Here is a 111804-nt window from a genome sequence, read left to right on the forward strand (position 1 = left end):
GAAACCTGCGTACCCCAGATGAGGCGCGAAAGGATATCGCGCCCAAGATGGTCAGTGCCCAGCAGATGGCCCGCAGTGAGTGGTGGCAGCAGACGGTTCGGCTGGTCGGTAATGTCCGGATTGGGGAGCGGCAGGATTGGCGCCAGCACCGCCACGATGACGATGAAGCCGAAAATGAACAGTCCGGCAGCCGCCAGGCGATTGGCCATGAGCAATTGCCAGTTGCTGCGGCGCTTGCGGGAAACAGTCGGGGTGGGAACGGTCATGTCGGTCATGCCTTGAGCCTCGGATCGAGCATGGCCTGGGCAACGTCGGCGAGCAGATTGACGAGCACATAGACCGTTGCAGCAACCAGAACGCCGCCCTGGACGAGCAGCAGGTCGCGGGTGGAGACGGCCTTGACCAGCATCTGTCCAAGCCCGGGCCACTGGAACACCGTTTCGATATAGACGGCGCCGCCGAGCACAAAACCGGCCTGAATTCCGAGCACCGGTATGATCGAGACCAGGGCCGCGCGGAATGCGTGGCGGTAGATGACCTTGTTTTCGGAAAGGCCCTTGGCGCGCGCGGTGCGGATGAAATCCTGCCGCAGCACTTCGAGCATCGCAGCGCGGGTCAGGCGCGCGACGACGCCGGTGGCGACGATGGCCAGGGTCGAGGCCGGCAGGATGAGGTGGCGCACAAGATCGGGCAGGTCGCCGCCGCCATACACGGCATACATGCCCGAGGCCGGCAACAGCCGCCATTGCACGGCGAAGAACAGGATGAAGACCAGACCAAGGAAAAAGGCCGGCATGGAAATGCCGATCAAGACGAAAAAGGTGACGATGCGATCGGTCCAGCCGAACTGACGCACCGCCGAGACAATGCCCGCGAGAATGCCGAGGATGGAACAGATGACGAGCGATGCACCGGCGAGAATGAGCGTGGCGCCGAAACGCTCGACCACCTCGTCGAGCACGGGCCGATTGAGAATATAGGAGCGGCCGAAATCACCCTGGAGAAGATTGCCGACCCAGATGACATATTGCTCGGGCCAGGAACGATCGAGGCCCAGCGCGCGATTGATGCGCGCGACATTGTCGGGGGTGGCATAGGAGCCGAGGAGAGCCTGGGCCGGGTCGCCGGGGATCAGCTTCATCACCAGGAAGACGATGATGGAAAGGCCAAGAATGACCGGGATTGCGGCAAGGAGGCGCTTGGCGATGTAGGTGGGCATGGGTTCCTCCTTGGTGCAGCGCGTGGGGGAGGCCCCCCACCTAGCCTCCCCCTGAAGGAGGGGGAGGGAGAGTTCGCGTTTGCTGCGGGGGTGGTGAGCCACCGGCAGACTCCTCCCCCTGTTTCAGGGGGAGGCGGGTGGGGGTATGCCGCCTTTGTTACTGCTTGGTCACATCCCGCAATACCAGGCTGAAGTCTGGTTGCAGTTCGAAATCGCCGACGGCGCTGGTGACCACGGCATTCTGCTTCCAGTTGGCGACGAAGAGCCAGGGGGCATCTTCGTGGGTGATGGCCTGGACCTGCTTGTAGAGCGCGCCGCGCTCTTCCGGATCGGTCGAGATGCGCGCCTGGTCGAGCAAGGCGTCCACTTCCGGATTGGAATAATAGGACGAATTGAAGCCGCCCTCGGCCGGGAAGGCAGCGGTGCGCAGGGTGAGGAAGGGCAGAGTGTCGGGATCGGACGTCATCCAGGCCATTTCCGCCATGTCGCCCTTGCCTTCAAGACCCGGATTCACTTCCGAAAGGAAGGTGTTCCACTCATAGGTCTTGATCTCGACCTTGAGCCCGACCGCCGCCAGATCGGCCTGGATGGCCGTGCCCATGGGCACGGGATCGAGCATGCCCGAGCCGCCTTCGGTCACAAGAAACGTCAGGCTTGCGCCTTCCGCGCCAGCTTCGGCCAGCAGTTCCTTGGCTTTTGCCGGGTCGTAGGGATAGGGCTGGACGTCTTCGTTATAGGCCCAGTTGAAGGCTGGCGGGATCGGGCCGGCAGAGACGTCGGCCGTGCCCTGCAGCACGTCGTTGACCAGGCTTTCCTTGTTCACCGCATAGTTGACCGCCTGACGCACGCGCTTGTCGGCAAAGGGGCCGTCCTTGGCGTTGAGCATGACGTACCAGACATGGGGGCCGGTGGCTTCGACCACCTGGAAATTGGCGTCGTTGCGGAACTGGGCGACGTTGTCGGGCGGGGTTTCCAGCAGCACATCGATGCCGCCAGAAAGCATCTCGGCAACGCGGGTATTGGCGTCGGTGATGGGCCGGAAGATCACCGCTTCAAGCGATGGCGCACCATCCCAATAGGCGTCATTGCGCGAGGCGACGACGCTGGTATTGGACTGCCATTCCTCGAACTTGAACGGACCCGTACCCACCGGATGACGACCGTAATCGGCGCCATATTGCGCGACGGCGGCGGGCGACACGATCAGACCCGTGGGCGAGGCCAGATTGCTCATGAACGGCGCGAACGGCTCGTTGAGCGTGAATTTCACCGTCAGATCATCGACCGCTTCGACGTCCTTGACCGAAGAGAAGAAGAAGGCCAGCGGGAAGGGGCCGGTCGAAGCGTAAGGGTGGTCTTCCTTCAACATGCGATCGAAGTTGAACTTGACCGCTTCGGCGTTGAACGGAGTGCCGTCGTGGAAGGTGACGCCTTCTCGCAGGTTGAAGGTGTATTCAAGACCGTCCTCGGAAATGGTCCAGTCGGTGGCCAGAGCCGGTTCGATTTCCAGCGTGCCGGGCGCATTGCGCACCAGGCCGTCATAGATATTGACGGCAATGCGGAAGTCATTCGAGGCGGTCGAGACATGCGGATCGAGCGATGCCGGCTCGGCGATCTGGCCGATCACCAGCACATTTGGTGGTGTCTGGGCCATGGCCGGGGAGACCAGGGCCAGGGCGGTGGCGGCGAGCAGAAGCGGCGCCAGGCCTTTCCAGTTGCGGATCATTGATAACCTCCTTGCGTTCCCTTGCCCTTGCCTCACGCGGTGGAGCATGTGAGAAGGGCTTCAGGTAATTTATCATCATAAATTTGCCGGCTGTCAATTTATGATGATAAATGACGCAAAGAGGATGTTGCATGACCTTTTCCATCGTCGCCCGCGACCCAAAAACCGGTGCCTTCGGCGTTGCCACCGCGACCGCCGGACCGATGGTTGGAGCGCTGGTGCCCCATACGCGCCAAGGTTTCGGGGCCGCGGCGACACAGGCGATGACCAACCCTTATCTGGCGATAGATGCACTCGGCGCACTCAACGATCTGGGGGCGGAACAGGCACTGCATCATGCCTTGACGAAGGACGACAAGGCAGACCTTCGCCAGGTGATCATCGTCGATCTCGATGGCTCGGCGGTTGGCTGGACGGGCGGTCAATGCATTGGATTTGCCGGTCATCTACTGGGCGAAGGCGTGGCCGTTGCCGGCAATATGCTCACCGGCGAGGCTGTTCTGGCCGATATGATGGATGCCTATCGCGACATTCTGGCGAAATCGACTTTCGCAGCGGCCTTGTTTGCTGCGCTCCGGGCTGGTGCGGAAGCGGGCGGTGACAAGAGGGGGCTGGGCTCCGTGGCCCTCCGCGTTCACCATGGCCAGGCCTTTCCCGAAATCGACCTTCGGGTCGACATGTCGGATGCCCCCCTTGCGTCTCTCGAGGCCCTGCTGGAGGAAGCCACTCATGGCGGATATGCGGACTTCTTCGGCACGGTGCCTCGACGCTGACCGCTTGGCCGCTGCGGTCATCTTGGGTGCTTAACGCCCGCCCCCAAACGAAATTTCGTCCGTGCGGCTGACCAAATAACGCCCGCCGGTGCAATTTCGCCGCTTGCATGCGGTATGTTATTACATTACGAAATCCCGGAATTCATCGGGGGTCTTCATGAACATCCGCTCGCTTGCTGGCGTCGCTCTGGCGCTCAGCCTTTTCCTGCCGTTGGGCGCTCAGGCCCAGACGCTGGACTTTTCCTGGCAACTCAATGTCGGTCCGCTCAATCCGCACCAATATGGCGCCAACCAGATGTTCGCCCAATCCATGGTCTATGAGCCGCTGGTCAAGTACCAGGCGGACGGCTCGGTGGCTCCATGGCTGGCTGAAAGCTGGACCGTCTCCGAAGATGGCACGACCTACATCTTCAAGCTGCGGCCAGGTGTGAGCTTCTCCAATGGCGAGCCGTTCAATGCCGCCGCCGTGGTGAAGAACTTCGACACCGTCCTCGCCAACAAGGCTGACCATAGCTGGCTGGGCCTGGTTGCCGCCCTGGAGAAAGTCGAGGCGGTGGATGACCTGACCGTCGAGATCGTCACCAAGAAGCCCTATTATCCAATGTTGCAGGAGCTCTCGCTGGTGCGGCCTGTGCGCTTTCTGGCGCCCGCCGGCTTCCCGCCTTCCGGCAACACGGCCGAGGGCATTGCTGCGCCGATCGGAACGGGCCCCTGGGTGCTTTCGGAATCGGTGCTCGGCCAGTACGACGTGTTTGTCCGCAACGAAACCTATTGGGGCGACAAGCCGGCCTTTGAAAGCGTGCAGGTAAAGGTGATCGCCGATCCCAATACCCGCGCCATTGCCTTCCAGACCGGCGAAATCGACCTGATCTATGGTGCTGATGGGCAGGTGACGCCCGACACTTTCCACATGCTGTCGCAGAGCGGTTTTGAGTCGGGCGTGTCTGCGCCTTACGAGGCCATGGCCCTGGCCTTTCATTCGGGCAAGGCACCAACCAACGACCTGGCGGTTCGCCAGGCGGTGAACCACGCTATCAACAAGGACGCGATCATCGACAACGTGTTCTACGGCACGCAGCGCCGCGCGGACACGCTGTTCCCGACCACCATCCCCTATGCCGATATCGGTCTTGAACCCTATGCCTATGATCCTGCCAAGGCCGCTGCGCTGCTCGACGCTGCCGGCTGGACGCTGGCTGATGGCCAGACCGTCCGCTCCAAGGATGGTGTCGCGCTTGCCATCGAGTTGCTCTATCTGGCGCCAGACGCGACCATGAAATCGGTTGCCGAAGTGGTGCAGGCCGATCTGGCCGCCATCGGCATCGCCATTCGTCTCGTCGCCGCCGAAGACGCGGAATTCTATGGCCGCCGCACCGAGGGCAATTTCGAGATGATCTTCAACCCCACCTGGGGCGCGCCCTATGACCCGCACGCCTTCCTCAGCGCGATGCTGGTGCCCGTCAATGGTGGCTATCATGCGCTTTCGGGCCTGCCGGAGAAGCCCGCCGTCAACGCTGCCATCACCGCCGCGCTGAATTCGACGGACGAGACGGACCGACAGGCACAATATGACTTTGTCATGCGCACCCTGCACGAGGAAGCCCTCTACGCCCCGATCAGCAACCTGGCGGCGATCGGCGTGGTCGGGCCGGATGTCACGGGCCTGACCTTTGGCGCAACCTCCTACGACTTCCCGTTCGAAACGCTCAAGCCCAAGCAGTGAGGCTGCCGTGCTCGGCTATACGCTCCGACGCCTGCTGCTGCTGATCCCGCTGCTGCTGGTCGTTTCCTTTGCCATCTTTGCGATCATCCGGCTTGCGCCGGGTGATCCCGCATTTCCCTATCTGCGCCTGCAGAACATTCCGCCGACCCCGGAAGCGCTGAGCATGGCTCGGACGGCTCTGGGGCTCGACCAGCCTTTGCTCACTCAGTATTGGAGCTGGCTGACGGCGGCCTTGCAGGGCGATTTCGGTATTTCCTTTGCCACCAAGCGCCCTGTGCTCCAGGACATCGCCTATTATATGCCGGCCACGTTGCTGCTGGCGGGGGTCGCGCTGGCATTCACGCTGATCGTCTCCTTTCCGCTCGGCATCTGGTCGGCGCGCTACAAGGATCGCTGGCCCGATCAGGTGGTGCGCACGATTGCCTTTTTCGGCGTGTCGACGCCTAATTTCTGGCTGGCCTTCCTGCTTATCCTGCTGTTTTCCGTGCAATTGCACTGGCTGCCACCCTTCGGCGCCGGCACCTGGGCCCATATGGTCATGCCCGTCATCACCGTGTCGCTGATGTCGCTCTCGATCAATGCGCGCCTGCTGCGGGCCAGCCTGCTCGAAAATGCCAATGCCCGCCACGTCGCTTGGGCTCGCATGCGCGGCCTCTCCGACCGGCAGGTCGAGCGGCGCCACGTGCTTCGCAATGCGATCCTGCCCGTCCTCACCGCCACCGGAATGCATCTTGGGGAATTGATCGGCGGGGCGCTGATCGTGGAGACCATCTTCGCCTGGCCCGGCGTCGGTCGCTATGCCGTCAGCGCCATTGCCAACAAGGACTTTCCGGTGATCCAGTGTTTCACCCTCTTCATGGTGGTCGTCTTCGTCGTCTGTAATCTTCTGGTCGATATCCTGACTGCGGCTCTCAATCCGCAGCTGCGGCTGGGCGAGGAGGCACAGGCATGAGCGCCGAGGCAACTCTGGGCGCCGTCTCCCCGGCCCCCAATTTCACACGTGGCGTCGGGCGGATTGCCATCGGCCTCGCCCTGATCGTCGTGCTGATCATGGCAATCGCGGCACTGTTCGCACCCCTCATCGCCCCGCACGATCCCAATCTCGTCAGCCTGGCGGAGAAGCTGCAGGGGCCCAGTGCCGGTCATTGGCTGGGCACCGACCATCTGGGCCGCGATATTCTCTCGCGACTGCTCTATGGAACGCGCATGTCGCTCGGCTCGGTCGTGCTCTGCATCGCCCTGATCATGGCGATGGCCATTTCCCTGGGCGGTGCCGCCGGCTTTATCGGTGGTCGGGTCGATCAGGCGCTCATGCGCTTCTGCGACGCCATGATGACTTTTCCCACGGTCGTCCTGGCGCTCTTTCTCATCGGCGTGCTTGGCACCGGCCTCACCAATGTGGTCATCGCCATCGCCATTTCGCACTTTGCCTTCTACGCCCGGCTGGTGCGCAGTGTCGTTCTCAATCTGCGCTCGGCCGACTATGTCACCGCATCGCGCCTCTCCGGTGCCAGCCGCCCACGTATCTTCATCGAGCACTTCCTGCCGCCCATCGCAGCGCAGATGGTGGTGCTGGCAACGCTCGACGTTGGCCACATGATGCTGCATGTTTCGGGTCTGTCCTTCCTCGGACTCGGCGTCGAAACGCCCACTGCCGAATGGGGCGTGATGATTTCCGACGCACGGCAATTCGTCTTTACCCAGCCCATGCTGATCATCCTGCCGGGCCTATGCCTGCTGTTCTCGGTCATGGCGGCCAATATCCTGGGCGAAGCCCTGCGCGATCGCCTCGATCCTCATGGCCATCAGGGACACCACCATTGATGACGCAACCGCAAACGCTCGCCATCGAAAATCTATGTATCTGCGCCCGGCGCGACGGGCAGGATATCCAATTGGTTCGCGAGCTGTCGCTTACGCTCGAGCGCGGTGAAATTCTGGCCCTGGTGGGCGGTTCTGGCTCGGGGAAATCCATGACCTGTGCCGGCGCGCAGGACGTCCTGCCACCCGGTGTCTATCGGCGCGCCGGCCGGGTATTGGTCGATGGTAGCGACGTCGCACCCAAGTCATTGCGCGGCCGTACCGTCGCGACGGTGCTGCAGAACCCGCGTTCGGCCTTCAACCCGCTCCGCACCATTTTCGATCATGCGAGAGAGGTGCGACGAGTGGCGCGCGCCGACGCCGCCGAGGATCGGGCGGCGACGATCGCGGCCCTGTCTGATGCAGGTCTCGACGAGCCCGAGCGCGTGCTCGCCCTTTATCCGTTCGAGATGAGCGGCGGCATGCTGCAACGCGCCATGATTGCCCTGGCGCTGCTGTCGGGTGCTCCCTTTCTCTTTGCCGACGAACCGACGACCGATCTCGATCTCGTCGTGCAGGCCCGCATCCTCGATCTTCTAGAAGGTCTCGTCGCCAGCCGCGGCCTCGGCATCTTGCTGGTCTCCCACGACATGGGCGTCGTGGCCCGGCTGGCGAACCGCGTCGCGGTGATGCAGGAGGGCCAGGTCGTCGAAGAGGGCAGTGTCGAGCGCATCTTCTCGGCTCCGCAGCACGCGGTTACCCGCGAACTCGTCGCCGCTCATCTCGCGCTCTATGCCGGAGAAACCGCATGACCGTGCTTCTCGGCGCCAGCCATCTCGACAAGACCTATCGCCGGCAGGCCCTCATTCGCAGCCATGCGCCACGCCAGGTGCTCTTCGACATCAATCTTGAGGTTAGGGCCGGCGAAAGCCTGGCAATTCTGGGCCGCAGCGGTTCGGGCAAGAGCACGCTCATGCGCCAATTGCTCGGCATCGAAACCCCGAGCGCGGGGCAGGTGCTCTTCGAGGGACGTGATCTCGCCACGCTTGACCGGTCCGGATGGCAGCATTTTCGCCGCTCGGTGCAGATGGTGTTTCAGGACTCCATCGGAGCGGTCAGTCCGCGTCAGCGCATCGGTCGCATCATCGCCGAACCGCTTCGGCACCTGAGCGTCCTCACGGCTGCCGAACGAGAGCACCGCGTCGAGCAATTGTTGACCGCGGTCGGCCTGAAGCCATCCGACGCCCTCAAGCGTCCGGGGCAGATGTCCGGTGGTCAGCTGCAGCGGGTCTGCATTGCCCGCGCTCTCGCCACTCAACCGCGCCTTCTGGTGCTCGACGAGGCCGTTTCTAACCTCGACCTCACTATGCAGGCCCAGATTATCGAGCTGATCGCGCATTTGCGTGCCGATAGCGGCATGGCCGTCGTCTTCATCACCCACGATCTGCGTCTGGTTCGGCTGCTGTGCGAGCGCGTGATCGTGCTTCACCATGGCCGCATCGTCGAGGAAGGCCCCGTCGACCGGCAATTGCGCCTGTCCAGTGCTGAAGGGCGGCTGCTGCAATCGGCCATTCTGCCACCACGGCCGAAAACGATCGTGCAGAGCCAAAACATGCCCAATCCCGCAATGAGGTAGTTCGGGTGAACGGCATCGTATCGAGAGCGCAGGCGTGCGAAGTCCAGTCCGCGCCTGCGCTTTAGCTGTCGACCCCGATGGGGCCATGGCCGAGCAGGAAGCTGGTGAAGAACAGCGACCAGTCATTGATGATATGGGCCAGCGACGACACCCAAAGGTTCCGCGTAAGCAAGTAGGACATGGTCAGGACAATTCGTGCGGTGCCGATGGTGACGAGGCACTGCAGGATGTTCCAGTCATAGGTCGGCAGGTGCAGTGCCGCGAACCACAGTGTGGACACCGCGACCGCTACAATAATCGCACTGTGCCGTGTCATGCGAAGGCGGGTCGCGCATAGCCACATGACGCCAAGTAGCGGCAGGATGGTCACCACTTCCTCGCCGACCAGTTGGATCAGCGTCGGCGACAAGAAGGCCAATGTCTCGACAAAGCCCATGCTCGCCACGCTGGTGGCAACGTTGTTGGGTGTCATGTCGATGAAGCGCGACAGGATGAAGCCGGCAACAAAGGAACAGGCGATGGTCAGCAGCCCAAAGCCGATGGCGATGGCGATGTCTTTGGCGCCGAATGGTCGGAACATGGCCGGCGGACGCCAGCCGCTCACAGCCATGAGCGCGACGAGCGGAATAGCGGTGAACAGGGCGGCCGAGACGAAGTTCAGCGGGAAATTGGGGAATGGCCAGAAGGTCAGCACCAAGAAAGCCATTGCACAGCTAGCCACCACAAGCGCCCAGCCGCCCGGGGTAATCGCGACAGTCTCCCCATTGTAATACGGATAGTCTGGTCCGCCGTTCATTCCTGCCCCCGAATGCGCCAGTAGGCCCGCACATCGGCGAACCCTCGCAGCAATTAGGTCACAGACTGAAAGCCGCCGTCCACCGCAAAGTGGAATTGGACGCACTTGCGGCGACGACCGGCCAGCAGCGCCCCCGCATCGAGGTTCATGCGATCCAACTGGACTGGAGATTGGCCCGCTAGGCAGTTGATCCGCCCCCGACGCTGTGGCACCAATCCGCCCATTGTCCAACGAAAGCCATTGCCTTGACCACGCAGCGTGAAATCGCCCGCCGGGCAAAGACCTCGCTCAAGACCGTATCGCGGGTCATCAACCGCGATCCCCTGGTCAATGCCGAGACGCGCGCGCGGATCGAGGCCATCATTGCCGAAATCGGCTATGAGCCCTCTCAGGCGGCGCGGATGATGCGCTCGCAGCGCAGCAACGTTATCGGCTTTCTCGCTGATGGCGTGGCCACGTCCAGTTCATCCATCGACCTCATTCGCGGCGCCCAGGACGTGGCGTGGGAACGCGGCAAGCAGATGATGCTGTTCAATATCGAGCGCGGCACAGCCAGTGCCGCCAATGCCGACAGCCAATTGGCGGCGTTTCGGGCCGAAGCCATCATCTATGCCGCCGTCTTCCACCAGGAAGTCGATCTGCCCGATACCGGCGTGCCGCATGTTCTGCTCAATTGCTTCGATGTGAAACAACGCCACACCGCCATCGTCCCCGACGACTACCAGCTGGCCTATGACCTGACCCTCACCATTTTCGAGCGTGGCTACAAGCGGCCGGTTTTCCTCAATCTCAATTCCGACATCGTCGCCAGCCATCTGCGCGCCAAGGGGTTTGCCGATGCTGCGGCGGCCATGGGCCATGATGTCAGCGGCGCCATCCACACCGCTGTGGTGTCGCGCGCCGGAACGACGCCGCGCCTCGCCACCCACGATATACTGCCGCCGCTTTTCGTCGGCGATCAACAACCCGATCTGGTGCTGTGCGGCCAGGATACCATGGCCATGAATGTCTATTTCGAACTTGGCGAATTGGGCCGGAAGGTCGGTCGCGACATTGCCGTGGCCAGCTTCGACAATCTCGAACCCATTGTCAGCCTGCTGCAGCCGGGTCTGTCGACGATGGAATTGCCCTATTATGAAATGGGGCGGACGGCGATGAACCTGGCCATCGATGGCGGGGAAGATCGCCAAGTGCTTCGCCTCAAAGGCAAATTCATCGAACGCGCCTCGATGTAACCTCCAAAATCGCATTGCAGCTATGCGCTATTGACAACGTGAGACATTCTGCATTAGCAATTGTCTCACGTTGTCATAAAGCGATAACGCCGCTTTCGGAGGAGATTATCGATGAAGCATGCCCTTTACGCAGGGGTGGCTCTGGCCGCCTGCGTCATGTCCTCGCACGCCTTTGCCGGCCAGCTGACCGCCTGGGTGATCGATGGCGATAGCGAAAAACCCTATTTCACCCAGCTCGAAGAGAGCTTCAACGCCAAGTACGGCGCCGAAGGCATCACGCTCGATGTCGTTCCGATCCCGAGCTATAACGAAGCCATTCAGGCAGCGACCCTGTCCGGCGGTCTGCCGGACGTGATCATGCTCGATGGTCCCAATATGGCCTCCGTTGCCTGGGCCGGCACCATCCAGCCCATCGGCGATCTGCTCGATCCCGAAATCATCGCCGACCTCCTCCCTGCCATCAAGGCGCAGGGCACCTATGGTCCGGAAGAAGAGTTCTACTTCGTCAGCCCTTATGACTCTGGCACGATCCTGTGGGGCAACAAGGCGCTGCTCGAACAGGCCGGCGTGCGCATCCCGACCACCGTCGAAGATGCCTGGACTCGCGAGGAATTCGCCGATGCCCTGGCCAAGCTGAAGGCACTGCCCGGCATTGAATGGCCGCTCGATGTCAAGATGAACTATGGCGCTGGCGAGTGGATGACCTATGGCTTCTCGCCCTTCGCCCAGTCCAATGGCGGCGACATCATCGATCGCACCACCTGGGTGGCCGATGGTACCATCAACTCCGAAGCCAATATTGACACGCTGACCACGCTCCAGAACTGGAACAAGGCTGGCTACATCGTTCCGGCCAGCGCCGGCGACAACAAGTTCTATGGCGAGAAGACTGCCGCCCTTTCCTGGGTGGGCAACTGGATGTGGCCGGCCCATCGCGAAGGCCTGGGCGACGATCTCGTCCTGATCCCGCCGCCGGCATTCGGCGCCAAGGGTCCGATCTCGGCCAATGGCGGCTGGGGCTGGGCAGTCCCCACGTCGTCCACCAATCTCGATGACGTCAAGGTCTTCCTCAACTACGCCATGTCGAGCGAACAGGTCGCGGCCTATGCCGACACCACCGGCTATGTCCCTTCGCGGGCCTCGGCCATTCCGCTGTCCAAGACATATGGCGAAGGCGGCGAAGGCGAGATCTTCGCCAAGCTGGCCGGCTGCTGTGCCGTCGTCCGTCCGGTGCACCCGGCCTATCCGGTGATCACCAATGCCTGGGCCACCGCAGTGGTCAACGTCTTGTCCGGTGATGTCGATGTGAAGGCCGAGCTCGATCGCGCCGCCCAGACTATCGACCAGGACATTGCCGACAACGACGGCTATCCGCCTTTCGGGCAGTAAGCCGCATCACGGGCGCGCTTCCTCACGGCGCGCCCGTATTCTTTTCAGGGGCCGAACCAAGGCCGGAGGATTTCTCATGCGTATCAGGACCAAGGGGCAGGGCCAGGAGCTGGCCATGCTGCTGCCGGCGCTGATCTTCATCACCGCCCTTATCGTCTTACCCTTCCTGCTCTCGGTCTGGTTCTCGTTCACCGACCAGCGCCTGGTGCCGCGTCCGATCCCCACCAAGTTCATCGGCACCACCAATTACGAGCGCATGTTCGTCGATCCCCTGTTCTGGCAGGCGATCTGGAACACGGTGCTGTTCGCGCTGATCGTGACGCCGGTGCAGCTGGCCATGTCGCTGGGCGCCGCGCTGATCCTGAACTCGGCCATTCCCTTCCGCGGCTTCTTCCGCTCGGTCGCCATTCTGCCGCTGCTCCTGCCGATGACCGTCATCGTCTCGATCTGGGCGGTGCTGTTCCGCATTCCCTCCGGTCCGTTCAATGCGGTCTATCAGTGGTTCGCCGGGCAGGGCGCCTATGTCGATTTCCTTGGCAATCCGTCCACCGCCATGCTGTCGGTTGTGGCGCTCTCCGCCTGGGCTACCTTCCCCTATCAGATGCTGATCTATCTGGCGGGTCTGCAGGACATTCCGCAAGACCTCTACGAGGCCGCCAAGCTCGACGGCGCCAAGCGCTGGCAGCGTTTCCGCTATGTCACCTGGCCCGGCCTGCGCAACGTTAACATCTTCCTGATCATCATCACCACGGTGGGAGCGCTGAAGCTGTTCACCCAGGTGGATATCCTCACCAAGGGTGGACCCAACGGGGCCACGACGACGATCATCCATTACCTCTTCAAGCAGGGCTATGCGACCCAGAAGGTCGGCTATGCCTCGGCCGTCGCCGTGTTCTTCTTCCTCGCCGTCACCGCCATCGCGCTGTTGCAGCGCCGGTTCCTCAAGAATGAGGGAGAAGCCTGATGCGTATTCCCCGCGAGGCTATCCTGCCGTCCCTGTTCGCGCTGGTCCTGGCGCTGGGCGTCTTGCTGCCACTCCTCATGATGGTCACCATCAGCCTCAATCCCAACGAGCAGGACATCATGGTCTCCATGGGCTCGATCCGCTCGTTCATTCCCCATGTCCTGAGCCTGCAGAACTATGTCGAAGTCTGGACCGACCCGGTGCACCCATTCGGCCGTTACCTCGCCAATACCGCCTTCATCACCTTCTCGACGCTGGTCCTGTCCATCCTGTTCAATTCCATGGCCGCCTTCGTGCTGGCCCAGGGAACTCTGGCTATCCGCAAGCCGGTGATGATCCTGATCCTCGCTACCCTGGCCGTGCCCGGGGAAAGCCTGGTGCTGCCGCAATTGATGATGGCCGGCTGGCTGGGACAGGTCGACAGCTACCAGGTGCAGATCGTGCCGGGCGTCGCCAATGCCATGTCGATCTTCCTGTTCTACCAGTTCTTCTCGCGGCTGCCGAAGGAGCTCATCGAGGCGGCGCGCATCGACGGCTTCTCCTTCTTCCAGATCTACCGGCATGTCGCCATGCCGCTGTCCAAACCTGTCATCTCGGCTATTGCCGTCCTGCAGTTCCTCGAAATCTGGAACGCCTATCTCTGGCCGGTCATGGTCACGCGCGGCCCCGAATATCGGCCCCTGTCGGTCGCCATGTCCGCCTATTTCGGCACCAACCAGGCCGCCTGGGGCAATATCATGGCCTTTGCCGTGTCCATGGCCATCCCGGTCATCCTCTTCTTCCTCATTCTCCAGCGCCAGTTCATCGCCTCGGTGATGTCCTCCGGCGTCAAGGGCTAGGCCATGACTGAAAAATACCGCCCCAACCTGCATTTTTCCCCGCGCGCCGGCTGGATGAACGACCCCAATGGCATGATCCGCAAGGACGGCGTCTGGCACCTGTTCTTCCAGCACGATCCCGACAGCATTGTGCATGGGCCGATGCATTGGGGCCACGCCACCAGCACCGATCTGGTCCATTGGGACGAGCAGCCCATCGCGCTCTTTCCCACCGATCTCGGGACCTGTTTTTCCGGCAGCGCGATTGAGACGGACGATGGGGTAAAACTCTTCTACACTGCCCATAGCCGCACCGCGTTGGGCGAAGACTATCAGGTCCAGTGCCTCGTCCATGCTGACGCCGATATCGGTGCGTTCGAGAGCGATGGCGCCAACCCCGTCGTTCCCAATCCCGGCCTCACGGCCTTTCGCGACCCCAAGGTCATCTGGCACGCCGCCAGCGGCAAATGGGTTATGCTGGTGACCGAAGGCCAATCCATCGGCTTTTACGGCTCGACCGATCTCAAAAGCTGGACCCATCTCTCCAGCTTCGGTGAAAGCCATGGCCGCCATAGCGAAGGCCCTTGGGAATGCCCCGATATGGTGCCGCTGACGGCAGCCGATGGCAGCGTGGTCTGGGTACTCATCGTCGGCCTCAATCCCGGCGGCTATGCGCTGGGTTCGGGTACCCAATATTTCCTCGGCCAGTTCGATGGCACCAGCTTCACCAATGCCAATGCGCCCGAGACCGAGCTCTGGCTCGATTATGGTCGCGACTACTATGCTGCCCAGACCTTCTTCGAGCGTGGCGGTACGGAAACGCCCACCGCCATCGCCTGGGCCAGCAACTGGCTCTATGCCCGCCAGACCCGCACCGCGGCATTTCGCGGGGTCATGTCGCTGCCGCGGGAATTGCGGCTGGTCAATACGCCGGATGGCCTGCGCGTCGCTTGCCGCGTTCCGGCCATGGCGGAAGCGGGTATTGCCGAAGCCGGACTGCCGGGCACCAACCGCACCGACCTCATGGCCGACCTCGAAGTGGGCGAAGAGCTGGTGATCACCCTGTTCGGCGAGCGCGAGCCGAGCTTCGTCGTCCGTCGTGCCAGCGTCGGTCGAGGCAGCATCCGCACTATTCGCCATGCGCTCGACGGGCTCGACCACTTCGCGCATGACTATGCGCTCGATCTGCCCTGGCCCGAAAACGGCATGCTCGATCTCACTGTTTATGTCGATCGCGGGCTGGTTGAACTCAGCGCTGCCGATGGGGTGGTGTGGATCACCAATCTGTTCTTCCCGGCCGATCCGGAAGCCCCGCTCGCCGTGGGCCTGCTGGAGCCGGCCAATGCGTAACCTTCTGGCCGCATTGCTTCTGGGCACCTGCGCCTCCGTTCAGGCGGCGCCGCTCTACTTCGCTGGCGAAACCGCCGGCGTCGGTGATCCCAATCCTTTTTACGAAGACGGCACCTATTCGGTGTTTTACCTGCAGAACCAGGGCCGTCACCCCTGGTTCATGTCTCAGAGTTCCGATCTCGGTGAGTGGTCAGAACCGGTCGAAGCCGTGCCGGTCGGCGAAGCTGGCACGCCCGACTATTGGACCGGTAGCGGCAGCGTCATCGCCGATCCCGAAGGTGGCTATCGCCTCTACTACACCGGCCACGATCCCGAAGCTCGGCCCAAGGAAGTGACGATGGAGGCCCGCGCGGCAACGCTTGCCGGACCCTGGACGAAGATTCCTGAAACCACCTTCGCCGGCCTTCCCACCTATGACGAATGGGATTTTCGCGACCCCTTCGTGTTCTGGAACGAGGATGCCGACGCCTGGTGGATGCTGCTGACGACGCGGCATGACGGCAAGGCCGCCATCGGCCTCTATACCTCACCCGATCTCGGCAGCTGGGCTGCCGCTGATCCTCTCTACGCCGAAGAATCGCCCCTCAATCTGGAAGTGCCCGACCTCTTCAACGAGGGCGATGACTGGTTCCTGCTCTATTCCGATCAGCGCGATAATGCGCGCCAGGTCCGCTATCTCACTGCCGCAACCAGCGTCGGGCCCTATGCCTATGGCCCCTACGATGCTCTCGATGGTCGCGGCTTCTATGCCGGCAAATCCGCGGGCACCGGCGATGAGCGCCTGCTGTTCGGCTGGGTGGCGCACAAGAATCTGCGCAAGGATGCGATGAACCTCGTCTGGGGTGGCGATCTCATCATGCAAGCGCTTAAGCGAGCCGATGATGGTGCCCTGGCGGTCAGCCTGCCCGAAGGCGTCGCCAACCAGTTCGACACCGCGCGCGTCACGCTGTCGCCGGAAAACCTTGAGATCGGCACGCCCGAGACCGCCTTGCGCGCGCGCGCCGCGCTTGCGGTAGAACCCGGTACCCGCTTCGGCCTCAGTTTCACCGCCACCAATTCGGGCCGCGTCAGCACGCTCGAAATCGACACGGCCAGGGGCGAAGCTGCCTTCCTCTACAATAACGACCCCAGTGGCGCGCCGCGCGTCGCCTTTCCGCCCAGCGCTGACGGGGCTTACACGCTCGACCTGGTCATCGATCCCGATCTGGGTCTGGGCGTCCTCTATATCAACGATTTTCGCGCCCTGAGCTTCCGCTACTACCGGGTGGGCGCCACCACTGTTTCGCTGTTCGCCGATGACGGTTTTGCCACGCTCGATGGCACCGTGTCCCTGCGCAGCACCGATCGCACCGAGGAGAAGCCCAATGGCTGATGTCGTCTTCACCGCCGTCCAGAAACGCTATGGCGCCGTCGAGATCATTCCCGGTCTCGATCTGGCCATCCCTGATGGTTCCTTCACCGTCTTGGTCGGGCCCTCGGGCTGCGGCAAGTCCACGCTTTTGCGCATGATTGCGGGCCTCGAAGAAGTCTCCGGCGGCACCATCCATATCGGGGGCGACGACGTCACCACCCGCGATCCCTCCCAGCGCGGCATCGCCATGGTGTTCCAGTCCTATGCGCTCTATCCGCATATGAGTGTCGCCGACAATATCGGTTTCGGCCTCAAACTTTCGGGCATGCCCAAGGCCGAGATCGAGGCTCGGGTAAAGGATGCGGCGGACACCCTGCAGCTCACCCATCTGCTCGATCGCAAGCCCAAGCAGCTGTCCGGCGGCCAGCGACAGCGCGTCGCCATAGGCCGCGCCATCGTGCGCAAGCCCAAAGTGTTCCTGTTCGACGAACCGCTGTCCAATCTCGACGCAGCCCTGCGCGCCCAGATGCGCGTCGAACTGGCCGAACTGCACAGCCGCATCGGCGCCACCATGGTCTATGTGACGCACGATCAGGTCGAGGCCATGACCATGGCCGACCGGATCGTCGTGCTCAATGGCGGCCGCATCGAACAGGCCGGCGCGCCCATGGAGCTCTACCGCAAGCCCGCCACCCCCTTCGTCGCCGGCTTCATCGGCAGCCCCAAGATGAATTTCGTCACCGGTCCCGAAGCCGAGAAACTTGGCGGTGAACTGGTGGGCGTCCGCCCCGAGCATCTGCGTATCGACGAGACCGGTCCCTGGACGGCGACCATCCGCCATGTCGAACATCTGGGCGCCGAAACCCTCATCCACGCCGATGCCGAAGCTATCGGTCCCATTACCATCAAGGCCGAAGGCGATGTGCCCCTGGCCAGCGGCAGGTCCATCCGCATTGGCTTCAAGCCCGAAGATCTCCACCGCTTTGTCGGCGACCGCCGGCAGGAATAGGGCTTTCAGAACCGAGCCTGCCAGCCTATTGCAGAACGGAGCGCAGGCCTGCGGCGAGGTAACCCGCCCAGTGGCGCTGCCCGGCCTCCTCGGCGATCAGGTCGTTGACGATTTCGAAGCCGCAGGCCGGTTTGCCTGAGCTCCAGCAATGGTAGTCGAGCGTGAAGGAGCCGCCGCCAATGCCGCTATAGGGCGCATTGTCGGCAATGGTCAGGCCGAATTGATCGCTCAGGCTCTGTGCCAGCATCCGCGCAAAGCCGCTATCCTCATGCCAGATCGTGCCGCCATCCATTGTGCGCATACTGCCCAGCGCCAATTGCCTGGTGCAGGAATGCAGCGCGAAAAATGCCGGACTGGCGTGGCGCGCCCGTATCGCCGCCCATTGCTCCGCCACCGCGGCATGAAACGGCCAGAAATAGCGCTCCTGCCGGTCCATCCGGTCTGTCTCGGACAGGCCGATATTTCCGGGGATAAGAACGCCATCGCTGCTTTCCGGGATAGACTGGCTGTCGGCAATCCAGCGATTGGTGTCGAGCACCAGCCGCGACTGCCCGGTCAGCACGGCGGGGGCGTCCAGCGCGGCCGCGAGCATCCGCACCACCGGTTCGATGCCGAGGTCGAGCGCGATGTGGAGGGCGTCACAGCCGGGCGCCAAACCCAGTCCGCTCAATGCGGCTGGGATATGCGCGCTAGCGTGATCGCACACGATGAGACAGGGGAATGAGCCGTTCCCATTGATGATCTCGATCATCTCAACTCCATTGGACAGCGACGCACACGGGCAGGCGACGCAAGTTTGTGCACTATGCATGCAAACGAAGCATTTGCTATTTAAGGTACGATATTTCGAACGAAGTTCTATCGCGATATGATTCTATAGCAATTTTTTCCATTAGCGTTCATATTTTTAGAATGCAAGCTGAAGAGCAATTTGCTTAAGTGGCGGCGCATCAAAAAGGGGGAACGTAATGTCCAGAATGCTTCTCGCTCTGTTTCTCGCCACCACTGTAATGGCTGGCACCGCGTCCATGGGAGCAGCCCAGGAGCTGCGTTTCGCCTCGAGCGGCGATGCCGTGTCCATGGACCCCTATATCCGCAACGAGGTCTTCACCTACAGCTTCCTCGGCAATGTCTATGAAGGTCTGGTGCGCCGGAACCCGGATTTGACCATTGCGCCGGAACTGGCCGAAAGCTGGGAGATGGTTTCCCCGACCCAGTGGCGCTTCCATCTGCGCCAGGGCGTCAGCTTCCACGATGGCAGCCCCTTCACCGCCGATGACGTGATCTTCTCGGCCGACCGTGTGCGCGCCGGCGATTCCGATTTCAAGAACCGCCTGAGCGGCGTCACCGAAGTGGTCAAGGTCGACGACTACACCGTCGATTTCATCACCGCCGAACCCAACCCCATCCTGCACTTTACCTGGCCCAATTGGTACATTATGTCCAAGACCTGGGCCGAGGCGAATGGGGTCGCCGATGCCAGCCGCGCCACCGATGTCGAGAATTTCGCGACGCTGCATGCCAATGGTACCGGTCCGTTCAAGCTCGTGACCCGCGAGCCCGGCATCAAGACCACGCTTGAAGCCAATGACGGCTGGTGGAACGAGGCCAATAAGGCCGGTAACGTCGAGAGCGTCACCTATACCCCGCTGCCGAACGACGCCACCCGCGTCGCCGCCCTTTTGTCGGGCCAGATGGACATGGTCTATCCCATCCCGGTGCAGGACATTCCGCGCCTCGAGGCTGCGCCCAACGTCAAGGTTATCGCCGGCCCCGAAGTGCGCACCATGTATCTGACCATGAACCAGTGGAAGGATACGCTGCCCGGTTCCGCCGTCGAGGGTGAAAATCCCTTCAAGGACCAGCGGGTTCGCGAGGCCGTCTATCGCGCCATCGATATCGACCTGATTAATCAGCGCATCATGCGCGGCCAGGCCACTGCCGCCGCCCTTATGGTTGCCCCTGGCGTCAATGGCTTCACCGACCAGATCGAGCGCTATGCCTACGATCCGGAAAAGTCCAAGGCGCTCCTGGCCGAGGCGGGCTATCCCGATGGCTTCAAGCTGACCTTCCAATGCTCGAACGACATGTATCTCAATGACGAGGCCATCTGCCTTGCCATCAGCTCCATGCTCGCCCGCGTCGGCATCGAAGCCGACACCAATGTGCAGGCCCGCGCGCAATATCTCGAAGCCGTACTCTCCCCGAACATGGATTTCGGCCTCGCCATGCTGGGCACCACCCCGGCAAGCCTCGACAGCCACATTGCGCTCTTCTCGCTGCATATGTGCCCACGCCTGTCCGAGGATCGTCCGATCTGGGCAGCCGATGACATCAAGAGCCTCGTGGCTGGTACGTCCAACTATGCCGGCTACTGCAATCCGGAAGTCGATGCGCTGTCCAAGCAGATCCTCAGCGAGACCGACGAGGCCAAGCGCGACGAGCTGATCAAGCAGGCCTGGACCATCACCACCGATGATGTCGCCTATATCCCGCTGATGCAGTCCTGGTCGGCCTGGGCCACCGCCGCCAATGTCACGCTCGAGCGCCGCGCCGACAACGTCTTCGACTGGCGCTACGTCACCATCGACTGATTTCGGTTCTCCGGGCGCGGCCTTGCCGCTGCGCCCGGCCTTTCCCGTCAACGCCGACCCGAGGCCGGTATGCTTTCCTTCCTGTTCAGGCGCCTGGTGCAGTCGGCCTTCGTGCTGCTTGTCGTCGCGCTGCTGTCCTTCATCATGTTCCGCTATCTGGGCGACCCGGTCGCGCAGCTGGTGAATGAAGATGCCACCTATGCCGACCGCCTGGCGCTCCGAAACCAGATGGGGCTCGACGAGCCGATCTGGGTGCAGTTCGCCCATTTCGTCGGCCGCGTCCTGCAGGGCAATTTCGGCCTTTCCTATCAGATGGGCCAGCCGGTTTCCCGCCTCCTGGCCGACCGCCTGCCGGCCTCGATCGAACTGAGCCTCGTCGCCTTCGGCATCTCGCTGGTGCTCGGCATTCCCATGGGCATCTATGCCAGCCTCAAGCCCAACAGCTTTGGCGCTCGCGCCATGATGATCCTGTCGCTGGTCGGCATTTCCTTGCCCACCTTCTTCATTGGCATCATGCTGATCCTTTATTTCGGCGTCGAACTCGGTTGGCTGCCCACCTTCGGACGTGGCCAGGTGGTCAATGTCCTTGGCTGGCCTACCGGCCTGCTCACCGTCTCGGGTCTGCAATCGATCATTCTGCCGGCCATCACGCTTGGCCTGTTTCAGCTCACCTTCATCATGCGCCTCGTGCGCGCCGAAATGCTGGAAATCCTCAAGACCGATTACATCAAATTCGCCAAGGCCCGTGGCCTCAGCGCCCGCAAGGTCTATTTCGGCCACGCCCTGAAAAACACCATGATCCCGGTCATGACCATTGCCGGTCTGCAGCTGGGCTCGATCATCGCTTTCGGCATCATCACCGAAAGCGTGTTCCAGTGGCCGGGCATTGGCTTGCTTTTCCTGCAGGCCGTCTCGACCGTCGATATCCCGGTGATCTCCGCTTACTTGCTCCTGGTCGCGGTGATCTTCGTCACGGTCAATCTGATCGTCGACATCCTCTATTTCCTCATCGATCCGCGCTTGCGCGTCAACGCGAGCTGAGGCCCGCCATGTCAACCGCTACCAAAACTTCGCTTTTCGCGCGCATGACCGATAGCGAGCTGTTCTATCGCTACATCAATTCGCCCACCACGGTGATCGCCACCATTATCGGCCTGGCCATGGTGCTGGCGGCGGTGCTGGCGCCCTGGATCGCGCCGCAAGACCCGTTCAACATGGCCGAGCTGGATCTGTGGAACTCGCTGCTGCCGCCCGCCTGGCACGAAGGGGGCGACATGCGCTTCCTGCTCGGGACCGACGATCAGGGCCGCGACCTGCTCTCGGCCCTGCTCTACGGCACCCGCACCTCGCTGATGGTGGGCGGCATCTCCGTGCTGATCGCCGTCGTCGTCGGCATCGCGGTGGGCTTGATCGCCGGCTATGTCGGCGGAGCCTTCGACGCCATCGCCATGCGTATCGTCGATATCCAGATGACCTTCCCGGCCATCATGGTGGCGCTGTTGATCGACGGTGTCAGCCGTAGCGTGTTGCCGCGCGACCAGCACGACAGCCTCGCCATCTTCGTCATCATTTTTGCCCTCAGCCTTTCCATCTGGCCGCAGGTTGCCCGCACCGTGCGCGCCTCCACCATGGTGCAGGCCAAGCGCGAATATGTGCTGGCCGCGCAGGTGATCGGCATTCCCCCGCTCACCATCATGTTCCGCCATGTGCTGCCCAACGTTCTGGGCCCGGTGCTGGTTATCGCTACCATCAATGTCGGCCTTGCCGTGCTGGGTGAGGCCACCCTCAGCTTCCTCGGTGTCGGCATTCCCGCCTCCCAGCCGTCGCTGGGCACGCTCATCCGCATGGGCAATGGCTTCCTGTTCTCCGGCGAGCAATGGCTGGTGATCTTCCCCGGTATCACGCTGGCGCTGCTGGTGCTGTCGGTCAACCTGACTGGCGACTGGCTGCGCGACGTGCTCGACCCCAAGCTGCGCTGAGGAGACCGACCATGACACTTCTCTCTATCAAGGGCCTGCGCGTCGAATATCCCGGCCGCAAGGGCACTTTCGTCGCCGCCACCGGCGTTGATCTGACTGTCGCGCGGGGCGAAATTCTCGGCCTGGTCGGTGAATCGGGCGCCGGCAAGTCCACCATCGGCAGCGCCATCATGGGCCTGCTCGACTTTCCGGGCCGCGTCACCGCCGGCGAAATCCTCTTCGAAGGCCAGAAAATCGACGCCACCGACAGGGCGGCTCTGCAGGCGCTGCGCGGTCGCCGCATCTCGATGATCTTTCAGGATCCGCTGACCAGCCTCAATCCCATCTACACGGTGGGCCACCAACTGATCGAAACCATCCAGTCGCACCTGCCGCTGGACCACGCTGGAGCGCGCAAGCGGGCCGTCGAAATGCTCGACGCCGTGGGCATTGCCGAGCCCAAAGTGCGGATCGATCAATATCCGCATCAGTTCTCCGGCGGCATGCGCCAGCGCGTCGTCATTGCCCTGGTGCTCTGTTCCGAACCCGACCTGATCATCGCCGACGAGCCGACCACGGCGCTCGACGTCTCCGTGCAGGCGCAGATCCTCAAGCTCATCAAGAAGCTGGTGGCCGAGCGCGATGTCGGCGTCATTCTCGTCACCCACGACATGGGCGTCATTGCCGAAACCGCCGATCGCGTCATGGTTATGCATCGCGGCCAGGTGGTGGAGACCGGCGACACACATCAGGTCATTCACGAGCCGCGCCACGACTATACCAAGTCGCTGATCGCCGCCGTGCCGCGGGGCGACAGGAGCCTTCACCGCTTCCCGCGCGTCGTCTACCAGACCGACAATGCCACGCCCGAAAAGCAGATTGACCTCGGCACCCATTGGCTGGGTCGCGCCGCCAACGCCGCCAGCAGCACCGAAGGCAAGGCTCTGGTCGAAGTCCGCAATCTCGATCTGCGCTTTCTGACCCGCAATGCCATGCTGCCGCGCAACCGGCGCTATTTCAATGCCGTGCGCGATGTCAGCTTCGATATCCGCGAGCGCGAAGTGCTGGGGCTGGTCGGCGAGTCCGGCAGCGGCAAATCCACCATCGCCCGCGTCCTGGCCCAGATCTACCGCCCCACCAGCGGCACCTTTACCTTTGGCGGTAAGCTGGTCGATGCCAAATTGCCCAGCCGCGAAGCCATGGCGATCCGCACCCAGATCCAGATGATCTTCCAGGATCCCTATTCCTCGCTCAATCCGCGCATGCGGGTCGATCGCATCATCGCCGAGCCCATCCGCCATCATCGCCTGGCGGAGAACGAGACCGAACTGCGCGGCATCGTTCACGATCTGCTCGAAGTGGTCGGGCTTGGCGCCGCGGCGGCATCGAAATTCCCGCACGAATTCTCCGGTGGCCAGCGCCAGCGCATCGCCATTGCCCGAGCGCTGGCCACCCGTCCGCGCTTCCTCATCTGTGACGAGCCGACATCGGCGCTCGACGTCTCCATCCAGGCGCAGATCCTCAATCTGCTCAAGGATCTGCGCGACGCGCTCAATCTCACCGTGCTGTTTATCAGCCACGACCTGCCGGTGGTTCGCCAGATGTGCGACCGCGTCATCGTCATGCGCAACGGTGCCATCGTCGAGGAGGCAGAAGTCAACGATCTCTTCAATGCCCCAAAGTCCGACTACGCCAAGGAACTGCTGAACCTGATGCCCTCGCTCTGAGGACATCGGCTTCTGGACAATCGAGGAACGCCATGACCCAAACCACAGCCAAGCGCGAAGTCGAATGGGCACGCATGACCGCCCCCGAGCTCAAGGCGCTGGCCCTGAGCGGCAAGGCGCTCGCCATCCTGCCCGCCGGCGCGCTCGAGCAACATGGCCCGCATCTGCCTGTTATCGTCGATACGGCCAGCGCCAATGCGGCCGCTGTCGCTGCGGCGCAGGAGGTTGCGGCGGATATGCCGGTGGCGGTTCTGCCGCCGCTGTGGATGGGTATGAGCGAGCACCATCTGCCGTTCGGCGGCACCATCAGCCTCGATTACGCCGTCTATCGCGCCGTGCTTGCCGCGATTGTCCGCTCGCTCAAGGCTATCGGCTTTGCACGCCTGTTGATCGTTAACGGCCATGGCGGCAATATCGAGGGGCTGAATCTGTCGGCGCGCGAATTGGCGGTAGAATACGACATGCCCATCGCCACCATCATGCCCTGGATGAACGCCCGGGCCGAAATCACCGCGCTGATGGAAAGCGCTGCGCCCGGCCATGCCTGCGAAGGTGAGACGTCCCTGATGCTGGCCATTGCAGGCGATCTCGTGCGCACTGAGAAATTCGAGGAAGCCGCATCCTCGACCATCGCGCCCACCAATGCCCCGCCGGGCATTTCGCGCTTCTATTCCTTCGCCGAGCGCGCCCCCCAGACCGGTGTCATGGGCGATCCGCGCAAGGCCACTGCCGCCAAGGGCGAAGCGGTCCTCGCCATTCACAAGCGCCTGGTGGTCGAGGCCATCCGCAACGAGCGTGTCTGGTCGCAGCCCGATGCCGTCTGGCAAGAGGGCAGGGGCCTGCGCACACAGGACGGCCCTCTGGCGCCGTCAAAGTCCTAGGAGAAAATCATGTGCCGCTTTCTCGCCTATCTCGGAGCGCCGATCTTTCTCGATGAGCTGGTCTATACCCCGGCCCATTCGCTGATCCACCAATCTCTGCACGCGACCGAGGCCAAGACCGAGACCAATGGTGATGGCTTCGGACTGGGCTGGTATGGCGACCGAACCGAGCCGGGCATCTATCACGAAGTCCTGCCCGCCTGGTCCGACCAGAACCTGCGCAGCCTCTGCGGCCAGATCCGTAGCCGCCTGTTCTTTGCCCATGTGCGCGCCTCGACCGGCACCGCACTGTCGCGCTCCAATTGCCATCCCTTCCGCCACCAGGCGGACCTGTTCATGCACAATGGCCAGATCGGCGGCTATCGCCACCTCAAGCGCCAGATCGAAACCGTCCTGCCCGATACGCTTTACGAACATCGCCTGGGCACTACCGATTCCGAGGCGCTGTTTCTCATGGCTCTCGCCAATGGCCTGCGCGACGAACCCATTGCCGCCATGGAGCGCACTTTGGGTACGGTCCAATCCATGCTTGATCGCGCCGGCATCACCGAACCGCTGCGCTTCACCAGCTGCTACACCAATGGCGAAACCCTCTGGGCCTATCGCTGGGCCTCCGACGACAAGGCGCCGAGCCTTTACTATCGCGAGGAAGAGGGCGGTTATCTCGTCGTCTCTGAGCCGATCGACGAAGGCACCAAGTGCTGGAACGTGGTCCCCAAGCAGTCGGTGCTGCGCGTCGATGCCGGTGGCATCCACATCGAGCCGATGAGCATCGGTTATGGAGTTGCAGCATGATGGCCGCCTCTCTCACGCCCCGCACCGCGCCGGTGATCCCGAGCCTCGATTGCCCCAACCGCGCCTGGACCCGTCAGGCCCTGGTGCTGCTCGAGGCCGAAGGCCGCCGTTCGGCCGACACGCACCTCATTCCCCTGCCGATCCGGGGTTTTGAGGATACCCCATTCTATCTCAAGGATGAATCCGCCCACCCCACCGGCAGCCTCAAGCATCGCCTGGCGCGTTCGCTCTTCCTCTACGGCATCTGCAATGGCCTCATCCGCAAGGGCACGACGCTTACTGAAGCTTCGTCCGGCTCCACCGCCGTCAGCGAGGCCTATTACGCGCGCATGCTCGGGCTCGATTTCATCGCCGTCCTCCCCGCGCGCACCAGCCCCAGCAAGATTGCCGCCATCACTCAGCAGGGCGGCCGGTGCCATCTGGTGGAAGATGGGAGCACCATCTACCAGGTCGCTGCCGATCTGGCGGCCGAGTGCGGCGGCTATTATCTCGACCAGTTCACCTTTGCCGAGCGTGCCACCGATTGGCGCGGCAACAACAACATCGCCGAATCCATCTTCCGGCAGATGGAAAACGAACCCTTCTGCGTCCCTAGCTGGGTGGTGATGGGGGCAGGCACCGGCGGCACCGCGGCCACTATAGGCCGCTACATCCGCTATCGCGGCTACAATACGCGCCTCTGTGTCGCCGATGTCGAGCGCTCCGCCTTCTACGAAGGCTGGCTCGACGCCAATCCCGAGGCGCGCTGCGCTTTGCCCAGCCGCATCGAGGGCGTGGGACGTCCGCGCGTCGAAAAATCCTTCATTCCCGGTGTTGTCGACCACATGATCAAGGTGCCCGACACCACCTCGCTGGCCGCCATGCATGTGCTTTCCAAACGCCTCAGTCGGCGCGTCGGTGGCTCTACGGGCACCAATTTCTACGGCCTCTGCTGGGCTGCCAGCCAGATGCGCCGGGATGGCGCCAAGGGCTCGCTGGTGACGCTGATCTGCGACAGTGGCGAGCGTTACGCCGACACCTATTACAACCCTGAATGGCTGGCCGAACAAAAACTCGACCTGCGTGCCGATATCGAGCGCATCGAGACGTTCCTCACGAGCGAGGGCGCTCTCCTCGAACCGTCCGACTAAGCCATGGGCGCCATGCGGCGCGCCCGCGACAAACGTTAGCCGATGACGCTGCGAATGGTTTCGATCGGCAGTTCGTGGAAGGTCTGCGTGTAATAGGCCGCGAAGCGCCCAAGGTGGAAAAAGCCGTTTTCCATGGCGATCTGCGCCACACCCTTACGCGCCTCCTCCGGCCGCAGCATGGCACGTCGCGCCTGATCGAGGCGGTGCCGGCGCAGCCAGATCAGGGGGCTTATGCCGACGGCCTGGATAAAGGCGCTGCGCACCACATGTTCGGGCAGGTCGATGGCTCTGGCCAGCTCGGCCACGCTCAAAGGCCCATGTGACTTGGCCTCGATGACCTTGCGCGCCTTGCGCACCACGGCATGCGCATAGCTCTCGGTCAGCGGCTTGTGGTCCATGCTCGAGAGAAAGGTGCACAGGTCTGAGACTCGGTCGACGATGAAATCGGGCAGGACCGTGCCGAATTCGCGTGGTGATCGGCGCATGCCCTCCGGCGCCATCGACATCATCGAGGCGATCCAGCTGCTCATCTCATGCGCGCCGGGATAGGCCTCGATGCTGCAAAGCGGCCCGGTGCGCCGCCGGTCGAGACCGGGCAGGTCCTTTTCGTCGAGGGTGACGAAATAGCCCTGCGTGGTTTCGGAGGTGACCACATTGATCTCGTGTCCGCCCATATGCAGAAAGCCGGGCCCCTCACGCTTGGCGCCGTTGATGCGGCTGTCCACCGCAGGTGCCGGCAGCACCAGCACCACCTTTCCGGCTGGCGGCGCCGTGGTTTCGGCCACGCTGACATTGAGCCGCTCTTCCCAGATACTGACGCGCCCCAGCTCCATGCGCACCACCGTGCCCTCGAAGCGGCCGGCTCCCATCTGCGTATAGCGCTGGTCCCAGCCCAAAAGCCCGCGTTCCTGTTCGGATGCGTCGGCAAAGGCATTGATGGAGAAGCTGGGCAGCGTTCGCAAAGGTTCACCCCTGGACAGCCGACTCCTACATTGCGATCAAAAATACGGCAACAGAAAAGATAGCCTAAAAAATAGGCGAAATATCTTTTGGATTCGGATTTCGCCGGTCCGCTCGCGCTGTTGAGGTGCCAACTCCGCGACCATGGAGATGGCAATGGCCAATACATTTTCGGTTCTGACCTGCTCGGCTTTGCTCGCCGCCCAGCTTGCAGCGCCCGTGAGCGTCCTCGCCCAGGACGACACTTTCGTGCCCGAAACCCTCACGGCCAGGGAGCGGCTCGATCCCGGCCCCAAGGTGTTCGTCAACGTGCAGAACTGGGGCGGCGGGCCGAGCTTCGTGCGGATCTATTCCGCCGATGACCTCACCATTCAGGGTACGGCCGACGCTGGCGCCCAGAGCCATTTTGCCATCTCCGGTGACGGCAAGACCATCTACATCGCCTCCGGCTTTTACAGTCGCCTGAGCTCGGGCACGGCCGAGCATGTGGTGCGCATTTTCGACACCGACACCGCCACCCTGATCAAGGAAATCCAGCTTCCGGTGAAGGTGTCGCAATATACCGACGATGCCGCCCTCATGCAGCTCAGCAGCGATGAGAAATACCTCTATGTTCAGAATGCCACGCCTGCGACCTCGGTGACCGTGGTCGATCTGGAACTGGGCGAGGTTGTCCAGGAAGTGCCATCGCCGGGTTGCTTCGGCATCTATCCCAGCCTGGAAGGCCACGCCTATTCCACCATTTGCGGCGACGGCACCTTCACCACCATGACGCTGAGCGCCGATGGCAAGAGCTTCGAATCCAAGAAGAGCGCGCCGGTCTTCGACCCCGAGGAAGACCCGATCTACCTCTCCTTCGATCGCGCCGGCAGCGACTTGCTTTTCATTTCCTATAAGGGCGTGGTCCATCGTCTGGCCGATGCCGATGGCGTCATCACCGAGGTTTCCACCACCCCCATCACCGAAGGTGTCGAAGGCGACTGGGGCACTTCGGGCTACACCGTGGTCAGCTATAACGAGCCCAACGGCATTCTCTTCGTGCCCATGGCCTCGGGTCGCCACGACGGCTCCCATTATCACGACGCCGAGGAAATCTGGGCCTACGACCTGGTCAACAGCAAGCTGCTCTATCGCACGCCGGTCGAGGGCATCACTTCGGTGATCACCACCGACGAGGCCGTTCCCACCCTCTATGCGCTCGATATCGGTGGCGGCAAGGTCATCAAGTTCGAGGTTGATCCCGAAGCCAAGTTCGCCGCCAAGAAGGTTGCCGAACACGCCACCAAGGGCTTCACCACCACGCTGGCGGCCCGCCAATGACCGACGCGGACATGTTTTCCCTGCTGGCGGCGGCACTGACGGTTTTCGTCAGCCTGATCTTTGCCCGCGCCGCCTGGCACAAGCTGAGCGAATTCACCGAATTCACCGGCTTCGTTGCCGACTACCAGCTCTTGCCGGAGCGCCTCGTTGTCCCGGCATCCTGGGCCATCGTCACCGCCGAAACCGCCAGTGTCGCCCTGCAACTGGTGCCCGGTGGGCGTCTCCTTGGCCTCGGCATCGCAGTCATGATGCTGCTCGCCTATGCCGGTGCCATGGCCGTCAATATCCGTCGCGGACGCACGGCGATCGAATGCGGCTGCGGTGGCGCGGTGCAGCCGCTGTCCTGGTCGCTGGTGGTGCGCAACGCCATCCTCGCCACCATGGGCCTGGTTGCTATCGCCATGCCGCTTGGCCCGATGAGCGCCCCCGACGCCATCGCCGCCATCGGTGCCGGCTTCGCCCTTTGGGTGGGGTTCCTCCTCATCGAACAGATCCTCTCCAACGCCTCAATCGCCCGGCTCACCCGCTGACGCCGCCACGGAGTTCTCAATCATGACACTCGTCATTTTCGCTCTCGCCGTTCTTTTCGTCATGGTCATCGCGCTGACCGTCGGCCTGCTCGCCCTCGGCCGGCAGGTGGGGATCCTGTTCGAACGCGTCTCGCCCATGGGGGCGCTGGTCAACGATTCCGGCCCCGAAGTGGGCCAGATGACCCCGCTCTTCAGCCTCCCCAGCCTCACCGGCGGTATGGTCAATATCGGGCCTAAGCCGGGCAAGGCGACGCTGGTCTTCTTCCTGTCGCCCACCTGCCCAGTTTGCAAAAAACTGCTGCCGATCATCGAGTCCGTCCGCAAAGCGGAATCGAGCTGGCTCGATGTCGTGCTCGCAAGCGATGGCCAGAAGGCGCAACACGAGCGATTCATCGAAACGGCCAGGCTCGCCGATTACCCCTATGTGGTCTCGACTGAACTGGGCCTGGCCTATCGTGTCGCCCGACTGCCCTACGCCGTGCTGTTCGACCAGCACGGTACTATCCGCGCAAAAGGCCTGATCAACAGCCGCGAGCAGTTCGACAGCCTGTTCAATGCCTATGACATGAAGGTTGCCTCGATCCAGTCCTACATCGATCAGCAGCCGGCGGTTCAGCACTAGTTCCCGAACACACTTTAGGAGAGCCGCTATGGCAAAACTGATGGAACGACTTTTCACCTGGATGGACGATGCGGCCGAAAGCCGGACCCGCGACATCGCCCACCGCGCCGGCCGCCGCAGTTTCCTGCAAAAGGCCGGCTGGGCTCTGGTCGGCGGTGCCGTCCTGCCCATGCTGCCCTATGACAATTCCAACGGTGTTGCCTATGCCCGCGGTCTTGGCGAACCGGATGAACTGCCCGAAGATTGCGAATATTGGCGCTACTGTTCGCTGCACGGCTCGCTCTGCAGCCAGTGCGGCGGCTCGGTCACCCAGTGTCCGCCGGGCACTCAACCGTCCAAGGTTGCGTGGGTCGGCACCTGCCGCAATCCAAATGACGACAAGGATTATCTCGTCTCCTACAACGACTGCTGCGGCAAGGGCGGCGGCTGTGGCGACGGCTGCTCGCGCCAGGAAGGCGATCGCCCCGGCTACCTCATGGGTCTGGCCAGCGAATCCAGCTGGTGCCAGGCCAATGACAACAAGGGCATCCATTGCACCGTGGCCATCGTCGTGGGTCTGGCCGAATGAAGCTTGGGACTTTCTCCGTCCTCGTGCTGGCGCTCCTCGGAGCGCCGGCCATGGCCGGCGAAGCAGGGGAAACTCTCTTCGTCGACAGCTGCAGCGGCTGCCACCAGCTCGCCGGTGCCGGCCAGGCCGGGCTCGCCCCGCCGCTCACCGACAAGGCGTTGTGGACCGGTCTTGGGCCGCGCGGCACCGACTATATCGCCGGGGTGATGATGGGCGGGCTCACTGGCACCATCACTGCCGCGGGTCAAAAGTACATCGGCCTTGCAATGCCCCCTCAGGACTGGATGACCGACGAGGAAATGCAGGCGGTCGCCGACTACGTCCTCAACGATCTCAACGGCCTTAGCCTCGACATCCCCGTCGAAACCTTCGCGGCATTGCGCCAGGCACCGCCGTCCCATTCCGCGCTGCGCGCGCTGCGCAAGGAGGCCATTCCATGATCGTCCGCTCCGCCCTGGCTGTCCTCCTCCTCGCCTGCGCGCCCGCCCTTGGGGCCGAGCGATCGGCGCCGGTCAATTATGTGCTGCGCTGTCTGGGTTGCCATCTGCAGGACGGCACCGGCCTGCCTGCCGCCGGTATTCCCGATTTCGTCGGCATGGTCGGCGTCTTCACCGGCAACGAGGAGGCGCGCCGCTACCTGCTGCATGTCCCCGGCGTCATCAATTCCGGCCTCAGCGACAACGAGACCGCCGCGCTGCTGAATTACATCATGGACACCTATGCAGGTGACTCCATGCCCGATGGCGCTGCGCCCTTCACCGCCGAGGAGGTGGGGGTGCTCAAGGCACAGGATGTGGGCAATGTCGTCGCCTATCGTCGGCGTATCGCCGCGGCGCTCGAGGCAGAAGGCTATGTCGTCGCTGACTATCCCTGGCCTTGAGGCGGGGTCCGCCTAGTTCTTGGCGATCAGGTCCCAGCGGTTCTGCTGGGTCAGCATGGCGCGGACATAGAGCATGTTCGATTCCACCTGGTCCGGCGGCAGTTCGGCGGCATAGATCGCCTTGGCTTCGCCGAACCGGCCTTGCAGGCCGACGATCAGTGCCAGGTTCTGCCGCGTCTGGCTGGTCGAGCCACGCATCTGCACCGCACGGCGGAGATGCTTCTCTGCCGTTACCAGATCGTTCGACATGGCATAGGAGAGGCCCATATTGGTCTCGATCGAGGGCTCGCCGGGCGCCATTACCGCCGCCTGGGCATAGAGCGCGCGGGCCTGGTCGTTCTGGCCCATCTGGTCCAGCGTCGCGCCCTTGACCATCAGCGCGTTCCAGTCCGGTGCATCGGGGCGGATGACGCCGTCGAGCACGCCGAGTGACTGGTCGAACCGGCCATTGGCGGTCAGCGCCTTGGCATAGGCGATGCGGATTTCGACATCGTTGGGGCTGTAGGTGATGGCCTGTTCCAGCGCGGCGGCAGCCTGGCCCGACTGGCCAGCGGCGCGCAAGGCGGCGGCATAATTGATCACCACATTGCGGTCGCGCGGATTGCGGCGATAGCGCTCGGTCAGCTCCGCCAGCGAGCTCTGCCCCTGGCTGGCGGCCATGCCGCCATGATCGGTATTGCCCAGCTGCCCGCGATTGGAGGCGCAGGCGCTCAGGGCAAGCGCCGCAATGCCTGCCAGAAGCAGGGGGCGCACCACCTTTGCGAGCGAGGACAATCTGGACACGGCACACTCCGAAACGGGCTTTCCGCCCTTACGCAGCAATAGATCATTAACCCTAACACCCGGTTAAGGCGCCCTGGCTTGCATTGCGCCCAACGCCTGCCAGAGGATAGAAACAGACCCACTATTATCGGAGTCGCCCATGTCCATATCCGCCCCGCTTCCCCTCATCTGCGTTGCCGAGAATGGGCTCGATGCCGCTGGCCTCGACCCGGTCCAGCGCGCCTGGGCCGATCAGCATGGTTTTGCCGGCCAGCGCGGCAAGCTGCTGGCGGTGCCCGGCACCCAAGGGGCCATCGGCGCCTGGCTGTTCGGCATGGGCGGGGATGCCAGGCGCAACCCGCTGCTCACCGGCCTTGCCGCTGCAGGCTTGCCCGAGGGGCACTATACACTCGCCGGTGCATTCGGTGATCCGACCCTGGCCGCCATCGGCTTCCGCCTCGGCGCCTATCGCTTCGATCGCTATCGCGAGGCCAAGCCGGTCCCCACCATCGCGCTGCCTGAGGGCGCCGATGCGGACGAGGTCGAGCGGCAGGTTGTCGCCGCCACTCTGGCACGCGATCTCATCAATACCCCTGCCAATGATCTGGGCCCGGACGCGCTCGAACAAGTGGCCCGCGACTTCGCCGCCAGCCGTGGCATGGCCATTTCTGTCACTTCGGGCGACGACCTGTTGGCCCAAAACTTCCCGCTCATCCACGCCGTCGGTCGCGCTAGCGCCCAGGCCCCGCGCCTCGTCGATCTAACCTGGGGCGACCCCAGCCATCCCAAGGTGACGCTGGTGGGCAAGGGGGTCACCTTCGACACTGGTGGCCTCGACATCAAGAGCGCCGCCGGCATGCTGATGATGAAAAAGGACATGGGCGGCGCGGCAAACATTCTGGGCCTGGCGCATACCGTGGTCTCGGCTGGGCTGCCGGTGCGCCTGCGCGTGCTGCTGCCCATTGTCGAAAACGCCATTGCCGGCAGCGCCTTCCGCCCCGGCGATGTCATCCGCTCGCGAAAAGGCCTCACAGTCGAGATCGGCAATACCGACGCCGAAGGCCGGCTCATTCTCGCCGATGCGCTGGCTCTGGCCGATGAGGAAGCGCCTGAATTGCTCGTCGATATGGCGACCCTCACCGGCGCCGCCCGCGTCGCCCTCGGCCCGGAACTGCCGCCGGTCTATGCCACCGACGACGCCATTGCCCGCGATCTGGCCGCCCTCGGCCTTGCCGCCGAAGACCCGCTCTGGCCCATGCCGCTCTGGGCCCCTTATGACGGCCAGCTGAGTTCCAAGATCGCCGACATCAACAATACCGGCTCGGGCGGCTATGCCGGCTCGGTCACCGCTGCCCTCTTCCTCAAGCGCTTCGTTGCCGAGGCCAAGGCCTGGGTGCATCTCGATATTTTCGGCTGGGCCCCTGAAGCCCGGCCGGGGCGCCCAGTGGGGGCGACCGATCAGGGCATTCGTGCTGTCTATGGCCTGCTGCGTCAACGTTACGGCGCCTGAAACAATATAGTTGACTTACGCAACCATTTGATTGATTTCTTCAAGCAAATGGAGATGCGTAATGGCCAGTTCCGACGACGTTGCCCAGGTTCGCGCGTTCAACCGCTTCTATACGCGCATTATCGGTCTCCTCGACGAAGGCATGCACAAGACCATGCATAGCCTCGCCGAGGCGCGGGTGATCTACGAGTTGAGCCAGGATGGCGTCACCACCGGCTCCCAGATCGCTGCCGGCCTCAACATGGATCGCGGCCAGTTGAGCCGGATGATGAGCCGGCTTGTCGATCAGGGCCTCGTCGCCGTCCTGCCGCGCTCCGGCGATGGCCGCGCCAACCCCATTGCCCTGACACCCGAAGGTCGGGCCGTGGCGGCGCGCCTCAGCGCCATGAGCGACGAAATGGTGTCTTCGGCGCTGCTCGATCCGGTCTCGCCCCTCGAGCGCAAGGACCTCGTTGATGCCATGCGCCGCATCCAGTCCATTCTCGCAGAGCCCGATGCCGCCCCCTTGGTGCTTCGTCCCCCGCGCGTTGGCGATATCGGTTGGCTCATTCATCGCCAGGCGCTGCTCTACAACATCGAGCAGGGCTGGAATGCCGAGTTCGAAATGCTGATCGCGCGCCTCTATGCCGATTTCCACGCCGCACCGGCAGCCCCCGGCAAGGCCCTCTGGGTGGCCAATATCGGTGGCGAGATCGCCGGCTCGGTCTATGTGCTGCCAGCCGCCGAGGCTGACGACACAGCGCAATTGCGCATGCTCTATGTCGAGCCGATGTTTCGTGGGCGCGGCATTGGCGGCACGCTGGTAGAGGCGGCCGTGGCCTTCGCCCGCAATGCAGGCTACCGCCGCATCATGCTCTGGACCCAGGACTGCCTGGTCTCCGCCCGCCGTATCTATCAGGGTGCCGGCTTTGAGCTGGCCAAAGAGGAACCGCACCGCTCCTTCGGTGCCGACCTCAATGGCCAATATTGGGTTCTTGAGTTTTAGCTGGTCGGCAGCAGGTCGATGCCTAGTGTCTGCTCCACTGTCTCTGTCACCACGGTGCCGCTCTTGGGAAACAGCAGCGGCGCCATGGCAAAGCCCACGACCACCAGGGCGACCATGCCCCAGCCGGCCCATTTCTTGTGCTTCTCGATGAACTCGCCCGCGACCGGGCCGAAGAAGTAAAACAACCCGCAGGGCACGAAATAGCGCAGGCCCCGGCCGATAATGCTGAACAGCACGAAGGTCCAGATATCGAGCCCCGCCACGCCGCTGGTGATGGTGATCACCTTGTAGGGTATGGGCGAGAGCGCGCCGATCATGATCATCAGCGGCCCGTTTTCCACGAAGCTGAGCCGCAACGATTCGAAACCGTCGCCGGCGCCGTAGAAGTCGATGATCGCCCGGCCAACAGTGTCGAACAGGAAATAGCCGATGGCATAGCCCGCCAGCCCGCCTGTTACTGAGGCGATGGTGCAGATGGTCGCCAGCCGCCAGGCGCGCAACCGGTCGGCAATGATCATGGGGGCGAGCATGATTTCCGGAAAGACCGGAATGATCATGGCTTCGAAAAAGCACAGCGCTGCGAGGATGGGTTCCGCCAGCCGGTGTTTGGTGGCCAGCTTCAGGCGATCGTAAAAGCCAATCTTGGTGGTCGCTGCGCTATCTGTCATTCAGTCACTTCTGAAAATGGAGTGTCCAACATGCTGTCTGCAAATCTGCCGCAGCGCCAGTGAAATTTGCGTCAATATCCCCGCGCCCGATCCACCACATTGGGCAGCGCGCCACCCGCCTGATGCGCCTCGATGATGCGGGCGAAATAGCCGACGCAACTCGAAAGGTCGGAAACCGCAGATATGTGCGGAGTGATGTAGCAATTCTCGATATCCCAGAGCGGACTGTCCGCCGGCAGCGGCTCGGTCTCGAACACGTCGAGGCTGGCCGCCCCCAGCGTGCCGTCGCGCAACGCGTCCACCAGATCGGCCTCGCGCTGGTGCTTGCCCCGCGCCGCATTGATCACCACCGGACCACCCGGCAGCACCCCGCGCCGCAGCTTGCCGAAGGTCGTACGATTGAGAATGCCGGCGGTATCGGCGGTCAGCGGCAATAGATTAACGAGAATATCGGTGCCGGAGAGAAAGGCGTCAAACTCCGCCGCGCCGGAAAAACTCGTAACGCCGGCGATCGCCTTGCGGCTCCGGCTCCATCCGCGCAGGTCAAAGCCCAAAGGCGCCAGAGCCTCTGCGGCGCGCTGCCCCAACTCCCCCATCCCCATGATCCCGACCGTCACTTCGCGCGCCAGCGGCGGCTTGATCTGATCCCAGCGATGCGCCCGCTGTGCTGACCGGAAGCTGGTGAACAGCCGCTGATGCATGGTGACGTGAGCCACGACATAGTCGCTCATGCGCTGGCTTAGGTCATCGGCGACAAAGCGCACCACCGGTGCCGCGGGCAGGCGCGGATGCTGCATCAGCGCATCGACGCCGGCCCCCATGGACAGCACCGCCTTGAGATTGCCGAGCCCCTCGAAGGCATCTGGCCCCGGCTTCCAGGCGAAGATGTAGTCGACCTCCGCGGGATCATGGCCGTCCCCATGCTGCACGACGGGGTAGGGCGCCAAGGTTTCGGCAAACGCCGTAGCCCAGGGGGCTTGGTCCTGGCCGGTCACATGCACCAAGAGCATCGGGCACCTCACAAGAAAAAGAGCCGCGCTGTGGGGCGCGGCTCGAAAAATCGATTGGACGGAACCAGGCGTTACTGGCCCGACGTCGTCGCCGGAGCCGGGGTAGTTGCCGGTGCCGGGGTAGTTGCCGGTGCCGTCGTCGTGGCCGGTGCCGTCGTCGTGGCCGGGGCGCTGTCGGTCGGGGTGCCCACGACCGGGGTGTCGCTCTGGGTGGTCGTCGGCGTCTGCGTCACCGCTTCGGGGGCCGTAGTCGGTGCCGTCTCGGCAGCCGGTGCGGTCACTTCGGCAGGCACGACGTCGGTTGCCGGCGCGGTTTCGGCAGCCGGTGCTGCGTCAGCGGCAGGCGCCGCTTCTTCGGCGGCCGGGAAAGGCACCGGATCGGGCGACAGGGTCTGCAGATAGGCCAGGATGTCGGCACGTTCCTCGGCGGTGCGCACACCGGCGAAGTTCATCTTGGTGCCGGGCGCATAGGCCTTGGGATTGGTCAGGAAGGTGTTGAGGTTCTCATAGCTCCACACCTGGCCCTCGGCCTTCTGCTGCTGCAGAATGTCCGAATAGGCGAAGTCGGGCATATGGGCCTTGGTCGCACCGACGATGTGATAGAGGTTCGGACCCTGCTTGTTGGGCTCGCCTTCACCGAAATTGTGGCACGACTGGCACTTGCGAACGGCCGCGGCGCCACGATCGACGCTGGCGCTGGCCAGCAGCACGCCCAGCGGGATTTCGGGTGCAGCTTCGACCGGGGCACCGGCTTCGGCAATTTCGGGCTCGGGCAGGGCATAGCCCGGACCACGGCCCTCGATCGGGTGGTAGATGGCTTCGGCCAGAAAGCCGACACCCATCACGAACAACAGCGTGCCGAGGACGGCGCCGGTAATCTTGTTTAGCTCGAACGAATCCATTTGGTCTCTCTGCCGGTCCATCCCCTATGGACGAATATGTCTGGCTAGCCCACATTTTGTTTCCCCAATAGGGAAAACGGCCTCAACCGGCCAGCCCGACGCGCGCGGAAGATAGTATCAAGGCTTATGTGGCGCAACAGGTCAAAGCCCTGGTGCGACAATTCCCCCATCTCAATGATCGCGCTACGCGTCTTGTGCCCACATTGACAGCTTGGCGGCCCCGCGTCAAAAGCCGGGGGCCTACCATTTCTGGACACAACCATGAGCAAGAAGATCGCGTTTCAGGGCGAACCCGGGGCCTTCAGCCACGCCGCCGCCGCCAATGTCTTTCCGGGCGATGATTTCGTGGGCTGCGTCACCTTTGAGGAAACCCTGCAGGCCGTGCAGTCTGGCCGTGCCGATTTCGCCGTGGTTCCGGTCGAAAACTCGCTTTATGGCCGCATCACCGACATCCACCACCTCTTGCCCGAAAGCGGCCTCTTCATCATCGGCGAGACTTATCTGCGCGTCGAGATGACCCTGCTCGGCGTGGCCGGTGCGCGTCTTGAGGACATCAAGGCGGTCCAGTCGCTGTCCGTGGCCTTGGGCCAGTGCCGCAAATTCATCTCGGCCAATGGCTTCCGCACCATCAATGCGGTCGATACCGCCGGCTCCGCCCGCGAAATTGCCCAGAAGGCCGACAAATCCGTCGCCGCCATCGCCTCCCGCTTTGCTGGCGAAATCTATGGCCTGGACGTTCTTGCCTCCAATATCGAAGATGCTGACCACAACACCACGCGCTTCCTGGTGCTCTCGCCCACCGAAAAGCTGGCGCCGCAACAGGGCAAGGTGAAGACCACCTTCGTCTTCCGCGTCCGCAACGTTCCTGCAGCGCTCTACAAGGCCATGGGCGGCTTTGCTACCAATGGCGTCAACATGACCAAGCTCGAAAGCTACATGGTCGGCGGCGCCTTCACCGCCACTCAGTTCTATGCCGACATCGAGGGGCATCCCGACGATATCGGCGTCCAGCACGCCTTCGACGAGCTGAACTTCTTCACCGACTATTTCCGCATCCTGGGCGTCTATCCCGCCGCCACCGACCGCTGAAGCAGCCGCTCCCCAAACAAAAGCCGCGCCCTCCACCCGAGCGCGCGGCTTTTTATTTTGATGCTGTCCGCCACGCCAGCAACTGGCGTGGCGAAGCAGGTTCTTAGGCAGCCAGGCCCAGGAAGTCTCCTGCGGTCAGCTGCTTCTGACCGATCAGCATGATCTCCACATCGGCGACGGTGTCGCCGTTGACATCCGCGAAGATCACCGTGTTGGCGTCGACGAACGAGAAGGTCACGCTGTGAGCCAGTGTGGCGGCGTTCTGCCCGCCAAAGCCGAAGTCCTGGTTGCCGGCGAGGGTGATATTGGCATCGAGCAGGCGCAGGTCGATCTTGTCCACGCCGACGGCGAAGTCGGTGATCGTGTCGCGCGCGCCCGACCGGCTGTCATTGACCGTGGTGAACATGAAGATGTCGGCGCCGCCATTGCCGGTCAGCGTATCCGCGCCGCCATTGCCGCGAAGGACATTGCCCTGGTCATTGCCGATGATAAAGTCGTTGCCGGCCCCGCCGAAGGCATTCTCGATGACCACGCCGGTGCCGATGACGAACTTGCCGGCCGCAATGGTCGAGGTTTCCCCGGCATTGAGGTTGATCGACACCGAGCCGCTGACCGCTGCGGCGTTGATCAGGTCGACACCGGCGGCATCGGTCACGGTCCGCTCGCCGGTATAGGCATCGGTCAGGACATATTGATTGTCCTGCGTCACTTCCGAGCCCCAGGCCCGCACGGTCAGCGTCTCGAAGCGCGAGACTTCGCCGGTCACCTTGTCGATCAGCTTGAGCTTCCATTCACCGGCGCTCTGTTCGCCGAAGAAGGCGGTGGCGCCGATTTGGAAGGTTTCGGGCCATGGCGTGTCGGCCGCACCGGCGGCGGCGTCGGTGTCCTTGGACAGCGGCTGGTCGAACAGCACGATGGTCGTGCCATTGGGCGAAGTGATCTCGGCCCGCAGCTGGCTCGGCGTATTGCTGTTCAGCTTGAGGTCGAATTCCATGCGCTCGATGATGACATTCTTGTTCAGCGTGGCGGTCGCGGTCGTGCCGTTGGGGTCATTGTCCGGAATGTCGGCTGCCGCACTGGCGCTCGTGCCTTCGGCGCTCACCCAGTTGGCCGCGGTCTTTGCCGCGTCCACCCAGGACGCTGCCAGGCGCACGGCGGCCGAGATATCCACGAGACCAAAACCGATGTCGCGCGAGAAGGCGAGGCCGCCGAAATTGACCAGATTGCCGGTCAGCACCGTGTGGTTGTTCGGCTCGATCACCCGTGCCGTCATGGCGAGAATGTTCGCAACGTCACGGAAGCCCAGCAGCGGATTGGCCTGCAGCATCAGCGCTGCGGTCGCGCCCACGATCGGGCCCGAATAGGAGGTGCCAAAGTTCTGGAAGGCATAATTGCCCGCTGCCCCGGCCTGGGTATTGTAGCCGGCCGCGCCAGTGATATCGGCAGAGACCAGGCCAAAGCCGGAATTGACCGATTGCGCCTTGTCGGTGGGATTTTCACCGCCAAAGGCCGAGACCAGCACCGACGCGCCAGGGGTGGTGTAGCTGGACTTCTGGCCCAACTCGTTCACCGCGCCGACCGAGATGATGTACTTGTTGTTGGTGGTCCCGGTCATCGCCGCATCGGCGTTGTTCGGGCCTTCATTGCCCGCCGATACCTCGATCACGGTGCCCAGGCCATTGCGGCCTTCCTTGGCGCCCTTCTCGATGGAACGTAGGTAGAGATAGTCTTCGCTCTGCTGGTCAGTATTGGGACCGACGAAGAAGTTTTCCGAAAAGGCAGGGTCCTTGCCGAACGAATTCACCCACACATCGGCTTTCACGATGTCGGTCAGGTGATTGTAGAGCTTGGGCACACTGGTATTGTTGCCCTTGGACAGCGCCAGGCCCGACACCAGCTTTACATCGGGCGCAATGCCGACCATGCCAATGCCGTCATTGGCGGCCATGCCGACGATAGAGCCGACGACCGTGCCATGACCATGGGCTTCCGGATCCGGAGTATAGGCACCGCCCTGAGCCGCCGTGGTGGGCGTAGACAGTGCATCCGGCCCCGTAGCGCCGTTTACCGAGTTGTATGTAAGATCGGCGAGGACGTTCTTGACCATCGACTCGTGCTTGAGGTCGAGGCCATCATCGTTGATGACCACGCGAACGCCCTTGCCGGTGTACCCATCTGCCCAGGCGCCCGCAATGTTGAGGTCAAGGAACTTGTTGGGTTTTACGTCACCATCGGCATAACGCTGCCCGGTATTCTTGAGATACCACTGCGCTGCAATCAGAGGGTCGTTTAGCGCGTCGATGTCGAGCTTGGCGAGGTCGCCGTGCTCGAAGGATGTACCCAGAAGAATGGGCAGGCCGCCCGTGCCGCCCTTGATCGGGTCGCCCGGATTGGCGATCTTGTCGATGACCACCTGCCGGATGGCATCGGTGGTGGGCATGGTCGTCATCACGTTCGAAAGGAAGCCGCGGGCCTCGTTGGTATCGCTCGAGGTGAAGGTGGCCTGGAACGGCGCCTTGCCGAAATTGGGGTCGGCGAAACTGCGGCCATCGGCGATTTCGGTGAAAATCTTGGCGGCAGCTTCCCGGTTCTGGCTGATGGCGCGGTCGGAATCATTGGTCGAGCCACGTGCGCCGGCGAGCAGATAGAAGGGCAGCTCCGCGATGTCGAGGCCGCCATCGGTCACTCTGGAAATCCAATAGGCGCGGCCTTCCGTGTCGGGATTGCGCGCCAGGAACGCATTGTAGATGCGATCCACGACCTGCCCGACCTCGGTGCCGATGCCGCCCATGATCGCCTGCGATTCATCGGACGCCCACATGCTGCGCGCGATCGGCACGATATTGCCGCCCAGCGGCCCCTCGAGCTGGTCCGCCCAGTAGCGCAGCCCCTCGGGGTCGGCAGGGCGATTGAGATAGGTGATATAGAGTCTCGAGATGATCTCGTAAGATTGTGCACTTGCCATGTTTGGCCCCAGTTGACTGCCTGATCAGTCGCCCGACGCAGCGTTCCCGGAGCAAACGAACCATCATAAAAACCGCCGGACCAGTTAGGCACGGCGGCGCAATGCCGGTTCGAATACTATAGGCTCAGCGCGACGGCGAAGTGATTGCTCCCTATGCAATCAACGCAGCGCATGAGCACAATGCTTCCTGTCCCTGAAAGCGCCCAGCGGCCTGCATGACTGCACCATTACGCTGATGTTAAGCATAATTACGCGCAATCGGGATTTTCTCCATGTTGAGAAAATAATCCCTCTGGCATTCTCTCCTGATTCGGCGGGTGTGCCACGATCCCGCCATAAAGGCGCGAATCAGCCTTCGTTCTCGGGGGGTACATCCCCCCGCTGCGCCAGGCTCTTGGGCAGGTCGGGGGCGCCTTCGACGCGGTCGCGGAACAGGGTGGCGCGGGCGAGCAGCATCAGGGTGATCGGGGTGGTAATGGTCACGAACAGGAAGATCGCGATCTCGTGCAGCACCAGGCGCTGCTGCGTCAGCGTGAAATAGATGGCCGAGCCGAAAAGGATCAGCCCGCCGCCCATGCTGGTGCCCATGGTGGGCGCATGGATGCGCAGGTAAAAATTGCCCAGCCTGACCAGGCCTAGGCAGCCGGCCATGGTCAGCAGCGCGCCGATGACCACCAGAGCCGACACCAGAATGGAAAGCCAGAGGGGCAGGTCCTCGATCATTCGATCACCTCGCCGCGCATGAGGAATTTCGCCAGCGCTACCGTGCCCACGAAACCGAGCAGTCCGATCAACATGGCCAGCTCGAAATAGACCTGCGAATTGGTGCGGATGCCCAGCGTGATCAGCATCAGCAACGCCACCACATAGAGCGCATCCAGCGCCAGGATGCGGTCCTGCGCGCGTGGCCCCATCACCATGCGATAGAGCGTGGCCAGCATGGCGATGCCGAGCATGAACTGGGCGGCAAACAGGCTCCAGAAGAGAATGGCGGTGCTCATTGGAAAATCTCCAGCAGCAGCGATTCGTAGCGGTTCTTGATGGTTTCGACCCAGTCGTCTGCATCGACCAGGTCGAACACATGGATGAGGACCACGCTGCGGTCGCGGTCATATTCGAGCCAGGCGCTGCCCGGCGTGGCAGTGATCAGCGTCGCCAGCACCGCCAGAGCGAAAGGATTGGTCAGTTCCAGCTTCATCTCGACAAAGCCGGCCGTCGGCCTGGGCCGCGGATGCAGCAGTACCCACAAGACCGCCATGTTGGAGCGGATGATATCCAGCCCCGCGACGAAGACCAGTTGCAGCACCTTGAGGGGCCGGCGCACCGTAAGCGGCTCCGGGATCACCGCATTGGCGAGCATCGACACGCCGATGGCAATCACCGCGCCCAGCAGCATGTGGCCGAGGCCAGCGGATTGCTGCAGCACCAGCCAGAAGATGAACAGCACGACGGCCAGGATGGGGTGGGGAAGGATCTTGCTCATCCCTGGCCTCCCTGCGGCAGCACCACGTCGATATAGCCGGTGGGCGAATGCAGGAACATTGCGGTTTCGCCCAGGAAGGTCATGGCCGGTCCCGCCGCCACTGCCATCAGTACGCACAGCGCCAGGAGAGCGACGATCGGCGCAATCTCCATCGGCCTTAGCCGCAGCGAGCCTTCCGGCAACGACGTCCAGAAGATGTTGATGCCGTTACGGACCATCGAGATGAGCACGAAGAGCCCGGATACGATCACCGCGCCGATAAACCACCAGGTGGCGGCCGAGGGCGCCCCTTCGGCATTGATCGCCGCCGAGATCATGGTGAATTTGGCGAGGAACCCGGAGAGCGGCGGCAGGCCGGCCATGACCAGGGCCGCCACGGCAAAGCACCAGCTGATCAGCGTTGCCGCCGCCGGAATGGTGCGGCTGACTTCCTGGTCTTCGTCCAGTTGCTCGTCCTCGTCACCATAGAGTTCGAGCGACACGGCGAGAACCTGTGCTTCGGCCGGCAGGATCTGGTCGATCACGTCCTTGAGCAGGAAGAGCGCACCCGCAGCCAGCGTCGCAACGACCACATAATAGAGCGCTCCGGTGGTCACCCCCGGCGCATTATAGGCGACGGCCAGCAGCAGCGTTCCGGCCGAAACCAGAATGAGATAGCTCGCCAGCCGGTCCAGTGCCTTGCAGGACAGGGCCCCGATACTGCCATAGGCGATGGTGGCCACGCCGATGAAGAGCAGCGTGTTCTGCCCGAACGTATATTCCGGACCTGTGCTATTGGCGAAGACCAGCGTCCAGAGCCGCAGAATGGCGTAAAAGCCCACCTTGGTCATCACCGCAAACAGCGCCGCCACCGGTGGCGCGGCCGCCGAATAGGTATTGGGCAGCCAGAAATGCAGCGGCCAGGCGCCGGCCTTGATCAGGAAGGCGACGCCAAGCACGGCGGCGCCGGCTTCGAACAGGCCGCGATCCTCCGCCGCAATGGTGGGGGCCACGCGGGCGATATCGGCCATGTTGAGCGTTCCGGTCGTGCCATAGATCAGCGCCACGCCGATCAGGAACAGGAACGAGGCAACCAGGTTGATGGCGATATAGTGCAGCGCCGAGCGCACCCGGTTGCGGCCGCCGCCATGCAGCACCAGCCCATAGGAGGCGGCCAGCAGCAGTTCGAAGAAGACGAAGAGATTGAACAGGTCGCCGGTGAGAAAGGCGCCGTTCAGCCCCATGGTCAGTGCATGGAACAGCGGGAAGAAATTGGTGCCCTTATTATACCAGCGCGCCGAGGCATAGACGAGCGAGGCCAGGGCCAGGATCGAGGTGGTCAGCACCATCAGCGCGGCCAGCCTGTCGGCCACCAGCACGATGCCGAACGGCACCGGCCAATTGCCGAGCGGATAGACCGCGGCGGCCGCGCCGCCCGACTGCGCCAGCACCACGAACAGCAGCAGCGACACCAGCACCAGGATGACACTGAAGGCGATGTTGAGCCCCAGAACCCGCGATTTGGTACGCATGTCGCCCAGCACCAGATTGGCGATGGCGGCAGCCATGGGGACGAGGATGGGCAGGATGGCGATATGGTTCATGCCCGTCATCTCAGTTCCCCTTGCCGTCGACATGGTCATTGCCGGTCACGCCACGGGCGGCCAGCATGACGACGAGGAACAGGGCAGTCATGGCAAAGCCGATGACGATGGCGGTCAGCACCAGCGCCTGCGGCACCGGGTCGGTATAATCGGCAGGGTTGGCGTCCGATCCCGACAGAATAGGGGCAGCGTCCATGCGCAGCCGGCCCATGGCCAGGATAAACAGGTTCACCGCATAGGACACCAGCGACAGGCCCACGATCACCTGGAAGGTGCGTGGACGCAGCAGCAGATACACCCCGGAAGCGGCCAGAACGCCGATGGCAATGGCGAGCGTCAGTTCCATTTGTCGAGCCCCTCCCGGATCTTGGGCTTGGACGACCCCGCCGCCTTCGGGCGACGGATGGATTGGTGGGCAAGCGCGATAAGCATGAGCACCGTGGCGCCGACCACCAGCGCGAAGACGCCGAGATCGAACAGCAGCGCTGTGGCCATTGGCACCTTGCCGATCAGCGGAATATCCGCATAGGCAAAGGCCGAGGTCAGGAAGGGGGCGCCCAGCGCCATGGCGCCGAGACCCGTCAAGAGTGCCAGCAGCAACCCCCAACCGATCCACAGTACCGGCAGGATGCGCAGGCGCTCCTCCACCCAGCGTGTTCCGCCCGCCATATATTGCAGGATGAAGGCCAGCGACATGACGATGCCGGCGATGAAGCCGCCGCCCGGCAGATCGTGGCCGCGCAGGAACATGTAGATGGCCACCACGATGATCACCGGGAACAGCCAGTTCATCATCAGCGCTGGAATGCGCAGGAAGTCGTCGGCCACGTGCTGGCCCGACCCATTGGCATATTCGTCGAGTACCCGCTGCTGCTCCGGCCGTTCCACGCTGTCGGCTGCCGGGCGGAAACGACGCAGCAGCGCGAACACCGTCAGCGCCACCATGCCCAGCACGGTGATTTCGCCCATTGTGTCGAAGCCGCGGAAGTCCACCAGCATCACATTGACCACATTGGTGCCGCCACCCTCGCTATAGGCATTGGCGAGGAAGAAGTCCGAAATGCCCTCGGGGGCCTGGCGGGTCATGATGGCGTAGCTGGCGACCGCCGTGCCGATGCCCACGAGGCTGGCCAGGGTGAAGTCGCGATAGCGCCGGAAGCGGGTCGGCCAGTTGAGGTCCTCGGCGACCGGCATGCGCTTGGGCAGCCAGCGCAGGCCGAGCAGGATCAGGACCGTGGTGGCGATCTCCGCCAACAACTGGGTCAGCGCCAGGTCGGGCGCCGAGAACCAGGCGAAGGTGATGCAGGTTGCGAGCCCCGCGCCGCCGAGCAGGATCATAGCCACGAGGCGATGGAACTTGGCCTGATGCGCCGCGGCAATAGCGCTGATGCAGCCCAGAAGCCAGATGATCCCGAGAATGGGGTCGAAATTGTCGGGCAGTGGCAAATTGCCGAGTTGCGCCCAGCCGGCGCCGGTGCCGGCGCACAGCGCCAGCAGCACCACGATGAAGATCTGTGGTTGCAAGCGGTTGGTACCGAACACCGACACCACCTTGCGGGCCCAGCGATTGGTGGCGGTCACGAGGATACGCTCGAACACGCGTTGCCCGCGCAGTCCCCGGGTCAGCGGCACACCGTCGATATTCCGCAGGCGCCGGTAATAGGGCACATAGATAATGGCCCCGCCCACCAGCGCGATCAGGCTCATCACCAGCGGCAGGTTGAAACCGTGCCAGATCGAGAGGCTGTAATATGGCGTTTCCGGTCCCAGCACCGATTGCACGGCGGCGGCAAGGTAGGGGCCGATGGTGATGCCGGGAATGATGCCGACGGCCAGGCAGATCAGCACCAGCAGTTCCACCGGGCGGCGCATCAGCGCCGGCGGTTCGTGCGGTACCACCTCGAGCTCGGTCGGCGGCGGCCCGAAGAACACGCCGTGCACGAACTTGATCGAATAGGCCACGCTCAGCATGCCGGCCAGCGTCGCGCCGATTGGCAGGGAGAGATTGACGAAGATATTGGGGTCGAACTCCGCCGTCTCGGTAAAGAACATTTCCTTTGACAGGAACCCGTTCAACAGCGGCACGCCGGCCATGGCGGCGCTGGCGATGATGGCGAAGGTGCCGGTAACCGGCATGAACTTGATCAGCCCGCTGAGCTTGCGCACGTCGCGCGTCCCGGCCTCGTGGTCGATAATGCCCACGGCCATGAACAACGAAGCCTTGAAGGTGGCGTGATTGGCGATGTGGAAGATGGCGGCCACCGCGGCGAGCGGTGTTCCCATGCCGAGCAGGGTGGTGATCAACCCCAGATGGGAAATAGTCGAATAGGCGAGCAGGCCCTTGAGATCGCGCTGGAACAGCGCGGTATAGGCCCCGAAGATGAGCGTCACCAATCCCGTATATGTGACGATCCAGAACCACAGCTGGCTGTCAGACATCACCGGCCAGAACCGGGTGAGCAGGAATACACCGGCCTTCACCATGGTGGCCGAATGCAGATAGGCCGAAACCGGCGTCGGCGCCGTCATGGCATTGGGCAGCCAGAACTGGAAGGGGAACTGCGCGCTCTTGGTGAAGGCGGCGAGCAGGAACAGGATCAGCGTCACCGGATAGAGCGGGTGCTCGACGATCATCGAGCCCGAAGCCAGCACCACGTCGAGGTCATAGCTGCCCACGATATGGCCGATAAGCATCATCGAGACGAACAGCGCCAGCCCGCCCGTGCCGGTGATGATCAGCGCCATGCGCGCGCCGTCGCGGGCATCGCTACGGTGATACCAGTAGCCGATCAACAGGAACGAGACGAGGCTGGTCAGCTCCCAGAAGATGGCAAGCTGGATGATATTGCCCGACATGACCAGGCCCAGCATGGCGCCCATAAAGGCCATCAGCAGCGCGTAAAAGCGCGGCACCGGGTCCTTGGGCGACATGTAGTAGCGCGCATAGAGCACCACCAGAAGGCCGATAAAGGTGATGAGCACGCAGAACAGCCAGGCCAGCCCATCCATGCGGAAATTGAGCGTCAACCCAGCCGAGGCGATCCAGTCCAGCTTGTAGGTGACGACGCCGCCATCGGTAATGGCGGGGAACAGGAAGATGGTCAGCAGTAAACAGATACCGGCTACCGTGCCGCCCAGCCATGCCTCGCCGTTTCGGGCTCCGGCGGGCATTGCCACCGCGATCAGGCTGGTCAGGAACGGCAAGGCCCAAATGAGCGTGAGGGCAATGTCGGTTGGCATCGTGTTTCGCGACTACTCCACTAGTGTTGATCACTCTCTGCCTAAACGGTGAAGTGCGGATCGGCAACCCACACCAAATGCATATAGGGGCAAGTTTTTTGAAATTTTTGGCATCGCGTCAATTCGCCTCCCTCTCGATGTCGCGATGATGACAATCGGCGGGCTTCGACTTCAGTCGCGCGCGCCGTTTCTGCCCGTCCCCTATGCTCAGCATCCCCGCCATTGCTGTCGATTGCCCTATGCCGCGCCCGGCAATGGCGTTGACACGCTGGCGGCCCCCGCTATGGTCCGCGCCAGTTACATTCAGGATGCCGCCATGTCGCACGCCCAGCTTGCCCAGATCATCGACACCGCCTTCGAAAACCGCGCCGACGTCAATTTCGGCACGACTGGTGAAATTCGCGATGCCGTCAACACCGCGCTCGACCTGCTCGACAGTGGCAAGGCCCGTGTCGCCGAGAAGGTCGATGGACAGTGGCAGGTCAACCAGTGGCTGAAGCGCGCCGTGCTGCTCTCCTTCCGTCTCAACGACAACGTGCCCATGACCGGAGGACCGCAGGGGTCGACCTGGTGGGACAAGGTGCCGACCAAGTTCGAAGGCTGGAGCGAGAACCACTGGCGCGAAGCCGGCTTCCGCGCCGTGCCCGGCGCCATCGTGCGCAAGTCCGCCTTCATCGGCAAGAACGCCATTCTCATGCCCAGCTTCGTCAATCTGGGCGCCTATGTCGATGAAAGCACCATGGTCGACACCTGGGTGACCGTCGGCTCCTGCGCCCAGATCGGCAAGAATGTGCACCTCTCGGGCGGTGTCGGCATTGGCGGCGTGCTCGAGCCGCTGCAGGCCGGCCCCACCATCATCGAGGACAATTGCTTCATCGGCGCCCGCTCCGAAATCGTCGAGGGCGTCGTGGTCGGCGAGGGCTCGGTTGTCTCCATGGGCGTCTTCATCGGTGCCTCCACCAAGGTGGTCAACCGCCATACCGGCGAAGTCCATATCGGCAGGGTGCCGCCCTATTCCGTCGTCGTTTCCGGCAGCCTCCCGGGCAAGCCGCTCCCCGATGGCACGCCGGGCCCGAGCCTTTACTGCGCAGTCATCGTCAAGACCGTCGACGCCCAGACGCGCTCCAAGACCGGCATCAACGAGCTGCTGCGCGACTGATCGAACGCGCTTTCGCCCGCGAGAGGACTGCAATATTGTGCCGGGGCCGGATGGGTCCCGGCACATTTGGTTTTTGGGAGGGGATAACCATGGATATCAAGTCGATGTTTCTCGCCAGTTCCGGCCGCATTTCGCGCCGTACCTGGTGGTTCGGCACGCTGATGCTGATCGCGGCCAGTCTGGTCATCAATCTTGTCCTGGCCCTGGTCGGGCTTGGGGTGAGTTCGTGGATGCCTCTTATCGTTTATCTGCTGATGATCTACCCGGCCTATAATCTCGGCCTCAAGCGTCGGCACGACCGCGATAATCCCGGTCAGGACTATCTCATTCTCCTCGCCGGCTCAGCCGTCTTCACCATCCTGCAGAGCTTGGGAATCGGTTATAGTCCGGTTGATCTGGGCAACGGCTTCGTCGGCATGATGCCCGATCTCTGGATGTCGTTGCTGCAACTGGCCTTCGCCATTTTCGGCATCTACATGCTGGTGCAGCTGGGCTTCCTCAAGGGCACCACCGGCGACAACAGCTACGGGCCCGATCCGCTGGCCTGATTTTTCCAGCCGACAAGGACGGCAAGCCATTCGTGACTGATCTTTCGACCGACTATGCCGTCCGCCTGCTCGAACGCCTCATCGCCTGCCGCTCGGTCACCCCCGAAGCAGCGGGCGTGCAGGATTTGCTCGCCCACGAACTCACCGAACTCGGCTTTGCCGTCACGCGCCTGCGTTTTGAGGGCGATGGCTCCTATCCCGTCGATAATCTCTTTGCCACGCGCGGGCAGGGCGGCCGCCGCCTGCTCTTTGCCGGCCATACCGATGTGGTCCCCCCCGGCGATGTCGCCAACTGGACCGCCGACCCCTTCGTGCCCCGCCATGCCGATGGCAAGCTCTATGGCCGCGGCGCCGCCGACATGAAGTCAGGGATTGCCGCCTTCGTCGCCGCCTGCGCCGCCACACCGCCCGAAGCCGGCACCATCCAGCTCGCCATCACCAATGACGAGGAAGCCGACGCCATCAACGGCACCGAGAAGCTGGTGGCCTGGATGGCCGAGAACGGCCACGCCTTCGATTTCGCCATTGTCGGCGAACCCAGTTCGGCCCAGACCCTGGGTGACAGCATCAAGATCGGCCGCCGTGGCTCGTTCTCCGGCAAGGTCACCGTCACTGGCACGCAAGGCCATGTCGCCTATCCCGACAAGGCCAACAATCCGCTGCCCGTGCTGGCCGCCATCGTCACCGCGCTGTCCAGCGAGCGGCTCGACACCGGCACCGACCATTTTCCGGCCTCCAATCTCGAGGTCACCACCATCGATGTCGGCAATCCCACCTCCAACGTCATCCCGATGAGCGGCACGCTGCGCTTCAACATCCGCTACAATGACAGCTGGACCCCGGACACGCTGGCCGATTGGGTCCGCTCCCGCATCGCCACTGTGCCCGCCAATGGCACCACCATCGCTTTCGAAGTGTCCGGCATCCCCTCGCGCGCCTTTCTGTCGCCGCTTAGCGCCGATATAGAAACGCTTTCGGCCGTTATTGCCGAGCGCAATGGGCGCCCGCCCGAATATTCCACCGGCGGTGGCACTTCCGATGCGCGGTTCATCGCCCAATATGGGCCGGTGGTGGAATGCGGCCTGGTGGGTCCCTCTATGCACAAGGCCGACGAGCACATCGCCGTCGCCGATCTCACCGGGCTCACCGAAATCTATCACCGCTTCATGCAGCTCTATTTCTCCGGGGCAGGGCGATGAAAATCTGGGCGCTGCTCAGCGCCGCCTTTGCCGGCTGGGTCGAGATCGTGCGGGGCGAGGCCGATTGGCGTCGCCATTTCGTCATCACCATGCCCGGGCTTGTCACGGCGCTGGTGCTGTTCCTGGTCTTCGCCTTCCTTTCGGTGGTCGTCGCCTCCACCAGCGTCGGCATCCCTACCCTTTCGGGCTTCATCGCCGTCATGCTGGTGCAGGCCCTGGGCATTGCTGCCCTGGTCATCGGCCTCTATGCCACGCGCATGATGGTGCCGACCGAAGCGAAGCTGCTCGATGCTCTGGTCCCCGGCGTCTATCTGCTGGTGCTCTACATTATCCTGGGCACCATATTGTCGCTGTTCGGTGGCGCGGTCCTGCTGCTGCTCTGGGCCATCATGGCCGTGCTGCTCTATCGCCTTGGGCGCATGGCCGCAGGCTGGTCGCTCGGCGTTTCGGTGGGCTTCGCACTTCTTACCCTGGTCCTCCTTGTCGGCATGCCCCTGACGCTCTACATGCTAACCGGACCCACCGCCGCTCCCGCCGCCTAAGACGAGACCAAAGCCCTTGGCCCAGCCTTCCCAGACATTTTTCGACGAAGCCACCAATGCCGTGCGAGGCTGCTGGGCCCTGATCACCGGCAAGCGCAATGCGTCGGCCTGGTTCGATTTCTCCCAGCGTGGTCTGGTGGGCAGTTTCGTCGCCGTGCTGATCGCCATGCTGCTGGCCGGCTTTGGCCCCATGTTGCTGGGCATTCCGGTGCGCGCCGGGGCGCCCACCCAGTCGATCATCGTCAACGCCATCCTCTTCGCCGCCCAGGCCGGCATGGCCTGGATCGTGCTGCGGCAAATGGGCCGTCAGGACGGCTTCGTGCCCTATCTCGTCGCCACCAATTGGGTGACCCTGGTCTCGGGCGTGCTGCTGCTGATCTCGCTGTTCTTCGGCGAACTCGGCCTCATCGTGCTGCTCGCCGTGGTGATCGTGGCCATTCTGACCTTCGTCAATATCGGCCGCTTCATCGTCACCCTCTCAGCCATCCAGATCGGCCTGCTCTTCGTGTCCCAGGCCGTCGGCGTCTTCCTGGCCCTGGGGATCGTCGCCATCTTCCTGCCGGTGCCGACCGTCTAGTTCACTTCGAACTGAGGTGCACTCGGTGCTCCTTCGCATCCCTGCTTGAGGCAGGGCTGTCGCATATGCGTTTGAGCGTGCTGCACACCCCCTCCCAAGCTCGCCCGTCAAGGGGGGGCGCATCGCGTTTGGGGTGAGATTTTGCCAAAGACACGGCCCGAACTCCCTCCCCCCTTGAGGGGGAGGGCCGGGGTGGGGGGTGGTTCAGTAGCCCACCGATGCACCCCTCCCTCATTCCCTCCCCTCACGGGGGGGGGAGGCGAAAGGGTTGAGAGTTCATTTCAGTTTGAAATGACGTAGTTAGGTCTGGCCGTTGGATCAGTAATCCACGCCGGTCAGATAGAGCCCGCTTGCCGGCGCCATCGGGCCGCAGCGGGTGCGGTCGGCGGCGTCGAGCGCGGCGCGGAAATCGGCGGGGCTCCATTTCCCCTCGCCCACCAGCTTGAGCGATCCGACCATCGAGCGCACCTGATGGTGCAGGAACGAGCGGGCGCTGGCGGTGACCGAAATCACCTCGCCATCTCCGGTCACATCGAAGGCGTCGAGCGTGCGGACCGGCGAATTGGCCTGGCACTCTGCCGAGCGGAAGGTGGAGAAATCGTGCTGCCCCAGGATCAGCTGCGCAGCAATATGCATGCGGTCCACATCGAGCGGCTTGGCAACGTGCCAGACCTGGTTGCGCTCGATCGCTGCCGGAGCCCGGCGGTTGAGAATGCGATATTCATAATGCCGCGCCTTGGCCGAAAACCGCGCCTCGAACTCTTGGCCAACCGCCGCGCAGTCGATCACAACCACCGGATGGGGCCGCAGATGATAGTTGAGCGCCTCGCGAATGCGGAACGGGTCCCACTCTTTGCCGAGGTCGAAATGCGCCACCTGGCCCAGGGCATGCACGCCGGCATCGGTGCGCCCGGCCGCCTGCGTCACCACCACCTCGCCGGAAAATCTTGCAACGGCCTCTTCCAGCGCCTGCTGCACGCTCATCCGGTCCGCCTGCCGCTGCCAGCCGCAGAACGGGGTTCCGTCATATTCGATGATGAGCTTGTAGCGTGCCATCAGCTGACTGTGGCCGGCAGCGGTCCGGCGCCGCGGAGGAAAGTGCCAGCGTCCATAGCGCCCTTGCCTTCGCGCTGCACCTGGATCAGCCGCACCGCGCCCGTGCCGCAGGCAATGGTCAGTCCATCCCCGATCAGCGCGCCCGGCGCGCCGCTACCCTCGACAAGGCTCGAGCGCAGCGCCTTGATGCGCACCGGCTTGCCGCCCAGTTCCAGCTCGAACCAGGCCCCCGGAAACGGCGAGAGCCCGCGAATGCGGTTATGCACCTCATCGGCGCTTTGGGAAAAATCGAGCCGGGCCTCGGCCTTCTCGATCTTGGTCGCATAGGTCTCGCCGCTTGGCGGCTGCGGGGTGAAATCGAGGCTGCCGCGCTCCAGCGCCGCCAGCGCACGGCCCATCAGGTCGGCCCCGACGCGCATCATCTGGTCGTGCAATTCGCCCGCCGTCATCTCCGGCCCGATGGCGATGATCTCGGTCGGCCCCATGGCGCCGGTGTCGAGCCCTTCATCCATCTGCATGACCACGATGCCGGTCTGCTTGTCGCCCGCCATGATAGCGCGCTGGATCGGCGCCGCCCCGCGCCAGCGCGGCAGGAGCGAACCATGGAGGTTAAGACAACCATATTCTGGCGCGTCCAGCACCGGTTTGGGAAGGATCAGCCCATAGGCCACCACCACCGCAACCTCGGCATCGAGGGCCGCAAACTGCGCCTGCTCGGCCTCGCCCTTGAGCGATCGTGGCGTGAAAACCGGAATGCCGAACGCCTCGGCCGCTTCATGCACCGGGCTCCGGCGCTCGGCCTGTCCGCGCCCCGCCGGCTTTGGTGCCCGCGTATAGACCGCCACCACTTCATGCCCCGCCGAGACGATCTCGGTCAGCGTCGGTACGGAAAATTCGGGCGTACCCATGAAAACGACGCGCATGCCCGGAGCCCTTCGATCTGGATGCTTGTTTTATCGTCATTGCCCGGCTTGATCGGGCAATCCATCGGCGGTTGCCTGGATCACCGGGTCAAGCCCGGTGATGACGGTATTCAACGCGACAGTGTTCGATTACCGCGCCGCCAGCTTGGCCTGCTTGTCGAATTTCTTGATCACGCGATCACGCTTCAGCCGGCTCAAATAGTCGATATAGAGCACGCCATCGAGGTGATCGAGCTCGTGCTGAATGCACACCGCCAGCTTGCCCTCGGCGTCCTTGGTGACTTCCTTGCCCTCGAGATCGGTATAGGTCACCGACACTTCATTGGGCCGCTCGACCTCGTAATAGAGCTCGGGAATCGACAGGCACCCCTCTTCGGTCACCTGCATCTGCTCACCAAAATGGGTGATTTCCGGGTTGATCATCACCAGCGGGGCAGGGGGTTCGCCCTCGCCGGCCAGGTCCATCACCACGATACGCTTGAGCACGCCGATCTGCGGCGCGGCCAGGCCAATGCCCGGCGCGTCATACATGGTGTCGAGCATATCCTTGGCCAGCGTCTTGATCTCGTCGTCGACCTCGACGATCGGATCGGCAACGGCGCGCAGACGCGCATCGGGAATGATCAAAATTGGGCGGATGGCCATGGCAGGGAGTCCGGCAAAAATGGGATTGCCCCCGATATGGCGATTTCCGCCGGTCCGGTCAACCATATGGCACCGCGATAGAACATTCTGTGAACGCCCGAATCGATCTAGATAGAGAGCATGGACAGCACTCTCTTCACCCTCGGCGATACGCCCATCAGCCTTGTCAGCGCCATGGCGGCCGCTGTCGGCCTTGTGGTGGTGCTCTTGCTGGTGCTGCTGCTCTCGGCCCTGCGCTCAGGCCGCGAACGCGCCGCCGAGGCGCTCGCGCAGCAAACGCGCTCGGCCGAGCTTGAGCGCCATCTGGCCGGCCTGATGCAGGTGCAGTCGGAAATGACGGGCCGCATGCAGACCATGTCCGAGATTTTCGGCTCCCGCACCTCCGACCTCGCCAGGCTGGTCAATGAACGGCTGGATTCAACCTCCCAACGCGTCGGACAGGCCCTGCAGGAGACTAGGACCCGCACCGACGAGGGCCTGAGCAAGCTGCATGAACGCCTCGCCGTCATCGACCGCGCCCAGTCCACGATTTCGGCGCTGTCGTCCGAAATCGTCTCGCTGCAATCGATCCTCTCCAACAAGCAGACGCGTGGCGCCTTCGGGCAGGGGCGGATGGAAGCCATCATCGCCGATGGCCTTGCCCCCAATGCCTATGCCTTCCAGTCGACGCTCTCCAATGGCTCGCGTCCCGATTGCGTCGTGGTCATGCCCAATGGTGCGCCGTCGCTGGTCATCGACGCCAAATTCCCGCTCGAAAGCTGGCAGCGCCTGAGCACGGCTTCCTCCCCCGAGGAATTGCGTCAGGCCCAATCCGGCTTCCGCGCTGATCTCGGCGTCCACATCAAGGCCATTTCGGAAAAATACCTGATCCCCGGCGAGACGCAGGACACGGCCTTCATGTTCGTGCCGTCCGAATCGATCTTCGCCGATCTGCATGAGCATTTCGAGGACGTGGTGCAGCGCGCCGCGCGCGCCCGGGTGGTGATCGTGTCGCCCGCCCTGCTCATGCTCTCGATCCAGGTCATCCAGGCGCTGTTGCGCGACGTGCGCATGCGCGAGCAGGCCCATCTCATCCAGAAGGAAGTGCGTGAGCTCTTGGCCGACATCACCCGCCTCGACGAGCGGGTCAATCGTCTCCAGACCCATTTCACTCAGGCGCAAAAGGACATTGGCGACATCGTCATTTCGTCGGGCAAGATCGCCCGCCGCGGCGACCGCATCGACGCCATGGATTTCGAAGACCAGCCGCGCCTGACCGAGGACTGATCAGGCGCTTTTCCGATCACATTCCCGCCGCCACCGAACCGACCCTCTGCCCCCGCGTTGAGCCAGCAACCCAACCCATGGAGGCCAAGATGGCTCAGCCCCGCGACAATTCCGATGCCCTTATCCCCGTCGATGCCGTACTCGACGCCGGCGATCAGCCGGTCCTGTCCTTCCCCTATAGTCAGGACGAGATCGAGGATCTGCTCTATGGCGCCGACCGGCCGGTAGAAGAGCGCATGCAGCGCCTGCGTGACATGCGCGAGGAACTGGTGGCGCGCGAAAGCGGCGATTTCGGCGACCAGGACCCCAAGGCCATCATCGAGGAAATCGACCGCGCGCTCGAGGAGTTGCAGGCCGATAGCAACTATGCCGATGAAAACGGCGCACTCGATGCCGCCATTGCCATCGATCCTAACGACCATCTCGACGCGCTGTCGCCCGACGATGTCGAAGCCCGCCAGGCCCTGACCGGCGAGGAAGACGAGGACAGCGACGAGAACTTCGACGCCGAGCTCGAGGACGACGAGCTCAACGAAACGCTCGGCCTGTAATAGGCGAAGGCCGCCTAAATCTGCGTGCGGGCCTTGAGCGCTTGGCTCAGCGTGCCCTCGTCCAGATAGTCGAGCTCCCCGCCCACCGGCACCCCATGGGCCAGGCGGCTCACCTTGACGCCGCTGCCGTCCAGCCGGTCGGTGATGTAATGTGCCGTGGTCTGGCCCTCCACCGTGGCATTCATCGCCAGGACGATCTCGGCATAGTCAGCCGCCCGCGCGATCAGCGCATCGAGGTTGAGATCGTCTGGCCCGACCCCATCGAGTGGCGACAGCACGCCGCCCAGTACATGATAGCGCACCTGGCCGACGCCCGCTCGCTCCAGCGCCCAGAGATCGGCCACATCCTCGACCACGATCAGCATGCCGCTCTCGCCGCGCCTGGGGTCCGAGCAGATCGAGCAGGGGCTCATGGTGTCGATATTGCCGCAGACCTCGCAGGTGCGCACGGCAAGCACCGCCCGGTCCAGCGCCGCCGATAGCGGCAGCATGAGCTGGTCCTTCTTCTTGATCAGATGCAAGACCGCCCGCCGCGCCGAGCGCGGGCCCAGGCCCGGCAATCGGGCCATCAGCTGGATCAACTGTTCGATTTCCGGTCCGCCGGATGCCATTTCAGTTCACCGGATCGCCCTCTCCCTTGTGGGAGAAGGTGGCGCGCAGCGCCGGATGAGAGGTGAGCGGCACTTAGGCCGCTCGACTTTGCTTTGCTCTAAGGCCTAGAACGGAAACTTCATGCCCGGCGGGATCGGCAGGCCGGCTGTCACGTCCTGCATCCGCCGCTGCATCTCGGCTTCGCTCTTGCTCTTGGCGTCGGTAAAGGCGGCGACGATCAGGTCTTCCACCATCTCGGCATCTTCGGGCTTGAGCAAGCTGGGGTCGATCTTGATCCCGCGCACATCGCCCTTGCCGGACAGCGCCACCGTTACCATGCCACCGCCTGAACGTCCTTCCACCACCAGCTCAGCAAGCTCGGCCTGCATGGCCTCCATCTTGCCCTTCATTTCGCTAGCGGCTTTCATCATGCCCATGATGTCTTTCATTCGTCGTCCTCTTCGATCGGGGGCGCCGGCAGGGCCTCGGCAACGGCGGCCTCGTCGCGCACCGTCACATTGACCAGCTTGGCGCCGGGAAAGGTATCCATGATGGCTTTGACCAGCGGATCGTCATGTGCCGCCTGTGTCGCCGCCTGCTTCTTCTGCTCGTTTTCCTGGCGGATGGTCAGACCCTCGGGGGCCTTGGTCGACACCATTACCAGCCAGCGTTCGCCGGTCCAGGCCTGCAGCCGGGCCGAGAGCGTCGCGATCATGCCGGGGTCGGCACCATCGGCCAGCGCCACCTCGATGCGACCCTGCTCAAAGGAAATGGGGCGCATCTGCCCTTCCAGCGCCAGTTTCACCAGCACGTCGCGCTTGGCCTGCGCCAGGGCGATCAGATCCTTGTAGCTGGTCAACGTGGCAAGCGCCGGCTGCGCCACCGCCTGTGGACGCGTCACCGGATTGGGCGTACTCACCGCCACTTCCATCGGGGCCGGGCTGTGCTGCATCGCCTCGACCCGCATGGCCGACGCGCCGCCCGAAGAGCCCGAAGGTCCGCGCGGCGGTAGGGCCGGTGCGCTCTGGCTCGAAACAGCCACCTGTCCCTGTTGCGTCAGCTTGGCAATCACCTCGTCGGGGCTGGGCAGATCGGCGGCATAGGCCAGGCGAATGAGCGTCATTTCCGCTGCCTGCAGCGCATTGCCGGCGCGGCTGGTTTCTTCATTGCCCTTGAAGAGGATCTGCCAGGCCCGCGTCAGCGCCCGCATCGGCAGCCTTCCGGCGAGATCGCGGCCACGCGTTCGCTCATCCGGGGTCAGCGCAGCATCATCTGCTGCCGCCGGCACCACCTTGATGCGGGTGACCAGATGAGTGAATTCGGCCAGATCGCCCAGCAGCGTCTGCGGGTCCGCGCCCAGATCGTAGAGCTCGCGCAGCGCTGTCAGCGCCTCCCCGATCTGCCCGCCCATCACATCTTCGAACAGGTCAATGATCCGCGCGCGGTCCCCTAGCCCCAGCATGGCCTTGACCGTGGCCGCCGTCACCGCGCCATTGCCATGGGCAATGGCCTGGTCGAGCAGGCTCAGACTGTCGCGCGCCGAGCCTTCGCCCGCCCGCACGATCATGGCGAGCGCGTCAGCCTCGAAGCCAATGCCTTCCTGCCCGAGGATCTGTTCGAGATAGCTCGACATGATCTCGGCGGGGATGCGGCGCAGGTCGAAGCGCTGGCAACGCGACAGGATGGTGATCGGAACCTTGCGGATTTCCGTGGTTGCGAAGATGAATTTCACATAGGGCGGCGGCTCTTCCAGCGTCTTCAGCAGCCCGTTGAAGGCCGCCGTCGAGAGCATATGCACCTCGTCGATCACATAGACCTTGTAGGGCGCCGAAACTGGCCCGTATTTCACCGAGTCGATGATCTCGCGAATGTCGCCAATGCCGGTATTGCTGGCGGCGTCCATTTCCACCACGTCCACATGCCGCCCCTCGATGATGGCGCGGCAATGATTGCCCTCCACTTCGAGATCGAGCGTGGGATGGCGGCCGCTCGCGTCCTCATAGTTGAAGGCGCGCGCCAGGATGCGGGCCGTGGTGGTCTTGCCGACGCCGCGCACGCCGGTCAGGATAAAGGCATGGTGGATGCGGTTCTGCGCAAAGGCATTGCCCAGCGTCTGCACCATGGCGTCCTGTCCCACCAGGGTGGAAAAGTCGCGCGGGCGATATTTGCGCGCCAGCACCAGATAGGGCGAGGTCTGCTGGTCAGCCATGCCGCTCCTCCGTGCCGCGCTGCATTGGGATTCTGCCTTCGTTCATGTCCGGACCATAGGGCAAGCCGCGTCCTACCGCAAAAGCCTATCGGGGTTTTGCGGGGCGCTCATGCCCAGTTGTGAACAGATTGAGTAGGAGGCTGGCATCGACCCGTGAGGATCTCGTTGGGGCTGCTTCCTTCCGGACCTGACCCGGTTGGCGAGGAACACGTCCGCGCCAACCTCCCGAGGGGCTATATGCGGATTCTTGGCCAAGGATGCAAGAGGGAGTGGCCCTCGCTTCGCCCACACGATAAAAACACGTCACCTTGAAGTGATCCACTTGGCCACTTGTGTCGTTATGGGTGCGCCGGTCTCAATTGGAACCCTCCATGTCCGCCCAAGCCTCCCGAGACGAAATCTCCGATCTGCTCGCCCGCTGCGTCTTGCGCGACCAGGCCGCTTTTCGTGATCTCTACGATCGCACCAGCGCGAAACTGTTCGGCGTCCTCCTGCGTATCTTGAAAGACCGGGCCGAAGCAGAGGAAGCGATCCAGGAAGTGTATGTAAAGATCTGGTATCGGGCCGATCGGTTCGTTGCCGGCCAGGCCAGCCCCATAAGCTGGCTGGTGGCCGTCGCCCGCAATCATGCCCTCGACATTTTGCGCACCCGCCGCCCCGCCGCGGCCGATATCGACACCGTTCTCGATATCGCCGACCCTGCGCCTTCGCCCGAACGCATGACGGCGGACAGCCAGGATCGCGCGCGCATCGAACACTGTCTCGGCACCCTCGAAAGCGATCGCGCCGATGCCGTGCGCGGCGCCTATCTCGATGGCTATTCCTATGAAGAATTGGCTTCCCGTCATGCCGTGCCGTTGAATACCATGCGTACATGGCTGCGGCGCAGCCTCATCAAGCTGAAAGACTGTCTGGCAGCATGAGTATCGGTGACGACAACAATAGCGATGCGGGCGAGGCTCGCCTGACTCAGGTGGCCGAATATGTGCTCGGCCTGCTCGATGCCGAAACGCATGCCCGCGTCGGTCGCGCCATCGAAGCCGACCCGCGCCTGCGCGCCGAACGCGACTTCTGGCAGGCCCGCTTTTCTGGCCTCGATCATGAATTCGAAGAGGTGGCGGCGCCCGCTCATGTCCTGCGCGCGGTGGAAGCGCGCCTCTTCGGCAAGGCGAGTGCAACCGCGACACGCTGGTTCGATTCCCTCTTTCTCTGGCGCGGCCTCGCCGCTGGCGCTTTGGCCGTGGCTGTCGCCGTGGTTGGTTTCGGCCTCATGCGCCCTGCCAGCGACTCGACCGCTCTGACCCAGCAATTGGTGGCTGCGCTTCAGTCCGAAGGCAGCGATGTGCAGTTCATCGCCGTCTATGACGGCGAGGGCAATGTGCGTCTGGCCGGTTTGTCCGGCGCGGCCCAGCCCGGCAGCGATTTTGAACTTTGGGCCATTCAGGGTGGGAACAATCCCATCTCCATGGGCGTTATTCCTGCCGGCGCCAAGACCAGCGTTCCCCTCTCTCCCGCCGTCAGTGCGGGTTGGGGCGAAGGTTCGGTTCTGGCCATTACGCTCGAACAGGCCGGTGGCTCGCCAGATGGCAATCCTCACGGTCCCATAGTTGCCCAGGGCGTCGTCACAAATATCTGACGATGCCGTTCGAAGTCATTCCATGAATTTTTCAAGCAATCGGCTTTCTGATGGAAGTCGGTTGCTTTTGATTTTTCACGAGTGTGACGCCGAAAAAATAATCGACGAAAATGCGAAAAAAGTGAAATCGGCTGAAACTTGTTTTTCCTGGCCCTCGTAACTTCCCGTGACCCCGCTGAAACATGGGGCAAATCGAGGAAGGAACAAACAGATGACTCTCTCTTTGCGTACGCTTTTCGTTGCCGGCATGCTCTCCGTCTCGGCTCTCTCGGGCACTGCCTTCGCCCAGGACAATCCTGAAGTCGGTGGCGCGCCGATGTATGCAGACAAGAACATCGTCGAAAATGCCGTGAACTCGGCTGACCACACCACGCTCGTTGCCGCCGTCCAGGCTGCCGGCCTGGTCGAAACCCTCCAGGGTCCTGGCCCGTTCACCGTATTGGCTCCCGTCAATGCCGCCTTCGAAGCCCTGCCGGCCGGTACCGTCGAAAACCTGCTGAAGCCGGAAAACAAGGATGCGCTGGTCAAGGTCCTGACCTGCCACGTCATCCCTGCCAAGGCGCTCTCCACCGACATCGTCTCGATGGTCGAAGCTGATGGCGGCGAGCACGTCGTTGACACCGTGGGTGGCTGCAAGCTGACCCTCAAGGCCACTGACGGCAAGGTCACCGTGACCGACGAGAACGGCACCGTTGCCAATGTCACCATCGCCGACGTGATTCAGTCCAACGGCGTGATCCACGTCATCGACGCCGTCCTGACCCCGAAGATGTAATCCTCGGCATCGTGCGGTTCAGGGTGGGAGGGCTTGCGGGTTTCCGCAAGTCCTCCCGACCCGTATCCAATGTTCAGCGCCGCTTGGGCCCGGTCTCGCGCCAGTCTCCGGGCCCCAGTCCGTCCAGCGTCCACTCCCCGATGCGCCAGCGCACCAGCCGCAGTGTCGGGAAACCCACTGCCGCCGTCATCCGCCGCACCTGCCTATTGCGTCCCTCGCTGATGGTGAGCGACAGCCAGCTGTCCGGCACGCTCTTGCGAAACCGCACCGGCGGATCGCGCGGCCAGAGTTCGGGTGGCTCGATCATTTCCGCCTTGGCCGGCCGCGTCGGCCCATCATTGAGTTCTACGCCCCGGCGCAGACGCTCCAGCGCCTCGGGTGTCGGCACCCCTTCCACCTGCACCAGATAAGTCTTTTCCAGCTTGAATTTCGGGTCGGCAATCCGCGCCTGCAACCTGCCGTCATCGGTCAGCAGCAGCAGCCCTTCGCTGTCCTTGTCCAGCCGGCCGGCGGCATAGACCCCCGGCACGGTGATGAACTCCGCCAGTGTCCGGCCTTCGCCGGTAAACTGGGTGAGGACATTGAACGGCTTGTTGAAGAGGATAAGGCGCGACATGCCCCTGGCATCCGGCATGGCGGGGCGTTCGTCAAGCGGCTGCTGGCGCTTTCGTGACACCCAACTTCCCTCCAACCCTTGCCCGAAGCGGCAACGCTGGCTATGCCCATGAGAACAATTCCAGGCGCTGCGCCGGAAAATCGAGGAGTTCGCCTTGGCCAAACGCCGCCACCCCACCTCTTTGCGCACATCCGGCGAGGACGTGGTCGTCTCCAAAAAGGTCCCTGACACGCCCCAGACGCGCAGTGCTGCCTATCGGCTGGCCTTCGCCGATGACGAGTTCATGACCTCCGAGGACACGCGCGGCATTCGCTTCCAGCTCGAATATCTCAAGACCGAATTCCGCCTGCGCGAACACGGCATTACCTCGACGGTGGTGCTGTTCGGCGGTGCCCGCATTCCCGAGCCTGGCAAGCCGGCCTGGGCCGCGCGGAACGAAACGCAGAAGCACAATCTCGAGGCCGCCTCGCGCTATTACGAGGAAGCCCGTCGCTTCGCCCAATTGGCCTCCCAGACCTCCGCAACCACCGACTACAAGGAATATGTCGTGGTGACCGGCGGCGGTCCCGGCGTCATGGAAGCGGGCAATCGCGGCGCTGCCGATATGGGCGCGCCCTCTATCGCGCTCAATATCGTCCTGCCGCACGAGCAGGCGCCCAACCTTTACGTCACGCCCGATCTCAGCTTCAATTTCCACTATTTCGCCACCCGCAAGATTCATTTCCTGCTGCGGGCCAAGGCCGTCGCCGTCTTCCCCGGCGGTTTCGGCACCATGGACGAATTTTTCGAAACGCTGACCCTGATCCAGACTGGCCGGATGGAGCGCGTGCCCCTGCTGCTCTTCGGCCGCGATTTCTGGACCAAGGTGCTCAATCTCGAAGCCCTGGCCGAGGCCGGCACCATTTCCCCCGAGGACATCAATCTCTTCAGTGTCGTTGACAAGGCCGAAGAGGGCTGGGACATCGTCCGCCAGTTCTATGATCTTCCCCAGGTGGGAGAGCCGGCCTGGCTCGGCGGCTGAAACGCGCGACCTTAACGGCATTGCCACACTAGCCAGCTAGATTGCCGCAATTACTGCGGGGGCAATGCGTTGGAAACTTTCGATCTCGTCGTCATCGGTTCGGGGCCTGCCGGGCGCCGGGCCGCCATTCAGGCCGCCAAGCTCGGCAAGTCGGTGCTGGTGGTGGAAAATCGCCTGCGGCTCGGCGGCGTCTCAGTCCATACCGGCACCATTCCCTCGAAAACCCTGCGCGAGACGGTGCTCAACCTCTCCGGCTGGCGCGAACGCGGCTTTTATGGCCTTGCTTATCGCGTCAAGAAGGACATCGAGGGTAAGGATCTCGGCGCCCGCCTGCGCAAGACGCTCGACTACGAAATCGAGGTGCTCGAACATCAGTTCGCCCGCAATGGCGTGCGCACTTTCGGCGGCATCGCCCGCTTCCGCGACGATCACCATATCTGTGTGACCGATCATCTCGGCGACGAACATCTCTTCGGCTTCCACAACGCCATCATCGCCGTTGGGACCGCACCCTACCGTCCGGCCAATATTGCCTTCGACGATCATACCATCCTCGACAGCGACAGCCTGGTCAGCGAATTGCGCGTGCCGCGCAGTCTCACCGTGGTGGGCGCCGGCGTCATCGGCATCGAATATGCCACCATCTTCTCCGCCCTCGACGTGCCGGTGACCATCATCGAGCCGCGCGACAATTTCCTCGATTTCATCGACCGCGAGATCATCGAGGAGTTCACCCATGATCTGCGCCAGCGCGGGGTGACCCTGCGCCTGGGCGGCAAGGTCGATCATGTGGAAAAGGATGCGCAGGGCTGGGCCATCGCCCATCTGACCGATGGACGGCAAATCCGCTCCGACATGCTGCTCTATGCAGCGGGCCGCGTTGGCGCCACTGCCGATCTGGGGCTCGAATGCTGCGGCGTGGTCCCTGTCGAGCGCGGCCGTCTCAAGGTCGACCCGGATACCTTCCAGACCGAAATTCCCCATATTTACGCCGCCGGTGACGTCATTGGTTTCCCGGCGCTGGCCTCCACCTCCATGGAACAGGGCCGCATCGCCGCCCTCCATGCCTTCGGCGCCAAAATGCCGCCGGCTCCGGCATTTTTCCCCTATGGCATCTATGCCGTGCCCGAAATCTCCACCATCGGCCTCACCGAAACGCAGGTGCGCGAGCAGAAAATCCCTTATGAATGCGGCGTCGCCCGCTTCCGCGAAACCTCGCGTGGCCACATCATGGGCCTGCAGTCGGGCATGATGAAGATGATCGTCTCGCTGGAAACCCGCAAGCTGCTCGGCGTCCATATCGTGGGGGAGGGCGCCACCGAGCTCATCCATATCGGCCAGGCCGTGCTCAATCTGGGCGCCACGCTCGACTATTTCGTCGAAAACACCTTCAACTATCCGACGCTCGCCGAAGCCTACAAGATCGCCGCCCTCGACGCCTGGAACCGCATGCCCCGCGTTACCCCGGTCGCGCCGGTGATGGACAAGGCCACGCCAACGCCCGACGCGAGCCCGGACACGCCGGAGCCGGCCAAGGGTTAGACTTGTAACGCCCAGGAGCCACCGGCACGAGCCTCAGACCCTATGTGAGCGCCCGGCTCAGTAGCTCTTCTCCGGCAGCGGGATGAACTCGGTCTCGTCCGGCACCGGCCCGAAGCGCGCCTGTTTCCAATCTTCCTTGGCCTGTTCGATCCGCTCCTGGCTCGACGAAACGAAATTCCACCAGATATAGCGCGGCCCTTCAAGCGCCGCGCCGCCCAGGAACATCATCCGCGCCGGGCTGGTCGCTGTCACCGTGATGGCGTCACCCGGCCGGAACACCAGCAGTCGCGGCCCCTCGAACACGTCGCCGGCAATCTGCACAGCACCGCTGACCAGATAGATCGCCCGCTCCTCATAGTCATTGTCGAGCGGCGCGCTCATGCCGGCGCCCAGCTGCACCTCGACATAGAACCAGTCCGACACCGTCTTGACCGGCGCCGCCTTGCCAAAGGCCTTTCCGGCGATCACCCGCGCAGTGAGCCCGCCATCGGTGATCGAGGGCAGCGCGTCGGCAGAAAAATGCTGGAAACTAGGGTCGATTTCCTCCTGCCCCGCGGGTAGGGCGATCCAGCTCTGCAGCCCCAGTAAACTATGCCCGTCCGCGCGCTCCACCTCCGGCGTGCGTTCCGAATGGGCAATGCCGCGTCCCGCCGTCATCAGGTTCATGGCGCCGGGGCGAATGTCCTGGATATTGCCCTCGCTGTCGCGATGGGTGATCTTGCCATCGAACAGATAGCTCACCGTCGCCAGTCCGATATGAGGGTGCGGCTTGACGTCCATGCCCTGGCCCGCCATGAACTGCACCGGCCCGAAATGATCGAAAAAGATAAACGGGCCAACCATTTGCCGCTTGCCATGCGGCAGCGCCCGCCGCACCGGAAAGCCCCCACCGAGATCGCGCGTCCGCGGCACCACCACCAGTTCCAGCGCGTCGCAGCTCTGCCGGTCTCCGGCAATCGGATCATAATCGGGCAACCAGGTCATCGGCCTCTCCTTCAGCCCAATTCTGCCGCCAACCCGACACCCTTGTCGACCCGGCACAGCCATGTGCCCTGGTTGGTTACGCAGATGCTGCCATTACCAATGAGCGGCGGCGCTACCCCTGCACCCGCCAGGCATCGAAGCTGCCGCCGGCGATCATGGCCCAGTAGAGTTTGCCCGAGCCGGTGCGGGCGGTGGCGAGGCCGAATTCGATGAATTTGGGCGAGAGCAGGGTGTTGCGATGGCCCTGCGAGGCGAGCCAGCCCTCGATCACGTCGGGCAGGGTCTTGTAGCCCTTGGCGACGTTTTCGCCGACCGCGCCGAGATAGCCGGCTTCGGTGACGCGCTGGCGCAAGGTGACGCCGAGATCGTGGCTCAATGTGTCCTTGCTGGCCATCAGCCGGGCCTGCGAGCGGGCCGCGGTTTCGAGCCGCGGATTATAGCTCCAGGCCGGCGCGCCATTGGCCTTGCGCACCGCATTGATGGCGGCAACGATCTGCTCGCGCGTCAGGTCCTCGGGGCGATTGGAGGTGCTGGCAGGCAGCGGCGGAATGGTGGCCGAGCAGGCCGATAGCAGCGCGGCGGCGCCCAGAACGAGGACGGCGCGGCGCGAAAACTGGGTCATGACAACGGTCCGAAAGCGGGATCAGGCCTGGTCATAGGCACTGAGCAGATTGGGAAGCACCGCCAGATCGCCGATGATCGAATTGCCATCTGCCAGATCCCAGCAGGCCGAGAGGCCGGAATGGGCGGCGGCGAAACCGATCAGGCGCTTGCGGTTGAGGCCGAGCCGGGCCGAAAAGGTATCGGCCATGGCCTTGATGCGGCGCGGATCGGCATAGAGCTTGGGCGAGCCCTGCGGATTACGGAAGGCATTGGCCAGTTCGTAATGCGGATCGCCGAACAGGCCCTTGGGATCGATGGCCAGCCAGCCGCGATCGGAGGAGAGGATATTGTCGTGATGCAGATCGCCATGCAGCGGCAGTTCGGCGGTCGGCTTGTCGAAGAGTTTGAGCGCGATGCCGGCGGCGCGGGCATAGAGATCGCGGGCCGTGTGCGGCCAGGCGCGCACATCGGTGTCGAACAACGCCTCGAAGCGCTGGCGCAGCGGCATCAGCCCGTCCGGGCGATCCGGCCGGGGACGATGCAGATTGGCGACCACGGTGGCAAAGGCATTGGTGGCCTCGTCGTCGCGGCCATTGCGCGAAGGATCGCCCAAAGTGCCGCCATCGATCCATTCCATGAAAATGGTGTCACCATGAATGTCGAAGACGGTGGCGGCGCCATCCCCCTCATACCATTGCAAAAGACGCGCCCCGCGCCCCTCTTCGGCCGAGGCCGATGGCTTGAGAATTTTCAGCGCCCCGGAACTACGGCTGCCCTGCTCGACCCGAAAGATCCAGCTGCGCGGCGTTTCGGCCACCGGGGTCGATTTGGTAAGCGACCAGCGGATCATGGCGCGGCTCAGCGCGGTTTCGGCAGGGGACTGATTCATCATGATGCCATTAAAGCAGAAGCCGAGGGCGGATTCGACCGGTGGCGGCAAAAGATGATGGAAATGCGGCGGGCGTGCTGATTAGGAAGGCAGGGTCACCGCCTATGGGTTTGAGCCTGCTGCACACCCCCTCCCAACCTCCCCCTGAAGAAGGGGGAGGAGCCGCATCGCGTCCTGGGCAAAAGTCAGCCAAAAGCACCGGCCGTCGTCCTCTCCCTTGCGGGGAGGGCTGGGGTGGGCGGATGAGAGCCCGTTGGGAATGGGCCATCTGCGAGAGCCCTATCCGCAAGGCAGAGCGCCCGCAGGGGCTCCAGTCCAATAGCCGGAGTCCGAAACCCTACCCGATCTTGTAGGCGTCCTTGGCCGACTGGTAGCTCAGATGTTTGGCCAGATCTTCGGCCGTGGCGCGGGTGAGGCGATTTTCGGCGACCCAGGTGCCGAGGAAATGGCAGACTTCGCGGCGCCACACATCGTGGCGGGCGGGGATGGAGAGCAGCGCCCTTGTATCGTCGTTGAAGCCGGCGAGATTGTAGAAGCCGGCGGTTTCGACCACCTGGTCGAGATAGCGGCGAATGCCCTGGGGGCTGTCGTGGAACCACCAGGGCGGCCCGATCATCAGCGAAGGCCAATAGCCCGCCATTGGCGCCAGTTCCCGCGCATAGGTCGTCTCGTCGAGCACGAACATCAGGATGCGCAGATTGGGCTCGTTGCCACAGCGGCCGAGCAGGGCCCGCAGCCCGCCGACATAGTCTGTCGGGCCCGGAATATCTGCGCCCAGATCCGGCCCGCGTTCGGCGAACAGCAGCGGATCGGTGTTGCGGCGCGAGCCGGCATGGATCTGCATGACCATGCCATCCTCGACCGAAAGCAGCGCCATCTCCGTCAGCATCTGCGCGCGGAACAATTCGGCGTCCTGGGCGTCATGCCGACCGGCCAGCACCTTGTCGAGCAGCGCCTGCTTCTCAACCAGAGGCAGGTCGGCGGTATTGGCCGTCGGCACGCCATGATCAGTCGCCACTGCGCCAAAACGGCGGAAGGTCTCGCGCCGCTTGCGGTGGGCATTGATGAGGCCGTCCCATTTGGAAATGTCTTCGCCGGTCAGCTCGCCGAATTTTTTCAGATTGTCGACAATGGCCGGGCGGCTGGGATCGGTGACATCGTCGGGGCGATAGGTGGTGCGCACCCGGCCGATATAGTTGTCACCCTCCATTTTCTGGTGATGGGTGAGCGGATCGAGCGCGAATTCGGTGGTGGCGATCACCTCGACATTGAAGCGATCGAGAATGGCGCGCGGCAACAGCTCCGGCGTGCCCAGGCGCGAGTCGATGGCGTCATAGATGGTGTCGGCGGTCTTGCCCGACAATTCCTCGGCAATGCCGAAGACGGCCTGGAGGGAATGATCGACCCAGGTTTTCGACGGCGTGCCGGCAAAGAGGTGATAATTGTCGGCAAAGAGCCGCCAGGCCTTGCGCCCATCTGTCTCCACCGGCCCGCCGTCCTTGCGCGCAATCCCCAGCGTATCATAGGAAATGCCGCGGCTTTTCAGCATGCGCAGCACATAATGGTCCGGCGTCAGGAACAGTGCCGTGGGGCTGGCAAAGCGGCCATTGTCGGCAAACCAGGCCGGATCGGTATGGCCATGCGGACTGACGATGGGCAGGTCCTTGACCGCCGGATAAAGGTCGCGCGCAATGGAGCGGGCCGGCTCGGAGGCGGGGAACAGGCGGTCGGGATGGAGATGGGCTGGCTGGGTCATGGGCCGGTTGTGCCACGATCCCGGGCCGGTTTCAACATCTACCATACAAGATGCCGATGCGCGGCATTTAAAACAAATTAACGCCGTTTGCAGGCGTGAGTTCGTCCACGCGTCAAGGGGGGTTAGCCTCTGGCGCAGAGGGTGAGAAACGGCTGAGCAAGGCGGCTGCCCATTCAATGCGACGGTTCCGGGGTGAACCGTTGCTGTGGAGGGCGACATGGCCAATATCGACTTTCGCGACATCGGAACCGACATCGACGCCATGCGGCGCCGGGCCCGACATGCCGGGCATGTGCGGCGGGCGCAGGCCATGCTGGTTGCCGCCGGGCTTGCCACCTGCGGCGTGGTGGCGGTGGCAGCGGTGCTCCTGACCAACGTCATCTAGATCATTTCAACCTGAGGCGGACTCTAGGCACTTTCGCCTCCCTCCCCCTTGAGGGGAGGGAATGAGGGAGGGGGTCCATCAGTGGGTCACCCAAAGACCCCCACCCCGGCCCTCCCCTCAAGGGGGAGGGAACGATGGAGCCGCATCAGTCAAAAGGTGAAACGGGCTAATCATTGCCGCAAAAGCGGTTTCCAGCCCGGCATCGTGTGACTACTATCCCGGCCGGGGAGGACCGATTGCGCATGCGCATTCTGCTGGTCGAGGACAATGAGGATCTGGGCGAGGCGATCGAAAAGCGCCTGCGCAATGCCGGCCATTCGGTGGAATGGGTGCGCGACGGCGCCGATGTGGTGCCCACCGCCGAAGCCGACCTGTTCGACGCGGTGGCGCTCGATCTGATGCTGCCCAATCGCGACGGCATCGGGCTGATCGCCGAATTGCGCAAGCGCAAGTTCAATGCGCCGATCCTGGTCATCACCGCCCGTTCGGAGATCGACGACAAGGTGAGCCTGCTCGATTTGGGTGCCGACGACTACCTCGTCAAACCCTTCGACCTGCGCGAGCTCGAGGCGCGCTTGCGGGCCTTGTTGCGGCGGACCGGCGGGCAGGCGTCGAGCACGCTGAGCGCCGGCAATCTCGAACTCGACCTGGCTGGGCTCAATGCGTCGGTCAATGGCAAGGCGCTGGAGCTGGGACGGCGCGAATTTCGCCTCCTTGAAATTCTGGCCACCAATGCCGGCAAGGTGGTGGCCAAAGAGCGGCTGATGAACCAGCTGTTCAATTTCGACGAGGCCGTCTCGGTCAATGCGCTCGAATTGCATATTTCGCGGCTGCGCAAGAAGCTCGAGGCCGCCAATGTCGAAATCGGCACGGTGCGCGGCGTCGGCTATGTGATGCGGGTGGGCGCCTAGTTGGCTGCCGGCACGGCTTCGCGCAAGACCTTTTCCATCCGCCGCCGCATCTTCGCGCTGGCCGTGGCGCTGTTGCTGCTGGCGGCGGTGGTGCTCATCGTCTTCATCCGTGACTATGCCGAGCGCGCCTCTGATCGTGCCTTCGACCGCTTACTGGCCGCCTCGGCGCTGACCATTGCCGGTGCGGTGCAGGTGGAAAATGAGGCGGTGGTGGTCGAAATCCCCTTCGCCGCCTTTGCCATGTTTTCGGGGCAGGACCGGGTGTTCTACGCCGTCGAGGACCCCGATGCGCGCACGGTGACAGGCTATGAGGACCTGGCCATGCAGATGCCCGAGACGGTGTCGGCCGAGCCGCGCTTTACCGATGTGGACTATCGGGGCGAGGTGGTGCGGGTGGCCAGTGTCGGCCGGCTGATCTCGACGGCGAGCGATACCGGCTGGGTCACCATCCACGTGGCCGAAACCCAGAAGCAGCGCGAGGCGCTGAGCGCCGAAATTCTCTCCAATGCAGTGCTGCCGGTGATTGCGCTGACGCTTCTGGCGGTGGGGCTCGTCTGGACCGGCATTTCGCGCATGTTCGCGCCGCTGACCGAACTGGAACACGAATTGCGCGCCCGCGCGCCCGATGACCTCTCGCCCATCACCGTGCCGGTGCCCGCCGAGGTCGATCATCTGGTGGCGGCGCTCAATGGTTTCATGGCGCGGCTGCAAAAGGCCATGGAGCGGGTCAGCGGGCTGGTGGCCGAGGCGGCGCACGAAGTCCGGACCCCGCTGGCTTCGCTGCGGGCGCAGGCGGAAGTGGCCATGGACGAGGCCGATCCGGAGGCCCTGCGCCGCCGCGTCGGGCGTATCCATACCGGCGCGGTGCAGGCCAGCCAACTGGTCAGCCAGCTCTTGATGGAAGCCACGATTTCCCACCGCATGGAGAACCAGGAGACCGAGAGCATCAACCTCGCGGCGGTGATCGAGGAGGTGCGGCAAAGGCTCGACCCCGATCAGGCGGGGCGGCTTGCTGTGGCCCTGACGCCAGAGGCCGCAGAGGCGGTGTTGCGCGGCGACCGCGTGGCGCTGCGGGAAATGATGCGCAATGTGGTGGACAATGCGCTGGTCTATTCGGAGGGCGGGGTGGACATTTCAGGTCGGCTCGAAGGCGGCGCGCTCATTGTTGCGGTCAGCGACCGTGGACCGGGCATCGAGGAGGGCGAGAAGGCCAAGGTGCTAGAGCGCTTCCATCGCGGCAAGGCCGGCGGCGGCAAGGTGGGATCGGGGCTGGGCCTCTCCATCGTGGCGCGGGTGGTCGCGGCGCATAGGGGCAAGTTGACGCTCCGGGATCGCCCCGGTGGTGGGCTCGCGGTGGAGATGGAGTTTCCCTTGCCAAGACGCGCCGGGCTGGGCCTCGGCGCGTTGGTCGTGCTGGCGGCGGCGACAATGCTCGCTCTGCAGCCCACGCCGACGGAGGCCGCCACCACCCACTATCCCGCCCCCGACGGCTCGACCGCTCGCATACTCACCATTCTGGGTACCACCGATACCCCGCTCTTTGCCCACTTCATCGAGGGGTTTCAGGCGCAGCGGCCCGATGTCGGCGTCCTCTACGAGGAAACCGACTCGCTGCCGCTATTCGAGGGCTTCCTCGCGGACAGCCTGGGCATGACGCCGGACCTGCTGATCAGCTCCGCCTCCGATCTGCAGCTGAAACTGGCCAATGACGGCTATGCGCTGGCCTATGACAGTCCCTATCTCAGCGCCCTGCCGGATTGGGCGCATTGGCGCAACGAAGTGTTCGGCTTCACCTTCGAGCCGGCAGTGATCATCTATAATCCCGACCGCATTTCCGCTGCCGAAGTGCCGCGCACCCACCTGACGCTGGCCGAATTGCTGGAGAGCCAGACCGAGCGTTTTCGCGGGCAGATCGCCACCTATGACATCGCCCTTTCGGGCGTCGGCTATCTGCTGGCGGCGCAGGACCAGACGATTTCCTCGACCTTCTGGCGCCTCGCCAATGCCTTCGGGCGCGTCAATGCGCAATTCTCGGGATCGAGCCCGGCCATTCTCAACGGGGTTGCCGATGGCTCGCTGGCGCTGGGCTACAACGTGCTCGGCTCCTATGCCTTCGCCCGGCAGGCCGAGGGTGCGCGCATCGAAATCGTCGTACCCGACGACTATGTGTTGGTGCTGACCCGCGCCATGCTGATCCCGCGCAGCGCCACCCAGCCCGATCTGAGCCGCGCCTTCGTCGATTTCGCGCTTTCCCCTGCCGGCCAGGCTATTGCCGCCGGTCCGACGGCGCTGGGATCGGTGGTGCCGGAGGGAAGCGGGGAATGGACCAGCGAAGCCATCGCGGCGCGCGGGCGCGGCGTTATCCAGCCCATCCCCTTGGGACCGGGCCTGCTGGTGGCGCTCGACACCCTGCGCCGGCAGCGCTTCCTCGACACCTGGCAGGAAATCGTCTCGCCCAAGCCTTAGGAGCAGATCGTGGAGATTATCCGCAGCGGAGAATGCGGCAACTCGCCGAAAAACGCCTTCGTCGAGGCGTTCATCATCGCCCTTATCGGCGGCAAGGTCCCGCCCGAAATGCTCAGCGATGATGCCGACTTGCCGTCGTCGCCCTGGAGCACAGCCAGTGCGCTGCGCATCAGCCACGCCATCAGTCACGGACGTGTCGGCGCCGGTAATGGCGTGGTGACGGAAGGCGGCAAGACGCTGGGCTTCGCGGTGGTCTTGGAATTTGCCAACACCAAGGGCGATCGCGTGCGCTCGGCCCGCCTCTATCGTGACGGCTAGAGGCCTCCACCTCAGCCATTTGTGCATATCTGGTGCCCCACGCCGATGATGCTTCCGCCAGCCCAATGCGACTTTTAAGGCATCTCTGCCCGACAAGGGGCCATCGCCATGCGCGAAGCTCTTCCCCTGGTGCATAGCTGCGCTGAGCAATCCGCCTCTACCGCCAGGCGGCATATGGGACCATCTAGGGGGCATGGAAGCGGCCCGGGATCATCCGGGCCCGGAAAGAGGACCTGACCATGACCGCCCCCCGCAAGAACAAGTTCTTTGCGACGCTCGACACTTTCGTCACCGTATTCGGCAGCGCTGCTGCTGTGTCGGCGGCTGTCGAAGCCGGCCGGGCGCCCAAGGCCAAGCACCTCACCAATCTGGGCATCGACCCCACCGCTTTCCGCTCCATCGGCCATTGACGAGCGCTTGGCGGCGCTCCTCCCTCAGCCGCCTTGTGGTACCATAGGCCGATACAATGAAGCCCGGACGCGCGTTTCCCTCCCGCGCCTCCGGGCTTTTTTCTTGCCCGGCGCCAGCAACGCGTCCAGGACATATTAGTGATTAGTCTTGGGTGCGCATAAACACTCTGTTTAGCTCAAAATCGTTTTGTGCCCGGCGATCGTCAGTCTTGCCGGGCCAACGCCCAGCCGAACGAAGAAACCAACCCTCTGTTTACCGCGCTCTGCGACGGTTTTTCGGCGTTCATGGGGACCGCTATGGCCAAAGGCGAGACCGAATTCCTGTTGCGACTTCAGACCGCGGTGCTGGAAGCGGTGGCGCGCGGCGAAACACTTGCGAGCATCGGCGACGAGATCTGTCGCGGCGTCGAGGCGAGTTCGGAGGGCATTGTCTGCTCCATCCTGCAGGTCGATGAAAATGGCGCGTTGCGGCCATTATCGGCGCCGAGCCTGCCCGACTATTACTGCAGGGCCATCGACGGCATCCTGGCCGGGCCCGCGGCGGGCTCCTGCGGCACGGCGGCCTATCGCAAGGAGCCGGTGCTGGTCACCGATATCGAAACCGACCCGCTCTGGCACAGCTACAAATCCCTGCCGCTCGACTTGGGCCTGCGTGCCTGCTGGTCCTCGCCGATCTGTGACAAGAACGGGGTGGTGGTCGCCACCTTTGCCTTCTACTACCGCTGCGCGCGCGGCCCCACCGCCTTCGAGGCCAGCATGGTGGAGACCTGTGTGCATCTATGCGCATTGGCCATCGAGCATGAGCGGGTGCGGGCCCGCAATCATCGCCTGGCCTATTACGATGCGCTGACAGGCCTGCCCAATCGCGGCCGCTTCAACGAAGTGCTGGCCGACCGCGTCGCCCTGGGCGCGCCCTTTGGCCTTATCCTCCTCGATATCGACCACCTCAAGCTGGTCAATGACAGCATCGGCCACGCTGCCGGCGATGCGCTGATCCGCGCCGTCGCCACGCGCCTCTCGACCTATGGCAACGGGGTCATGCCGTGCCGGCTGGGCGGCGACGAAATGGCCGTCATTGTCACCGACTGCACCGATCACAGTTGCCTCGAGCGGGTGGCTCATGGCCTGCTGCAGGCGACACATGGCATGGTCAGCATCGGCGACCAGAGCGTGGAGGCCCACGTCACCATGGGCGGCGCGCTGTTCGGCGCCGATGGTCATGACGCCGACACGCTGTGCCAGAACGCCGACTTCGCGCTTTATCACGCCAAACAGACCCATCGCGGCAGCTATATGGGTTTCCGCCCCGATCTGCGCACCGATATGGTGCAGCGCATCGGGCTGATCCGGCAGGTGGATTCCGCCCTCAGTGATGGCCGGATCATTCCCCATTACCAGCCGATCGTGCGGTTGGAGACGTCCGAGATCGTCGGTATCGAAGCCCTGGCGCGGCTGGCCATGCCCGATGGCCGGCTGGCCAGTGCCGGCGAATTCCATACCGCCATGGAAGACCCACGCATCGCCTATGAGCTGACCGGCACGATGCTCGAACAGGTGGCCCGTGATATCCGGGGCTGGCTCGACGCCGACATCCCGGTGCAGCATGTGGGCGTCAACGTCACCACCGGCGATTTCCAGCGCGGCAACCTCTCCGAGCGCGTCTCGCGCATTTTCGCCAAAGCCGGCGTGCCGCTGCACCACGTCATCCTCGAGGTCAACGAATCGGTATTCATGGGCGGCAATGATCGCGCCGTGCCGCATGCGGTGGAATCACTGCGTGACAAGGGCATTCTGGTGGCGCTGGACGATTTCGGGACCGGTTTCGCCTCGCTCACCCATCTGCTCAGCTTCCCCGTCGATATCATCAAGATCGACAAATCCTTCGTCGGCCGCCTGGGCAAGGACCGCCCCGCCGAAGTCGTGGTCAGCGCCATTCTCGATATCGCCCGCAAGCTCGACATGCGCGTGGTTGCCGAGGGCATCGAGAGCATGGCGCAGGCCGAGTTCCTGCGCCAGGAAGGCTGCAAACTGGGTCAGGGCTATCTGTTTTCACGCCCGGTTGCAGTGGCCGATGCCACCAAGCTCTTGCGCAATTTCGCCCAATCCATCGGCGGCGGTAAAACCACCAGCGCCGCCGGCCCGCGTTTTGCACTGGCGCGCTAGCGGCTTGTTACGCCGCAGCCCGGCACGGACCGGTGCTTGGTGACAGGACGGTGACAGGCTAGCCCATTAATCTTCCCTTTACGGACGCAACGACGTTCGCCTTGTTTCTGGGAGGATCTATGAACAAGCTGCTTCTCGCGGCGCTGGTTTCCGGTGCCATGTCTGTCTCCGCTTTTGCGGCCGATTACACCATTCTGGCGCCGGCCGGCCCCGGCGGCGGCTGGGACCAGACCGCCCGCACCATGCAGGAAGCCCTGACTGCCGAAGGCATTTCCGGCAATGTGCAGGTCACCAACGTGCCCGGCGCCGGTGGCACCATTGGCCTCGCCCAATTCGCCACGCAGGAAAATGGCAATCCCAACGCCCTGATCGTCGGCGGTTATGTGATGGTCGGCGCCATCCTCACCAATATGTCGCCGGTGACCCTGGCCGACGTCACCCCGATTGCCCGCCTCACCGGCGAGGCCGTCGCCATCGTGGTGCCATCCGCTTCGGACATCCAGGATCTTGCCGGCCTCATCGCCAAGCTCAAGGAAAATACCGGTGCCGTCGCCTGGGCCGGTGGTTCCGCCGGTGGCGTCGACCACATCACGGCCGGCCTCATCGCCAAGACCATCGGCGTCGATCCCACCCAGGTCAACTACATCGCCTATTCCGGCGGTGGTGAAGCGCTTGCCGCCATTCTCGGCGGCCAGGTGACCGTGGGCATTTCCGGCATTTCCGAGTTCGCCAGCCAGATCGAAGCCGGTGAACTGCGCCTGCTCGCCGTCTCGTCCGATGAGCGCGTGCCGGGCATCGATGGTCCGACCCTCAAGGAGGCCGGCGTCGATCTGGCTGTCCAGAACTGGCGCATGGTCGCCGCTGCCCCCGGCATCACCGCCGAGCAGAAGGCCGCCATCTCCGCCGACATCGAAAAGATGGTCAGCTCGGCCTCCTGGAAGTCGGCGCTCGAAGCCAAGGGCTGGGTCGATACCTATCTCGCCGGCGACGCCTTCGACACCCAGCTGGCAGCCGATATCGCTGCTACCGAGACCATCCTGAAAGACATTGGCCTGGTCCAATGACAACAGGCTCCTCCAGCCCGCAGCGCCGCCCCGATGGGGCGGCGCTGGTGATTGCGGCCATCCTGGCCGGCATCGCCATCGTCATCTTCTGGCAGACCAGCCTCATGCGCGTGCCACCGGTGCAACAGCGCGTTGGCCCCACCGTCTTTCCCTATATCGTGGCTTCGGGGCTGCTGCTCCTCGCCGTGGGCACGGTGTTTTCAGCCTTCCGCAACGGTTTCCCCGAGCGTTCCAAGGATGATTACGGTCCGATTTTCTGGGTCGTGGGCGGCCTTGTCGGGCAAATCCTGCTGCTCTCCACCGCCGGCTTTTCCATTGCCACCGGCGTGCTCTTCGCCTGCACCGCCAAGGCTTTCGGCCGCGGCCCGCTCTGGCAGACCATTCCGATCGGCGCCGTCTTCGCCTTCGTGGTCTGGTTCATCTTCGCCAAGGGCCTGCAATTGTCGCTGCCCATGGGCGTGCTCGAGCGTCTCCTGACCACCGGGAGTTTCGTCTGATGAACACCTTTGAACTTTTGGCCCAGGGGCTCGTCGCGGCCCTGCAGTGGCAGAACCTCATCTACGCGCTGATCGGCGTCACCCTGGGCACCGCCGTAGGCGTCCTGCCCGGCATTGGCCCGGCGCTCACGGTCGCGCTGCTGCTGCCCGTCACCTACAAGCTCGACCCCGCCGGCTCGCTGATCATGTTCGCGGGCATCTATTACGGCGGCATGTATGGCGGCTCGACCACCTCCATCCTGCTCAATACCCCCGGGGAAAGCGCCTCGATCGTCACCGCGCTCGAAGGCAACAAGATGGCCCGCAAGGGCAGGGGCGGCCCGGCTCTGGCCACCGCCGCCATCGGCTCCTTCGTCGCCGGCCTCCTCGCCACGCTGGGCCTCGCCTTCATTGCGCCCTTCGTGGTCAAGTTCGCGCTGTCCTTCGGCCCTGCCGACTATTTCGCGCTGATGGTCCTGGCCTTCGTCACCGTCTCGGCGGCCTTCGGCGACAGTGCCCTGCGCGGGCTCACCGCCTTGTTCATCGGCCTGGGCCTCGGCCTCATCGGCATCGACCTGCAGACCGGGCAGACCCGCCTCGCCTTCGGCGTCATGGATCTGCTCGACGGCATCGAGGTCACGACGCTTGCCGTCGCGCTCTTCGCCATCGGCGAAACCCTCAAGACCGCCTCGGATCGCGAACAGGTCGCAGCCCAGGTCATGGCCGTCAAGGGCTCGGTCTGGATGACGGTCGAGGACTGGAAGCGGAGCTGGGCCTCCTGGCTGCGCGGCACCTTTATCGGCTTCCCCATCGGCGCCATGCCGGCCGGCGGTGCCGATGTGGCCAGCTTCCTCTCCTACAGCGCCGAAAAGAGCTTCGCGAAGAATCCCGAAGAGTTCGGCCATGGCGCCATCGAGGGCGTTGCCGGGCCCGAAGCGGCCAACAATGCCTCGGCCGCTGGCACGCTGGTGCCGCTCCTCACCCTGGGCCTGCCGACCACCGCCACCGCCGCCATCATGCTGGCCGGTTTCCAGCAATTCGGCCTGCAGCCCGGGCCGCTGTTGTTTGCCAACAATGCCAGCCTGGTCTGGGCGCTGATCGCCAGCCTGCTGGTGGCCAATTTCATGCTGCTGGTGCTCAACCTGCCGCTGATCGGCCTCTGGGTAAAGCTGCTGACCATCCCGAAACCCTGGCTCTACGCCGGCATCCTGGTCTTTGCCACGCTCGGCACGCTGGGGGCCAATGGCGCCATGTCCATGGGCATCGGACCGGTGCGCATTTCCTTCGAGCTGGTACTGCTGCTCGCCTTCGGCATCCTCGGCTATCTGCTCCGCCGCTTCGGCTACCCGATTGCTCCGGTGGTGGTCGGGCTGATCCTCGGCCCCATGGCCGAGCAGCAATTGCGCCGGGCGCTGGCTATCAGCCAGGGCGAGCTGGGCATTTTGGTTTCCTCGCCCATCTCGATCACCCTCTACATCGTCGCCATCATCGCCGTCGGCCTGCCCTTCATCATGCGGATGCGTGGCAAGGGCCAGGTGCTCGGCCAATTGGCGACGGACGAAGACTGATCAGGCTGGCGGCATGCGCAGCGTATGCCGCCGCCAACACCCTGCGCCGCTTCCCCTCCGGGAGGAACCGAGCGCCATGCACCGCATTGATCCTCTGAACACCCACAAAACGGAGGATGCAAAATGGTGGCGCAGCGCGAAACCGAAGCGGCCAAGGTCGATTTTCTCGTCGACGAAAATGGCTCCCGGATCGATGTTCCCGATGATTCCGGCATTCGTGTTGCCGGCGAGCACGAAGCCAGCGTTGGCGGCACCGGCCCGACCAATTGGTGGCTTTATGGGCTCATCGCATTGGGGATCGTCATCGCTTTCCTCTTGGTCCTGCAGCTGTTCTCCGGCGCGCCGGGAACCGATGTGCAGCCGGGCACGCCCACATCGCAGCCGGTGACCGAGCAGATGGCGCCCGCATCCGGGCAATAAAAAAACGCGGCCCCGAGAGACCGCGTTGATTTCGGAGAAAAGCAACCAGATCAGCCGCGGATCGGCGACAGCTGGATTTCGACGCGACGGTTCTGGGCGCGACCGGCTTCGGTGCCGTTCGAAGCGATCGGGCTCGAAGAGCCCTTGCCTTCGATATAGAAGCGGCGCTGATCGATGCCCTGATTGGCGAGGATCGTGGCAACCGACACGGCGCGACGCTGGCTGAGCGCCAGATTGTGCTCGTTGCCGCCGGTGGAATCGGTGTGGCCATACACGTCGACAATGGTCTTGTTGTACTTCTTGAGCACGAGGCCAACCGAGACCAGGGTCTGGTTGAACTGCGGCTGCACCGTCGACTGGTCGGTGGCGAAAGTGATGTTGGATGGCATGTTGAGGATGATCTGGTCGCCCACGCGGGTCACCGACACGCCGGTGCCCTGCAGCTGCGCGCGCAGTTCGGCTTCCTGCTGGTCCATGTAATTGCCGATCGCAGCGCCCGTCAGGCCGCCGACACCGGCGCCGATCAGTGCGCCGACGCGCGGATCACCACCCACGGCGGCGCCGACAATGGCGCCGGCTACGGCACCGCCGCCCGCGCCAAGCAGGCCGCCGCCGGCCGTGTTGGAAAGCTGGCTCTGGCCGGTATAAGGATTGGTGGTGGTACAGGCGCTCAGCGCCAGGGTCGCCGCAAGGGCGACGATAACCTTCGACTTCATATGTATCCCCCTGAAGGATTCGCGAATGGAGTGGCGTCTACCTGCCCCTTCATTAAGGCAGGAGCGTGGTAAGCGGAAGGTGATGAATGGAGGATGAACGGGGAGGGGAAGGCGACAGACGGCTTTTGGGATTCCTTAGGGGCAAAGCGGGCATTGGGAGTTAAAGCTGCCAACCAAAGTCCGTCCCGTATCGCAGGCGGCTGGCTCAATCTACGCTGGAGCTTCCTCAACTTCGGGAGCTCGATCGCCCTCACCCTCGATTTCCTCAATATCGGGGTTCAGGTACTTGGCGTATGTTTTACGAAGGTAGGCGAGCGCGTCCTCACGGTCCACGCTGGCCTGCAATCGGTCTTGTACGAACCTCATCCGTCCCTTGCTCTCCGCGAACAGTTCGGCCCACGACTTGACCCACACTTCAACGAGGCCGTCGTCTGTCTGCGCCACCTGCCCACGCGGCTTGTCCTTCTGTCGTGCCTCCGTTTGCGCGAACTCGTCGAGGTCGTTGGAGACAACCCAGAACGTCCACCGGGTCTTGATGTGTCGGAACCTTTCGTCCTTTGCCACCGTGTAGGCGTAGTTCTTGGCCTGCATAATCTCCTGCCCGCCGACCTTCTTCGAAGGTCGCTTGAGTTCGACTACCAGATGCTCCCGTTCATCGGACCGATTAGTGGGTACTGAACGCGAGAGCATCAGGTCAACAATCCCGACCTTGCCGTCGATGCGCTTCACCGGGGCATCGATCACCACCTCTTCCCCGATCAATTGCTGGTGCTTACGGAGAACTTCAGTTAGCGACTGATCGTCAACGGTGAGGTTGAACTCCTCCCCGAACACCCAAGTGTTCCCCTCGGCCAATATGCGGTGAAGCTGGCTGCGCTCTTTCACGTGCGGTTTGGTTTCTGGGTCGAAGATCAGCGCTTCAAGACCCGTGAGGAACTTCATCCGATCAGCAACCAACCGCGAGGCGGTGATAATGTTGCCAAGATCCGCATCGCGAAGCAGTTGCGACAACTCCTGCTGCTTTTTCACGGGCAGCTGCAAGACCTCCGTAAAAATGTGTTGAAGCTCCTCTGGTCCTCGCTCGACAGCGTGGCGCAGTATCCTCAACTGAAACGCCTTGGTGCGGCTGTCCTGATCCGAGAACGTCGGAAGCTGCTTGTTCAGGTTGAGGGCAAGAATGTCGAACACCTGCCGCTCAGCGATTTCAACTACGGTCTCGGCCGGTTCCCGGTAAGGATAGACGTTCTGCTCCTTCCACCGCTCGATTTCGGAGCGAGATTGCTCCGCGTCGAGGTCCTTGAAGTAGCCCTTGGTGAGGTCCGCAGCCTCGTCATAGGCGGACTTTAGGGCGGGTGTGAAGTCAGCCAAGTCGATCTGGCCGGTGCTTTGAAGCTCGTCGAGAAGACGAGACCGCAGATAGGCGGAAAACTGATGTCCCGGCGTGTGGAAAGTCGGTGTCAGGCGTTGGAAGGGGAAACCCTCGTCGCCACACAGAAACACCCACCGCTCCGCTGACGACTTCCACTCGATCAGGTGCAGCTTGATGCCGTAGGTCTTTCCCTCATGCATCACATCCGTCAGTGCGAACTCCGCCCGGTTCTGGATTAGGCTTTCCGGGTCCAGCTTCGCGTTGTCCACAAAGACGGCTACGTCCTCATAGTCGGTCAGGTAGAGGGCGAAGAGTTCGGAGAACGGCTGGACGGCCTGGTCCGCTTCCAGCGAGCGGAAGGACCGATCTAGTTCGGTGATCCGCACCTCCACGCCAGTAGAGACGCCCTTTCCGACCTCCTCGGGTTCCGTCACCCGCACGTCCGTCAGGTTGTCGCGGATAATGGTGATGGTGAACCGAAGCACGCGGCCATCTTCCGCCCGATAGACGCTGGTCCAGTCGGCAACACGACCAAGAGCCAGCGCCTTGAAGCGCCCCTTGCCTTCCTTCCCGTGAAGGATGCGCCCGCGCTTTCGCGAGCGATTGCCGTTCGCCTTCCATGAGCCACCGAGCCTACCGAACAGCCCCTCGGCCTCCTCGTAGGCGATCCCGTGCCCGTTGTCGGTGACTACCACTGCCTCAAGCCCCAACGCGCCGCGTTCGAGTGTCACGCCTACGCGGGAGGCGTCGGCATCCAGGCCATTCCACACCAACTCCGCAACAGCGGGGATTGGCTTCGCACTGGCGAGTTTGCTGATGTGGTCCTTCTCGACCACCACTTGGTAATGCTTATCTGCCATTGCGCCCCCCAATGTTGCAAATCTATCGAACTACAAAGTGAAGTAAAAGCGCCACCGATTGGGACGCGAATTCGGTCACGATTGACCGGATTGGGCGCGATTGCGGAAGTGGTTTGCAACGGCGAATGCCCGCTTGCTGGCATATGCGGAGTCGGCTTCAACGAGCGCAATGGGCTCGCAACCAGCCGCACCACCCCGCGCGCGCCCCCTCACGTATTCGCCCATCCCGCATCCACCAAAAACTGTTGTCCCGAAATCATGGCGCTGTCGTCGGCGGCGAGGAAGAGGGCCATGCGGGCGCAGTCGTCGGGCATGATGTGGCCGGACAGCGCCTGGTGCGCTTCGATATCGGCCATGTCCTCGGGCTTCAGCCAGAGGTCGAGCTGGCGTTGGGTGACCACCGCGCCGGGCACCAGCGAATTGACGCGGATGCCGGAGCGTCCGAGTTCGCGGGCCATCGAGCGCGTCAGGCCGTGCATGGCGGCCTTGGCGGTTTCATAGAGCGGCAGCGAGGGCGTCATGATCATCCAGCTGATCGAACCGAAATTGATGATCGAGCCGCCACCCGCCCGCGCCATCCCCGGCGCCACCGCCTGCATGGCAAAAAAGGCGTGCTTGAGATTGACCGCCATGCGCTGGTCGAAATAGTCCGGCGTCACCTCGGCCCAGTCATGGCGCTGGTCATGGGCGGCATTGTTGATCAGCACCCGCGCCTCGCCATGCGCATCGGCAAAGCCTGAGATCGCCGCCTGATAGGCCGCAATATCGGTGATATCGCAGTCCGCAAAGCGCACGCTCTGGCCCGCCGCAACCAGCTCGGCCGCCAGCGCCTCACCCTCATCGACCGCGATGTCGACAAAGCCGACCCGCGCCCCCTGCGCTGCAAAATTGCGCACCAGTGCCGCGCCAATCCCTGAAGCGCCTCCCGAAATGACCACTGCACGACCCGCGAGACTGGGATAATTGGCAAAGCGCGACATAGCAGCGACATCCATGATTTTGCGTCCACCCCGTGGATAGCGCGGAAATCAGCAGGGTGGCAAGTGCATCTGAGGTACGTACCTCAGTTTACTCTTGGGACGCTTCTTGAGGAGTTGGGAAACGCCACCCAGCCAATCGCAAAAACTATCCCGCCCTTTGTGTCCCCCGCCCGCTCTGGTTGGCGAGGCCGGTTATGGCGGCGCGCAGGGCCGCGGGTTTGACGGGCTTGGTGACCACGGCGATGCCGCGGTCTTCAGCCAGTGTGCGCACCGCCGGGCTGCGGTCTGCCGTCACCAGTGCCGCCGGCAGATGGCCGCCGAGATTGTGGCGTAGCCACTCGATGGCGTCGAGGCCCGAGGTCTGGTCGAGGTGATAATCCATCAGCACCATGTCGGGATACCAGCCCTCGAGCAGCCGCTCGCGGTCGATCTGCTTCAGCGACAGCGCCGTACGCACATCGCAGCCCCAATGATGCAGCAGCCCCTCCATCGCCTCGAGAATGGCGCGCTCATTGTCGACGCAGAGGATCTTGAGATCGAGCATGCCGAAATTCTGCTCCGCCGGCGCCGCCTCGGGCGCGGTCTTGGCCCGGCCGTTGCGCACCACCGGCAGATAGAGCGAAAAGCGCGAGCCATGGCCTTCGCGGCTATCCAGTTCCAGCGTCAGCCCCAGCGCCGTCACCAGGCGCTGCACAATGGACAGCCCCAGCCCCAGCCCCTGTGCCATGCGCGCGCCGCGCTCCAGCCGCGAAAACTCGGCAAAGACCAACCGGTGCTGGTCGCGGTTGAAGCCGATGCCGGTATCGACCACGTCGAGCCGCAGCCGGTTGCCGCGTCGCCGTACCCCCACCAGCACCTTGCCGCCGACCGGGGTATATTTGATGGCATTGGAGACCAGGTTCTGCACGATACGCGCCACCAGATTACGGTCCGCCAGCACCGTGCCTTTGGTCGCCACCATCCGCAGAGTAATCGAGCGCTCCCGCGCCATGGGCGCGAATTCCACCTCAATCTTCTTGAGAAGGTCCTGCGCCGCCACCGGAGCCGGCGCAGGCTTCAGCGCCCCGCTATCGATGCGCGAAATGTCGAGCAGGGCCGACATGATGTCCTCCACCGCCGTCAGCGAGGCCTCGATGGAATTGGCGAGTTCGGCAAAGGCGGTGGATTTGGCGCGCTCAATCAGCGTCGATGTATAGAGCCGCGCCGCATTGAGTGGCTGCAGCAGGTCGTGGCTGGCCGCGGCCAGGAAGCGCGTCTTGTCATGGTTGGAGGCATCGGCCTTGGCGCGGGCCACTTCGAGCTCGGCATTGACCTGGCGGAGATCGGCGGTGCGCTCTTCCACCCGGCGCTCGAGGCTCTGATTGACCTGCTCCAGCTCCAGTTCCGCCTGCACGCGCGCCGTCACATCGCTGAAGCTGATGATCAGCCCGCCATCGGGCAGGCGGCTTGAATAGAATTCCAGCGATTGACCGCCCGTGCCCATGCGTTGGGTGACTGTGGTGGGCGAGGCGGTAATGGTATTGATGCGTTCGATGGCCAGCCGCGCGGCGTCGCCCGGGCCGAAATCGCCGCGCTCGGCCATGAACAGGGCAATATCGAACAGCGCCGAGCCCTGCCGCGTCAGGTCGGGCGGCAGCGCCAGCAGCTGATTGTAGCGCTGGTTGGAGGCGGCCAGCCGCAATCCGGAATCGAACACGGAAATTCCCTGCGGAATGTAGTCGATCGCCTCTTTGAGGCTGGCGGTGCGATCGTCGGGCAGAAGCGGCATGTGGGCAAATATCCGCGCCGGAGAATGGGGTTTTTCCTTATCGGCCCGGCATCATCCCAGTGCAAGGCCGACACATCTCCCATTGCATTTGGGCGAGAGGTCAGGAATTGTTAACCTCCGCCGCCGCGGTCCGCATTGCTTGGTGCGGAAAAGATTACTCAGAGGGCTGCTATGAGCTTGTTCAAGGAATTCAGGGACTTCGCCGTCAAAGGCAATATGATCGATCTCGCCATAGGCGTGATCATCGGTGCGGCCTTTGGGTCTATCGTCTCCTCCATCGTAGACGATATTTTCATGCCGCTCCTCGGTATCCTCATCGGTGGTATCGATTTTTCGGGCATCGTGCTGACCGTGGGCGAGGCCAAGGTCAATATCGGCCTGTTCATCAATGCCGTGGTCAAGTTCACCATCATTGCTTTCGTGCTGTTCATGGTGGTCAAGGGCATCAATTCGCTGAAGCGCGATGCCGCCAAGGAGCCGGTGGAAACCACGCCCGCCCCGACCAAGGAAGAAATCCTCCTCACCGAGATTCGCGACGCGCTTCGCGCCAATCCCCCGCGCAGCTAATTCCGCAATCAGAGCCGGCCGTAGTGGCTGGTTCTTTTTTCCTACATATTAGGAATAATATCATTGACATGCGCTAAATGTAGGTCATGATGCCTATATATCTTGGCGATTTCTACTTCTACGTACGCAATCCCACCGCGTGGAAGACTGCTTTCACCTAGAGCAAAATACAGTTGCGAGATGCACGGCGGGTTTGTCGCGAAACAAGTAATAAAGTTGAGGTACGTCGGCCACGCGCAATACTGGTCGTTTCCATAAACATTCTGCACCGAGAGAGGTAATGGCATATGGGCGAAAGCAGTTACTATCACGCGTTCCTGAATCGCGATCGGCTGGTTCATCTGGTCGATGCTGATCCGGGCACTTGCGAGGCGTTGAGTGTTTTGTTCCGTCTTGAAGGATTTCAAACCACGTTTTCGCTTGAGGCGGCCCATTTCGTGGCGTCGCTGGAGCGGCGGCGACCGGATGTGGCGGTGATCAATCTCGCCGTCGGAGATGAGAGCGGCCTGTCTCTGCTGCGCCGCATCAAATCCCTGCGCACCGGGGCGCCAGTGGTGATGCTCTCCAACAGCCCCAATCTCGACGCGGCCGTCACCGCCATGAAGCTGGGCGCCAGCGATGTCATCAGCAAGCCCATCGACAGTGAGCATCTGCTTGGGGTTGTGCGCGACGCCTTGCGTCGCGATGTGCATCTGGGTGCCATGCAGGGTGGCTATCGCCCGGTGGAGGTGCGCGGTTTCGCCCAGCTCACCCCGCGCGAGCGCGAAGTGCTGCAATTGATCACCAATGGCCAGTCCAACAAGGAGGCGGGGCGGGAACTAGGCATTTCGCCGCGCACCATCGAGGTCCACCGCGCCCGAGTCATGGAAAAACTCGGCGCCCGCAACACCGCCGACCTCATGCGCATCGTGTTGACTTCGTAGCGTGCCCGCAGGGCGAGCGGCGCCAGTGGCGCCGCGAAAGCGGAGAAGGCCATGAGAGCTACGCTCGAATGGCGAGGTAGCGTCAAGAAATCGCGCCAGTGGCGCGATTTTACCTCACCTCAAGCTCTCTCGCCTCCTCCCCCCCTTTGAGGGGAGGGCCGGGGTGGGGGCGTTTAGCAATCCACTGACGGCGACTTGGCGCTTTTAATGGCAGCCCTGCAACCCATCCACCGCACCGCCCTCGGGCTCGACCCGCGGGCCAATCTCCGCGCGCACCAGTGCGTCCATGTGGCTCGCTATCAGGCGCTCGCGTCAAGCCCGAGGCGGCGTGATGCGCGTTGCATCTGACGCGCCAGAACCCGGCCACTGCCTCCCGCGGGCATGATGGCCATGCGATGGCTATCCCCTCATAGCAGATGGGGCCGCATCAGCCATAGCGCGCAGCGCCCAATCCAGGACGTCTCCCGACCTGTTCGGCGATGCACGCCCCCAGCACTGCCCCGATCACCCCGGAAAACGTACCCCCGCCAGGTCCTCCGACGCTGCCCAAAGCGCCGCTGCCATTTTGGTGTCGAGGGCTTGCGGCGGGACGCGCGAGGGTGCCGGATAGCCGCGCACTTCACTCAGCTGGTTCGGACCATAGTAGCCGCCGGGCTTCGCCTCTGGCGCCGTTGCCGCGTAAAGCGTGGGTAGCGCCCCCTGCCAGGCCGGCTGGAACAGGAAGCCGAGCCAGGTTCGGCCCCAACCGAGCAGGCTCGATCGACCCGCGCCATTATGCACCAGATCCGTCCGCGCCACGCCAGGATGGGCGGCCATGCTGGCAATGCCCCAGCTGCCGGCTTCGATGCGCCGTTGCAGCTCGAAGGCAAACATCAGGCAGGCAAGCTTGGATTGGCTATAGGCTTTCATGGGCACGTAGTCGTTGCATTGCAGGTCGGCCAGATCGATTTGTCCCTGGCGCGCCGCGATGCTCGACAGCGAGATTACCCGCGCGCCCGAACTGTTTCGCAACAGCGGCAGCAAATGCGCCGTCAGCGCGAAATGACCGAGATAATTGGTGCCGAATTGCAGCTCGAAGCCATCGGCGGTTTCCTGCCGGCTCGGTGGCACCATCACACCAGCATTGTTGATCAAAAGATCGACGCGTTCATGCTGCTGCCCGATGCGCGTGGCAAAGTCGGCCACCGTTTGCAGCCGCGCCAGATCCAGCGCCTCGAACCGCGCCTTGGCGCCCGGCACTGCGCTGGTGATCGCCGCCACCGCTTCGGCGCCCTTGCCGGGATTGCGGCCCGCCACGATCACTTCTGCGCCGGCGCGTGCCAGCGCCAGGCTGGTCTCATAGCCAAGCCCGCCTGTGCCCGTGACAATGGCCAGACGGCCGTTTTGCGGGGGGATTTCCGAAGCCGTCCATTTTGTCATAGAAGTGATCCTGCATCGAATTTGCACTCAGTGCATTTTTATATTGCACTCAGTGCAAAATTATCAAGGGGCATTGTCATGGACACTGCGGAAACTGCCGGGCTGCGCCAGCGCAAGCGGCAGGACACGATGGATCGGATTACCCGGGCCGGGCTGAAACTGTTCGGCAGCAGCAGTTATGAGGCCACGACCATAGACGATATCGCCGCCGAAGCCGGCATCTCGCGCCGCACCTTCTTTCACTATTTCAAGTCCAAGGACGATATTTTAGTGTCGCTGCAAAGCGGCCTGGGCCGGCAACTGGCCGCAGCCATCGCAGATAAGGCGACCGGCCTCCGTCCGCTCGATGCCGTTCGCGCCGCCACTCTAAGTCTGGTTTCGGCCCATCCGCGTGATGAACTGGTGCATCTCGACCGTCTGATGCGCGCCAGCGAAACCGTGCAGGCCCGCAAGCGCGCCAATTACATCATCGAGGAATGGGAATTGTTCGACGCGTTGCGCGACCTCTGGCCGGGCGAAACCGAGACCCGCCTGCGCGCCCTGGCAATGCTGGCCATCGGCGGCGCGCGCCTTTCGCTCGATGCCTGGACCCGCGCCGACCATGCCGGCCGCGCCGAGGACTATATCAACGGCATGTTCGACGCCATCGAGGCGGTCGCCACGCCGGATTGATCTCCGCCCATACTCACATGTAGCGCACAAGGGCCTTGCTTCAAGCCCCATCCCCTCTTCTACAACAAGGGCCCCATCGCATACGGAGGCTCTTCATGATCGACCAACCAGTCATTATCGCCGGCGCCGGCCCCACCGGGCTGGTGCTCGCCGCCGAACTGCGCCTTGCCGGTCTCTCCCCGCTGGTCATCGAAAAGCGTGCCGTCCGCGAACGCATCCAGCCCGGCGCCCTCGGCCTGCATGCTCGCAGCATCGAAATCCTCGATCAGCGTGGCCTGGCCGAACGCTTTCTGGCTGCCGGTACACCCATGCAGGTCATCGGCTTTGCCGGCACGCGGCTCGATATCAGCGCCTTTCCCACCCGCCATCCCTATGGTCTGTCTCTGCCGCAAAAGCACACTGAACGCCTCCTCGGCGACTGGGCCGACGCGCTGGCTGTGACCATGCTGCACGGCGTCGAAATCACCGGCCTGGCTCAGGACGACACCGGGGTCACCGTTACGCTCAGCGATGGCACCAGTCTGCGCGCCGCCTATCTCGTCGGCTGCGATGGCGGCCGCAGCCTCGTCCGCAAACAGGCCGGCATCGGTTTCCCCGGCTCCGATCCGACCATCAGCCACCTGCTGGCCGAAGCCGACATGACGGGTGAACCAAAGCTCGGCCTTTTCACCGACGCCATCGGTACCCACGCCATCAGCAAGAACGAGACCGGCAAGTTCGCCATCATGGTCACTGAAGTCGGCATCGGCACCGGTCCCGTCACCATCGACACGCTGCGTGCCGCACTCAGCGCCCAATACGGCACCGAATATGGCGTCGATAATCCCAGCTATATCACCCGCTTCACCGACATGACCCGCCAGGCCGAAACCTATCGCCGGGGGAGAGTGTTGCTGGCGGGGGATGCCGCCCATATCCACTATCCTGCCGGCGGCTTCGGCATGGGCATCGGCATCGAGGATGCGGTCAATCTCGGCTGGAAACTGGCGCTGGTCGCCAGTAATCGTGCACCCGAAACCCTGCTCGACACCTATCACGCCGAACGCCATCCGGCGGCGGCAAAGCTTCTGCGCTACACCATGGCAAGCGTCGCTTTGGCCCGCACCGACGAGCGGTCCAAGGCCGTCGCGGGTGTTCTCGGCGATCTGCTCCGCCTCGACGAGCCGGCCCGCCATATTGCCGGCGACATGTCTGGCCTCGCCACCCGCTACGATCTCGGCGAGGGTCATCCGCTGCTCGGCCGTCGCATGCCCGATCGCGATCTTCTCACCGCCAAAGGTCCCACGCGCATCGCCGCACTGCTGCGCGATGCAAAGCCACTATTGCTCGATTTTTCGGGGAAGACGCCGCTCGATCCGGGTCCCTGGGCCACGCGACTCACCACGCTGACCGCGCAGACGGAGGGCGACTGGCTGCTGCCGGTCATTGGCGCCGTGCCCGCGCCGAAGTCCGTGTTCATTCGGCCCGATGGTCATGTCGCCTGGGTCGGGCAGGGCGATGATGCGGGACTGGCCGAGGCCCTCGCCAGATGGCTCGGCCCGGCCTGAATTTTTAGCCGCCCAGGCTTGGCAGCGTCAGGTCGCCCGAGGTCAGCTTGCTCGCGGTAATGGCGGCATCGGCCTTTTCGCGCGGCAGTTCCAACGCCGTCCACACGCTGACCAGCGCGTGGCGAAGCTCGAAGATCATCTCGTCGGTATGCAGTGGCGTCGGGGTAATGCGCAGCCGTTCCGTCCCCTTGGGCACGGTGGGATAGTTGATCGGCTGGATATAGATATTGTGCTTTTCCAGCAGCATGTCGCTGGCCGCCTTCACCGCCCGCGCGTCGCCGACAATCAGCGGCACGATATGGGTCGATGTCTCCATGACAGGCAGGCCCGCATCGGCCAGGATCGCCTTGGTCAGCCGCGCCTGGCGCTGGTGCATCATGCGCTCATGGCCATTGCCCTTGAGATGCTCGATCGAGGCGCGCGCCGCCGCACAGAGCGCCGGGGGCAGGGCGGTGGTGAAGATGAACTCTGGCGCGTAGGAGCGCACGGCATCGATGATGGCCTTGTTGGCGGCGATATAGCCGCCCATAACGCCAAAGCCCTTGGCTAGCGTGCCTTCGATGATATCGATCCGCTCCATCAGCCCGTCGCGATCGGCAATGCCGCCGCCGCGCGGACCATACATGCCCACGGCATGGACTTCGTCGATATAGGTCAGCGCCCCGAATTCTTCGGCCAGGTCGCAGATTTCCTTGATCGGGGCGATGTCGCCATCCATCGAATAGACCGATTCGAAGCAGATCAGCTTGGGCCGCTTGCGGTCCACCTGGCTCAACAACTCGCGCAGATGCGCCACGTCATTGTGCCGGAATATCTTCTTTTCCATGCCAGACTGGCGCACGCCCTGGATCATCGAGGCGTGGTTGAGCTGATCGGAAAGGATGATGCAATTGGGCATCAGCCGGGCAATGGTGGAAATGCCGGCCTCGTTGGACACAAAGCCCGAGGTGAAGACCAGCGCGCCTTCCTTGCGGTGCAGATCGGCGAGCGAGCGCTCGAGCTCGACCAGCGGGCGGTTGGTGCCCGAAATGTTGCGCGTGCCGCCGGCGCCGACGCCCATTGCGCCGGCCGTGTCCTGCATCGCCTTCACGACCTTTTCGTGCTGGCCCATGCCCAGATAGTCATTGGAGCACCAGATGGTGATTTCGCGGGCATTGTCGGCGTCGTCGCGATAGATGGCCTTGGGAAAGCGGCCGGCAACGCGCTCCAGGTCGGCAAATACGCGATAGCGCTTCTCCGTCCGCAGCGTGTCCACTGCATCTTCGAATATGCCGCGATAATCCATGGAGACTTCCTTCAACACCGTGGCTGGGGTGAGGGGCATTCCAGCCTGGATGCACGTTACTTAGAATGGACGCGCCTGCATTGACATAGGTCAATTCGACGCGCGAAGCGGCTGAAAGCCTTGATAGCCAAGACTCCTGCGCTTTCACTTGAGAGCTATTCTAATGTAGCCGGAGCCATCTGCCAATGCCGCAAACGGGTTTCGCCGCCCGGCATTCCCCCCAAACAAGGGTTAACCGGCCTGTGCATATGCTGTTGATAGTCGGTGCGGACTGCGCTTAGATCGCATCGCGGTGTTTGGGTATCTGAGGGGGTACCGGGATGAAGAGCTTCTCGTCGTCGAGTTTCGCCGGACAAGCCGATGCGCTGGCCTTGGCGCGCATGGCCGTCGCCAAAAATCCCCAGGCCCTGTTCACCGATTTCCAGTGGTTCCTCTATGAGGGCCGCGACACGGTGTTCTTCACCGCCTTTTCCACCCAGACCTATGACCTGGATGTGCTGGGCAATATGGTGGCCGAAATGGTCGCCCTGGCGCCGCAGCTTACCCATGGTTTTGTCGGCGCCCAGCCCGGCCAGCCTTTTCCAAAACATCTGCTCGATGCCATCACCTCGGTCGATTATGTCGATGAGCTCGATGGCTATCCCGACAAGTGGCTGAGCAAGTCCAGCGACATTTTCGCCCATAAGGACTTGCCACTGTTTCGCGTCATGGCGGCGGTGCGTCGTGGCGGGCCCGATGCTCAGGGCAGGGCCTCGGTCATCCAGGTGCGCTCCAGCCACGCTTTGCTCGAGGGCTCCGATTCGGCGCTGCTCACCCGCTCCCAGGTCGCCTCCCATGGCGTCCAGTCCGACAAGGCCAACAAGCTCCCCTGGGGCGACAGGATGAAGAGCGCCCTGCGCGGCGGCATGACCGCGCTCATCTACCTGGCCATCGCCAATATCCTGGCGCCCAAGGAGCAGCCCTGGGGTTTCAAGACCCTGGCGCTCGAGCGCGACCGGCTGCGCAAGCTGGCCAACAAGCTCGGAGTGCGCCAGCGTTCGCTGATGTTCGCGCTGGTCACCCATGCCCTCAATGGCGAGGGCGCTGAAAAATACATGAGCAAGAAGGTGATCGGCGCCGCCTACACCATGCTCGATACCAAGCGCAACAATACCGATGACGACTTCTTCCGCGTCCGCGCGCTCGAAGCCAAGTTCAAGGTGATGGACGATTTCGTCGCTTATGTCCGCTGCGTCGACGACACCGTTGCCGGCATCGAACAGAAGGATATTACCTCCTTCCAGGTGGTCATCAATTCGATGTTCAAGGCCCTGCGCGCCGTCAATCGCGTGCTGCCCTTCCTGCCCAATCGCCGCTTCTGGCGCTTCAATGGCGGCATGCACATCGTGCTGACCCTGGTGCCCCCGCACCGCACCTATGGGCCGCTGACCCACGGCATGATCGAGCCGATCTATTGCGGCGCCTGGCACACAGAGGTCAACATCTGCACCTTCTGCCCGGGCCGCGACTACGTCACGCTCAACTTCTCCATGGAACAGCGCCATCTTGCCAATGTCGACAAGATCACCGCCCTCCTCAACGAAATCGAACGCCGCGACGTCTCCCCTCACACCATGAAACCAGCCGTCGAAAAGCTCTACTGAGCAAGTCTAGCGCTGGGAGCGTCAGCATTTTCAGGCCTTGGCACTATCTTTCCCGAGCCGCGATGCAACTCCTCCCCCTTCTTCAGCAGGGCTATCGCATATGGCGAATTGGCACCGGGCTCTCATCCCCCACCCCACCCTCCCCGCAAGGGGGAGGGAGTCCGGCCCGTGCATTTGGCTAGACTTTGCCCACAACTCGATGCGGCTCCTCCCCCTTCTTTAGGGGGAGGTTGGGAGGGGGTGTGCAGCACGCTCAAACCCATATGCGATAGCCCTCCCTTTTCAGGGGAGGTTGGAAGGGGGGGCAGCGCGCTCAGGCTGGTGAGCAGCAGCACCGCGTCAAAGAAGAGGCATGTATCCGGTTTCGGTAAAATCTGAACCGCCTAACTCGCCAACTACCCCCGCGAAAACACCAGCACGGTTTCCTGGTTGCCATCGCCGCCGGTGATGGGGGAGGGCAGGGTGTTTTTCAGCTGGAAGCCTGTCGTTTCCACGAAGCGCACCACCTCGGCGAGGGCCCGGGCGCTGGCCTCGGCATCGGTCACGATGCCGCCTTTGCCCACGAAATCCCGGCCCACCTCGAATTGCGGTTTGAACAGGATCACCGCCTCGGCCTTTGGGCCACAGAGGCGCAGCGGCTGCTCGAGGACCTTGGTTATCGACACGAAGCTGATGTCACAGACCAGGAGGTCGATGGGCCCGCTGGCGGTTTCCGCGTCGAGGTCGCGGGCATTGGTGCCTTCGAGGCTGACCACGCGGGCATCGCCGCGCAGCTTTTCATGCAATTGCTCATGCCCGACATCGACCGCATAGATTTTTGCCGCGCCGCGCTCCAGCAGCACTTGCGTGAAGCCGCCGGTCGACGAGCCGACATCGAGACAGACCTTGCCGCTGGCATCGATCCGTCCGGCGTCGAGGCCGGCGATCAGCTTCAGCGCCGCGCGCGAGACATAGCCGGCCGCCGGGTCGTCTAGCGTCAGCACGTCTTCGTCGCCGACCATCTGGTTGGGTTTCTTCGCCGGGGCGCCATTGACGCTCACCGTGCCGCGCAGAATGGCGTCGCGCGCTCGGGCGCGACTGGGCATCAGCCCGCGCTGTTCCAGCGCCAGGTCAAGCCTTATGCGGCTCACCCCTTGACCAGCTTTTCGATCTTGGCCAGCGCTGTATCGCTGGCTTCTTCATAAGCGATGGTGCCCTGGAAACTGCCATCGGCCCGGATCAGGAAGGTCAGGGCCGTGTGGTTGACGAGGTAGAACTCGCTGTCGACGTCGCCCGCCTTTTCCGAGAACACGCCGAAGGCCGCCTTGGCCCGGTCGGTTTCCTCGGGCGTGCCCACGAGCCCGATGACGCTGGGGTCGAACCCCTCTACATAGGATTTGACCATCTCGGCTGTGTCGCGTTCGGGGTCGACGGTGACGAAGATGATGCGCAGCTGTTCCGGCGTCAGCCCCAGTTGCGCCCGCCAGGCCGTGGTTTCGGCCAGCGTCGTCGGGCACACATCGGGGCAGAAGGTATAGCCGAAAAAGATGAGGCTCGGCGTGCCGCGCAGATCGTCCTGGGTGAAGGTGCCGCCCTTGGTGGAGGCCAGCGCGAATGCCTGTCCGTTGAGGCCCAATGGCCGCTGCGGCGGCTTGAACACATAAAGCGCCGTCGCGCCGATGGCCGCCACGGCCACCAGCACCCAGAGCACGATCCGGAAATTGCGCAGCGCTTTGTTCGTCATGCTCGTTTGGCCCTCATCAGGAGCGCGCCCACTCGCCAGTGCTTCGGCGCGGCGTCGTCACCCTCAGATGCCAATCAACCGGTGACAAGGCAACAGGCACTTTGCCGCGCTCGCGGCTAGTTGGCGTCGAGCGGCTCGGTGCCCACGGCCTTGCCGTCGCGGCTCAGGGTGATTTTCTCGATCCGCGCCTCGGCGGTGCGCAGCAGTGTCTCGCAATGGGCCTTGAGCGCTTCGCCCCGCTCATAGATGGCGATCGATTCGGCCAGCGGTGCGCGACCGCTTTCGAGCTTGGCGACGATCTGCTCCAGCTGCTCCAGTGCTGCCTCGAAGCTCAGCGTCTTCACATCGTCATGCGTGGTTTCGGCCATGGTCTCGTCGCTCGTTCAGAATGCGTTCATAGTCCGGTCATCAACGTCGCCACGTGGTGGCTGGCGCCGTTGGCCAGGCCCCCGAGGTCATAGCCACCTTCGAGCAGCGAGACAATGCGGTTGGAGCAGCGCCGCTCCGCCACCTCCATCAACTTTGCCGTGACCCAGGCAAAATCGTCGCCGGTCCAGTTGAGATCGGCCAGCGGATCGCCGCGATGCGCATCGAATCCAGCGGAGATGAAGAGCAGGTCGGGCGCGAAATTGTCGAGCGCCGGCAATATCTTGGCGAGATAGGCCTCGCGCATCGCCGCCCCGCCGCTCCCCGCCTGCAGCGCGCAGTTGACGATATTGCCCACGCCGGTCTCGCTGGGGTCACCGGTGCCGGGAAACAGCGGCATTTCGTGGCTCGAGGCATAAAAGACGCTGGGATCGTCCTTGAAGATATCCTGCGTCCCATTGCCGTGATGCACGTCGAAATCGACGATCGCCACCCGCTCCGCCCCATATTTCCGCTGCGCCTCCCGTGCCGCGATAGCAATGGTATTGATCAGGCAAAACCCCATGGCTGTTGAGATTTCTGCGTGATGTCCCGGTGGGCGAATGGCGCAGAAGGCATTGTTGACCTCCCCCAGCACCACTGCATCGAGCGCCGCCAGTGCCCCGCCGAGCCCGGTCGCCGCCACGTCCAGCGACTTGTCGGAAATGAAAGTGTCCGGGTCGAGTTGCCCTATGCCCTCCGCCGGGCGGGCATGGCGCAATTGGCCAAGATATTCAGCGTCATGCACCAGTTCGGCCAGCATCAGGTCGCCGAATGGCGCATCGCGGCGGATCAGCCCATTGAAACGCGGTTCGGCCAGTGCCGCCTCCACCGCGACGATGCGCTCGGCGCGTTCGGCATGACCATTGGGCGTACGGTGGTCGGCAAAATTGGGCTGGCTGATGAGAAGCGTGGTCACGGCGGGCCTGCGAGTGCATCTCTATGTGTCTTGACGCGCCGCGGTGGCATTGTCAAACAGCCCCCATGATCGCTCCCGCCGCCCTCTCCGTCGAAGACGCCGCCCAATTGCTGCGCAAAGGCCAGTTGTGCGCCTTTCCCACCGAGACCGTCTACGGCCTGGGCGCCGATGCCACCAATGCCGATGCGGTGCTGTCGATCTACGAAACCAAGGGCAGGCCGCGCTTCAATCCGCTGATCATCCACTGCGCCGACCTGGCCATGGCCGAGACGCTTGCGGTGTTCTCCCCCTTGGCGCGCCGTCTGGCCGAGACATTCTGGCCAGGCCCGCTGAGTCTGGTCCTGCCAATGCAGCCGGGCAATGGCCTTGCCGATGTGGCCACGGCCGGTCTCGATACCGTTGCCCTGCGCGTGCCCGATCATCCGCTGGCTCAGGCGCTGCTGCGCGCCGCCGCCCTGCCGCTGGCCGCGCCTTCCGCCAACCCCTCGGGAAAACTTTCACCCACCACGGCCCAACAGGTGTGGCGCGGCTTTGCCGGCAAGGTGCCGGTGCTCGATGGTGGGCCCTGCACGGCGGGGCTGGAATCGACCATTCTTGCGATCGATGGCGAGCGGCTGATCCAGCTCCGGGCCGGCGCCCTGGCGCGCGAGGAGATCGAAGCCGCTCTCGGCATGCCCGTGGAGCAGGCCGTTGAAGGCGAAGCCATTTCCGCGCCCGGCATGCTGCTCAGCCACTATGCGCCCGAGGCCGGCATTCGCCTCAATGCAGCGCCGCGCCCCGGCGAGGCTTTTCTGGCCTTCGGCGCCGCAGCCGCCTTCGACGGGCCCACGCTCAATCTGTCGCCGAGCGGCGATCTGCGCGAAGCGGCACGGAATCTTTTCTCGATGCTGCATGAACTCGATGCATCAGGCGCGACAACCATCGCGGTCGCACCGATCCCGCAAGCGGGTCTCGGCGAAGCCATCAATGATCGCCTGAGCCGCGCCGCCGCGCCCCGGACCTGAGTGTCGCGCCTCGAAAGGCGCGAGACCCATTCTAGTCCCTCACCGAATAGGGCTTCTGATCCCGCATGAAGCGGGCGAGGGCCTCGAGATCGGGGTCGCCGCCCGGTGGCAGCACCACGCGAACATTGACGTAGAGATCGCCATCGCCGTAGAGCCCCTTGCCCTTGAGACGTAGGGCCTTGGAGGTGTCCACCCCTGGCGGCAGGTTCAACTCCACCGAACCATCCAGCGTCGGCACCCGCACTTTGGCGCCCAGCACCGCCTCATAAAGCGTCACCGGCACATCGGTGCGGATATCCTTGCCATCGCGGCGGAAGGTCTTGGATTTCTCGAAGCGCACGGTCACCAGCGCATCGCCGGGTTCCCCGCCATAGGGGCTGGGCGAGCCCTGGCCCTTGAGCCGGATCTGCTGGCCTTCTTCCACCTTTTCCGGCAGCTTCACCGACAGCACTTTGCCCGAGGGCATGCGCACCGGCACCGAGGCTGCCTTATGCGCATCCTCGAAGGAAATCGTGGCGTTCACGACGATATCTTCGCCCTTGCCCGAGCGGGCGCCAGCTCCAGCGCCGCCAGCGGTTGCGCCGGCAAACGGGTCCCACTGCGCACCGCCGGCCGAGGAGGTCCTGCCGCCGCCGCGTGGTTGGCCGCCAAAGCCGCTCATGAATTCCTTGAGGATGTCCTCGGCCGAAAAGCCGCCGGCACCCGCCCCGGGGCGTGCGCCGCGATTGGCACCGCCACCGCCGAAACCGCCATTGCCGAAGCCGGCAAAGCGTGGATTGCCGTCGGCGTCGATTTCCCCGCGGTCGAACTGAGCCCGCTTCTCGGTGTTGCTCAAAAGGTCATAGGCATGGGTCGCCTCGGCAAACTTGTTGTGTGCCGAAGGATCGTCCGGGTTCTGGTCGGGGTGATATTTCTTGGCCAGCTTGCGGTAGGCAGACTTGATGTCCTTTTCGCTCGCTGCCCGCGACACCCCAAGCACGGTATAAGGATCGCGCATTTGGTCCTATCTTCTGGGTTGGGCGTTGCTTGCCCGACATTTCGAGTTCTATATGGCCACGCCCCCCGCCCTTGTCCAGTTTTGCAGGGGCTCAAGCGCAGGAATAATGACGATGCTGCAGACCCTCACCGAACGCCTGTTCGACGATGGTGACCGTTCGGACCTCGACCCTTTTGCCGTATTCGAGGAATGGTTCGCCCTGGCGCAGGAGAGTGAGCCCAACGATCCCCATGCCATGGCGCTGGCCAGCGCCGATGCCTCCGGCCTGCCCGATGTGCGCATGGTGCTGCTCAATCGGCGGGACGAGCGCGGCTTCTGCTTTTTCACCAATTTCGAGAGTGACAAGGGCCGGCAATTGCTCGCCAATCCGCAGGCCGCCATGGTCATGCACTGGAAGTCGCTGCGCCGCCAGGTGCGCATGCGCGGGCCGGTGGAAGTGGTCTCGGAGGCCGATGCCGACGCCTATTTCGCCTCCCGCCCCAAGGGCAGCCGCATCGCCTCGACCGTGTCGCAGCAATCGCGGCCGCTGGCGAACCGCACCCAGATGCTGGCCGAGGTCGATGCCCTGACCCGCAGCATCGGCGATGCCGAGCCGGTGCGCCCGGCGCGCTGGTCCGGATTCCGCCTCGTGCCGCTCAGCCTCGAATTCTGGAAGGATGGGGAATACCGGCTGCATGATCGGGTGCGCTTCACCCGCGCTCAAGCCGACGCCCCGTGGAGCAGCGCGCGGCTTTACCCCTGATTTGGGCTTGCCGGCGCGGTCGGTGCCGCTCCATTCTCTCGCCTGGATGTGATCCAATCTGCCGCTGGAGACCAGATGCCAACGACCGAGCCGATCCCCCAATCCGTCAGCTTTAGCGGCCGCCGGCTCGATCTGGCCTTCATGCTGTTGCGTGGTTATGCCCTCATGGTCCCTACCATCGGGCTCAACCGCTTCTGGCTGACCACCAGCAAGCGCCGCTTCTACTGGGGCCATACGGCGCTGGGCGGCGACGCGCTCGAATATACCGGTAACGCCCAGCAATTGCTGGTTGGCTTCCTCATGGCGCTGGCGGTGTTCCTGCCCCTCTATGGATTGTTTTTCTTCCTTTCCACCCAGTCGATGGAATTGGCGATCACCGGCTATGGCTGCGTCGCGGTCGGCATCTGGTTTCTGACCGGCTACGCCGTCTATCGCGCCCGCGACTTCCGCCTGTCGCGCACCCTCTGGCGCGGCATCCGTTTCGATCTCACCGGCAATCCCTGGGGCTATGGGGCCAGGCGCTTCTTCTGGTCTTTGCTCAATGTGGCGACGCTCGGCCTCGCCTATCCCTTCATGAGCGCCAATCTCTGGGCCTATCGCTATCGCCACACCTGGTTCGGTGATCGCGCCTTCAGCTTCGTGGGCTCCTGGAAACGCCTGGCCTTTCCCTATTACGGCGCCTGGCTCATCGGGGCAGGGCTGGTGGTCTACGGGATTGTCATCGCCGAACAGGGCAGGCTGTTCGAGCCGCTCGAAAACTATGATCCCGATCCCGGCGCCATCGGCCAGTTACTGATCCTCGGCCTTATTCTCGGCATCCTCATCACGATTTATCGCGCCGCGGAAATGACGCGGATGTTCTCTGCCATCCGCCTGGGCGATGCCGCCCTGACCGTGCGCATCGGGGCACTCGATCTCATCGGGCAATATGCGCTCTTCGGCCTGGCTCTCCTCGTCGCCTATCTGCTGCTCGCCGCTGGTGGCGCTTTCGTGCTGGGCCTTGTCGCGCCGGACGCTTTTGCCGGTGGCGGTTTCGATTTCAGCGCTTTGATGCGGTCGATGCAGTCCAGCGTTACCACGCTGCTCTCCATCGTTTTGGGCTATCTGCTGCTCTTTGCCGCTTTCTCTTTTGTCAGCGAACTGTTTCTCGGCTTCGGTTTTTGGCGCCTGGTCTGCAAGCGGGCCAGCGTCAACGGGCTTGAGACGCTCGCCGATATCCGCGCCCGCGCCGAGGACAAGGCCTTGGCCGGCGAAGGCCTCGCCGATGCCCTCAATGTGGGGGGATATTGATGTCCATTTCCGCCCGCTATTACGATGGCCTCGTCGCCACCTCCCATCAGGTCAACCTGTTCTACGAGCGGCTCGGTACGACTGGCGCGCTGGTACTGCGTGAGCCGCAGTCAAACGCCGAGCTGACACGCTGGCCCGCGCAAACCCTCCAGGTCATCCCGGGGCGTAGTGGCGAATTGCGGCTGGGGGCGGTGGGCCTTCCTGATGGCGCACGCGTGGTAGTCTCTGGCGAAACCGATATTGCGCGCATCCGCGCCACCCTGCCCATGCTCGAAGAGCGCCAGCGGCGTGAAAGCGGCCGGCAGGTGCGCCTTGCGGCCCTGTCCACCCTGGCGCTGGCGGCGGTTATTCTCGCCTATGCCTTTGGCGTGCCGCTGCTTGCCAGCCGCATCGTCGCCATCGTGCCGCCCGGCTGGGAGGAGGGCATCGGCGCTACCGTCGCCGGCCAGGTGGAAGCCAGCATTGGCGGCGACGCCGGCCTGCCGCTTTGCGATCCCGATCCACAAAGCCCTGCCAACCGCGCCATTGCCCGTTTTGCCGATCGTGTGATTGCCGAGGTCGGGTCGCCCTTCACGCTCGATGTGCGCGTCGTTCGCTCCGACGTCCCCAATGCCTTTGCTCTGCCGGGTGGCCGCATCTATTTCTTCTCGGCCCTGCTCAATGCCGCCCGAACGCCCGACGAATTTGCCGGCGTGCTGGCCCACGAAATCGGCCACGTCGCCCACCGCCACGGCATGGAGCAATTGATATCCACCGCCGGCACCGGCGCTTTGATCGGCTTCATCCTCGGCGACATGACCGGCATTTCCGTCGCTGCGGGCCTGGGCTCCACCATCATCGATGCCCGCTTCTCCCGCGAAGCCGAGCGGGAGGCCGACCGCTTCGCCGCCACGGTTGCCCAGCGGCTGGACTTCGATCCGGCCGCCCTGGCGCGCCTTATCGGTCGCGTAGGGCAGGACAATGATTTTAGCCGCGCCCTGGCGCTGCTCAGCACCCATCCGCTGACCGACGATCGCCGCCTGGCGCTCGAGGATCTGGGGCGCGAACGGCCGAGCGGGCTCGAGCCGGCCTTCACCAATGCCGAGTGGAACGCCATTCGCGACATGTGCAAGCCTGAGGCGCTCAAGGCGAAATGAGCCCATCTTCAAGCAAAGGAAACACCTTCGCTTTACCCTGCCTGCGATTTCAGGGAATGCGGCGCCGGTGCGGATAAAGATCAGAACCTCGAAATGGGCCATTTGGTCGCGACGGCTCGGCAGTCTCGCCGTGCCGATGCTCGTCCTGCCCGTATTTCTGCATCGCGAGCAGCTGATCGCCTCGCCGGCCTTTCATGTGGTCATGCTCGCGGCAGGGCTCGTTGCGGCGCTGGCGGTGTTCTGCGCGCTGATCGCCTTGGCGCGTCTGTGGTTCACCGGCGACCAGGGCTGGGGCAGGGCATTGGCCGGCCTGTTTCTCGGGCTGGTATGCCTCGCGCCCTTTGGCTGGTTCGGCTATCTGGCTGCGGATTATCCGCTGGTCACCGATATCGCCACCACCACGCGCAGCGAACTGCCGCTGATCTTCGAGCCCGATACCGCCGCCATGCCGCCGCCGCACCTGCTCACCGCCGAGCAGCAGGCCCGCATCTTCCCCAATGTGACCACGCGCACCTATCCGCTGGATGCCTTCCAGGTCTTTGCCCTGGTCGAGCGGCTGGCCACGGCGCAAGGCTGGGACATCAGGCTGCGCCGCGAACCCGCAGATGCCACCGAAACCGGCCGCCTCAATGCGCGGATCGTAACGCTGGTGGGCTGGCGGGAAGAAGTGGTCATTCGGGTAATGCCCAAAGCGATCGGAAGCGCCGTTGACATGCGCTCCGCCTCGATCAACGCCGTGCACGATTTCGGCTCCAACGGCGTGCGCATCAGCGACTTCCTGATTGCGCTGGATAGTGAGGTCACCGCCTTCATTCGCGATAACCGCAACATCCTGCAACCAGCCGATGACGAGGCGGCTCCGGAAGTGGAGACCGGCAGCGATTCCTAGCGCATCGGCCCGAAAAGCCTCCGTGCGCTTTTCGGAAATGCCGCTTTAGCGCTTGCGCACGAACTCGGTGCGCAGCACCAGGCCCTTGATGGCATCGTGGCGGCAGTCGATCTCTTCGGGATTGTCGGTCAGGCGGATGGTTTTGATCACCGTCCCCTGCTTCAGCGTCTGCCCGGCGCCCTTGACCTTGAGGTCCTTGATCAGCACCACCGCATCGCCATCGGCCAGCAGCGTGCCCGAAGCATCGCGCACTTCTAGGGCACTCGCATCGGTAGCAGCCATCTCCGAAGCCGGGCGCCATTCGCCCGTAGCTTCGTCATATACATAGTCGTCGTCTTGATTGCTCATATGGGTGCTATTGCAAACCGCGCGCCCAAAGCCAATGGCCAATATGGGTAATTTGTAGCTAGCGCGTCAAAGTCCGGCGCACGGCCTGGTCCCAGCCTGCGATTTTCGCCTTGCGCTCACTGCCATCCATGGTCGGCTCGAACCGCTGGTCCCGGGCCCAGCTGGCGGCGAATTCGTCCATGGCTGGCCAGATGCCGGCCTTCATGCCCGCCAGCCAGGCAGCGCCCAGGGCCGTGGTTTCCAGAATCATGGGACGATCGACGGGCGCATCGAGAATGTCGGCCAAGAACTGCATGGTCCAGTCCGAGGCCACCATGCCGCCATCGACGCGCAGCACCGTATCCTTGCCGCCGCCCTTCCAGTCCTTGCGCATGGCCTCGAGCAGGTCGCGGGTCTGATAGCACACCGCCTCCAGCGCCGCCTTGGCAATTTCCGCGGGGCCGGTATTGCGGGTCAGCCCATAAATGGCGCCGCGTGCCTCTGCATCCCACCATGGCGCGCCCAAGCCCACAAAGGCCGGGACCATATAGACGTGCTGGCTCGGATCGGCCGTGCGCGCTAGGGGGCCCGTCTCGCTGGCATGCTTGACCAGTTTCAGCCCATCGCGGATCCACTGCACGGCCGCGCCGGCAATGAAGATCGAGCCTTCCAGCGCATAGGTGCTTTTGCCATCCAGCCGATAGGCGAGGGTGGTCAAAAGCCGGTTCTTGGAGCGCACCATGTCGCTGCCGGTATTGAGCAGCGCAAAGCATCCCGTGCCATAGGTTGACTTGACCATGCCCGGCGCAAAGCAGGCCTGCCCGATCGTGGCCGCATGCTGGTCGCCGGCGACGCCGAGAATGGGCGCCGCCGCGCCGAACAATTCGGCTTCGGTCACGCCGAAATCGTCGGCACAATCCTTGACCTCCGGCAGCAGCGCCGCCGGCACGTCGAGCAGCTTGAGCAGTTCTTTGTCCCAGCTATTGGCGCTGATATCGAACATCAGCGTTCGCGCCGCATTGGTGGCATCGGTGGCATGCACCTTGCCGCCCGTCAGCCGCCAGATAAGGAAACTGTCGATCGTGCCGAAGGCCAGCTCGCCGGCCTTGGCCCGCTTGCGTGCGCCCTTCACATGATCCAGCAGCCACTTGACCTTGGTGCCGGAGAAATAGGGGTCGAGCAGCAGGCCCGTCTTCTTGGTGAACACCGGCTCATGGCCCTGCTTCTTGAGTTTGGCGCAGAACTCGGCGGTGCGCCGATCCTGCCAGACAATGGCATTGTGGATCGGCTCGCCCGTTTCCCGGTCCCAGATTACCACCGTCTCGCGCTGGTTCGTGATGCCGATGGCGGCAATATCGGTGGCGGCGGCGCCTGCCTCCTTGATGGCGGTCTTGATCGACCACAGCACGCTGTCCCAGATTTCCTCCGGGTCGTGCTCGACCCAGCCATCCTGCGGGAAGTGCTGGGTGAACTCCTTCTGTCCCACGCCCACGATCTTGCGCGCCTGGTCGAACAGGATCGCCCGGCTCGAGGTCGTGCCCTGATCGATCGCCAGAATGAACTTGGTCATGAAAATCTCCCCACCGGCCTTGCGGCTCTTTATTAAGCCTTCCCCGGCGGGGAAGGCGCCCAATCGGGCATGCGGCTATTTGCTGGCCAGATAGGCCTCAAGTCGTGCTACGCCACCGGGCTCCATGCGCAGGCCCAGCTTGGTGCGGCGCCAGAGCACATCTTGTGCCGTCCGCGCCCATTCCTCGGCAACCAGATAATCGACTTCGCGCTCATAAAGATCGGCGCCGAAATGCTGGCCGAGATCGGCTACTGTCCTCGCATCGCCGAGCAGCCTGCGCGCCCGCGTGCCATAAAGGCGCATCAGCCGTTTCATCAGATCCGGATGCAATGCTGGATAATCCATGCACAGCCGGCGCACTTCCGGCTCGAAGCTCATCGGCCCGAAATCGCCACCCGGCAGGGTGCTCTTCTTGGTCCAGGGCGCACCGCGTTTACCCAGCACGTCCTCGACCTTTTCCAATACCGATTCCGCCAGGCGTCGCGACGTGGTCAGCTTGCCGCCGAACACATTGACGATCGCGCCGGTCGTCGCATCGCCATCGGTCTTGAGCACGTAGTCGCGCGTTGCCTCCTGAGCCGCGCTGGCGCCGTCGTCGAACAGCGGCCGCACCCCCGAATAGCTCCAGACGATGTCGTCCTGAGTGACCGGCTTGGCAAAATATTCGCTCGCCGCTTCCAGCAGGTACCTCGTCTCCTCGGCCGATATCTTGACGTCCTTGGGGTCTCCTTCATAGTCGCGGTCGGTGGTGCCGATCAGGGTGAAGTCGTTCTCATAGGGAATGGCGAAAATGATGCGCCCATCCCCGTTCTGGAAAATGTAGCAGCGGTCGTGGTCATAGAGTTTCTTGACCACGATGTGGCTGCCCTGCACCAGCCGCACATTATGCGTGCCATTATTGCCGACCACGCCATTGATGACCTTGTCTACCCAGGGGCCGGCAGCGTTGACGATCATGCGCGCGCGCACCGTCTCTTTGCCGTTTTCGCCGACAAGCGTGATGGTCCAGGCGCCGTCCTCGCGCCGCGCCTCGGTCATTTTGGTGCGCACCTGGATTTTTGCGCCCTTTTCGGCAGCGTCGCGGGCATTGAGCACCACGAAACGCGCATCATTGACCCAGCAATCGGAATATTCGAAGCCCAGCCGATAACCCGGCTTCAGCGGCTTGCCGGTCACGTCGCGCGTCAGGTCCAGCGTCTTGGTCGGCGGCAACAGCTTGCGGCCACCCATATAGTCGTACATCGCCAGGCCCGTGCGCAGCACGAAAGCAGGGCGCAGCCCCTTGTGATGCGGCAGCACGAACCGCAATGGCCAGATGATATGCGGCGCGGCGGCCCAAAGAATTTCGCGCTCCGCCAGCGCTTCATGCACCAGCCGGAACTCGTAGTGTTCGAGATAGCGCAACCCGCCATGGATCAGCTTGGTCGCGGCCGAACTGGTGCCGGAGGCGAGATCGTTCATCTCGGCCAGCCCGACGCTGAACCCGCGGCCCACCGCATCGCGTGCCACGCTCACGCCGTTGATGCCGCCACCGATGACAAAGATATCCAGCACGATCCAGTCCTCACCCATCGTCAAGTGGTTTCGTATATAGCGCGTTTTATTTCGTTTTCAAACGTAATGAGTTTCGTTTTGCAGCCTCGCGCGCGAAAGATTGACCGCTTCCTGGGGACGGGTTACGGCTGACGCATCCTAGGGCCCATCCTCAGGCCAATGCTCGATATTCTTGCCGTCATCGCCCCGATTTTCGCGCTCATGGCCTTTGGCTATGGGGCCGTGCGTTTCCGGCTGTTTCCGGCCGATGGCATCAAGGCACTGATCGCCTTCGTCAATAATTTCGCCACGCCCTGTCTGCTGTTCTATTCGATCAGCACCAGCGATTTCCGCTCCGCCTTTAATATCGGCATCATCGGTCCGTTTTATGTCGGCGCTGCCATCTGCTTCGTGCTCGGCATTATCATTGCCCGCCGCGTCTTCAACAATTCGCCCGGCGAAAGCGTTGCTGCCGGCTTTTCCGGCACCTTCACCAATACGGTGCTGGTTGGCCTGCCGATCATGTCGCGGGCCTATGGCGACCAGGCCATGCCGGTCACGCTCTCGATCATCGGCCTGCATGGCGCCATTCTGCTGACCCTGGGCATGGTCACCATGGAGCTGATGCGTCGGGACGGCCAGTCGCTCGCCAAGACCTTGGTGGTGGCCCTGCGCCGCGTCGTCTCCAACCCTCTGATCTGGGGCATCGCCGCCGGCATTCTGGGTTCACTGGCCGATCTGCAATTGATCGAGCCGGCCGAAGCCTTCTTCGTCATGATGAGCCAGGCCGTGGTCCCCGCTGCCCTCTTCGGCATTGGCGGGGCGCTGAACGAGTTCAAGCTCTCGGAAAACTGGAAGCCGGCGCTGGTGGCCTCGCTCATCAAGCTCATCGTCCATCCGGCGCTAGCCTATGTGATGATGATCTGGATTTTGCATGTGCCCATGGACATCGCCCGCTACGGCATCCTGCTCGCTGCCATGCCGGCCGGCGTAAACATCTATGTCTTTGCCACCTATTACGACCGCGGCGTCAGCGTCGCCACCAACACCATCCTCATTGCCACGGTCATGTCGGCCCTGACCATCTCCGCCTGGCTGCTCATCTTGAGCCTTTAGGCCGAAGTTTAGGACGCCAAACATCTTCTGCTCGGTGACCTCCAATTTTCCCCACCCACAACGCCGCCCTCGGGCTTGACCCGAGGGGCATCGGCCGCTTGCGGTTTACAGCGCCTGTGCCTCACCAACTGGCCCCCGGGTCAAGCCCGAGGGCGACACTGCGTGGTTGAACCCACTCAACCCTGATAACGCACCGAGCCCTCTCCCGCCGGTGCCGGCAGGATAGCAAAGCCGTTCGGTCCCAGCGTCAGCGTCGTTCCGGACAATTCGGCATTGTGACTGACCGGCTCGAGCGCCGGCTCCACGCCGCCGACGGTGACAGTACGCGCCTCGGCCGACAGGTTGAACACGCAGACCAGGTCCTTATTGCCATCGGTGCGCGTATAGGCCAGCACCGGCTCATCGCAGTCGAAAAAGGCGATATCGCCGGTCTTGAGCGCCGGGTGATTTTTGCGCCAGGCCAGGATCTGCCGGTAATAATGCAGCGACGAATTCGGATCGGCTTCCTGCAGGTCGACGCTCAGAGCCACGGCGGCATGCTTGACCGGCAGCCAGGGCTTGCCATGGGTAAATCCGGCATGCGCCAGATTATGCTGCCAGGGCATCGGCGTGCGGCAGCCATCGCGGCCCTTGTCTTCCGGCCAGAAGCGCTTGCCACGCGGATCGGTCAGTTCCTCGAATAGGATATCCGCCTCGGGCAGCCCCAGCTCCTCGCCCTGATAGAGTCCCGCCGAGCCCTTGAGCGTGAGCATCAATGCGATCGCCTGGCGCGACAGATCGGCCGACGAAACGCTGAACGGCGTCCAGCGGGTCATGTGACGAATGACGTCGTGGTTGGAAAAGCTCCAGCACGGCCAGCCGGTGGCGCCATCGGCGAAGAAGGCTTCCACTTTCGAGCGGAAATGCGCCGCCGAGAATTTCGGCCCCAGGAAGTCGAACGAATAGCACATATGCAGCAGGTCGCTGCCCGAAGTGTACTGCTTCATCAGCTCCAGCCCGCGCTCGTCGTCGCCGACTTCACCCACCGTAGTGGTGCCGGGATAGTCGTTGAGCAGCGCCCGCACCTTGCGCAGCCAGTCCATGTTCTCCGGCTGGCTCTTGGAGAATTTGTGGCTCTGCATGTCATAGGGATTGGTGGCCGGCTTGCCATTGAGCTCCGCCAATGGCGGGTTCGAGCGCAGCTTGGCGTCGTGGAAATAGTAGTTGACCGTATCGAGCCGGAAGCCGTCCAGCCCGCGATCGAGCCAGAAGCGCATGACCTCGATCACCGCATCCTGCACCGCCGGATTATGGAAATTGAGGTCGGGCTGGGAGGTGAGGAAATTGTGCAGGTAATATTGCTTGCGCGCCGTGTGCCATTCCCAGGCCGAGCCACCGAACACCGAAAGCCAGTTATTGGGCGGCGTGCCATCGGGGTTGGCGTCGGCCCAGACATACCAGTCTGCCTTGGCATTATCGCGGCTGAACGCGGATTCGAGGAACCAGGGATGGAGCGAAGAAGTATGGCTCACTACCTGGTCCATGATCACCTTGAGGCCAAGCGCATGGGCCTTCTCGATCAACAAGTCGAAGTCCTGCAACGTCCCGAACAGCGGGTCGACCTGCACATAGTCCGAAACGTCATAGCCCATATCGGCCTGGGGCGACTGGGTGAGGGGCGAGAGCCAGATACAGTCCACGCCCAGGCTGGCAATATGGTCGAGCCGGTCGATAATGCCGGCCAGATCGCCGACACCGTCACCATTGCTGTCCTGAAACGAGCGGGGATAGACCTGATAGATCACTCCGCCGCGCCACCATTCGGTCATTCATTTGCTCCTGTTGGCCGTTATATGTCCGGGCCGGATTCGCGCACGAGGCTATAGATTTGTGCGTCCGCTGTTAATCGGGCAGCATGCAGGCGAGGAATGCAGTTGTGATCACCACCGGATTGCTGATCGACCATGAAGCCACAGTCAGCGACCTGGCCGCGCTGCTGGAGCGGCAATGGCCCGATTGGTACAATCCGCGCGGGGCTTCGGCCCGCGCCGATCTGTGCGACCGGCTGGAGCGTAATCGTCTGCCGCTCGGCATTCTTGCCTTTGCCGATGGCGCAGTGGTGGGCACTTGCGCGCTCACCGCCGGCTCGGGCGGTCTGGTCACCGAACGCTCGCCCTGGCTCGGCGGCCTGGTCGTCGATCCGGTGTTTCGACGGCGCGGCGTCGGCAGGGCGCTTCTGGCCCGCGCCAAGCTCGAGGCAAAGCGGCTGGGTCACGCCCGGCTCCACGCACTGACGGCAGAAGCGCTGGATCTGTTCGACGCCGATGGCTGGCGGCTGCTGGAAATGGTGCCGCTCAACGGCGAAGCGCACGCCGTTTACGTCATCACCGTCTAGCCGCCTCTCTTGCGCTTACACCACCGCCGAAATCAGCGGTTCCTTGGCAAAATGCCGCTCCAGATTGGCGACCAGTAACGCTCCCATGGCGTCGCGGGTCTGGTGCGTGGCGCTGCCTTGATGTGGTGACAGCACCACATTCTGCAAGTGCATGAAGGCTTCGGGCACGTCTGGCTCGTCGACGAACACATCGAGCGCCGCGCCGCCCAGCCCGCCATTCTGCAGCAGCTCGAGCATGGCCGGCTCGTCGATCAATGTGCCCCGCGCCACATTGACCACATAACCATCGGGCCCCAACGCCTCGAGCACCTTTCGCGACACGATACCCTCCGTGCCCTTGCCGCCGGGGGCAATCACCACCAACCAGTCGCTGTCGCGGGCCATGTCTTCGAGATCGTCGTAATAGATATAGGGCGTATGTGGCTGCTGCCGGCGGCCATGATAGACCACGCGCATCTTCATCGCCTGCAGCCGTGTGGCGATTTCCTTGCCGATGCGACCAAGCCCGAGAATACCCACAGTCTTGCCGGTCAATTCGCTCAACAGGCCGAAATTGCCACCGGGCCACTTGCCGCGACGCACATATTGATCCGATTGCGGAATGCGGCGTGCCAGCGAAATCATCAGGCCCACCGTCAATTCCGCCACTGCGTCATTGAGGACATCGGGCGTATTGGTGACCCGGATATTGCGGGCCTTGGCACCGGCAATGTCGATATTATCATAGCCGACCCCGAAGCTGGCGATGATCTCGAGATTGGGCAGCTTGTCCATCAAATCCGCCTGCACCCCCGAACCGGCATGGGCGCGGATACGGGCGCCGTTCGCCGCCAGCCAGCCCGTCTTGTCCTCTATCTCGTGCAGCTTGTGCACCGTGTAGCGCTCGGCCAGCGCCGCCTCGCAGAAGGCAAGCAGCTTATGCGTCTGGAGAATTTCGATGGTCATGGCGGCGCGACTCCCTTTGTCGGAAGTCTAGCGATGGGTTCCGGCGCGGCCAAGGCCGCACCACCGAAATACCGCCCTCGCCCGAAACGCTACGCCGCGCCAATGCTCACCGGCGCTCGATTTTCGTGTTCTTCGTCGGTAAACACGCGTGATCGCGTCAGAAAGCGCCGCTCGGTGCCGTTATCGAGGCTGAACATGCCGCCGCGGCCGGGAATGGCGTCGATGATCAGTTGCGTATGCTGCCAGTATTCGAACTGGCTGGGTGACATATAGAAGGGATAGCCGCCGATCTCGCCCATCTTCACGTCGCGATCGCCGATGATAAACTCGCCCTGCGGATAGCACATGGGCGATGAGCCGTCGCAGCAGCCGCCGGACTGGTGAAACATGATGGCGCCATGGCGCGCCGTGATCTCGCCGATCAGTGCAAGGGCGGCCGGAGTGGCGATGACGCGGGGAACAGGCTGGGTCATGTCAGGCTCCGCTTGAATGGAAAAAAAGTCATTCCAGCGAGCCACGGGCCGGGGGAGAGATGGGTTGAAAAGGCCCGGTGCCCGCCGGAATGATCCCTTGCCCCCGGGCGGACCCGGGGGCTGCGCTTAGGGAGGAGCGCGTAACTCGGTGAGCTGCCGTGGCTCTTAGAAGAAGCCGAGCTTCTTGGGGCTGTAGCTGACCAGCATGTTCTTCGTCTGTTGATAGTGATCGAGCATCATGCGGTGGTTTTCGCGGCCGATGCCGGACTGTTTGTAGCCACCAAAGGCAGCATGGGCCGGGTAGGCGTGGTAGCAATTGGTCCAGACGCGACCGGCCTGGATGCCGCGACCGAAGCGGTAGGCGCGGTTGCCATTGCGGGTCCACACGCCGGCGCCAAGGCCATAGAGCGTGTCATTGGCGATGGCCATGGCTTCGTCTTCGTCCTTGAAGGTGGCGACCGAAACAACCGGCCCGAAGATTTCCTCCTGGAAGACGCGCATCTTGTTGTTACCGGCAAAGACGGTTGGCTTGACGTAATAACCCCCGGCCAGATCGCCCTCGAACGTATTGCGCTCGCCGCCGGTCAGCACCTTGGCGCCTTCCTGCTTGCCGATATCGAGATAGGAGAGGATCTTTTCGAGCTGTTCGGACGAGGCCTGGGCGCCGATCATGGTGGAGGGATCGAGCGGAGAGCCCTGCTTGATCGCTTCGACCCGCTTGATGGCCCGTTCCATGAAGCGATCGTAGATGGATTCCTGGATCAGCGCGCGGCTCGGGCAGGTGCACACCTCGCCCTGGTTGAGGGCGAACATGGTGAAGCCTTCGAGCGCCTTGTCGAAGAAATCGTCGTCCTCGTCCATCACGTCCTTGAAGAAGATGTTCGGCGACTTGCCACCCAGCTCCAGGGTCACCGGAATGAGGTTCTGGCTGGCATATTGCATGATCAGCCGGCCCGTCGTGGTCTCGCCGGTAAAGGCGATCTTGGCGATGCGGTTGGAGCTGGCCAGCGGCTTGCCGGCTTCGAGACCGAAGCCATTGACGATGTTGAGCACGCCCGGCGGGATCAGGTCCTCGATCAGCTCCATCAGCAAGAGGATGGAAGCGGGGGTCTGTTCGGCGGGCTTGAGCACCACCGCATTGCCGGCCGCCAGGGCAGGGGCCAGCTTCCAGGTTGCCATCAGGATCGGGAAGTTCCACGGAATGATCTGCCCGACCACGCCCAGCGGCTCGTGGAAGTGATAGGCCACGGTGTCATGGTCGATTTCGGAAATGCCGCCTTCCTGGGCGCGGATGGCGCCGGCAAAATAGCGGAAGTGATCGATAGCCAGCGGAATGTCGGCGGCGGTGGTTTCGCGGATTGGCTTGCCATTGTCCCAGGTTTCCGCCAGCGC

Annotated in this window: 108 protein-coding genes, 1 other RNA gene and 1 pseudogene (2 of these 110 only partly in view); 63 read left to right on the plus strand and 47 right to left on the minus strand. The window is 63.3% G+C overall.

What is annotated here, in order from left to right; all coding sequences use genetic code 11:
- The 3 genes from BGO80_RS13970 to BGO80_RS13980 form a co-directional block, all read right to left on the minus strand.
- Window positions 1-275, minus strand: the beginning of a protein-coding gene (locus tag BGO80_RS13970) for a dipeptide/oligopeptide/nickel ABC transporter permease/ATP-binding protein (RefSeq protein WP_286721953.1). Its footprint begins 1513 nt before the window's first position; 275 of the gene's 1788 nt are visible here — the first part of the coding sequence; its start codon is at window positions 273-275; its stop codon lies off the left edge, out of view.
- Window positions 272-1219, minus strand: coding sequence for an ABC transporter permease (locus tag BGO80_RS13975; RefSeq protein ID WP_126149500.1), 948 nt, complete (start codon window positions 1217-1219; stop codon window positions 272-274). Before BGO80_RS13975 ends, BGO80_RS13970 begins: the two co-directional genes overlap by 4 nt.
- A gap of 157 nt (window positions 1220-1376) precedes the next feature.
- Complete coding sequence (locus BGO80_RS13980) at window positions 1377-2873, minus strand: ABC transporter substrate-binding protein (protein ID WP_286723044.1); 1497 nt, start codon at window positions 2871-2873, stop codon at window positions 1377-1379.
- 203 nt (window positions 2874-3076) lie between these two features.
- On the opposite strand from BGO80_RS13980, the gene BGO80_RS13985 reads away from it, so the two are divergent.
- The 6 genes from BGO80_RS13985 to nikE all read left to right on the plus strand — a co-directional run bounded on the left by BGO80_RS13985 (window position 3077) and on the right by nikE (window position 8877).
- Window positions 3077-3718, plus strand: coding sequence for a DUF1028 domain-containing protein (locus BGO80_RS13985; RefSeq protein WP_286721954.1), 642 nt, complete (start codon window positions 3077-3079; stop codon window positions 3716-3718).
- 157 nt (window positions 3719-3875) lie between these two features.
- Window positions 3876-5441, plus strand: a complete 1566-nt coding sequence (gene nikA / locus BGO80_RS13990) for a nickel ABC transporter substrate-binding protein (protein WP_286721955.1) — start codon at window positions 3876-3878, stop codon at window positions 5439-5441.
- Window positions 5442-5448: 7 nt separating this feature from the next.
- Window positions 5449-6393 (plus strand): nickel ABC transporter permease subunit NikB, encoded by a 945-nt coding sequence (gene nikB, locus BGO80_RS13995; protein ID WP_286721956.1) that lies wholly within the window; start codon window positions 5449-5451, stop codon window positions 6391-6393.
- Entirely contained in the window at window positions 6390-7265 is an 876-nt protein-coding gene (nikC, locus tag BGO80_RS14000) for a nickel ABC transporter permease subunit NikC (RefSeq protein WP_286721957.1), read from the plus strand. Before nikB ends, nikC begins: the two co-directional genes overlap by 4 nt.
- Window positions 7265-8053, plus strand: coding sequence for an ATP-binding cassette domain-containing protein (locus tag BGO80_RS14005; protein WP_286721958.1), 789 nt, complete (start codon window positions 7265-7267; stop codon window positions 8051-8053). Before nikC ends, BGO80_RS14005 begins: the two co-directional genes overlap by 1 nt.
- Complete coding sequence (gene nikE / locus BGO80_RS14010; protein WP_286721959.1) at window positions 8050-8877, plus strand: nickel import ATP-binding protein NikE; 828 nt, start codon at window positions 8050-8052, stop codon at window positions 8875-8877. The genes BGO80_RS14005 and nikE overlap by 4 nt, the downstream gene beginning before the upstream one ends.
- 61 nt (window positions 8878-8938) lie before the next feature.
- Here the strand turns inward: nikE and BGO80_RS14015 are convergent, their stop codons facing one another.
- On the minus strand, window positions 8939-9673 hold the full coding sequence (locus BGO80_RS14015; protein WP_286721960.1) for a CPBP family intramembrane glutamic endopeptidase: 735 nt from the start codon (window positions 9671-9673) through the stop codon (window positions 8939-8941).
- 245 nt (window positions 9674-9918) lie between these two features.
- Here BGO80_RS14015 and BGO80_RS14020 point away from each other — a divergent pair, with 245 nt between their 5' ends.
- From BGO80_RS14020 to BGO80_RS14050, 7 genes are all read left to right on the plus strand, one after another.
- A complete protein-coding gene (locus BGO80_RS14020) occupies window positions 9919-10908 on the plus strand; it encodes a LacI family DNA-binding transcriptional regulator (protein ID WP_126149508.1) in 990 nt (329 codons plus the stop codon).
- Between the two features lie 111 nt (window positions 10909-11019).
- The gene (locus BGO80_RS14025) at window positions 11020-12297 is read left to right on the plus strand and encodes an extracellular solute-binding protein (RefSeq protein WP_126149509.1); all 1278 of its coding nucleotides are present in this window, start codon (window positions 11020-11022) and stop codon (window positions 12295-12297) included.
- A 76-nt stretch (window positions 12298-12373) separates the two neighbouring features.
- Entirely contained in the window at window positions 12374-13261 is an 888-nt protein-coding gene (locus tag BGO80_RS14030) for a carbohydrate ABC transporter permease (RefSeq protein WP_126149510.1), read from the plus strand.
- Entirely contained in the window at window positions 13261-14100 is an 840-nt protein-coding gene (locus BGO80_RS14035) for a carbohydrate ABC transporter permease (protein WP_286721961.1), read from the plus strand. The genes BGO80_RS14030 and BGO80_RS14035 overlap by 1 nt, the downstream gene beginning before the upstream one ends.
- Before the next feature lie 3 nt (window positions 14101-14103).
- A complete protein-coding gene (locus BGO80_RS14040) occupies window positions 14104-15429 on the plus strand; it encodes a glycoside hydrolase family 32 protein (protein ID WP_286721962.1) in 1326 nt (441 codons plus the stop codon).
- Window positions 15422-16801 carry a glycoside hydrolase family protein gene (locus tag BGO80_RS14045; RefSeq protein ID WP_286721963.1) on the plus strand — a complete coding sequence of 460 codons (1380 nt, stop codon included), beginning with the start codon at window positions 15422-15424 and terminating at the stop codon, window positions 16799-16801. The genes BGO80_RS14040 and BGO80_RS14045 overlap by 8 nt, the downstream gene beginning before the upstream one ends.
- A complete protein-coding gene (locus tag BGO80_RS14050) occupies window positions 16794-17789 on the plus strand; it encodes an ABC transporter ATP-binding protein (protein ID WP_286721964.1) in 996 nt (331 codons plus the stop codon). The genes BGO80_RS14045 and BGO80_RS14050 overlap by 8 nt, the downstream gene beginning before the upstream one ends.
- Before the next feature lie 25 nt (window positions 17790-17814).
- Here BGO80_RS14050 and BGO80_RS14055 read toward each other — a convergent pair whose 3' ends face one another.
- The gene (locus BGO80_RS14055) at window positions 17815-18540 is read right to left on the minus strand and encodes an N-formylglutamate amidohydrolase (RefSeq protein ID WP_286721965.1); all 726 of its coding nucleotides are present in this window, start codon (window positions 18538-18540) and stop codon (window positions 17815-17817) included.
- A gap of 217 nt (window positions 18541-18757) precedes the next feature.
- Between BGO80_RS14055 and BGO80_RS14060 the strand changes: the two genes are divergently transcribed.
- From BGO80_RS14060 to BGO80_RS14090, 7 genes are all read left to right on the plus strand, one after another.
- On the plus strand, window positions 18758-20383 hold the full coding sequence (locus BGO80_RS14060; RefSeq protein ID WP_286721966.1) for an ABC transporter substrate-binding protein: 1626 nt from the start codon (window positions 18758-18760) through the stop codon (window positions 20381-20383).
- A gap of 69 nt (window positions 20384-20452) precedes the next feature.
- Window positions 20453-21424 carry an ABC transporter permease gene (locus BGO80_RS14065; RefSeq protein ID WP_286721967.1) on the plus strand — a complete coding sequence of 324 codons (972 nt, stop codon included), beginning with the start codon at window positions 20453-20455 and terminating at the stop codon, window positions 21422-21424.
- An 8-nt stretch (window positions 21425-21432) separates the two neighbouring features.
- Window positions 21433-22362 carry an ABC transporter permease gene (locus tag BGO80_RS14070; protein ID WP_126149517.1) on the plus strand — a complete coding sequence of 310 codons (930 nt, stop codon included), beginning with the start codon at window positions 21433-21435 and terminating at the stop codon, window positions 22360-22362.
- A gap of 11 nt (window positions 22363-22373) precedes the next feature.
- Window positions 22374-24068 carry a dipeptide ABC transporter ATP-binding protein gene (locus tag BGO80_RS14075; RefSeq protein WP_286721968.1) on the plus strand — a complete coding sequence of 565 codons (1695 nt, stop codon included), beginning with the start codon at window positions 22374-22376 and terminating at the stop codon, window positions 24066-24068.
- A gap of 32 nt (window positions 24069-24100) precedes the next feature.
- The gene (locus tag BGO80_RS14080) at window positions 24101-24949 is read left to right on the plus strand and encodes a creatininase family protein (protein WP_286721969.1); all 849 of its coding nucleotides are present in this window, start codon (window positions 24101-24103) and stop codon (window positions 24947-24949) included.
- 9 nt (window positions 24950-24958) lie between these two features.
- Window positions 24959-25744, plus strand: coding sequence for a class II glutamine amidotransferase (locus BGO80_RS14085; protein ID WP_286721970.1), 786 nt, complete (start codon window positions 24959-24961; stop codon window positions 25742-25744).
- Window positions 25744-26874: a PLP-dependent cysteine synthase family protein gene (locus tag BGO80_RS14090; RefSeq protein ID WP_286723045.1), complete on the plus strand. Its 1131-nt coding sequence runs from the start codon at window positions 25744-25746 to the stop codon at window positions 26872-26874. The genes BGO80_RS14085 and BGO80_RS14090 overlap by 1 nt, the downstream gene beginning before the upstream one ends.
- A gap of 35 nt (window positions 26875-26909) precedes the next feature.
- Here BGO80_RS14090 and BGO80_RS14095 read toward each other — a convergent pair whose 3' ends face one another.
- The gene (locus BGO80_RS14095; RefSeq protein ID WP_126149520.1) at window positions 26910-27836 is read right to left on the minus strand and encodes a helix-turn-helix domain-containing protein; all 927 of its coding nucleotides are present in this window, start codon (window positions 27834-27836) and stop codon (window positions 26910-26912) included.
- A 154-nt stretch (window positions 27837-27990) separates the two neighbouring features.
- Between BGO80_RS14095 and BGO80_RS14100 the strand changes: the two genes are divergently transcribed.
- Genes BGO80_RS14100 through BGO80_RS14125 form a run of 6 tightly spaced genes read left to right on the plus strand, consistent with a single transcriptional unit; the run spans window position 27991 to window position 31754 of the window.
- Window positions 27991-29154 (plus strand): amine dehydrogenase large subunit, encoded by a 1164-nt coding sequence (locus tag BGO80_RS14100; RefSeq protein ID WP_286721971.1) that lies wholly within the window; start codon window positions 27991-27993, stop codon window positions 29152-29154.
- Entirely contained in the window at window positions 29151-29684 is a 534-nt protein-coding gene (locus BGO80_RS14105) for a MauE/DoxX family redox-associated membrane protein (RefSeq protein WP_286721972.1), read from the plus strand. Before BGO80_RS14100 ends, BGO80_RS14105 begins: the two co-directional genes overlap by 4 nt.
- A 22-nt stretch (window positions 29685-29706) precedes the next feature.
- Window positions 29707-30306, plus strand: a complete 600-nt coding sequence (gene mauD / locus BGO80_RS14110) for a methylamine dehydrogenase accessory protein MauD (protein ID WP_286721973.1) — start codon at window positions 29707-29709, stop codon at window positions 30304-30306.
- Between the two features lie 28 nt (window positions 30307-30334).
- Window positions 30335-30874 (plus strand): methylamine dehydrogenase light chain, encoded by a 540-nt coding sequence (locus tag BGO80_RS14115; protein WP_126149524.1) that lies wholly within the window; start codon window positions 30335-30337, stop codon window positions 30872-30874.
- Window positions 30871-31314 carry a c-type cytochrome gene (locus BGO80_RS14120; RefSeq protein WP_286721974.1) on the plus strand — a complete coding sequence of 148 codons (444 nt, stop codon included), beginning with the start codon at window positions 30871-30873 and terminating at the stop codon, window positions 31312-31314. The genes BGO80_RS14115 and BGO80_RS14120 overlap by 4 nt, the downstream gene beginning before the upstream one ends.
- The gene (locus BGO80_RS14125) at window positions 31311-31754 is read left to right on the plus strand and encodes a hypothetical protein (protein WP_286721975.1); all 444 of its coding nucleotides are present in this window, start codon (window positions 31311-31313) and stop codon (window positions 31752-31754) included. Before BGO80_RS14120 ends, BGO80_RS14125 begins: the two co-directional genes overlap by 4 nt.
- 12 nt (window positions 31755-31766) lie before the next feature.
- Here BGO80_RS14125 and BGO80_RS14130 read toward each other — a convergent pair whose 3' ends face one another.
- Window positions 31767-32537, minus strand: a complete 771-nt coding sequence (locus BGO80_RS14130) for a tetratricopeptide repeat protein (RefSeq protein WP_286721976.1) — start codon at window positions 32535-32537, stop codon at window positions 31767-31769.
- A gap of 139 nt (window positions 32538-32676) precedes the next feature.
- Here BGO80_RS14130 and BGO80_RS14135 point away from each other — a divergent pair, with 139 nt between their 5' ends.
- Window positions 32677-34026: a leucyl aminopeptidase family protein gene (locus BGO80_RS14135; RefSeq protein WP_286721977.1), complete on the plus strand. Its 1350-nt coding sequence runs from the start codon at window positions 32677-32679 to the stop codon at window positions 34024-34026.
- A 61-nt stretch (window positions 34027-34087) separates the two neighbouring features.
- The gene (locus tag BGO80_RS14140) at window positions 34088-35011 is read left to right on the plus strand and encodes a bifunctional helix-turn-helix transcriptional regulator/GNAT family N-acetyltransferase (protein WP_286721978.1); all 924 of its coding nucleotides are present in this window, start codon (window positions 34088-34090) and stop codon (window positions 35009-35011) included.
- On the opposite strand, the gene BGO80_RS14145 is transcribed toward BGO80_RS14140, so the two are convergent.
- The 3 genes from BGO80_RS14145 to BGO80_RS14155 all read right to left on the minus strand — a co-directional run bounded on the left by BGO80_RS14145 (window position 35008) and on the right by BGO80_RS14155 (window position 37591).
- Window positions 35008-35679 carry a YqaA family protein gene (locus tag BGO80_RS14145; protein WP_286721979.1) on the minus strand — a complete coding sequence of 224 codons (672 nt, stop codon included), beginning with the start codon at window positions 35677-35679 and terminating at the stop codon, window positions 35008-35010. The genes BGO80_RS14140 and BGO80_RS14145 overlap by 4 nt on opposite strands.
- A 71-nt stretch (window positions 35680-35750) precedes the next feature.
- Window positions 35751-36689 (minus strand): 2-hydroxyacid dehydrogenase, encoded by a 939-nt coding sequence (locus tag BGO80_RS14150; RefSeq protein ID WP_286721980.1) that lies wholly within the window; start codon window positions 36687-36689, stop codon window positions 35751-35753.
- 71 nt (window positions 36690-36760) lie between these two features.
- Entirely contained in the window at window positions 36761-37591 is an 831-nt protein-coding gene (locus tag BGO80_RS14155) for a c-type cytochrome (protein ID WP_286721981.1), read from the minus strand.
- A gap of 261 nt (window positions 37592-37852) precedes the next feature.
- Between BGO80_RS14155 and BGO80_RS14160 the strand changes: the two genes are divergently transcribed.
- Entirely contained in the window at window positions 37853-38680 is an 828-nt protein-coding gene (locus BGO80_RS14160) for a prephenate dehydratase (protein ID WP_286721982.1), read from the plus strand.
- A 103-nt stretch (window positions 38681-38783) separates the two neighbouring features.
- On the opposite strand, the gene BGO80_RS14165 is transcribed toward BGO80_RS14160, so the two are convergent.
- The 7 genes from BGO80_RS14165 to BGO80_RS14195 all read right to left on the minus strand — a co-directional run bounded on the left by BGO80_RS14165 (window position 38784) and on the right by BGO80_RS14195 (window position 47951).
- Window positions 38784-41645, minus strand: coding sequence for a S8 family serine peptidase (locus BGO80_RS14165; RefSeq protein WP_286721983.1), 2862 nt, complete (start codon window positions 41643-41645; stop codon window positions 38784-38786).
- Between the two features lie 348 nt (window positions 41646-41993).
- Window positions 41994-42368 carry a monovalent cation/H(+) antiporter subunit G gene (gene mnhG / locus BGO80_RS14170; RefSeq protein ID WP_126149535.1) on the minus strand — a complete coding sequence of 125 codons (375 nt, stop codon included), beginning with the start codon at window positions 42366-42368 and terminating at the stop codon, window positions 41994-41996.
- Window positions 42365-42646 carry a K+/H+ antiporter subunit F gene (locus tag BGO80_RS14175; RefSeq protein WP_126149536.1) on the minus strand — a complete coding sequence of 94 codons (282 nt, stop codon included), beginning with the start codon at window positions 42644-42646 and terminating at the stop codon, window positions 42365-42367. Before BGO80_RS14175 ends, mnhG begins: the two co-directional genes overlap by 4 nt.
- On the minus strand, window positions 42643-43128 hold the full coding sequence (locus BGO80_RS14180) for a Na+/H+ antiporter subunit E (RefSeq protein ID WP_286721985.1): 486 nt from the start codon (window positions 43126-43128) through the stop codon (window positions 42643-42645). The genes BGO80_RS14175 and BGO80_RS14180 overlap by 4 nt, the downstream gene beginning before the upstream one ends.
- Window positions 43125-44720 (minus strand): monovalent cation/H+ antiporter subunit D, encoded by a 1596-nt coding sequence (locus BGO80_RS14185; protein WP_353744210.1) that lies wholly within the window; start codon window positions 44718-44720, stop codon window positions 43125-43127. Before BGO80_RS14185 ends, BGO80_RS14180 begins: the two co-directional genes overlap by 4 nt.
- Window position 44721: 1 nt before the next feature.
- Window positions 44722-45057: a Na+/H+ antiporter subunit C gene (locus BGO80_RS14190; protein ID WP_126149539.1), complete on the minus strand. Its 336-nt coding sequence runs from the start codon at window positions 45055-45057 to the stop codon at window positions 44722-44724.
- Window positions 45048-47951, minus strand: coding sequence for a monovalent cation/H+ antiporter subunit A (locus tag BGO80_RS14195; RefSeq protein ID WP_126149540.1), 2904 nt, complete (start codon window positions 47949-47951; stop codon window positions 45048-45050). The genes BGO80_RS14190 and BGO80_RS14195 overlap by 10 nt, the downstream gene beginning before the upstream one ends.
- Window positions 47952-48267: 316 nt before the next feature.
- On the opposite strand from BGO80_RS14195, the gene dapD reads away from it, so the two are divergent.
- From dapD to BGO80_RS14220, 5 genes are all read left to right on the plus strand, one after another.
- Complete coding sequence (gene dapD, locus BGO80_RS14200) at window positions 48268-49110, plus strand: 2,3,4,5-tetrahydropyridine-2,6-dicarboxylate N-succinyltransferase (RefSeq protein WP_126149577.1); 843 nt, start codon at window positions 48268-48270, stop codon at window positions 49108-49110.
- A gap of 89 nt (window positions 49111-49199) precedes the next feature.
- Window positions 49200-49658 carry a DUF805 domain-containing protein gene (locus BGO80_RS14205; protein WP_286721987.1) on the plus strand — a complete coding sequence of 153 codons (459 nt, stop codon included), beginning with the start codon at window positions 49200-49202 and terminating at the stop codon, window positions 49656-49658.
- Window positions 49659-49690: 32 nt separating this feature from the next.
- Window positions 49691-50857 carry a succinyl-diaminopimelate desuccinylase gene (gene dapE / locus BGO80_RS14210; RefSeq protein WP_286721988.1) on the plus strand — a complete coding sequence of 389 codons (1167 nt, stop codon included), beginning with the start codon at window positions 49691-49693 and terminating at the stop codon, window positions 50855-50857.
- Window positions 50854-51399: a hypothetical protein gene (locus BGO80_RS14215; protein WP_286721989.1), complete on the plus strand. Its 546-nt coding sequence runs from the start codon at window positions 50854-50856 to the stop codon at window positions 51397-51399. Before dapE ends, BGO80_RS14215 begins: the two co-directional genes overlap by 4 nt.
- A gap of 16 nt (window positions 51400-51415) precedes the next feature.
- Window positions 51416-51976: a hypothetical protein gene (locus BGO80_RS14220; RefSeq protein WP_286721990.1), complete on the plus strand. Its 561-nt coding sequence runs from the start codon at window positions 51416-51418 to the stop codon at window positions 51974-51976.
- 318 nt (window positions 51977-52294) lie between these two features.
- Here BGO80_RS14220 and truA read toward each other — a convergent pair whose 3' ends face one another.
- The 3 genes from truA to def form a co-directional block, all read right to left on the minus strand.
- Window positions 52295-53032 carry a tRNA pseudouridine(38-40) synthase TruA gene (gene truA / locus BGO80_RS14225; protein ID WP_286721991.1) on the minus strand — a complete coding sequence of 246 codons (738 nt, stop codon included), beginning with the start codon at window positions 53030-53032 and terminating at the stop codon, window positions 52295-52297.
- On the minus strand, window positions 53032-53955 hold the full coding sequence (gene fmt / locus BGO80_RS14230) for a methionyl-tRNA formyltransferase (protein WP_286721992.1): 924 nt from the start codon (window positions 53953-53955) through the stop codon (window positions 53032-53034). The genes truA and fmt overlap by 1 nt, the downstream gene beginning before the upstream one ends.
- A gap of 129 nt (window positions 53956-54084) precedes the next feature.
- Window positions 54085-54600, minus strand: coding sequence for a peptide deformylase (def, locus tag BGO80_RS14235; protein ID WP_286721993.1), 516 nt, complete (start codon window positions 54598-54600; stop codon window positions 54085-54087).
- 120 nt (window positions 54601-54720) lie between these two features.
- Here def and BGO80_RS14240 point away from each other — a divergent pair, with 120 nt between their 5' ends.
- Both BGO80_RS14240 and BGO80_RS14245 read left to right on the plus strand, forming a co-directional pair.
- The gene (locus tag BGO80_RS14240) at window positions 54721-55866 is read left to right on the plus strand and encodes a DNA recombination protein RmuC (RefSeq protein WP_286721994.1); all 1146 of its coding nucleotides are present in this window, start codon (window positions 54721-54723) and stop codon (window positions 55864-55866) included.
- Window positions 55867-55955: 89 nt separating this feature from the next.
- Window positions 55956-56417, plus strand: a complete 462-nt coding sequence (locus BGO80_RS14245) for a hypothetical protein (RefSeq protein ID WP_286721995.1) — start codon at window positions 55956-55958, stop codon at window positions 56415-56417.
- A gap of 14 nt (window positions 56418-56431) precedes the next feature.
- Here BGO80_RS14245 and recR read toward each other — a convergent pair whose 3' ends face one another.
- The 4 genes and pseudogenes from recR to ffs form a co-directional block, all read right to left on the minus strand.
- Entirely contained in the window at window positions 56432-57028 is a 597-nt protein-coding gene (gene recR / locus BGO80_RS14250) for a recombination mediator RecR (RefSeq protein WP_286721996.1), read from the minus strand.
- A 105-nt stretch (window positions 57029-57133) separates the two neighbouring features.
- On the minus strand, window positions 57134-57457 hold the full coding sequence (locus BGO80_RS14255; protein WP_286721997.1) for a YbaB/EbfC family nucleoid-associated protein: 324 nt from the start codon (window positions 57455-57457) through the stop codon (window positions 57134-57136).
- Window positions 57454-59238, minus strand: a pseudogene (locus tag BGO80_RS14260) (DNA polymerase III subunit gamma/tau); the annotation flags it as partial. The gene BGO80_RS14255 and the pseudogene BGO80_RS14260, both read right to left, overlap by 4 nt.
- Window positions 59239-59348: 110 nt before the next feature.
- Window positions 59349-59444, minus strand: an RNA gene (gene ffs / locus BGO80_RS14265) — signal recognition particle sRNA small type.
- 144 nt (window positions 59445-59588) lie between these two features.
- Between ffs and BGO80_RS14270 the strand changes: the two genes are divergently transcribed.
- From BGO80_RS14270 to BGO80_RS14280, 3 genes are all read left to right on the plus strand, one after another.
- Window positions 59589-60140, plus strand: coding sequence for a sigma-70 family RNA polymerase sigma factor (locus BGO80_RS14270; protein WP_286721998.1), 552 nt, complete (start codon window positions 59589-59591; stop codon window positions 60138-60140).
- Window positions 60137-60853, plus strand: a complete 717-nt coding sequence (locus BGO80_RS14275; protein WP_286721999.1) for an anti-sigma factor — start codon at window positions 60137-60139, stop codon at window positions 60851-60853. Before BGO80_RS14270 ends, BGO80_RS14275 begins: the two co-directional genes overlap by 4 nt.
- 211 nt (window positions 60854-61064) lie before the next feature.
- Entirely contained in the window at window positions 61065-61628 is a 564-nt protein-coding gene (locus BGO80_RS14280) for a fasciclin domain-containing protein (protein ID WP_286722000.1), read from the plus strand.
- A 73-nt stretch (window positions 61629-61701) separates the two neighbouring features.
- Here BGO80_RS14280 and BGO80_RS14285 read toward each other — a convergent pair whose 3' ends face one another.
- On the minus strand, window positions 61702-62304 hold the full coding sequence (locus BGO80_RS14285) for a pseudouridine synthase (protein WP_286722001.1): 603 nt from the start codon (window positions 62302-62304) through the stop codon (window positions 61702-61704).
- A 94-nt stretch (window positions 62305-62398) separates the two neighbouring features.
- On the opposite strand from BGO80_RS14285, the gene BGO80_RS14290 reads away from it, so the two are divergent.
- A complete protein-coding gene (locus tag BGO80_RS14290) occupies window positions 62399-63265 on the plus strand; it encodes an LOG family protein (RefSeq protein ID WP_286722003.1) in 867 nt (288 codons plus the stop codon).
- 69 nt (window positions 63266-63334) lie between these two features.
- Window positions 63335-64807, plus strand: a complete 1473-nt coding sequence (gene sthA, locus BGO80_RS14295) for a Si-specific NAD(P)(+) transhydrogenase (RefSeq protein ID WP_286722004.1) — start codon at window positions 63335-63337, stop codon at window positions 64805-64807.
- 57 nt (window positions 64808-64864) lie between these two features.
- Here the strand turns inward: sthA and BGO80_RS14300 are convergent, their stop codons facing one another.
- From BGO80_RS14300 to uxaC, 4 genes are all read right to left on the minus strand, one after another.
- The gene (locus tag BGO80_RS14300; RefSeq protein WP_286722005.1) at window positions 64865-65791 is read right to left on the minus strand and encodes a pirin family protein; all 927 of its coding nucleotides are present in this window, start codon (window positions 65789-65791) and stop codon (window positions 64865-64867) included.
- A gap of 112 nt (window positions 65792-65903) precedes the next feature.
- Window positions 65904-66413 (minus strand): CAP domain-containing protein, encoded by a 510-nt coding sequence (locus BGO80_RS14305; protein WP_126149559.1) that lies wholly within the window; start codon window positions 66411-66413, stop codon window positions 65904-65906.
- 21 nt (window positions 66414-66434) lie between these two features.
- Window positions 66435-67286 carry an aminoglycoside phosphotransferase family protein gene (locus BGO80_RS14310; RefSeq protein WP_286722006.1) on the minus strand — a complete coding sequence of 284 codons (852 nt, stop codon included), beginning with the start codon at window positions 67284-67286 and terminating at the stop codon, window positions 66435-66437.
- A 334-nt stretch (window positions 67287-67620) separates the two neighbouring features.
- Window positions 67621-69039 (minus strand): glucuronate isomerase, encoded by a 1419-nt coding sequence (gene uxaC, locus BGO80_RS14315; protein WP_286722007.1) that lies wholly within the window; start codon window positions 69037-69039, stop codon window positions 67621-67623.
- Window positions 69040-69256: 217 nt separating this feature from the next.
- Here uxaC and BGO80_RS14320 point away from each other — a divergent pair, with 217 nt between their 5' ends.
- The 10 genes from BGO80_RS14320 to BGO80_RS14365 all read left to right on the plus strand — a co-directional run bounded on the left by BGO80_RS14320 (window position 69257) and on the right by BGO80_RS14365 (window position 79220).
- On the plus strand, window positions 69257-69424 hold the full coding sequence (locus tag BGO80_RS14320) for a hypothetical protein (RefSeq protein WP_164550264.1): 168 nt from the start codon (window positions 69257-69259) through the stop codon (window positions 69422-69424).
- A 242-nt stretch (window positions 69425-69666) separates the two neighbouring features.
- A complete protein-coding gene (locus BGO80_RS14325; RefSeq protein ID WP_126149579.1) occupies window positions 69667-70335 on the plus strand; it encodes a response regulator transcription factor in 669 nt (222 codons plus the stop codon).
- Window positions 70336-72801, plus strand: a complete 2466-nt coding sequence (locus BGO80_RS14330; protein WP_286722008.1) for a sensor histidine kinase — start codon at window positions 70336-70338, stop codon at window positions 72799-72801.
- 9 nt (window positions 72802-72810) lie between these two features.
- Entirely contained in the window at window positions 72811-73119 is a 309-nt protein-coding gene (locus BGO80_RS14335; RefSeq protein WP_126149563.1) for a hypothetical protein, read from the plus strand.
- 239 nt (window positions 73120-73358) lie between these two features.
- On the plus strand, window positions 73359-73529 hold the full coding sequence (locus tag BGO80_RS14340) for a hypothetical protein (protein WP_286722009.1): 171 nt from the start codon (window positions 73359-73361) through the stop codon (window positions 73527-73529).
- Window positions 73530-73826: 297 nt separating this feature from the next.
- Entirely contained in the window at window positions 73827-75692 is a 1866-nt protein-coding gene (locus BGO80_RS14345) for a bifunctional diguanylate cyclase/phosphodiesterase (protein WP_286722010.1), read from the plus strand.
- A 119-nt stretch (window positions 75693-75811) separates the two neighbouring features.
- The gene (locus BGO80_RS14350) at window positions 75812-76756 is read left to right on the plus strand and encodes a Bug family tripartite tricarboxylate transporter substrate binding protein (protein WP_286722011.1); all 945 of its coding nucleotides are present in this window, start codon (window positions 75812-75814) and stop codon (window positions 76754-76756) included.
- A complete protein-coding gene (locus tag BGO80_RS14355) occupies window positions 76753-77253 on the plus strand; it encodes a tripartite tricarboxylate transporter TctB family protein (protein ID WP_286722012.1) in 501 nt (166 codons plus the stop codon). Before BGO80_RS14350 ends, BGO80_RS14355 begins: the two co-directional genes overlap by 4 nt.
- Window positions 77253-78800 carry a tripartite tricarboxylate transporter permease gene (locus tag BGO80_RS14360; RefSeq protein ID WP_286722013.1) on the plus strand — a complete coding sequence of 516 codons (1548 nt, stop codon included), beginning with the start codon at window positions 77253-77255 and terminating at the stop codon, window positions 78798-78800. Before BGO80_RS14355 ends, BGO80_RS14360 begins: the two co-directional genes overlap by 1 nt.
- A 123-nt stretch (window positions 78801-78923) precedes the next feature.
- Window positions 78924-79220 (plus strand): hypothetical protein, encoded by a 297-nt coding sequence (locus BGO80_RS14365; protein WP_126149568.1) that lies wholly within the window; start codon window positions 78924-78926, stop codon window positions 79218-79220.
- Window positions 79221-79270: 50 nt separating this feature from the next.
- Here BGO80_RS14365 and BGO80_RS14370 read toward each other — a convergent pair whose 3' ends face one another.
- From BGO80_RS14370 to BGO80_RS14385, 4 genes are all read right to left on the minus strand, one after another.
- Entirely contained in the window at window positions 79271-79936 is a 666-nt protein-coding gene (locus tag BGO80_RS14370; protein ID WP_126149569.1) for a YiaD family glycine zipper/OmpA-like lipoprotein, read from the minus strand.
- A 210-nt stretch (window positions 79937-80146) separates the two neighbouring features.
- Window positions 80147-82165 (minus strand): ATP-binding protein, encoded by a 2019-nt coding sequence (locus BGO80_RS14375; protein ID WP_286722014.1) that lies wholly within the window; start codon window positions 82163-82165, stop codon window positions 80147-80149.
- Between the two features lie 209 nt (window positions 82166-82374).
- On the minus strand, window positions 82375-83160 hold the full coding sequence (locus tag BGO80_RS14380; protein ID WP_286722016.1) for an SDR family NAD(P)-dependent oxidoreductase: 786 nt from the start codon (window positions 83158-83160) through the stop codon (window positions 82375-82377).
- A gap of 130 nt (window positions 83161-83290) precedes the next feature.
- Window positions 83291-84913 (minus strand): ATP-binding response regulator, encoded by a 1623-nt coding sequence (locus BGO80_RS14385; RefSeq protein WP_286722018.1) that lies wholly within the window; start codon window positions 84911-84913, stop codon window positions 83291-83293.
- Between the two features lie 177 nt (window positions 84914-85090).
- Here BGO80_RS14385 and mscL point away from each other — a divergent pair, with 177 nt between their 5' ends.
- Window positions 85091-85480: a large-conductance mechanosensitive channel protein MscL gene (mscL, locus tag BGO80_RS14390; RefSeq protein WP_353744224.1), complete on the plus strand. Its 390-nt coding sequence runs from the start codon at window positions 85091-85093 to the stop codon at window positions 85478-85480.
- 287 nt (window positions 85481-85767) lie between these two features.
- Window positions 85768-86403, plus strand: coding sequence for a response regulator transcription factor (locus BGO80_RS14395; RefSeq protein ID WP_126150897.1), 636 nt, complete (start codon window positions 85768-85770; stop codon window positions 86401-86403).
- A 504-nt stretch (window positions 86404-86907) separates the two neighbouring features.
- Here the strand turns inward: BGO80_RS14395 and BGO80_RS14400 are convergent.
- Complete coding sequence (locus BGO80_RS14400) at window positions 86908-87822, minus strand: SDR family oxidoreductase (RefSeq protein ID WP_286722020.1); 915 nt, start codon at window positions 87820-87822, stop codon at window positions 86908-86910.
- A 78-nt stretch (window positions 87823-87900) separates the two neighbouring features.
- On the opposite strand from BGO80_RS14400, the gene BGO80_RS14405 reads away from it, so the two are divergent.
- The gene (locus BGO80_RS14405) at window positions 87901-88494 is read left to right on the plus strand and encodes a TetR/AcrR family transcriptional regulator (RefSeq protein WP_286722021.1); all 594 of its coding nucleotides are present in this window, start codon (window positions 87901-87903) and stop codon (window positions 88492-88494) included.
- A gap of 95 nt (window positions 88495-88589) precedes the next feature.
- Window positions 88590-90041, plus strand: a complete 1452-nt coding sequence (locus tag BGO80_RS14410) for an FAD-dependent monooxygenase (protein WP_286722022.1) — start codon at window positions 88590-88592, stop codon at window positions 90039-90041.
- A 4-nt stretch (window positions 90042-90045) separates the two neighbouring features.
- Here BGO80_RS14410 and hemA read toward each other — a convergent pair whose 3' ends face one another.
- Window positions 90046-91326 carry a 5-aminolevulinate synthase gene (gene hemA, locus BGO80_RS14415; RefSeq protein WP_353744225.1) on the minus strand — a complete coding sequence of 427 codons (1281 nt, stop codon included), beginning with the start codon at window positions 91324-91326 and terminating at the stop codon, window positions 90046-90048.
- 320 nt (window positions 91327-91646) lie between these two features.
- On the opposite strand from hemA, the gene BGO80_RS14420 reads away from it, so the two are divergent.
- Window positions 91647-92969 (plus strand): hypothetical protein, encoded by a 1323-nt coding sequence (locus BGO80_RS14420; RefSeq protein WP_286722023.1) that lies wholly within the window; start codon window positions 91647-91649, stop codon window positions 92967-92969.
- 395 nt (window positions 92970-93364) lie between these two features.
- Here the strand turns inward: BGO80_RS14420 and BGO80_RS14425 are convergent, their stop codons facing one another.
- The 4 genes from BGO80_RS14425 to BGO80_RS14440 all read right to left on the minus strand — a co-directional run bounded on the left by BGO80_RS14425 (window position 93365) and on the right by BGO80_RS14440 (window position 96016).
- Window positions 93365-94099 (minus strand): TlyA family RNA methyltransferase, encoded by a 735-nt coding sequence (locus BGO80_RS14425; protein WP_286722024.1) that lies wholly within the window; start codon window positions 94097-94099, stop codon window positions 93365-93367.
- Window positions 94096-94692, minus strand: a complete 597-nt coding sequence (locus tag BGO80_RS14430) for an SCO family protein (protein ID WP_286722025.1) — start codon at window positions 94690-94692, stop codon at window positions 94096-94098. The genes BGO80_RS14425 and BGO80_RS14430 overlap by 4 nt, the downstream gene beginning before the upstream one ends.
- Before the next feature lie 116 nt (window positions 94693-94808).
- Window positions 94809-95060, minus strand: coding sequence for an exodeoxyribonuclease VII small subunit (locus BGO80_RS14435; RefSeq protein WP_126150890.1), 252 nt, complete (start codon window positions 95058-95060; stop codon window positions 94809-94811).
- Window positions 95061-95086: 26 nt separating this feature from the next.
- Window positions 95087-96016: a histone deacetylase family protein gene (locus tag BGO80_RS14440; RefSeq protein WP_286722026.1), complete on the minus strand. Its 930-nt coding sequence runs from the start codon at window positions 96014-96016 to the stop codon at window positions 95087-95089.
- 65 nt (window positions 96017-96081) lie between these two features.
- Here BGO80_RS14440 and BGO80_RS14445 point away from each other — a divergent pair, with 65 nt between their 5' ends.
- Window positions 96082-97020 carry an L-threonylcarbamoyladenylate synthase gene (locus tag BGO80_RS14445; protein ID WP_286722027.1) on the plus strand — a complete coding sequence of 313 codons (939 nt, stop codon included), beginning with the start codon at window positions 96082-96084 and terminating at the stop codon, window positions 97018-97020.
- Window positions 97021-97051: 31 nt separating this feature from the next.
- Here BGO80_RS14445 and BGO80_RS14450 read toward each other — a convergent pair whose 3' ends face one another.
- Window positions 97052-98017, minus strand: a complete 966-nt coding sequence (locus BGO80_RS14450) for a DnaJ C-terminal domain-containing protein (protein WP_286722028.1) — start codon at window positions 98015-98017, stop codon at window positions 97052-97054.
- A gap of 112 nt (window positions 98018-98129) precedes the next feature.
- Here BGO80_RS14450 and pdxH point away from each other — a divergent pair, with 112 nt between their 5' ends.
- The 4 genes from pdxH to BGO80_RS14470 all read left to right on the plus strand — a co-directional run bounded on the left by pdxH (window position 98130) and on the right by BGO80_RS14470 (window position 102074).
- A complete protein-coding gene (gene pdxH, locus BGO80_RS14455; protein WP_329601468.1) occupies window positions 98130-98759 on the plus strand; it encodes a pyridoxamine 5'-phosphate oxidase in 630 nt (209 codons plus the stop codon).
- 75 nt (window positions 98760-98834) lie between these two features.
- Window positions 98835-100049, plus strand: coding sequence for a DUF898 family protein (locus BGO80_RS14460; protein ID WP_286722029.1), 1215 nt, complete (start codon window positions 98835-98837; stop codon window positions 100047-100049).
- Window positions 100049-101185: a M48 family metallopeptidase gene (locus BGO80_RS14465; RefSeq protein WP_286722030.1), complete on the plus strand. Its 1137-nt coding sequence runs from the start codon at window positions 100049-100051 to the stop codon at window positions 101183-101185. The genes BGO80_RS14460 and BGO80_RS14465 overlap by 1 nt, the downstream gene beginning before the upstream one ends.
- A gap of 136 nt (window positions 101186-101321) precedes the next feature.
- On the plus strand, window positions 101322-102074 hold the full coding sequence (locus tag BGO80_RS14470; protein WP_286723048.1) for a DUF1499 domain-containing protein: 753 nt from the start codon (window positions 101322-101324) through the stop codon (window positions 102072-102074).
- 45 nt (window positions 102075-102119) lie between these two features.
- Here the strand turns inward: BGO80_RS14470 and BGO80_RS14475 are convergent, their stop codons facing one another.
- The 3 genes from BGO80_RS14475 to glpD form a co-directional block, all read right to left on the minus strand.
- Window positions 102120-102458: a zinc ribbon domain-containing protein YjdM gene (locus BGO80_RS14475; protein ID WP_286723049.1), complete on the minus strand. Its 339-nt coding sequence runs from the start codon at window positions 102456-102458 to the stop codon at window positions 102120-102122.
- 22 nt (window positions 102459-102480) lie between these two features.
- Window positions 102481-103971, minus strand: coding sequence for a glycerol kinase GlpK (gene glpK, locus BGO80_RS14480; RefSeq protein WP_286722031.1), 1491 nt, complete (start codon window positions 103969-103971; stop codon window positions 102481-102483).
- Between the two features lie 75 nt (window positions 103972-104046).
- Window positions 104047-105543 carry a glycerol-3-phosphate dehydrogenase gene (glpD, locus tag BGO80_RS14485; protein ID WP_286722032.1) on the minus strand — a complete coding sequence of 499 codons (1497 nt, stop codon included), beginning with the start codon at window positions 105541-105543 and terminating at the stop codon, window positions 104047-104049.
- A 141-nt stretch (window positions 105544-105684) separates the two neighbouring features.
- Here glpD and BGO80_RS14490 point away from each other — a divergent pair, with 141 nt between their 5' ends.
- Window positions 105685-106620 carry an AEC family transporter gene (locus BGO80_RS14490; protein WP_286722033.1) on the plus strand — a complete coding sequence of 312 codons (936 nt, stop codon included), beginning with the start codon at window positions 105685-105687 and terminating at the stop codon, window positions 106618-106620.
- A 176-nt stretch (window positions 106621-106796) separates the two neighbouring features.
- Here the strand turns inward: BGO80_RS14490 and BGO80_RS14495 are convergent, their stop codons facing one another.
- A complete protein-coding gene (locus BGO80_RS14495; RefSeq protein ID WP_286722034.1) occupies window positions 106797-108428 on the minus strand; it encodes an alpha-glucosidase family protein in 1632 nt (543 codons plus the stop codon).
- 107 nt (window positions 108429-108535) lie between these two features.
- Here BGO80_RS14495 and BGO80_RS14500 point away from each other — a divergent pair, with 107 nt between their 5' ends.
- A complete protein-coding gene (locus BGO80_RS14500) occupies window positions 108536-108994 on the plus strand; it encodes a GNAT family N-acetyltransferase (RefSeq protein WP_286722035.1) in 459 nt (152 codons plus the stop codon).
- 15 nt (window positions 108995-109009) lie between these two features.
- Here the strand turns inward: BGO80_RS14500 and BGO80_RS14505 are convergent, their stop codons facing one another.
- The 3 genes from BGO80_RS14505 to adh form a co-directional block, all read right to left on the minus strand.
- A complete protein-coding gene (locus BGO80_RS14505; RefSeq protein ID WP_286722036.1) occupies window positions 109010-109939 on the minus strand; it encodes a 2-hydroxyacid dehydrogenase in 930 nt (309 codons plus the stop codon).
- Window positions 109940-110028: 89 nt separating this feature from the next.
- Window positions 110029-110412, minus strand: coding sequence for a DUF779 domain-containing protein (locus BGO80_RS14510; RefSeq protein ID WP_286722037.1), 384 nt, complete (start codon window positions 110410-110412; stop codon window positions 110029-110031).
- Between the two features lie 165 nt (window positions 110413-110577).
- Window positions 110578-111804, minus strand: partial view of an aldehyde dehydrogenase gene (gene adh, locus BGO80_RS14515; RefSeq protein ID WP_286722038.1) — the 3' portion only. It continues 294 nt past the right edge of the window; the window shows 1227 of its 1521 coding nt (coding positions 295-1521); its start codon lies off the right edge, out of view — the gene reads right to left on this strand; its stop codon occupies window positions 110578-110580.

It is taken from the genome of Devosia sp. 63-57, from assembly GCF_001899045.1.
Classification (GTDB): domain Bacteria; phylum Pseudomonadota; class Alphaproteobacteria; order Rhizobiales; family Devosiaceae; genus Devosia; species Devosia equisanguinis.

Excerpts from the sequence above, each read along its gene's own strand:
- recR (WP_286721996.1), bottom strand. The coding sequence starts at position 57,028 with ATGGCATCCGGCGGACCGGAAATCGAACAGTTGATCCAGCTGATGGCC.
- pdxH (WP_329601468.1), top strand. The coding sequence starts at position 98,130 with ATGCTGCAGACCCTCACCGAACGCCTGTTCGACGATGGTGACCGTTCG.
- nikC (WP_286721957.1), top strand. The coding sequence starts at position 6,390 with ATGAGCGCCGAGGCAACTCTGGGCGCCGTCTCCCCGGCCCCCAATTTC.
- BGO80_RS14495 (WP_286722034.1), bottom strand. The coding sequence starts at position 108,428 with ATGACCGAATGGTGGCGCGGCGGAGTGATCTATCAGGTCTATCCCCGC.
- BGO80_RS14055 (WP_286721965.1), bottom strand. The coding sequence starts at position 18,540 with ATGATCGAGATCATCAATGGGAACGGCTCATTCCCCTGTCTCATCGTG.
- mauD (WP_286721973.1), top strand. The coding sequence starts at position 29,707 with ATGACACTCGTCATTTTCGCTCTCGCCGTTCTTTTCGTCATGGTCATC.
- BGO80_RS14470 (WP_286723048.1), top strand. The coding sequence starts at position 101,322 with ATGCTCGTCCTGCCCGTATTTCTGCATCGCGAGCAGCTGATCGCCTCG.
- BGO80_RS14145 (WP_286721979.1), bottom strand. The coding sequence starts at position 35,679 with ATGACAGATAGCGCAGCGACCACCAAGATTGGCTTTTACGATCGCCTG.
- hemA (WP_353744225.1), bottom strand. The coding sequence starts at position 91,326 with ATGGATTATCGCGGCATATTCGAAGATGCAGTGGACACGCTGCGGACG.
- BGO80_RS14435 (WP_126150890.1), bottom strand. The coding sequence starts at position 95,060 with ATGGCCGAAACCACGCATGACGATGTGAAGACGCTGAGCTTCGAGGCA.
- BGO80_RS14320 (WP_164550264.1), top strand. The coding sequence starts at position 69,257 with ATGGCCAATATCGACTTTCGCGACATCGGAACCGACATCGACGCCATG.
- BGO80_RS14040 (WP_286721962.1), top strand. The coding sequence starts at position 14,104 with ATGACTGAAAAATACCGCCCCAACCTGCATTTTTCCCCGCGCGCCGGC.
- BGO80_RS14325 (WP_126149579.1), top strand. The coding sequence starts at position 69,667 with ATGCGCATTCTGCTGGTCGAGGACAATGAGGATCTGGGCGAGGCGATC.
- BGO80_RS14405 (WP_286722021.1), top strand. The coding sequence starts at position 87,901 with ATGGACACTGCGGAAACTGCCGGGCTGCGCCAGCGCAAGCGGCAGGAC.
- nikE (WP_286721959.1), top strand. The coding sequence starts at position 8,050 with ATGACCGTGCTTCTCGGCGCCAGCCATCTCGACAAGACCTATCGCCGG.
- BGO80_RS14190 (WP_126149539.1), bottom strand. The coding sequence starts at position 45,057 with ATGGAACTGACGCTCGCCATTGCCATCGGCGTTCTGGCCGCTTCCGGG.
- nikA (WP_286721955.1), top strand. The coding sequence starts at position 3,876 with ATGAACATCCGCTCGCTTGCTGGCGTCGCTCTGGCGCTCAGCCTTTTC.
- BGO80_RS14270 (WP_286721998.1), top strand. The coding sequence starts at position 59,589 with ATGTCCGCCCAAGCCTCCCGAGACGAAATCTCCGATCTGCTCGCCCGC.
- BGO80_RS14100 (WP_286721971.1), top strand. The coding sequence starts at position 27,991 with ATGGCCAATACATTTTCGGTTCTGACCTGCTCGGCTTTGCTCGCCGCC.
- BGO80_RS14050 (WP_286721964.1), top strand. The coding sequence starts at position 16,794 with ATGGCTGATGTCGTCTTCACCGCCGTCCAGAAACGCTATGGCGCCGTC.
- BGO80_RS14045 (WP_286721963.1), top strand. The coding sequence starts at position 15,422 with ATGCGTAACCTTCTGGCCGCATTGCTTCTGGGCACCTGCGCCTCCGTT.
- BGO80_RS14030 (WP_126149510.1), top strand. The coding sequence starts at position 12,374 with ATGCGTATCAGGACCAAGGGGCAGGGCCAGGAGCTGGCCATGCTGCTG.
- BGO80_RS14280 (WP_286722000.1), top strand. The coding sequence starts at position 61,065 with ATGACTCTCTCTTTGCGTACGCTTTTCGTTGCCGGCATGCTCTCCGTC.
- BGO80_RS14420 (WP_286722023.1), top strand. The coding sequence starts at position 91,647 with ATGAAGAGCTTCTCGTCGTCGAGTTTCGCCGGACAAGCCGATGCGCTG.
- BGO80_RS14185 (WP_353744210.1), bottom strand. The coding sequence starts at position 44,720 with ATGACGGGCATGAACCATATCGCCATCCTGCCCATCCTCGTCCCCATG.
- BGO80_RS14370 (WP_126149569.1), bottom strand. The coding sequence starts at position 79,936 with ATGAAGTCGAAGGTTATCGTCGCCCTTGCGGCGACCCTGGCGCTGAGC.
- BGO80_RS14350 (WP_286722011.1), top strand. The coding sequence starts at position 75,812 with ATGAACAAGCTGCTTCTCGCGGCGCTGGTTTCCGGTGCCATGTCTGTC.
- BGO80_RS14175 (WP_126149536.1), bottom strand. The coding sequence starts at position 42,646 with ATGAGCACCGCCATTCTCTTCTGGAGCCTGTTTGCCGCCCAGTTCATG.
- def (WP_286721993.1), bottom strand. The coding sequence starts at position 54,600 with ATGGCCATCCGCCCAATTTTGATCATTCCCGATGCGCGTCTGCGCGCC.
- BGO80_RS14310 (WP_286722006.1), bottom strand. The coding sequence starts at position 67,286 with ATGATGAATCAGTCCCCTGCCGAAACCGCGCTGAGCCGCGCCATGATC.
- fmt (WP_286721992.1), bottom strand. The coding sequence starts at position 53,955 with ATGCGCGTCGTTTTCATGGGTACGCCCGAATTTTCCGTACCGACGCTG.
- BGO80_RS14065 (WP_286721967.1), top strand. The coding sequence starts at position 20,453 with ATGCTTTCCTTCCTGTTCAGGCGCCTGGTGCAGTCGGCCTTCGTGCTG.
- BGO80_RS14505 (WP_286722036.1), bottom strand. The coding sequence starts at position 109,939 with ATGACCATCGAAATTCTCCAGACGCATAAGCTGCTTGCCTTCTGCGAG.
- BGO80_RS14410 (WP_286722022.1), top strand. The coding sequence starts at position 88,590 with ATGATCGACCAACCAGTCATTATCGCCGGCGCCGGCCCCACCGGGCTG.
- BGO80_RS14075 (WP_286721968.1), top strand. The coding sequence starts at position 22,374 with ATGACACTTCTCTCTATCAAGGGCCTGCGCGTCGAATATCCCGGCCGC.
- uxaC (WP_286722007.1), bottom strand. The coding sequence starts at position 69,039 with ATGACCCAGCCAGCCCATCTCCATCCCGACCGCCTGTTCCCCGCCTCC.
- BGO80_RS14005 (WP_286721958.1), top strand. The coding sequence starts at position 7,265 with ATGACGCAACCGCAAACGCTCGCCATCGAAAATCTATGTATCTGCGCC.
- BGO80_RS13980 (WP_286723044.1), bottom strand. The coding sequence starts at position 2,873 with ATGGCCCAGACACCACCAAATGTGCTGGTGATCGGCCAGATCGCCGAG.
- BGO80_RS14135 (WP_286721977.1), top strand. The coding sequence starts at position 32,677 with ATGTCCATATCCGCCCCGCTTCCCCTCATCTGCGTTGCCGAGAATGGG.
- BGO80_RS14465 (WP_286722030.1), top strand. The coding sequence starts at position 100,049 with ATGTCCATTTCCGCCCGCTATTACGATGGCCTCGTCGCCACCTCCCAT.
- BGO80_RS14400 (WP_286722020.1), bottom strand. The coding sequence starts at position 87,822 with ATGACAAAATGGACGGCTTCGGAAATCCCCCCGCAAAACGGCCGTCTG.
- BGO80_RS14445 (WP_286722027.1), top strand. The coding sequence starts at position 96,082 with ATGATCGCTCCCGCCGCCCTCTCCGTCGAAGACGCCGCCCAATTGCTG.
- BGO80_RS14305 (WP_126149559.1), bottom strand. The coding sequence starts at position 66,413 with ATGACCCAGTTTTCGCGCCGCGCCGTCCTCGTTCTGGGCGCCGCCGCG.
- BGO80_RS14360 (WP_286722013.1), top strand. The coding sequence starts at position 77,253 with ATGAACACCTTTGAACTTTTGGCCCAGGGGCTCGTCGCGGCCCTGCAG.
- BGO80_RS14165 (WP_286721983.1), bottom strand. The coding sequence starts at position 41,645 with ATGGCAAGTGCACAATCTTACGAGATCATCTCGAGACTCTATATCACC.
- BGO80_RS14345 (WP_286722010.1), top strand. The coding sequence starts at position 73,827 with ATGGCCAAAGGCGAGACCGAATTCCTGTTGCGACTTCAGACCGCGGTG.
- BGO80_RS14085 (WP_286721970.1), top strand. The coding sequence starts at position 24,959 with ATGTGCCGCTTTCTCGCCTATCTCGGAGCGCCGATCTTTCTCGATGAG.
- BGO80_RS14125 (WP_286721975.1), top strand. The coding sequence starts at position 31,311 with ATGATCGTCCGCTCCGCCCTGGCTGTCCTCCTCCTCGCCTGCGCGCCC.
- BGO80_RS14140 (WP_286721978.1), top strand. The coding sequence starts at position 34,088 with ATGGCCAGTTCCGACGACGTTGCCCAGGTTCGCGCGTTCAACCGCTTC.
- BGO80_RS14155 (WP_286721981.1), bottom strand. The coding sequence starts at position 37,591 with ATGGATTCGTTCGAGCTAAACAAGATTACCGGCGCCGTCCTCGGCACG.
- BGO80_RS14395 (WP_126150897.1), top strand. The coding sequence starts at position 85,768 with ATGGGCGAAAGCAGTTACTATCACGCGTTCCTGAATCGCGATCGGCTG.
- BGO80_RS14460 (WP_286722029.1), top strand. The coding sequence starts at position 98,835 with ATGCCAACGACCGAGCCGATCCCCCAATCCGTCAGCTTTAGCGGCCGC.
- BGO80_RS14205 (WP_286721987.1), top strand. The coding sequence starts at position 49,200 with ATGGATATCAAGTCGATGTTTCTCGCCAGTTCCGGCCGCATTTCGCGC.
- BGO80_RS14365 (WP_126149568.1), top strand. The coding sequence starts at position 78,924 with ATGGTGGCGCAGCGCGAAACCGAAGCGGCCAAGGTCGATTTTCTCGTC.
- BGO80_RS14015 (WP_286721960.1), bottom strand. The coding sequence starts at position 9,673 with ATGAACGGCGGACCAGACTATCCGTATTACAATGGGGAGACTGTCGCG.
- BGO80_RS14375 (WP_286722014.1), bottom strand. The coding sequence starts at position 82,165 with ATGGCAGATAAGCATTACCAAGTGGTGGTCGAGAAGGACCACATCAGC.
- BGO80_RS14060 (WP_286721966.1), top strand. The coding sequence starts at position 18,758 with ATGTCCAGAATGCTTCTCGCTCTGTTTCTCGCCACCACTGTAATGGCT.
- BGO80_RS14215 (WP_286721989.1), top strand. The coding sequence starts at position 50,854 with ATGAAAATCTGGGCGCTGCTCAGCGCCGCCTTTGCCGGCTGGGTCGAG.
- BGO80_RS13985 (WP_286721954.1), top strand. The coding sequence starts at position 3,077 with ATGACCTTTTCCATCGTCGCCCGCGACCCAAAAACCGGTGCCTTCGGC.
- BGO80_RS14150 (WP_286721980.1), bottom strand. The coding sequence starts at position 36,689 with ATGCTCTTGGTGCATGTGACCGGCCAGGACCAAGCCCCCTGGGCTACG.
- BGO80_RS14380 (WP_286722016.1), bottom strand. The coding sequence starts at position 83,160 with ATGGATGTCGCTGCTATGTCGCGCTTTGCCAATTATCCCAGTCTCGCG.
- BGO80_RS14340 (WP_286722009.1), top strand. The coding sequence starts at position 73,359 with ATGACCGCCCCCCGCAAGAACAAGTTCTTTGCGACGCTCGACACTTTC.
- BGO80_RS14355 (WP_286722012.1), top strand. The coding sequence starts at position 76,753 with ATGACAACAGGCTCCTCCAGCCCGCAGCGCCGCCCCGATGGGGCGGCG.
- BGO80_RS14490 (WP_286722033.1), top strand. The coding sequence starts at position 105,685 with ATGCTCGATATTCTTGCCGTCATCGCCCCGATTTTCGCGCTCATGGCC.
- BGO80_RS14035 (WP_286721961.1), top strand. The coding sequence starts at position 13,261 with ATGCGTATTCCCCGCGAGGCTATCCTGCCGTCCCTGTTCGCGCTGGTC.
- BGO80_RS14105 (WP_286721972.1), top strand. The coding sequence starts at position 29,151 with ATGACCGACGCGGACATGTTTTCCCTGCTGGCGGCGGCACTGACGGTT.
- BGO80_RS14255 (WP_286721997.1), bottom strand. The coding sequence starts at position 57,457 with ATGAAAGACATCATGGGCATGATGAAAGCCGCTAGCGAAATGAAGGGC.
- BGO80_RS14450 (WP_286722028.1), bottom strand. The coding sequence starts at position 98,017 with ATGCGCGATCCTTATACCGTGCTTGGGGTGTCGCGGGCAGCGAGCGAA.
- BGO80_RS14300 (WP_286722005.1), bottom strand. The coding sequence starts at position 65,791 with ATGACCTGGTTGCCCGATTATGATCCGATTGCCGGAGACCGGCAGAGC.
- truA (WP_286721991.1), bottom strand. The coding sequence starts at position 53,032 with ATGGCACGCTACAAGCTCATCATCGAATATGACGGAACCCCGTTCTGC.
- glpD (WP_286722032.1), bottom strand. The coding sequence starts at position 105,543 with ATGGGTGAGGACTGGATCGTGCTGGATATCTTTGTCATCGGTGGCGGC.
- BGO80_RS14180 (WP_286721985.1), bottom strand. The coding sequence starts at position 43,128 with ATGAGCAAGATCCTTCCCCACCCCATCCTGGCCGTCGTGCTGTTCATC.
- BGO80_RS14240 (WP_286721994.1), top strand. The coding sequence starts at position 54,721 with ATGGACAGCACTCTCTTCACCCTCGGCGATACGCCCATCAGCCTTGTC.
- BGO80_RS14275 (WP_286721999.1), top strand. The coding sequence starts at position 60,137 with ATGAGTATCGGTGACGACAACAATAGCGATGCGGGCGAGGCTCGCCTG.
- dapD (WP_126149577.1), top strand. The coding sequence starts at position 48,268 with ATGTCGCACGCCCAGCTTGCCCAGATCATCGACACCGCCTTCGAAAAC.
- BGO80_RS14385 (WP_286722018.1), bottom strand. The coding sequence starts at position 84,913 with ATGCCGCTTCTGCCCGACGATCGCACCGCCAGCCTCAAAGAGGCGATC.
- BGO80_RS13975 (WP_126149500.1), bottom strand. The coding sequence starts at position 1,219 with ATGCCCACCTACATCGCCAAGCGCCTCCTTGCCGCAATCCCGGTCATT.
- BGO80_RS14195 (WP_126149540.1), bottom strand. The coding sequence starts at position 47,951 with ATGCCAACCGACATTGCCCTCACGCTCATTTGGGCCTTGCCGTTCCTG.
- glpK (WP_286722031.1), bottom strand. The coding sequence starts at position 103,971 with ATGACCAAGTTCATTCTGGCGATCGATCAGGGCACGACCTCGAGCCGG.
- BGO80_RS14115 (WP_126149524.1), top strand. The coding sequence starts at position 30,335 with ATGGCAAAACTGATGGAACGACTTTTCACCTGGATGGACGATGCGGCC.
- BGO80_RS14430 (WP_286722025.1), bottom strand. The coding sequence starts at position 94,692 with ATGACGAACAAAGCGCTGCGCAATTTCCGGATCGTGCTCTGGGTGCTG.
- BGO80_RS14070 (WP_126149517.1), top strand. The coding sequence starts at position 21,433 with ATGTCAACCGCTACCAAAACTTCGCTTTTCGCGCGCATGACCGATAGC.
- BGO80_RS14120 (WP_286721974.1), top strand. The coding sequence starts at position 30,871 with ATGAAGCTTGGGACTTTCTCCGTCCTCGTGCTGGCGCTCCTCGGAGCG.
- BGO80_RS14080 (WP_286721969.1), top strand. The coding sequence starts at position 24,101 with ATGACCCAAACCACAGCCAAGCGCGAAGTCGAATGGGCACGCATGACC.
- BGO80_RS14510 (WP_286722037.1), bottom strand. The coding sequence starts at position 110,412 with ATGACCCAGCCTGTTCCCCGCGTCATCGCCACTCCGGCCGCCCTTGCA.
- BGO80_RS14090 (WP_286723045.1), top strand. The coding sequence starts at position 25,744 with ATGGCCGCCTCTCTCACGCCCCGCACCGCGCCGGTGATCCCGAGCCTC.
- BGO80_RS14160 (WP_286721982.1), top strand. The coding sequence starts at position 37,853 with ATGAGCAAGAAGATCGCGTTTCAGGGCGAACCCGGGGCCTTCAGCCAC.
- mnhG (WP_126149535.1), bottom strand. The coding sequence starts at position 42,368 with ATGATCGAGGACCTGCCCCTCTGGCTTTCCATTCTGGTGTCGGCTCTG.
- BGO80_RS14245 (WP_286721995.1), top strand. The coding sequence starts at position 55,956 with ATGGCTCAGCCCCGCGACAATTCCGATGCCCTTATCCCCGTCGATGCC.
- BGO80_RS14025 (WP_126149509.1), top strand. The coding sequence starts at position 11,020 with ATGAAGCATGCCCTTTACGCAGGGGTGGCTCTGGCCGCCTGCGTCATG.